Below are 111,858 nucleotides of genomic sequence, written 5' to 3'. Positions count from 1 at the left end.
AGGAAACACAGAGTACCGTTGCCATCGCCTGCCGGTCAAGCTTGCGTTAGGATGGACGCTTGTCCACTGCCGCGCACCCTGAGCCTGCGCCTGTTTGCCATGCGTTTGCTGATCCTGTCCGACCTGCACCTGGAAATGTGGCGCGAGAACGCGCCTGCCATCGACCTGTCCGGCCGTCCCGATGCGGTAATCCTGGCTGGCGATATCGACACGGGCAGCAATGCGATCACTTGGGCTGTACGCACTTTCGGCGCTCTGCCGGTGCTGTATGTGCATGGCAATCACGAGGGCTATGGCCACCAGCTGGAACGGATGCAGGCGGCGATTCAGGACGCCTGCACCAGCGCCAATGCGGATGGCGCCAATATTCGCTTGCTTGATGGTGATACGGTGGAGTTGAATGGCGTGCGCTTTCTGGGTGCCACCTTGTGGACGGATTTTTTGCTGTTCGGCGAGGATCGTCTTGAAGAGGCATTGAACGCGGCGCAAGCATATATGCCCGACTACCAGCACATCAGCACCGGCGGAAATACACCGCGCCTGCTGTGCGCGCAGGATACGGCCGCCCTGCACGCGCGGCACAGGGCATGGCTGTCAGAGCAACTGGCGCAGCCATTCGACGGGCCGACCGTGGTGATCACGCATATGGCGCCGTCAATGCACTCGGTGGAACAGCGCTACGCCACCAATCTCGGCTCGCCCGCGTTTGCTTCGCGGCTCGACGAACTGGTGGCGCAGGCCGACCTGTGGGTGCATGGCCATATGCATGCGTCGCTCGATTACCGCATCAAGGCTTGCCGCGTGGTCTGCAATCCCTGCGGCTATCAGCGATTCGACGGCACGCCGGAAAATCAACAGTTCAATCCCGGCATGATCATCGAGCTTACGACATAAATATCAGCCCAGCAGCTTGATCAGCGCTTCTGCCGCCGCTTCCGACGATGCCGGATTCTGGCCGGTGATCAGCAAGCCATCGGTGATCGCGTATGGCTGCCAGTCACCCAGCTTGGAGTAGTCGCCGCCGTTTGCCTTGAGCATGTCCTCGACCAGGAAAGGCACGATATTGGTCAGGCCTACCGCCTCTTCCTCGGTGTTGGTAAAGCCGGTCACGCGCTTGCCGTTGACCAGCGGCTTGCCGTCGACGCCTTTTACATGGCGCAGCACGCCAGGCGCGTGGCAGACAGCAGCGACCGGTTTGCCGGCGGCGATCATCTGCTCGATCAGCGCGATCGAATGCTGGTCTTCGGCCAGGTCCCACAACGGACCGTGGCCGCCCGGGTAAAACACGGCGTCAAAATCGGCCACTTTCACGTCGGCCAGCTTGCCGGTATTGGCCAGTACGCCCTGGGCGGCAGGGTCGGCCTTGAAACGGCGGGTGGCGTCCGTTTGCGCATCGGCTTCATCGCTTTTCGGATCGAGCGGCGGCTGGCCGCCCAGTGGCGAGACCACCGTCAGCGTGGCGCCCGCTTCTTTCAGCGCGTAGTAAGGCGCGGCGAATTCCTCCAGCCAGAAGCCGGTTTTTTTGCCAGTGTCGCCCAGTTTGTCGTGCGAGGTCATTACCATCAGGATGTTCATGTTGTTTCCTTTTCAGTGAGCTTGCGAGTGAGATTGCAATAAGGGATTACAGTGCTGCTTCGAGTATGCGGCGGCTGCGTGCGAGGTCGATATCGCGATGCTCGCCCAGTGCCGTCATGCCATGTGCTTCAAGTTGCTTCAATACCGCTTCCACCGCCTCCTGGCCCAGGTCATACGCGGCCAGGCGGGTCGGAATACCAAGGCCTTCAAAGAAGGCGCGGGTGCGGGCGATGGCTGCGTCTATGCGTTCTTCGTCGCTGCCTTCGGTGATGTTCCACACGCGCTCGCCATACTGTAGCAACTTGCCGCGTTTCTGTTCGCGCTGCACGTCCAGCAGTGCGGGCAGCACCAGCGCCAGGGTGCGCGCATGGTCGATGTCGTACAGGGCCGTCAGTTCATGGCCGATCATGTGGGTGGCCCAGTCCTGCGGCACGCCAGCGCCGATCAGGCCATTCAGGGCCAGGGTGGCGGTCCACATCAGGTTGGCGCGGGTCTCGTAATCGTCGGGCGAGGCAATCGCCTGCGGCGCGATCTCGACCAGGGTTTGCAGCAGCCCTTCGGCAAAGCGGTCCTGCACCCGTGCCTGCACCGAATAGGTCAGATACTGTTCGGTGGTATGCACAAAGGCGTCGACCAGGCCATTGGCGACCTGTTTGGCCGGCAAGGTAAACGTCTTGCCCGGGTCGAGCACGGAAAACTGCGGGTACAGCAGCGGGCTGCGAACGCTCAGTTTGTCGTGCGTGGCTTTTTTGGTGACCACGCCGCCACTGTTCATTTCCGAACCGGTGGCCGGCAGGGTCAGCACCGCGCCAAACGGCAGGGCTTGCCCGATATTGGCGCCGCCGCGTTCGGCAATTTCCCAGGGCTCGCCGTCATACAGGGCAGCGGCGGCAACGAACTTGGTGCCATCGATTACCGAGCCACCGCCGACGGCCAGCAGGAAGTCACGTTTTTCGCTACGCACCTGTTCCACCGCGCGCATCAGGGTTTCATAGCTGGGATTCGGTTCGATACCGCCAAACTCCTGCACGCTGCGCTGGCCCAGCGCGGCGCGCACTTCGGCCAGGGTACCGGTCTTCTCGGCGCTGGCGCCGCCGTACAGAATCAGCACGCGCGCGTCCTGCGGCACCAGGGTGGACAGTTTTTCGACCGTGCCGGCGCCGAAAACGATTTTCGTCGGGTTATGGAATTCAAAATTCTTCATGATTTTTCCTTTATTATTAGACTGGTCGTCTATGTTCGGTGTCAAAAAAAGCGGATGACGTACATCCGCCTGCCTTTATTGCTCACTTGCCAAAGGCAGTGCCAGCATCGCCAGCGTCGATTGCCATGCTGTCTTCAAGGCGCTGTCGTCGCGCCGCAGCTTGGTCAGCATGGCCGCGCCCAGCCACAATTGGTACAGGGTCGAGGCCATATGCGCCGGATCTTCCACCGATGGCAGGGAATCGTCCACCCTGCCCTGGGCGATGGCCAGCGCCAGCCTGGCGATAATGCGGCTCGTGCCATCGAGCAAGGTCATGCGCATCGGCTCGGACATGTCCGCCACTTCGCTGCTCAGCTTGACTACCAGGCAACGGCAGTCACACCCGCTGCCATCGAGGCTTGCGCTGGTCCACGTGGCCCAGTAATCCATCAGCGACTGCGCCGCGCTCTGGCCAGGCCGGGTCAGCACAACTTCCATGTCTGCCAGGTAGCCCTGCACGTAATCGGCCAGCATCGCTTCGCCAAACAATTCCTTGGACTTGAAGTAATGGTAGAACGAGCCCTTCGGCACGGCAGCGGCCGACAGTATCTCATTCAGGCCCACGCCGGCAAAACCCTTGCGCGTGATAATGACCTTGCCCTGGTCGAGGATGTGCTGGCGAACGTCGGTGTATTCGGCTTTCATGAAACAAAGTATAGCACGATTAGACCAGTCGTCTACAATTTAATGCCGTTGCCTGCCATGCGTCGGCGACAGCAGCTTCAGTGCACCTGCAGCACTTGCAGACGTTCTCTGGCATGGCCATTGCCGGCATCGAGCGCCAGCGAGCGCGTGTAGTTGGCGATGGCGCCCGGCTTGTCGCCTGCCAGTTCGAGGATTTCGGCCAGGCTGTCGTAGGCATTCGCGCTGGCCGGATGCAGGCTGGCATTCAGGCGCAGGATGGCCAGGGCCTGAGGCACTTGCTCCTGGGTGCTCAATTTGTAGCCCCAGACGTTGAGCGCCTCTTCATCGGGCAAGGCGGCTGCATCGTGTGCCTGCAATTTTGCCCACGCCTGCGGCGCCTGTTCGAAGCCGCGCTGCAACAGCAACTTACGCAGGGGCAGCACTGCCGGCGGCAAGCCGAAGCCTGTCGACGGATGCATCGCCGGCACATAGAAGCCCGCGATTTCATCGATAAACAGCTCCGGATTGACGCCCTGCAGATTGGTCAGCACTACCACCGACAGATCATCCTCGGGATACACGAAGAAAGCCGAGCGCATGCCGCCAATAGGGCCTGCCGCGCGATGCGCACTACGCGCCGTCACGGGCCAGCCCAGCGCCGAACCATTGAGCAAGTCATTCGGTCCTTGTGTCTTGCCATTGTTGAGTACGTATGGACTCCACATGGCTTGCAGGCTGGACTTGTGTTTCAACAGCTTTCCGTTTTGCAGGGCGAGCAGCCATTGCGCGATATCGCCAGCGTTGGAGACTATGCCGGCGGCGGTACGGAAGTAGACGGGAAAAGTGACATACGCGGTAGAGAGGCGCTTGCCTGTGAGCCATTTTCCGCCCTCGTTATGCAAATAAGTGTACGCTCCCGCCGAATGCGGAATCACATCGGAGGAATCACCGAAACGTGTATGCATCAGCCCGGCAGGCTTGAACTGCCGGTTTTCCACGAAGTGCACGAAGCTTACGCCCGTGAGCTTTTCAATGATCCTGCCGATGATGACATACCCGGTCTGGTTATAGCTGTAGCGCTCTCCCGGCGTAAACTCGAACGGCAAGGCCTTGACCCTGCTCCAGCTCAGCGCCTCATCGTCGCCACCCAGCAGGTTTTCCTTTTCGTCGATGATATTGGGCAGGCCGGACGTGTGCGTCATCAACTGGCGTATCGTCAACGCGCGCCAGGAAGGCGGCAAGTCGTCCAGATACAGCGAGATGGGATCGTTGAGCTTGAGCTTGCCCTCCTCCACCAGCTGCATGACAGCCACGCCGGTAAACGCCTTGGTGCAGGAGTTGATCGAAAAAATGCTGTCGTTGGTGGCCGGCACGCCGTTTTCCACGTTGGCGATGCCGGCAGCGGCCAGTTCGACGACCTTGCCATGCTGGATGACAGCCACTTGTAGCGCAGGAATCTTCTGCTGGACCATCTTCTGCCTGAGGAAGGCCATGACGTCTTCGGACGTGCCTTGGGCACCTTGCGCCCAGACCGGGAAGGCCAGGCACAAGCCACTGATCAATGCTGCCACTTTCATCTTGCATCCATTCGGTTTGACAGGTGCCAGGGCCGCAGGAGCGAATCTGAAGCACCTCGGCAATCAGACTACCAGATTGTGGTGGTTTGCAAAACAAGAAGATCTGCGGCGGCCATGCATGAGATGAAACCGGCAGCGCGCGTACAGCCGGTTAAAGTCCACGTCCGCCCACCAGGATAGACTCATCGATCTGGTCGATCGAGGTCACGCCGGTCAGCGTCATGGCCACTCGCATTTCGCGGGCAAAAATGTCGAGCAGGTTTTCCACGCCATGGCGCCCATCGGCCGCCAGCGCATAGGCCGACGAGCGTCCCAGCAGCACGGCGCGGGCGCCCAGCGCCAGCATGCGCACCACATCGAGCCCGGAACGCACGCCCGAATCGGCCAGCACCGTCAGGTCGCTGCCGACCGCCTGCGCAATCGCCGGCAGCGCGTGGGCGGTGGACGGCACGCCGTCGAGCTGGCGCCCGCCGTGGTTCGACACGACGATGCCGTCGGCGCCGAAACTGACCGCATCCCTGGCGTCCTGCGCATCGAGTATGCCCTTGATGATCATCGGGCCTTTCCAGAAGTCGCGTATCCATTCCAGGTCGCTCCAGCTGATCGACGGATCGAAGTTGTTCGCCAGCCAGCCGATATAGTCTTCCAGCGTAATCGCCTTGCCCAGGTATTTGGAGATATTGCCCAGGTCGTGGGGCCGCCCCATCAGCCCGACATCGTATGCCCAGGCCGGCTTGCTTATCGCCTGCAGCATGCGGCGCGGTGCGGCATACGGCCCGGACATGCCCGAATGCGCATCGCGGTAGCGCGCACCCGGCGTCGGCATGTCGACCGTGAACACCAGGTTGGTGACGCCGGCCGCCTGCGCCCGTTCCAGCGCATTGCGCATGAAACCGCGATCTTTCAGCACATACAGCTGGAACCAGATCGGCGCGCTGCTTTGCGACGCGACCTCTTCGATCGGGCATACCGACACGGTGGACAGGCAATACGGCACGCCCTTGCTGGCCGCTGCCTGCGCCACCTGGACTTCGCCACGGCGCGCAAACATGCCCGTCAAACCCACCGGACTCAAAATCACCGGCATGGCCAGCTTCTGGCCGAACAATTGCGTTTCCAGGCTCAGCTGGCCGACGTTTTTCAGTATTCGCTGGCGCAGGCTGACCGATGCCAGGTCGGCGCAGTTGGCAGCCAGGGTGCGCTCGGCGTAGGCGCCGCCGTCGATATAGTCGAACAGGAAGCGCGGCAGCTTGCGGCGTGCCGCTGCGCGGTAATCGGAGGCGGACGAGATGATCATGATGGAAAGCCAGGCCGGTGTTTGGAGATGAACAGGATAAGCTTGCCTTTGTTATGATGCAAACAAATTATTCTTCTAATATCCAGTCGCAAATGGAATACCGATGAATCTACGAACGCTGCGCATCTTTGTCGAAGTCGTGCGCCAGGGCGGTTTTTCGCAGGCGGCAGCGACGGTGTCGCTGACCCAGTCGGCTGTCAGCAAGGCCGTCAGGACGCTCGAAGACGAACTGGGCCTGCCCCTGCTGAACCGCCTCGGCCACCGCATCGAACTGACGCCGGCCGGTGACATCACCTATCGCCGCGCGCAAACGATGCTGGCCGAACGCCAGGACCTGTTGGTCGAGCTCGATGAACTGAAGGGCTTGCAACGGGGCGTGCTGAGAATCGGCATTCCACCAGTTGGCAGCGGCGTGGTGTTTGCCGCCATGTTCGCCGCTTACCGCAGCCGCTATCCCGATATCGAGATCGCAATGCTGGAACACGGCGGCCAGAAACTCAACCAGTGCCTGCACGACGGCGAGATCGACGTGGCGGCCATCCTGGCCCCCGTGCATGCCGACTTTGATTTCCAGGAAGTGCGGGTGGAACCACTGGTAGCGCTGATGTCGGCCAGCCATCCGCTGGCGGGCAGCGAGCGCGTCGACTTCACGCAACTGGCCGCCACCCCGTTCATCCTGTTCGAAGGCGGCTTCGCGCTGAACCGCATCATTCTCGACGCCTGCGCGCGCCGCGGCGTGCAGCCGAAGATCACCGCGCGCAGCGCCCAGATCGACTTTATCGTCGACCTGGTGGCAGCAGGCTTGGGCGTGGCATTCTTCCCGCGCATGCTGGCGGAAAAATACACGCACGCCGGCATCTGGCGCGCGCCACTCGATGAACCGCACACCGACTGGCACATGACACTGGCCTGGCGCCGGCAAGCGTACCTGCCGCCGGCAGCGCGCGCCTGGCTGGAGCTGGCGGCGCAGATCGGTAACTGACACTGAGCCGGCCTGACGGCATCCGGGCAAATTGGACCATGGCAGAGCAAGAAATAAATGTAGATACGGAAAATATTTGACATCATTATTTTCTGTATCTACAATATATTGATGCTGATTACTTTTGATCCCAACAAAAATATTCTGAACATCAGAAATCACGGCGTCTCGTTAGCCGAAGCGGAATTCATGGATTGGGACAATGCCCTGATATGGTTCGACGGGCGCGAGGATTATGGCGAAGATCGCCACGTCGCGTTAGGCAGTATCGGAAACACACTTTATTACGCTGCTTTCTGTGAGCGAGGTGAGGAAACTCGCATGATCAGCATGCGAAGAGCGACCAACAAGGAGGTAAAAAATATGTCGATGCGACCTGAAATCAGGATGAATACCCCGGAGGAAGAGGCAGCAATCATGTCGGCCGCGTTAGCTGACCCTGACGCGCTGCCACTGACGGATGAGCAGTTGGCACAGTTCCAGCCGGCTGCGCGTCGGCCACGCGGCCGCCCTGCTTTGCCAGTGACAAAAATCGCGATGAACCTGCGGCTCGACCCTGCAGTCGTTCTCGCATTCAAATCCACCGGTGACGGATGGCAGACGCGGATGAATGATGTGTTATTGGAGCATGCCAGGACGCATGGCATGCTGGCATGACTATCTGAGAAAGCCTGGTTTTCTGGATAGTGTCACTCTACGCCCAAGAACCAGGCAGACCTGATCAGGCAAACTTCTTGAAATCCGGCTTCCTCTTTTCAAAGAACGCCGTAAACGCTTCCTTCGCTTCCGGCCCACCCAGCATGGCGCCAAACAGCGCGTTTTCGTCGGCGATGGCCGCCTTGATCGGCTCCATGCGGCTTTGCTTCATCAGGCGCTTGGTGGCGCGGATCGAGGCCGCTGGCAGGGCCACCAGCTTGGCCACCTGCGCTTGCGCGAACGGGATCAGTTCATACAGTGGCAGCACTTTCGATACCAGGCCCATCTCCAGCGCTTCCTGGGCCGGGAACGCTTCGCCGAGCATCAGTTTTTCTGCTGCGCGCGGGTAGCCGGCCAGCTGCGTGAACAACAGGCTGGAGGCAAATTCCGGGCACAGGCCCAGCTGGGTGAACGGCATCGAGAAGCTGGCGTTGTCGGCCGCGTAGACCAGGTCGCAGTGCATCAGCATGGTGGTGCCGATGCCGATGGCCGGGCCGGAAACGGCCGCCACCACCGGTTTGCTGCAGCCATACAGCGCGCGCATGAACTGGAATACCGGGCGATCAATGTCGACCGAGCCGTCTTGTGGGCGCGCCGTCTTCATGAAGTCGTCGAGGTCATTGCCGGCCGTGAAAATCTCGCGCTTGCCGGTGATTAAAATGGCGCGTACGTCGGTGTCGGTTTCGGCCGCCACCAGCGCGTCGGCCAGGGTCTGGTACATGGCGCCGGTGATGGCGTTCTTGCGTTCCAGGCGGTTGAATTCCAGCGTCAATATGCCATCGCTCTTGCTGCACAAAATATCCATGGTGTCTCCAAAAAAATAAAGGGCGCCGAGGTATCCCCAGCGCCCAAGTTTTGACCAAGCCAATCTGACCTCTTGCGTCACGACGCCTGGCAGAAGCGTAGCGAGCGGCCGCGAGTTGTGGCCGAGAAGCGCAGCTGTGCGAAGGCACAGTGAGCATCGCAGGCCGCAAATCGCAACGCGCAGTAGCTTATGCCAGGTGTCATCAAACGCGTTCGAAGATTCCTGCTGCACCCATGCCGGCGCCCACGCACATCGTCACCATGCCGTACTTCTGCTTGGTGCGCTGCAGCGCGTGGATCACGGTGGCGGCGCGGATGGCACCGGTCGCGCCCAGCGGGTGGCCGAGGGCAATCGCGCCGCCCATCGGGTTCACTTTCGACGGGTCCAGGCCCAGGTCGCCGATCACGGCCAGCGCTTGCGCGGCAAACGCTTCGTTCAGTTCGATCCAGTCCAGCTGGTCCTGCGTGATGCCGGCGGCAGCGCAGGCGGCAGGAATGGCGAACTTCGGACCGATGCCCATGATTTCAGGCGGCACGCCGCGCACGGCGAACGACGAGAATTTGGCCAGCGGCGTCAGGTTATGCTCGCGCAGGATTTTTTCGGAAACGATCAAGAGCGCACCGGCGCCGTCCGACATCTGCGAGCTGTTCGCGGCGGTCACGCTGCCCTTGGCGGCAAATACCGGTTTCAGTTTGGCCAGCGACTCCATGGTCGAATCGGCACGTGCGCCTTCGTCGGTGTCGACCGTGCGGCGCGACACATCAACCTGGCCGGTGGCCAGGTTAGGCGTACGCGTGATGATCTCGACCGGCGTGGTTTCGGCCTTGAAGAAGCCAGCTTGCTGGGCGGCGATGGCGCGGCGGTGCGATTCGACCGAGAACGCGTCCTGCTGCTCGCGCGTCACTTTCCATTGCTGCGCCACTTTTTCGGCCGTCAGGCCCATGCCGTAGGCCATGCCGATGTTTTCATCGCTGAACATGTCCAGGTTCATCGACGGGTGGTGGCCCATCATCGGCACCATCGACATCGATTCGATGCCGCCGGCGATCATCACATCGGCTTCGCCGACGCGAATGCGGTCAGCCGCCATGGCGATCGCGGTAATGCCCGATGCGCAGTAACGGTTGATGGTCACGCCGCCGACGCTTTTCGGCATGCCGGCCAGCAGTACCGACTGGCGGGCGATATTGAAGCCCTGTTCCGCTTCCGGAAACGAGCAGCCGATAATCGCGTCGGTAATCAGTGCCGGATCGAGGCCAGGCGCTTGCGCCAGGGCTGATTGCAGCACGCGCACCAGCAGGTCGTCGGGACGGGTGTTGCGGAACATGCCGCGCGGCGCCTTGCCGATCGGCGTGCGGGTGGCGGAGACGATATAGGCGTCTTGAAGTTGTTTGCTCATAGTCTGCTTTCGCTTATCGATTAGTTACGCACTGGCTTGCCGGTCTGCATCATGCCCATGATGCGTTCCTGCGTTTTCGGATGGTTCAGCAATTCCAGGAAGGCCTTGCGTTCCATGTCCAGCAGCCACTGTTCGCTGACAAAACTGCCCTGGTCGATGTCGCCGCCCGAGACGATCTCGGCGATCATTTCGCCCAGCTTGAAGTCGTGTGCGGAGATAAAGCCGCCGTCGCGCATATTGACCAGTTGCGCCTTGATGGTGCCCCAGCCGTAACGGCCCGTGACCTGGATCAGCGATGGCAGTTGCGGACGGAAGCCGGCGTCGAACATGGCGCGCGCTTCGACTTTCGCCACGTGCAGCAGCTCGTACGGATTGAAGACGATCACGTCGTCTTCCTTCAGGTAGCCCATCTTTTTCGCTTCCAGTGCCGACTTCGACACATTCGCGGTCGCGGCATTGGTAAAGCCGACCTTCAGGAACTGCAGAATGTCATTGCCGTTGGCTTGTTTGCAGGCGCGCTGCGCCGCTTCTTTCAAACCGCCGCCGGCAGGAATCAGGCCCACGCCCACTTCCACCAGGCCGATATAGGACTCGATCGAGGCGACACGCTTGGATGCATGCAGCGCCAGCTCGCAGCCGCCGCCCAGGGCCAGGCCCGCCACTGCGGCGATCACCGGCACGTTCGCGTACTTCAGCGACATAAAGGTTTTCTGCAGTTCGGCGATGATCGGATCGACGGCCTTGACGCCGCCTTGCATGAATGCCGGCAGGGCCGACTGCAGATCGGCACCAGCCGAGAATGCGCCGCCTTCGGCTGCATCTGCGTGCCAGATCACCAGGCCCTTGAAGTTCTTCTCGGCTTCCGCCAAGGCGAGTTTCAGCCCTTTGATCACGCCTTCGCCGATCACGTGCATCTTGGTCTTGAACGAGATGATCAATACATCGTCGCCGCTGTGCCATACGCGCACCGATTCGTCTTCGAATACGGTGGTGCCGGCAGTCTTGCCGTCCAGCGCGCCGCTGCCAATGACTGGCGCACGGAATGGCTGGCGGTCATAGACGGCCAGGGTCGAGCGTGGCACGAAGCTGTTCGAAACCGCCGAATACGAACCTTCGGCCGTATGCACGCCGCCTTTGTCCGCTACAGGGCCTTCGAACACCCAGGCCGGCAACGGTGCATTGCACAGGGCTTTGCCAGCATCGATATCTTCCTTGACCCAGTTGGCCACCTGCAGCCAGTTCGAAGCCTGCCACGTTTCAAACGGACCGACGTTCCAGCCGAAGCCCCAGCGCATGGCGAAGTCGATATCGCGCGCATTGTCGGCCACGGTGTCCAAGTGGATCGCGATGTAGTGGAAGGCGTCACGGAAGATCGCCCACAGGAACTGGCCCTGCGGATTGGTCGAATCGTGCAGCGCCTTCATCTTCTTGACCGGATCCTTTTCTTTCAGGATGCGGGCAATAATGTCAGCCGCCTTGGCGCCGCCAGCGACGTATTCACCGGTGGCGAAGTCGAGGCGTTGAATTTCCTTGCCGACCTTTTTATAGAAGCCGGCGCCGCTCTTCTGGCCCAGCGCACCCTTTTCTACCAGCTTGGCCAGCACTTCCGGCGTCTTGTAGACGGCGGCGAACGGGTCGTTCGGCAGGTAGTCCTGCATGGTCTTGATGACATGGCCCATGGTGTCCAGGCCCACCACGTCGGCGGTGCGGAAAGTGCCCGACTTTGCGCGGCCCAGCTTGGCGCCGGTCAGGTCATCGACGACATCGACCGACAGGCCGAATTTTTCGGCTTCGTGCACGATGGCCAGGATGCCGAACACGCCCACGCGGTTGGCGATGAAGTTCGGCGTATCCTTGGCGCGGACCACGCCCTTGCCCAGGGTGGTGGTCAAAAAGCCTTCCAGCTGGTCGCTGATCTCTGGCTTGGTAAATTCGGTCGGGATGATTTCGACCAGGTGCATATAGCGCGGCGGATTGAAGAAGTGCACGCCGCAGTAGCGCGATTTCAGGTCGGCATCGAAGCCTTCGGCCAGCTTGGTGATCGACAGGCCGGAGGTGTTCGAGGCGAAGATTGCGTTCGGGCCGATATGCGGCGCGACTTTCTGGTACAGATCGTGTTTCCAGTCCATGCGCTCGGCGATGGCTTCGATGATCAGGTCGCAACCGGCCAGCAGGTCCAGGTTGTCTTCGTAGTTGGCAACCTGGATCAGGGCTGCATCATCCTTGTTGCCCAGTGGCGCAGGCGACAGCTTTTTCAGGTTCTCGATGGCGCGCAGAACAATACCGTTCTTTGGACCTTCCTTGGCCGGCAGGTCGAACAGCACGACCGGCACTTTCGCGTTGATGCAATGGGCGGCGATCTGCGCGCCCATCACGCCGGCGCCGAGGACGGCTACTTTTTTAACGATGAAATTGGTCATATTTTCCTCAAGTCTTAGAACAGGTCTGCGTCGAGTGCCATCAGATTGGCCGAACCGGAGCGCGCCTGGCGGATCAGGGTGGCCGTTTCAGGTTGCAGGCGGGCGAAATAGAAGCGCGCGGTGGCCAGCTTGGCCGTGTAGAAGGTATCGCCCGAGCCTTCTTTTTCCAGGGCGATCTTGGCCATCTGCGCGAACAGGTAGCTGTAGATCATGTGGCCCACCACGCGCAGGTAAGGCACGCAGGCCGCGCCCACTTCGTCCGGATTCTGGAATGCCTTCATGCCGATTTCCATGGTCAGCTTGGTAACCTTGTCGCCCAGGTCGCCCAGCGGCGTGACGAATTCGCTCATCGCTTCGTCGGTGCCGTTGTCTTCCACGAAGGCCTTGATCTTCTCGCCGAACTTGCGCAGCTTGGCGCCGTTGTCGCCCAAAATCTTGCGACCCAGCAGATCCAGCGACTGGATCGTGTTGGTGCCTTCATAGATCATGTTGATGCGCGCGTCGCGCACATACTGTTCCATGCCCCATTCGGCGATGTAGCCATGGCCGCCGAATACCTGCATCGCTTCCGAGGTGGCGATCCAGGCATTGTCGGTAATAAAGGCCTTGATCACTGGCGTCAGCAGCGCCACTTCATCGGCCGCTTCCTTGCGCACGTCGGCGTCCGGGTGGTGCAGTTCGCGGTCGATCTGCAGCGCCACGTACGAGGTGAAAGCGCGCGCGCCTTCGGCGTAGGCTTTGCCGGTCAGCAGCATGCGGCGCACGTCAGGGTGCACGATAATGCGGTCGGCCGGCAGTTCCGGGTTCTTGATGCCGGACAGCGAACGCATTTGCGTGCGGTCCTTGGCGTAGATCAGCGCGTTCTGGAACGCGATCTCGGTCAGGCCCAGCGATTGCATGCCGACGCCCAGGCGGGCAGCGTTCATGAACACGAACATGGCGTTCAGGCCCTTGTTCGGCTGGCCGATGATCCAGCCTTTTGCGCCGTCCAGGTTCATCTGGCAGGTCGAGTTGCCGTGGATGCCCATCTTTTCTTCGATGGCGCCGCAGGTGATCGGGTTGCGTTCACCGACCGAGCCATCTTCTTTTGGCAGGAACTTCGGCACCAGGAACAGCGAAATGCCTTTCGAGCCTTCCGGTGCATCAGGCACGCGGGCCAGCACCAGGTGCACGATATTGTCGGCCATGTCATGCTCACCGGCCGAGATAAAGATCTTGTTGCCGGTAATCAGCCACGAACCATCTTCCTGTGGCAGCGCTTTCGAGCGCAGCAGGCCCAGGTCGGTGCCGCAATGCGGTTCGGTCAGGCACATGGTGCCGGTCCATTCGCCCGACACCAGTTTCGGCAGGTAGACTTGTTTCTGATGGTCGGTGCCGTGTTCTTTCAGGCACTCGTAGGCGCCATGCGACAGGCCCGGATACATCGACCAGGCCTGGTTGGCCGAATTGAGCATTTCATAGAACGAGTTATTCAGCACCACCGGCAGGCCCTGGCCGCCGTATTCCGGATCGCAGGCCAGCGCCGCCCAGCCGCCGTCGACGTACTGCTTGTACGCTTCCTTGAAGCCTTTTGGCGTGGTGACGGAGTGGGTGGCGGCATCGTGCTTGCAGCCTTCGCGGTCGCCCGAGTGGTTCAGCGGGAACAGCACTTCAGAGGTAAATTTGGCGCCCTCTTCCAGTACCTGGTTGATGATGTCGGCATCGACCTCGGCGTAATCGGGCATCGCTTTCAGTTCTTCTTCGACGTTCAGGAATTCATGCAGCACGAATTGCATATCACGGATAGGCGCGACGTATTGACCCATTATTTTCTCCTCAAGGCATTAGCTAAGTGTTTGTTTGTGTTCGGTGTTGCGGATGATTCTGAACTACTTATTCTGTGATGCTGGTGTGATTCTGGGACGACTCGATCAGGCGTTCGAAGCCGCGCTGCGCCCGTTCGATGCTGCCCGGCACGCGCAGAAAGCGCGCGTCGTGATGCAGGGCCAGGATCAGGCCATACATCTCGTACACCATTTGCTGCGCGTCAGTGTCAGGCTTCAGGTCGCCCGAAGCGATCGACTGCTGTACGCTGCGCAGCAAGGCGCCCTGCCAGGCTTGCACCATGGCGACGAGCGATTCGCGGATCGGGCCGGGGCGGTCGTCGTACTCGACGGCGCCGCTGATATAGATGCAGCCCGAAGCAATTTCCACGCTGACGCGCTTGACCCAGCGTGCAAACATCGATTGCAAACGGGCGATGCCGCGCGGCTCTTTCATGCTCGGGAAAAATACTTCCTGCTCGAAACGATGGTGGTAGAGCTTGAGCACCTCCATCTGCAGGTCTTCACGCGAGCCGAAATGGGCAAATACGCCAGACTTGCTCATGTTCATCTTGTCGGCCAGCAGCCCGATGGTCAGCCCTTCGAGGCCGTCGCGGCTGGACAAGTCCAGTGCCACGTCGAGTATGGCGGCCCGCGTCAGTTCGCCCTTGCGCATGAATTTGACTGAAGTATTCAAGATGTCCGTTCTGAAGTGATGGTGCCGGTCTGGTGGATTTTTCCTCGGAAGCAAAAAAAAGCACGCCGCGAAAAAATCCGAACGCTCGTACTATTATCCAGCGAGCTGCAAAAGTCAAACACGAAATTTAGAGCGGGCGTTCTATTAGTGCGATGCGGCAATTCCTGGCCGCCGTAGCACGGCCGGGAAGACAGCGTATTGATGCAGCTCAGGCGAGCTCGCCTGCCTTGCTCAGTTGGCGGCGGTCGCGCTTGGTCGGCCGCCCTTTGATGGTGCTGCCCGGCTCGCGGAACAACTTGCGCTCTTCCTGCGATTGCTCGCGGCGGGCGATGCTGGCCGGCGTTTCCGCATACAGCAAGCGCGCCACGGGCGCGGCGCCGCGCTTGTCGGACAAGCCCAGCACTGCCACCTCCCAGGTGTCGGAACCATTGTCGATCGCCAGCTCATCGCCGATGCGCAGGCCGCGCGCCGGTTTGACGCGCTCGCCAGCGACTTTTACCTTGCCTGTATCGACGGCTACACTGGCCAGGCTGCGCGTCTTGAAAAAACGTGCCGCCCACAGCCATTTGTCGATGCGCAGCGTGCTTGTGTCGTTCATGCGTATTTCCCTACTGAAAATATGCGCATCACCAGGCGATAAGTCCAGAACGCCAGTTCATAGCCGATGCGCTGTACGCGGCCGATATGCTTGAAGTCGTCCTGGTGGATCACCTTGCCATCGGCAATGCCCTGCTCGATATGCTGGCGCAGCGACGTCGCAAACGCCACGTCCTTGATTACCACATTGGCTTCCTGGTTCAAAAACAGGCTCAGCGCATCGATATTGCTTGAACCGACCGTGGCCCAGTCATCGTCGACCACCGCCACCTTGGCGTGCAGCTGGGTCTTGCGGTACTCGACGATTTTCACGCCGGCCGCCAGCAGTTTCGGATAAAACGAATGGGCGACCGCATCTTGCATCTTGAATTCACCCACGCCGATCAGGAGCACCACGTCGACACCGCGCTGGGCAGCGCGCGCCAGCGCCCGGCGCAACTGGTGGCCGGGCGCGAAATACGGGTTGGCCAGCATCACGCTTTTGCGCGCCTGGCCCAGCGCCTGCAGATAGGCGCGCTGGATGGTGCGGCGGTTGCGCAGGTTGTCGCGTACCACGAAACCGGCCACCACCGGGTTCTTTGCCAGCTCCTTGCCGATCACGCGCATCTTGCGATACAGCTTGATGCGGCGCACCAGGTTCATCTTGCCCAGCCGCGCCCACTGTGCCTGCGCTTCCATATGGATGGCGTCGACCAGCGGCCCCCGGACCTGCACGGCAAAGTCCCAGCGCGGCGCTTCCAGGCTGATAGTGTGGTCGTAGTCGCAGAACATGTCGTCGTTGATATTGATGCCGCCCACCAGCGCCACTTCAAAATCGACCACGCAAATTTTCCGGTGGGTGCGCGTAATGCCGCGCAAAAACCAGGGATTGAACACGCGGTGATGCACGCCCGCCGCTTCGAGCTCGACATGCATGGCCTTGACGCGACGGCGCCCTGTGCCGAACCAGTCGGTAATCATGCACACCATGACGCCGCGTGCGGCCGCCCGTTTCAGCGCGTCGAGCACCAGCGCGCCGGTGGCGTCGTCGGCAAAGATATAGGTCTCGAAATAGACTTCTTTCTTTGCGCTGTCGATGGCGTCTATCAGCGCAGGAAAGTAGTCGGTGCCGCAATACAGCAGTTTGATGTCGTTGTGGGCGGTGTAATGGACTGAACGCATGCGCGACTCTAGGCCAGCTTCAAGGCGGCAACAATCGGCGCATGGTCCGACAATTTTGCCCACAAGGTACCGTGCATCACTTGCGCACTTTCCACCTGGAAGCCGCGCACATAGATGCGGTCGAGGCGGAACCACGGCAAGGCGGCCGGAAAGGTGCGCGCCGGTACCGGCACGGGCGTACGGACCTTGCGGCGCGCCAGGGTACGCACCAGGTCACCCAGGGCGGAATTGGAGGCACGCTGGTCGAACACTTCCACCACGCCCAGCGCATTGCGCAGCTTGTCGCTGAGCGTATTGCGCCAGTCGTTGAAGTCGCCGGCAATAATCACCGGCTCGCCATTCGGCGCCGAGGCGTTCACCGCGTCGATCAGCGCCTGCGTCTGGCGGCCCCTGCCGGACTCGAACAGGCCCAGGTGCACCACATAGCAGTGCACGTCGGCCTGCGGCGTTTGCAGCACGCAATGCAGGATGCCGCGCTGCTCATACGCATGGTCGGACACGTCGTGGTTGATCTGCGAGCCGATCGGATATCGGCTCAGCAAGGCGTTGCCGTGGTGGCCATGGTCGTACACGGCATTCATGCCGTAGGCCGTATGATGTTCGGGGCCGGCAAAGAATTCGTGCTGCGACGCCTCGGGCCAATGCTTGTGGCCCTGGGCTTCTGCGCCGTAGCGGGCCGCATTGCGATCGTGCTTGCCCTGCACTTCCTGCAGGAACACGACGTCGGCATCGAACAGGGCAATCGCCTGCTTGAGGGCATGCACACGGGGCAATCCCCGCACGGAGGACACGCCCTTGTGTATATTATAAGTTGCTACGCGGATTTTCATGCCTTGATTCTACCCTGAGACGGGCGCATTTCGCTGCTTTCAATAGTGCGCGCGCCAAGGCAGAAGTTGCCTCAGCCCAGCATGCGCCCTACACCGGCCGTCACACTGACCAGCAAGGCAGTAATGGCAGCGGCCCAGACGATTTTCACCAGCAGCGGTGCGCCGCGCCAGGTGACCTTTTGTTTGCCGTAAGTGAAGATAGCCGGATGCAGCAACCAGCCCAAGATGACCAGTGGCACGCCGATCGGTGGTGTCTTGTCGGGTGTCGTATAACGGAACAGCATCAGGATCACCAGTAGGCAGAGTACAACACCGAGCGTACCGCCCACTTTCTGCCGCAAAGTCAAATAATTCCAGTTCAGCATCAGGTACTTTCTTGTGGCGCCAGGCCCGGGTGGAGGCCCGTAATGGCTGGCAGTTGCAGAATCGCTTCCGCATTGGAAGAGGAAAAACACTGGTCGGCCGCCGCCAGGTACGGCAGCCAGGTATAGCGCAGGTGTTCGCGCGGATTGACTGTGACGACGCAGTCGCGCGGCACGCGCACGCTGAAGACGTGCTCCGTATTGTGGATTACGCCAGGCGCATAACGGTGGCGCCACAAGGGATAGATCTCATACACATTCGACAACTGCCAGTCCTGCAGCGTGATCAGCTGGCCGTCGGCGACGATGCCGGTCTCTTCGAACAGCTCGCGCGTGGCCGCCTGCAGCAGCGGCTCGTCGACGGCGTCGATCGAGCCGGTGACCGACTGCCAGAAACCGGGCTGCCCCGCGCGCTCGATCAGCAGCACGTCAAGGTCGGCCGTATGAATGACAACCAGCACGGAAACGGGAATTTTATAAGTCATGGCAGCAATAAAAAGGGGTCAGACCCGTCGGGTCTGACCCCAGCCTTCAACGGGCATGGGATTAGCCAGCGCCTTAGGCCACTTTAGGATCGGCGCTGCGCAAACGGATATGCAGCTCGCGCAGTTGCTTCTCGTCCACTTCCGACGGCGCATGGGTCAGCAAATCTTGCGCGCGCTGGGTTTTCGGGAAGGCGATCACGTCGCGAATCGATTCGGAACCGGTCATCATGGTCACGATACGGTCCAGGCCGAATGCCAGGCCACCGTGCGGCGGCGCGCCGTATTGCAGGGCATCGAGCAGGAAGCCGAATTTGAGCTGGGCTTCTTCGGCGTCGATCTTCAGCGCGCGGAACACTTTCGACTGCACTTCTTCGCGATGGATACGGATCGAACCGCCACCCAGTTCCCAGCCATTCAGGACCATATCGTAGGCCTTGGCGATGCAGGCGCCCGGATCGCTTTCCAGCATGTCTTCATGGCCGTCTTTCGGCGCCGTGAACGGATGGTGGGTGGCGGTCCAGCGGTCCGCTTCTTCGTCGTGCTCGAACATCGGGAAGTCGACTACCCACAATGGCTTCCACACGTCGTCGAACAGGCCGGCTTTCTTGCCGAATTCGCTGTGGCCGATTTTCACGCGCAGTGCGCCGATGGCGTCGTTGACAACCTTGGCCTTGTCGGCGCCGAAGAAGATCAGGTCGCCGTCTTGCGCGCCGGTCTGCTCCAGAATGGTGGCGAGCACGTCGGCTGGCAGGAACTTGACGATCGGCGACTGCAGGCCTTCAGGACCCTTGGCTTTCTCGTTGACCTTGATGTAGGCCAGGCCCTTGGCGCCGTAGATGGCGACGAACTGGGTGTAGGCGTCGATTTCCGAACGCGGCATGCTGCCCCCGCCTGGAATGCGCAGGCCCACCACGCGGCCGCCCTTCATGTTGGCAGCAGCGTTGAATACCTTGAACTCGACCGCTTTCATCACTTCGGTCAGGTCGGTAAACGCCAGCTTGACGCGCATGTCCGGCTTGTCGGAACCGTACAGGCCCATCGCTTCGGCAAAGTCCATCACCGGGAACGGGTTCGGCAGGTCGATGTTCAGGGTGTTCTTGAATACGACACGAATCATGTCTTCGAACAGGTCGCGGATTTCCTGCTCCGTCAGGAACGAGGTTTCGCAGTCGATCTGGGTAAATTCAGGCTGGCGGTCGGCGCGCAGATCTTCGTCGCGGAAGCATTTGGTGATCTGGTAGTAACGGTCGAAGTTGGCGACCATCAGCAGTTGCTTGAACAGCTGTGGCGACTGCGGCAGCGCGAAGAAGCTGCCGGCGTTGACACGCGACGGCACCAGGTAGTCGCGCGCGCCTTCCGGGGTCGACTTGGTCAGCATCGGCGTTTCGATGTCGATAAAGCCCAGGTTGTCGAGGTACTTGCGCACTTCCATCGTCACCTTGTAGCGCAGGCGCAGGTTGTTCTGCATTTGCGGGCGGCGCAGGTCCAGCACGCGGTGCGTCAGGCGCGTCGTTTCCGACAGGTTGTCGTCGTCCAGTTGGAACGGTACCGGCACCGAAGGGTTCAGCACTTCCAGTTCCGAGCACACGACTTCGATCTTGCCCGATTTCAGGTTGTTGTTGACCGTGCCCTCGATACGGTTGGTCACCACGCCCGTCACGCGCAGGCAGAATTCATTGCGCACCGCTTCGGCGACCTTGAACATCTCGGCCTGTTCCGGGTTGCAGACGATTTGCACCAGGCCTTCGCGGTCGCGCAGGTCGATGAAGATCAGGCTGCCGTGGTCGCGGCGGCGATGTACCCAGCCGCACAGGCTGACGGTTTGTCCCAGCATGGCTTCGGTAACGAGGCCGCAATATTCAGTACGCATAGACATAAAAATTCTCAGTTCAGGTTAGTGAGTGTTCAATCCGGCCACGCCCCGCATGGGACGTCTGCCTTTATTCTTTGACTGCCGGTCCCGGGGCAGGGGTCGGGGCAAGTACAGCGACAACTTCCGCCGGCGCCACCACGCCCATCGAGACGATGTACTTGAGCGCCGCATCGACGCTCATGTCAAGCTCGACGACATCGCTGCGTTTCATCATCAGGAAAAAACCCGATGTCGGGTTGGGCGTCGTCGGCACATACACGCTGACATAGTCGCCCACCAGGTGATTGGCCGCATCGCCGCCCGGTACACCCGTCAAAAAGGCGATGGTCCACGAGTTCTGGTGCGGATACGGCACCAGCACGGCCTTGCGGAACGCATTGCCCGACGAAGAAAACAGCGTGTCCGACACCTGCTTGACGCTCGAATACAGGGAGTTGACGATGGGAATGCGTTGCAGCAGGCGCTCCCACAGTCTCACCACGTAGTTGCCGACCAGGTTGTTGGTCAACAAACCGGTCAGAAACACGACGCCTATCGTCAGTATCGTGCCCAGGCCGGGAATTTCAAAGCCGAATAGCGACAACGACGGGCGGTAAGACTTGGGCAACAGCAACAGCGACTGGTCCAAGGTGCCGATCACCAGATTGAGTACCCACAGCGTGATGGCCAGCGGGACTAGAATCAGTAATCCGGTAATAAAGTATTTGCGCATCGGTTTCTCGGTTAGGGCCACAGGCTGGGGCTTGCGCCGCAGTGCTTCATCAGTCCGCCGTAGGCGCGGCGGCTGGCGCTGGCGTCGCTGCTGGGGTGGCTGGGGCCGCGGCGCTGTCGGCGGCAGGCTTGGCGCTGTCGGCCGGCCCGGTCGGGATGGCAGTGGTCGGCGGCGTGCCGCCACGGAAATCGGTGGCGTACCAGCCGGTGCCCTTCAACTGGAAACCGGCGGCGGTCAATTGCTTCTTGAAACTGGGTTTGCCGCAAGACAGGCACACCGTCAGCACGGGGTCAGACATCTTTTGCAAGACATCCTTGGCAAAACCACACTCTTCACAGCGGTAAGCGTAAATCGGCATCAGAACTCCGCAAAAATCATCAAAAACCCTGAATTATAAAGCTTTTCCTTGGGTCTTAGCAGAAATAGCCGGGGCGCCTTCAGCTGGCCCGGCGACGCCACACCATCCAGTGCTCCTTGCCGGTAAACACGGGAATCGAATCGTCTACGCTTTCATCGGCCAGGCAGTCAAAATGCGGCGTCAGCAAGGATAACAGTTGCTCGCGGGCGATGCCAAATGGCGGCCCTTTGGGATTGTCGTCAAAGAAAAAATAGCCGGCCAGCATGGCGCCCGGTGCCAGCAACTGCGCCCAGCGCTCGGCCACTTGCGGCCACATGGCGCGCGGCATGGCGCACAGAAACGCGCGCTCGTAGACCAGGTCCAGCGGTGCTGGCGGCTGCCAGGCAAAGAAATCGGCCAGCTCTACCTGGCCTGCCCGCTCACCGAGCACAGCCTGGGCCGCCGCCACGGCGCCCGGCGAAAAATCGATCGCGGTGGCGTTCCAGCCATGGTCGAGCATCAAGGCCAGCTCATACGCCGAGCCGCAGCCGGGGATCAGGCAGCGCAGCGGCGCCGGGCTGCCGGCGACAAATTGCGCCATGCGCCGTGGCACGCCGCCCTGGTCCCAGGGCGTGAATTGGCGGCTGAAACGCTCGTCCCAGAAGGCGGGCGAGAGCGGATCGCGGGTTTGAAAGTCAGCCATCACTCTCCTTCACAGGCGCTTAAAATGGCAGTTGATGCCAGCGCATATAGAGCTGGAAGCCGAATGCACCGAGCGCAAAGGCGCCGACGAAATACACGATAAAGCTCAGCAGTCGATTGGTGTGGCGCTGTTCGGCCAGCAGGGTTTTCAGCAATTCCGTATCGTTGTCGCGCGGCTCGCCGGCTACCACCAGCGCTTGGTGCACCAGGCGCGGCAGTTGCGGGAAAATATGCGCATAGCGTGGCGCCTCAGCCCTCATGCGCTCCATGAAGCCCTGCGGCCCCACCTGCTTGCTCATCCATTTTTCCAGATACGGCTTGGCGGTCTGCCACAGGTCCAGTTCCGGATCCAGCTGGCGGCCCAGGCCTTCGATATTGAGCAGCGTCTTTTGCAGCAGCACCAGTTGCGGCTGCACTTCCACGTTGAAGCGGCGCGAAGTCTGGAACAGGCGCAGCAGCACCTGGCCGAAGGAAATATCCTTCAGGGGACGGTCGAAGATCGGTTCGCAGCAGGCACGCACGGCCGCTTCCAGCTCGTCGACACGGGTTTCCTTGGGCGCCCAGCCCGATTCGATATGGGCTTCGGCCACGCGCTTGTAGTCGCGGCGGAAAAACGCCAGGAAGTTCTGCGACAGATAATCCTTGTCGTAGTCGTTGAGGGTGCCGACGATGCCGAAGTCAAGCGCGATATAGCGGCCGAACGACTCGGGCGCGATCGACACCAGGATATTACCCGGGTGCATATCGGCATGGAAAAAGCCGTCGCGGAATACTTGCGTGAAGAAAATCTCCACGCCATCGGTAGACAGCTTGCGCAAATCCACGCCAGCCGCCACCAGGCGGTCGATCTGCGACACGGGGATGCCGTTCATGCGCTCCATCACGATCACGCTGCTGGAGCAGTAATCCCAGTGCATTTCCGGCACCAGCAGCAAGTTCGAATCGGCAAAATTGCGGCGCAGCTGGCTGGCGTTGGCCGCCTCGCGCATCAGGTCCAGCTCGTCGTGCAGGTATTTGTCGAATTCGCCCACCACTTCACGCGGCTTCAATCGCTTGCTGTCGGCCCACAGACGGCTGGTCCAGTCGGCGGCGATATGCATCAGCGCCACGTCTTCGTCGATCAGCTTTTTCATGCCCGGACGCAAGACCTTGACAGCCACTTCCTTACCATTTTTCAAGGTTGCAAAGTGAACCTGGGCAATCGAAGCCGAGGCCACTGGGTCGCGCTCGAAATGCGCGAACAACTGGTCGGGATGCGCACCCAGGGACCTGGTGATCTGCGCGATCGCCAGGTCGGAGTCGAACGGCGGCACCCGGTCTTGCAAATGGGCCAGCTCTTCGGCGATATCGGGCGGCATCAGGTCGCGCCGGGTCGACAATACCTGGCCGAATTTGACGAAGATGGGCCCCAGCTCTTCCAGCGCCAGGCGCAGGCGCAAGCCGCGCGGCGACGACAGGTCGCGCCAGAAGATGACGGTGTCGATCAGCTTGGCGGTACGCGGGACTTTCAAGCCGGAGATGGCGATTTCATCGAGACCGTATTTGATCGATACCCGGATGATTTTCAACAGGCGCAAAAATTTCAAGATCATGTAGCAACATCCGGTGAGGGTGGCAAAGGCTGGACGGCGGCGTACGCCTTTTCCAGCCGGGCAAGGCGCTTGGCAAGGCGTTCAACATCGTCGCGCATGCGCGTAACGCTAGAAGAATAGTCAATCAGGTTGGCTGGGCGGATCAACAACGGCTGTTCTTCGACGAAATACTCGGCCACGTTTTCCGCCAGTTTTTGCTGGCTGGTGCGCATAAAGGCGACAGCGTCGCGCGCGCCACTGGTCACGCGCGTGGCGAGGATAGGGCCCAGCACTTTTTCCAGGTCGTGTTCGGCATCCCAGCGCAAGCCCTTGCTCAGTTGCGAGATGGCATTGGCGAACTCGGCGTCACCGTCGATTTTCACATAGGAAAACGCGCGTTCGCGGTTTTGCGCAATCAAGGGCAGATCCGACAACTTTACCCGGATGGTGACGTTGGCCGGCACATCAGCGGGTGCAGTTTCCAGCATGCCGATGCCGTCCACGCGCAGGCGCACAGCGATGGCACCCGTGTCGATCGCGGCCAGCTTGCCGGCATGCACGGCCAGTTGCTTGCGCGCCCATGGTTCCTGCGCCAGCAGGTGGTTGATGGTGGCCACGGCAGCGGCGCTGACGGCGGCTGTCGGGGAGATATCTGGAATAGGTGCAATCATATGCTTGCGCGCCAGGCGCGCCCTTAAAAAGAAAAGACCGCCCGAAATACCTGCGGGCGGTCTTGATCTTAACATTTCATCAGGCAAACTTCGTCAAGCGTCGCGCAGTGCGCACCAGCTTAAGCCCAACTTCAGCAAGTTTCTTACAATTGCTGGATACCTGCCAGCACCCAGCCGCTGCTGCCGCTGAGCGGTTTCGACATATTCCACACTTCCGAAAATGGCTCGGCGGCAGCGCCCGGCGCGGAACGGATCTGGCCGATAAACTTCACGCTGGCCAGGTAATCGTTGGCGCTGGTCTCGATGCCCAGCAGCTCGGCCTCGATGGTAACCACGTCGGTAAAGTCCGCTTGCGCGCCACGTTCCTGGATCTGCATGCGTAGTTCGGCATACACTTCCGGCGTGGTGAACTCGCGGATATCGTTGACGTCGGCCTTGTCCCAGGCAGCCTGCAGGCGAATGAAGTTGCTTTTCGCATGGCGTAAAAAGGCTGCCTGGTCGAAATCGGCTGGCACGCCCCATTGCGCGGGCGCTACCGGTTCCACCGGTTTGTCCAGGCCGACGCCGGACGAGACGGGCTGCAGCGGCGGCAGCGGCGCAATGCGCGAACCGATGTCCGGCGTATTGCCAGCCGGCGCAGGCGTGTTGCCACCAAAACCGGCAAACGGCGCGTTGCCGGAATTACCATTGCTTTCGCGCTTGCCGCGCACCATGCGGTAGATGAAATAGGCTGCTGCAGCCAGCAAGGCCACCATCAGCAAGCTGCTGAGCATGCTGGCCATGGCGCCCCCCAGGCCAAAATGCGACAGCAGCGCGCCCAGTCCCAGGCCCAGCAAGGCGCCGCCCAGAATACCCTTCCAGCGGCTAGGCGGTTTGGCAGCGGCGGCCGGGGCCGGCGCAGCTGGCGCCGGCTGTGCCTGGCGTTGTGCGGCCGCCGGCGCAGGGGCCGGTGCGGGCGCAGGCGCCTGGCGGCTGACGCTTTGCGACTGGCGGCCGATGGAGCGGCCACCGCCCATCGGGCGGGCCAGCGCCTCGCCCAGCATGGATACGGTGGTAGCGGCCAACATCATGCCGACCATAAATTTTTTCAGTTTCATTCCATCTCCTGGTTTTGCTGCAAACTTCAGTTACATCTTGATGCCGGTGTGCAAAGCGGCGATGCCTGCCGTCAAATTGTAGTACTGCACGCGTTCGAGGCCGGCCGTTTCCATCATCGTTTTCAGGGTTTCCTGGTCCGGATGCATGCGGATCGATTCAGCCAGGTAGCGATAGCTTTCCGCGTCGCCGGCGATCTTTTGCCCGAACCACGGCAGCACCGAAAACGAATACAGGTCGTACGGTTTTTGCAGCGGCGCCGCCACTTTGGAAAACTCCAGCACCAGCAACTTGCCGCCTGGTTTGAGCACGCGGCGCATTTCGGCCAGTGCCACATCCTTGTGCGTCATGTTGCGCAGGCCAAAGGCCACGCTGACACGGTCAAAATAATTATCGGGGAACGGCAGTTTTTCCGCGTCGCACAACATGGTGGGGGTCAACAGGCCGCGATTCAAGAGGCGGTCGCGCCCCACGCGCAGCATCGACTCGTTGATATCGGTCAGCCAGACTTCGCCGGTCGGGCCGGCTTGTTTTGCAAAGGCCTTGGACAAGTCACCCGTGCCACCGGCAATATCGAGCACCTTGAAGCCGGGGCGTACACCCGCGTTGGCAATCGTAAAGGTCTTCCACAAGCGATGCAGGCCGCCCGACATCAGGTCGTTCATCACGTCATATTTGGCAGCGACGGAATGGAACACCTTGGCGACTTCGCGCACTTTATCTTCTTCTGCAACGGTTTTGTATCCGAAATGTGTCGTATTGGTCATGGTAGGCAGCCCTGTTGATTTGGCTGCATTATACAAGCGGCCAGCCGTTTGCCGTACACACGCGCCGCTATAGCGTCACACTCAGTGCTTGTGGCCGCAGCTTGGTCCATGCACATGGCCCGACGACTGCTTGATCGTCATGTCGGCCTTGGCGTCGCGCCCGCTGTCGCCCGGAAAACCGGCCGCCGTCAGCTTGTCCAGGTATTGCTGCCAAAGGGTCGCCTGCTCGGCGCCCAGCTTGTACAGATAGGTCCAGGTGTACAGGCCGGAATTGTGGCCGTCGCTGAAGGTGGGCTGGACGGCGTAGTTGCCGACCGGGTCGAGGCTGTTCAGGCCTACCAGGCGCTTGCCCAGCTGCAGGGTTTCCTGGCCCTTGCCATGGCCTTGCACTTCGGCCGACGGCGAGTACACGCGCAGGTATTCGAAGGGCAGCGAAAAGGCGGCGCCATCGTCAAAGGTAATTTCCAGCACGCGCGACTGGTTGCGTACGGTGATGCCGGTCGGCTGGGGGGTAGTTGTGCTCATTGATAAATTCTTTATGCGGTCAGACGTTCGATGATGGCGGTACGCAGTGCCGGCAACAAGGCGCGGCGCGCGGCCAGCACCTCGGGTGGCGTACTGCGCTGGACCACGGCCCAGCTCGGGTTCGGGAAATGCGCGTCGTCCAGGTAGCGTGGTATCACATGCCAGTGCACGTGCGGCGTCATGTTGCCGAAGCTGGCCACGTTGACCTTTTCCGGCTGCATCACTTCGCGCACAGCCAGCTCGACCTGCCACACCACTTCCATGACATAGTTGCGCTCGCCTGGTGTCAGATCCGTCATTTCCCTGACGTGGCGGTTCCAGATGACGCGGCAAAAGCCCGGGTAGGCAGGGTCATCGACGGCCACCACCGACAGGCGCTCGCTGCGCCACAGCAAGGCGTCAAGGCCCTGCTTGCCGGAAAAACCGTCGAGCAAAGTGCACAGGTCACAAGGCGTGGCCATTACACCAGCACCCGCTCGATACCGCCATCGTTGGCGCGTTTCACGTAGTCCGGCATCCAGTTCTCTCCCAGCAAGTGTTTGGCGATCTCGACGACGATATAGTCGGCGGTGGTGCCCGAATCATCATTGTAGCGCGACAGGCCTTGCAGGCAGGACGGGCAGCTGGTGAGGATTTTGACGTCGCCCGTAAAACCGTCGCCGCGCAGCTTGTCGGCGCCCTTGACCATTTCTTCTTCCTTGCGGAAACGCACTTGCGTGGAAATATCGGGGCGCGTGACGGCCAGCGAACCGGATTCGCCGCAGCAACGGTCATTCTTTTCGATCTTGACGTTATCCACCGTGCTGATCAGCGAATTGATGGTCTTGCTTGACTCCTGCAGCTTCATCGGATTGTGGCAAGGCTCGTGGTACATATAGCGCGTGCCGTTTACGCCCTCCAGCTTGACCTGTTTTTCCAGCAGGTATTCATGGATATCCATAATGCGGCAGCCCGGGAAGATCTTCTCGAACTGATACGTGGCCAGCTGGTCGTAACAGGTGCCGCACGACACCAGCACCGTTTTGATATCGAGGTAATTGAGCGTGTTGGCCATGCGGTGGAACAGCACGCGGTTATCCGTCATCATCTTTTCGGCCTTGTCGAACTCGCCGGCACCGCGCTGCGGATAACCGCAGCACAGGTAACCAGGCGGCAAGACCGTCTGCACGCCCACTTCCCACAACATGGCTTGCGTGGCCAGGCCCACTTGCGAGAACAGACGTTCCGAGCCGCAGCCTGGGAAGTAGAACACGGCTTCCGTATCGGCCGTGGTGGTCTTCGGATTGCGGATGATGGGAATGACTTTATCGTCCTCGATATCGAGCAGCGCGCGCGCGGTTTTCTTCGGCAGGTTGCCCGGCATCTTTTTATTGATGAAGTGAATCACCTGCGCCTTGACCGGCGGCTTGCCGGTGGTAGGCGGCGGCGCCTTGGTCTGCTTCTTGGCAAATTTCTTCAGCAAGTCGTGGCCCAGGCGCTGCGCCTTGTAGCCCCAGCCGATCATGACCTGGCGCGTGGCGTTGATCGTCACCGGATCGGTGGCGTTCAGGAACAGCATGGTCGCCTTGGTGCCCGGATTGAAACTCTTCTTTTCCATCTTGCGCAGCAGATTGCGCATATTCATCGACACGTCGCCGAAATCGATATTGACAGGGCAAGGCGTGACGCATTTGTGGCACACGGTGCAATGGTCGGCCACGTCTTCGAACTCTTCCCAATGTTTGATGGAAATGCCGCGCCGCGTCTGCTCTTCGTACAAAAACGCTTCGATCAGCGACGAGGTCGCCAGGATCTTGTCGCGCGGCGAATACAGCATATTGGCGCGCGGCACGTGGGTCGAGCAGACAGGCTTGCACTTGCCGCAGCGCAGGCAGTCCTTGACGCTGTCGGCAATCGCGCCGATATCGCTTTGCTGCATGATCAGGGACTCATGCCCCATCAGGCCGAACGACGGCGTATAGGCGTTACGCAAGTCGGCGCCCATGCCAGGCAGGTTCAGCAGTTTGCCCTTGTTGAAACGGCCTTCCGGATCGATGCGCAGTTTGTAGCTGCGGAAGTCGCCGATCTCTTCTTCCGTCAAAAATTCCAGCTTGGTAATGCCGATACCATGCTCGCCGGAAATCACGCCGTTCAGCGAGCGCGCCAAAATCATGATGCGGCCCACGGCTTCGTGGGCGTCCTGCAGCATTTCGTAGTTGTCCGAGTTGACCGGCAAGTTGGTGTGCACATTGCCGTCGCCGGCATGCATATGCAGCGCCACGAACACGCGGCTACGCAAAATGCGCGCGTGGATGGCCGTTGCTTCATCGAGTATCAGCTTGAAGGCGGCGCCGTTGAAGATCTGGCGCAGCTGGGCTCGCATTTCCTGCTTCCAGGTAATGCGCACGGTGCGGTCCTGTACCACGTCGAACAGGGTCGCTTGCGGCTGGGTTTCCAGGCGCGCATCGAACACCGGCAGCAAACGCTCCATGCCCAGTTCGGCCAGCTCATGCTTGACGTCAGCCAGCGGACGGTCCAGCTGGGCCAGCAGATACGTCCAGCGGCGGGTGACTTGCGCCAGCAACTGCTGCGCCTGCTCGGCGCGGTCGCCCAGCATTTCGGCGTCGTCCACGCGGTCGTCGGAGGCGTCATCGCTCTTGCCGATCGGCAGGTTACCCTTGCCAAGGAACCCGGTCAGGGCTGCGGCCAGTTGCAGCTTGTTCTTGATCGACAGCTCGATATTGATGCGCTCGATGCCGTCCGTATATTCGCCCATGCGGTTGAGCGGAATGACCACGTCTTCATTGATCTTGAAGGCGTTGGTGTGCTTGGCGATCGCGGCCGTACGGGCGCGATCGAGCCAGAATTTCTTGCGCGCTTCCGGGCTGACGGCCACAAAGCCTTCGCCGACGCGGGTGTTGGCAATACGCACCACTTCCGAGGCTGCCTGCGCAACCGCGTTTTCATCGTCGCCGACGATGTCGCCGAACAGCGCCATCTTCGGCAGCACGCCGCGTTTCGACTTGGTGGCGTAGCCGACCGCGCGCAGATAGCGCTCGTCCAGGTGCTCCAGGCCCGCCAGGCGGATAGTCGTGTATTGCTCGCCCTTGGCCGGCAAGCCGTCCAGGTAGTCCTTGATTTCCACGATCGACGGAATCGCATCGCGCGCCTGGCCGAAGAATTCCAGGCAGACGGTGCGGGCAAACTTCGGCATCTTGTGCAGGATCCAGCGCGCCGACGTGATCAGGCCGTCGCAGCCTTCTTTCTGGATGCCAGGCAAGCCAGCCAGGAATTTGTCGGTCACGTCCTTGCCCAAGCCTTCCTTGCGGAATTTACGGCCGGGAATTTCCAGGATTTCTGTCTTGAACGGCGCGTTAGGTTTGGTCGCGTCGCGCGTGCTCGGGTGGCGCCATTCCAGCTGGAAACGCGCCAGCGCGATATCGTGGATCTTGCCCAGGTTATGGTCGAGGCGCGTCACGTCGAGCCAGTCGCCATTCGGGTCGACCATGCGCCAAGAGGCCAGGTTGTCGAGCGCCGTGCCCCACAGCACGGCCTTCTTGCCGCCCGCATTCATGGCGACGTTGCCGCCGATACACGAGGCGTGCGCCGAGGTCGGGTCGACCGCAAACACGAAACCGGCTTTTTCGGCCGCTTCCGAGACTTTATTGGTGATCACGCCAGCGCCCGAATAAATCGTCGCGTATTCATGCGTGAGGCCAGGCAAGACCGTCATTTCGACGGCGCCCAGGGTGATCAGTTTTTCGGTGTTGATCACGGCCGACATCGGTGTCAGGGGAATTGCGCCACCCGTGTAGCCGGTGCCGCCGCCGCGCGGGATAATGGTCAGCCCCAGCTCGATGCAGCCTTTCACCAGGCCGGCCATTTCCTCTTCGGTGTCCGGAGTCAGCACCACGAACGGATATTCCACGCGCCAGTCGGTGGCGTCGGTCACGTGCGAGACGCGCGTCATGCCGTCGAAACGCACATTGTGTTTTTCCGTGTAGCGGCCCAGCACCCTGACGGTGCGCTTGCGCAAGTCATAGGTCTTGCGGAATTCGTCGCCAAAATCGGCCACCGCCTTGCTGGCCGCTTTCAACAGCAATTCGACATTGTGGCTGCGCGCCTGCGCCACTTCGGGCGATTCGCCGGAAGCTGCCGCGTCGCCGCCGGCCGCGTCGATCGACAGGCGGCGCTTGTCAACTTCGGCCAGCCGGTGATGCAGGGCATCGATCAGGCCCTGGCGGCGCTTGGGATTATCGAGCAGGTCATCCTGCAGATAGGGATTGCGGCGCACTACCCAGATATCACCGAGCACCTCATACAGCATGCGCGCCGAGCGGCCCGTCTGGCGCGCGCCACGCAGCTCGTCGAGCAGGCGCCACGAGTCCTCTCCCAACAGGCGTATGACGATCTCGCGATCGGAAAACGACGTGTAGTTATACGGGATTTCGCGCAGGCGGCTGGCTGCGGGACCATTGGGCGTTTCTGCCAATAAAGCTTGGATATGTGCGGGAGCGTTCATGGAGTATGGTGACGATGAGGACTGGACCCTAAAGGGCCATTTTATCTTATTGCGCCGCACCACGCGGGAACAGCCTTAGCAAGGGCAAGGTTTAAGCAGCATGCTCGCCACAAAAGCAAATACGGCGGTGCCCGCCATTTTCTGAATAAAATTTCCACAGGGAACCGTTTTCCACCGAAAAATATCAACTTTTGTGGAAGGCTGCAAATTATCGCGCCGCGCCATGATGGGGCAAACCGGCGTTGCAAACCGCCCCACGATGGCACGCATCAGGACAGCATTTGTCCAATCCGGTGCCATACGCCATCGGGCACATACAGCAGCAAGGTGGTCATGGTCAGGTAGCGCGCGCACTTGCCGACCGCCATATAGGCGACGCTGGGCCAGAACGGCAACTTGAGCCAGCCGGCCAGCGTGCACAGCGGGTCACCGACGCCGGGCAGCCAGGCCAGCAGCATGGTCTTGGCACCGTAGCGGGCCAGCCAGCGGAACCAGCGCGTGTCGCGCTCCTTGGCAAACGCCTGCTTGGCGCGGTAGCCCATCCAGTAATCGACGGCGCCGCCCAGCGTATTGCCGACGGTAGCGACAAAAATGGCGGACCAGAACAGGGCGGGATTGGCCTTGATGACGGCGAACACGGCCGGTTCGGAGCCGAGCGGCAGCAAGGTTGCTGAAATAAAGCTGATCAGAAAGACCGATGTCAGCCCTACCTCGGGCGCTGCGATCAGTTGCAGCAGCCAGGTGATTGCGGATTCGATCATTGAACACTTCACGATGCGGTAAGGCTCTCCATTATAATGAAGCGCAGCTTGCGCGCCGCACGAACCGTGCGGCGCGCAAGGGCTCACCGGCCCGCAGTTCCACAGAGCATGTTTGCCGCCCCGCTATCCGCCTCGGGCAAGGCATGCCGACGTACACGCTCCAGTGCACTTCCTGGCCCAGAATCACTCGCTTGCAGACTATGAACATCGACTACCTCAAGAAAATCCTGACCGCCCGCGTCTATGACGTTGCCTCCGAAACGCCGCTGGAACTGGCGCCTAACCTGTCCCAGCGTATCGGCAACCAGATTTACTTCAAACGCGAGGACATGCAAAGCGTGTTCAGCTTCAAGGTGCGCGGCGCCTACAACAAGATGGCCCACCTGAGCGAAGCGCAACTGAAGCGCGGCGTCATTTGCGCCTCGGCCGGCAACCATGCGCAAGGCGTGGCGCTGTCGGCGGCGCGCCTCGGTTGCCGCGCGCTGATCGTCATGCCAACCACTACGCCGCCCTTGAAAATCGAAGCGGTCAGGGCACGCGGTGGCAGCAGCGTGGAAATCGTGCTGCATGGCGACTCCTATACCGACGCCTACAACCATGCGCTGACGCTGGAACAGGAACAAAAACTCACCTTCGTGCACCCGTTTGACGACCCGGACGTGATCGCCGGCCAAGGCACCATCGGCATGGAAATCCTGCGCCAGCATGCGGGCCCTATCCACGCTATTTTCATCGCCATCGGCGGTGGCGGCCTGATCGCCGGCGTGGCCGCCTATGTAAAACAGATTCGTCCCGACATCAAAATCATCGGCGTGCAGACGGTCGACTCGGACGCCATGGCGCGCTCCCTGAAAGCAAAGGAGCGGGTCACCCTGCCCGACGTCGGCCTGTTTTCGGATGGCACGGCGGTGCGCCTGGTGGGCGAGGAAACCTTCCGCCTGGCCCAGCAGTATGTGGATGAAGTCATTATCGTCGACACCGACGCCATCTGCGCCGCCATCAAGGACGTGTTTACCGATACGCGCTCGATTCTGGAGCCTGCCGGCGCGCTGGCCATTGCCGGTGCCAAGGCCTATGTGGAACGGGCCAGCCTGACCAAGCACCCGATCATCAACCAGACCCTGGTGACGATAGCCTGTGGCGCCAACATGAATTTCGACCGTTTGCGTTTCGTGGCCGAACGGGCCGAACTGGGCGAGTTCCGCGAAGCCGTATTCGCCGTCACCATGCGCGAGCAGCGCGGCAGCTTCAAGCGCTTCTGCTCGCTGATCGGCGCACGCAACGTGACCGAATTCAATTACCGCATCAGCGACGAAAAAGACGCCCACGTGTTTGTCGGCATCCAGATCGCCGACCGCCATGAGTCGGGCGCGCTGGCCAAGCGTTTCGAGGAGCATGATTTCCGCACCCTGGACCTGACCCACGACGAGCTGGCCAAGTCGCATATCCGCCACCTGGTGGGCGGCAAGAGCCAGCTGGCGCAGGACGAGCTGCTGTACCGCTTCGAATTCCCGGAACGTCCGGGTGCGCTGATGCGCTTCCTCGACAGCATGGCGCCGAACTGGAATATTTCGCTGTGCCATTACCGCAGCCAGGGCGGCGACGTGGGGCGCATCCTGATCGGCCTGCAAGTGCCGCCCGACGAGATGGTCGAGTTTGCACGTTTCCTCGATACGCTCGGGTACCGGTATTGGGACGAGACGAGTAATCCGGTGTATAAGTTATTCTTGGGGTAAGTCAGAAGGTCAGTTCCTTCGGAATCGGAATGTGCCCCACTGGGGCGCATTCCCCAGACGGGTCTGACCCCGAAATAGGCTACCATTCGTGCTTGACCGAATTGACGCCATCACAATGACCACTACCAACGACCTCGCCGAATTGTCACCTCTGGGCAAAAGCTCGGCCTACCGCAGCGACTACGCGCCGGAACTGCTGTTTCCGATTCCGCGCCAGGGCAAGCGCGACGAGCTGGAACTGCACGGCACGCTGCCCTTCTTTGGCCTCGATATCTGGAACGCCTACGAATTGTCGTGGCTGAACCTGCGCGGCAAGCCGCAAGTGGCCGTGGCCAAGGTCAGCGCGCCGGCCAACTCGCCCAATATCATCGAATCGAAGTCGTTCAAGCTGTACCTGAACTCCTTCAACCAGACCAAACTGGACAGTCCAGAAGCGCTGCTGGCCCTGCTGAAACAGGATCTGTCGAACGGCTTTGGCGCACCGGTACAGGTGGAACTGACCTTGCAGGAAGACTTCGGCAAGCTGAAGATGGGCGAATTCGACGGCGTGCTGCTCGACCGCCTGGACCTGGAAATCACTGACTACACGCCCTCGCCGCAGTTGTTGAAAGCGGCGCTGGCCGAGGCGCCGGTGGAAGAAAAACTGGTCTCGCACCTGCTCAAATCGAATTGCCTGGTGACCGGCCAGCCGGACTGGGGTAGCGTGCAGATCGAGTATGCGGGGCCGCAGATCGACCAGGAAAGTCTGCTGCGCTACCTGATCGGTTTCCGCGAGCACAATGAATTCCATGAACAGTGCGTCGAGCGCATCTTTGTCGATATATTGCGCCAGTGCAAGCCACAAAAACTGTCGGTCTACGCACGCTACACGCGCCGCGGCGGGCTGGACATCAACCCCTGGCGCAGCAACTTCAGCACCGGGCATATGCCCGACAATCTGCGCAACGCGCGCCAATAAGTACTGGTCAGGTTTGCCGGAAGCGCGCAGAATAATGCTGATCGGAACGCTGGCTGTGTTCTAAAACAACGCCAGCGTTGCTGACGCAAGCAACATAAAACGCCGAAAAGTCGGAAAATCGGCATTCAGCGACGGAAAAACCGGCAGGAGATTCGTTTTCAATCAAGAAATAGCTAATTCCCCTTGACGTTATTTTTTTGATAAAATGTTTGCTTGTCCCGCCATAGTGTCCACTGCGCCGGCAGCGAGCATATACTGTTGAGAATTGGCGTTACAGGCCACCCAAACAGGCCTATAATTCGGCTCGCAAGCCCTCTGCGCATTGCACCATTTCATTGAGTGTCATGACTAATCTTAGCAAAATATTATCCCTCGAAAACGTCCTTCTGGACCTGGAAGTCTCCAGCAAAAAGCGCGCTTTCGAGCAAGCCGGCCTGATCTTCGAAAACAACTATGGCATCGCCCGCTCTACCGTGTCGGACAATCTGTTTGCCCGTGAACGCCTGGGTTCGACCGGCCTCGGTCATGGCGTTGCCGTGCCGCATGGCCGCATCAAGGGCACCAAGACCTTGAAAGCACCGCTGGGTGCGTTTGTGCGCCTGGCCGAACCGATCCCGTTCGAGTCGCCGGACGGCAAGCCTGTCAGCCTGCTGTTTTTCCTGCTGATCCCCGACCATGTGACCCAGCAACACCTGGAAATCCTGTCGGAAATCGCCGAAATGTTTTCCGACGACGCCTTCCGTACGGCGCTGGCCACCGATCCGGAACCGAAATCCGTGCATTCGCGCATCGTCAATTGGCAACCCAGTCTGCAAGCGGCGGGTTAAACTTCAGGTATTGATCCACTCCTGAAGAAAACTGCCATGTTGCAAACGCCGCTGACGATACAACGCCTGTACGACGACAATCGCGAAAGTCTGCAACTGGGCTGGTTCGCCGGTTTTCCCGGCGGCGAGCGCCTGATCTCGGGCGACGTCTCGTCGGCCGCCGACCAAGTCGGCCACTTGAATTTGATCCACCCGGGCCGCATCCAGGTGTTTGGCCACCAGGAAATCAATTACTACCAGCGCCTGAAGGTCAATACGCGTACCCACGTGATCGGCGAACTGATAGCCGGCGGCCCACCCGCGCTGATCATCGCGCAAGGCCTGGAAACGCCGCCCGACATCCTCGCCATCTGCGACGAGCAGAATATTCCCCTGTTTTCCACGCCCTTGCCGGCCGCGCAGGTGATCGATTTCCTGCGCGTCTACCTGTCGAAAAAGCTGGCGCAGCGCATTATCATGCACGGCGTGTTCATGGATGTGCTGGGGGTGGGTGTCCTGATCACAGGCGATTCGGGTCTGGGCAAGAGCGAACTGGGACTGGAGCTGATTTCACGCAGCCACGGCCTGGTGGCCGACGACGCCGTCGAGTTTTCGCGCATCGCCCCGAACATGATAGAAGGGCGCTGTCCGCCACTGCTGCAGAACCTGCTTGAAGTACGCGGTCTGGGCCTGCTCGACATCAAGGCCATCTTCGGCGAAACGGCGGTGCGCCGCAAAATGCGCCTGAAACTGATCGTGCACCTGGTGCGCCGCAACGCGCTGGAAGAAGAAGTCGAGCGCCTGCCCTTCCTGTTCCCCACCGAAGACGTGCTGGGCCTGCCGATACGCAAGGTCGTCATCCCCGTCGCCGCCGGCCGCAATATCGCCGTGCTGCTGGAAGCGGCCGTGCGCAATACGATCTTGCAGCTGCGCGGCATCGATACCTTGCAGGAATTCATGGAGCGTCAGAGATTGGCAATGAGTGGCGATTAAGGCCGGGGTCAGACCCCCGCAGCCGTCAGCTCAAGCCTCTGACTTAGCGGCATTGAGGGTCTGACCCCAGCTTTGTCCAATCAACACCACACAATCAATTGCAATAATTTGTAAATGAAATTGCCACGGAGCGTAGCTGCGGCCTTTATTGTATGATTGCCGCATGCATATCGTCCTTATTACCGGTATATCCGGCTCCGGCAAATCCGTGGCACTCAATGTGCTGGAAGACTCCGGTTATTACTGCGTTGACAACCTGCCGCCGGCCTTGCTGCCGAGTTTGGTGCGAACCTTGCTGGAGGAGGGCACGGACCGCCTGGGCGTGGCCGTCGATGCGCGCAGCGCCGAGTCGTTGGCCAGTCTGCCGGACAATGTGGCGCTGCTGCGCGACCAGGGGCATGACGTCAAGGTCATGTTCCTGACGGCAAATACACACTCGCTGGTGGCGCGTTTTTCGGAAACCCGGCGCAGCCATCCGCTGTCGCATGAATTGCGGCCCCATCACAATCCCGCCAGCCGCCGCACGCTGATCGAATGCATCTCGGAAGAGCGCGAACGGCTGTCGGCAATCCAGCAACTGGGCCATGTGATCGATACGTCGGAACTGAGCGCCAACAAACTGCGTGCCTGGGTCAAGGATATCGTCGCCTCCGAGCGCGCACCGCTGACTCTGTTCTTCGAGTCGTTCGCTTTCAAGCTGGGCGTGCCGCTGGACGCCGATTTCGTGTTTGACGTGCGGGCCCTGCCCAATCCGTATTACGACCTGGCGCTGCGGCCGCTCGATGGCCGCGACGCGCCCGTGATCGCTTTTCTGGACGCCCAGCCCAGCGCGCTGGAATTGTTTGCCGATATCCGCAATTTCGTGGAAAAGTGGCTGCCATCGTTCAAGTCCGACAACCGCAGTTATCTGACGGTGGCGCTCGGCTGCACGGGTGGGCAACACCGTTCGGTGTATATGGCGGAACACCTGGCGCAGTATTTTGCCGACCGCGAACGGGTCGTGCTGCGCCACCGCGAGCGTCACTGAGGCGGAAAAACGGACGCAAAAAAGGGCGCGATGATAAAACAGCGCGCCCTTAGTTGATCACAACAATCTGGAGCGGCAGGCCTAGACGGCGGCGGCTTCTTCAGCAGTGTTGTCTGGCAGATGCTTGATCGCCTCTTTACCGTGCTCTTGCACTTTGGTTTTGTACTTCATCACTTGCCGGTCGAGCTTGTCGATCAGGCTGTCAATTGCGGCATACAGGTCATGCGCCAGGCTTTCCACGTAGACGGTCTTGCCGCTCAGTCGCAGATTCACTTCGGCCTTCTGGCGTTTTTCTTTCTCTTTGAGGTTGTCGACGGTCAGAATCACGGCAATATCGATAACGTGATCGAAATGGCGTTTCACGCGCTCCAGTTTGGTTTGTACGTATTCACGGATGGCTGGTGTCACTTCGAGATGATGTCCGCTGATGGTGAGATTCATACACACTCCTAAAGATGATCGGGTTCGTGCGGTGTCCATCGATCCGGCCCGCAGAGGAACCGAAAAAACTACAAAGACTTACGCAGACTCACTGGCGGAATTTTCAACGCTTCCCGGTATTTGGCAACAGTACGTCGCGCAATTACCATGCCTTGTTCCCCCAGCATGTCCGCAATCTTACTGTCGGATAAAGGATTTTTAGGGTTCTCTGCTCCTGTCAATTGCACGATCAAGGCCCGTATCGCCGTCGATGACGCCTCCCCTCCTGCTTCGGTGGCGACGTGGCTGCCAAAGAAATACTTCAACTCAAACATTCCATGCGGGGTCAGCATGTACTTTTGGGTTGTTACGCGCGAGATAGTACTCTCGTGTAAACCCAGTGTATCAGCTATTTCGCGAAGCACAAGTGGCCGCATGGCAACTGCGCCGTGCGAGAAAAAATCCTTTTGCCGTTCCACTATCGCCTGCGCCACGCGCAGGATGGTGTCGAAACGCTGGCGCATGTTCTTGATCAGCCATTTGGCTTCCTGCAGCTGTGCGCCCATGCCGCCTTCGCCCTTGCCCTGCTTGAGCAGATTGGCATACATGGCGTTCACGCGCAGGCGCGGCATCACGTCATTGTTCAGCGAAACCTGCCAGCCGTTGCGGGCGCGCTTGACCACCACATCGGGTACCACGTAGTCGGACACATCCGAAGCGAACACGGCGCCCGGGTGCGGGTTGCACAAGCGAATCACGGTCTGCGCCTCGCGCAGGTCTTCGTCATCGCAGTCGAGGGCTTTCTTGAGCTTGTTGAAGTCGCGCTGGGCAAACCAGGCCAGGTGTTTTTCAACGATGGTCAGGGCCATGCGGCGCGTCACCAGCGCCACCTGCGGCAAGCGTTTGATCTGCAGCGCCAGGCATTCGGACGCGTTGCGCGCGCCGACGCCGGGCGGATCGAAACTTTGCAGCAGCGCCAGCGCCGTGCGCAGTTCGTCGGCATCGACTTCCAGCTCTTCCGGCAGGCGCGCCAGGATATCGTCGAGCGGCTCTTCCAGGTAGCCGTTGTCGTCAAGCGCATCAATGATCAATTCCACCAGTGCACGGTCGCGCAGTTCCAGTACCGTCACGCGCATCTGCTCCATCAGGTGCTCGCGCAAGGTGCAGTGATGGGCCTCCAGTTGCGGACGAGAATCCTCGTCATCGGGCGCCTTGCCGCGGCTGGCCTCGTTCCAGTCGCTGTCGCCGCCCTCTGGCGCGGCCGTGCTCTCGCCGCCATCGCCATCGAACGTTTCCGCTTCTGCCGCCGGTGCAGGCGCTTCCTGGCCCGGTGGCGCAGGCGGCGCTTCAGCGGGCGCCGCCGTCGAACTCAGGGCACCGTCGGACAACAGGCGCAGCGAGCGGTCGAGCGGATCGTCCAGCCGTTCCAGCAAGGGATTATCGGTCAGCAACTGCTCCAGCTCCTGGTGCAATTCCAGCGTGGACAGTTGCAGCAGACGTATCGATTGCTGTAATTGCGGCGTCAGTGCCAGGTGCTGCGAGGTGCGCAGCTGCAGTGATTGTTTCATTGGCTTACATGCGGAAGTGTTCGCCCAGATACACGCGGCGTACCGACTCGTTGGCGATGATGTCGTCGGGCCGCCCCGACGCCAGTACCGAACCCTGATTGATGATATAGGCGCGGTCGCAGATGCCCAGCGTTTCGCGCACATTATGGTCGGTGATCAGCACGCCGATATTGCGTTCCTTCAAAAACCGCACAATGCGCTGGATCTCGATCACGGCAATCGGATCGACGCCGGCGAACGGCTCGTCGAGCAGCACGAAACGCGGGTCGGTAGCCAGCGCGCGGGCGATTTCCACGCGGCGGCGCTCGCCGCCCGACAGCGACAAGGCCTGGTTTTCGCGCAGCTTTTCAATTTGCAGGTCGGCCAGCAATTTGTCGAGGCGTTCCTCGATTTCGGGCTTTTTAAGCGGGCGGCCGTCGACCGTCTGGATTTCCAGCACGGCGCGGATATTGTCTTCCACCGTCAGCTTGCGAAACACCGATGCTTCCTGCGGCAGGTAGGACAGGCCCATCTGTGCGCGGCGGTGGATCGGCAGGCTGGAGATATCGACACCGCTGATATCGATGGTGCCGCCATCGGACGGCACCAGGCCCACGATCATGTAGAACGAGGTGGTCTTGCCGGCGCCGTTCGGGCCCAGCAGGCCCACCACTTCGCCGCACTCGACTTGCAGCGATACATCATGCACCACCTGCCGCTTGCCATAGGTTTTCTGCAGTCCCCGCACGATCAGGGTGCTGCCGCAACGTTCATTCTTGTCCATTATTTCTTCCCTGGCGTGGGCGCGGCCGGTGCTTGGTCTGCCGCCGGCTTGTTCTTCGGCTGTATCACCATGCGCACGCTGCCGGCGCCAGGTGTGCTGGTGCCGCTGTCGCTGTTTTCCATATTGAACAACTCATTGCGGCTGTCATACGAAATGAAGGCGCCATTGGCCACATCGGTCGGTTTGGTGCCTTGCAGGCGCGTGAGCTTGGCCCTGGAAAACAATTTCACGACTTCCGTCTTGTTGTTGTATTCCACCCGTTCCGCTTCGCCTTCCACCCACAGGTCACCTTCACCGTCGCGCTTCTGGCGGAAGGTAGCCAGCTTGCCCGCTTCGCCCCAGAAGGTGATGAACTGGTAGCCCTGCGGATCTTCGGTGATCAGGGCACGCCCCGCCTTCATGGTCAGGGTGCCCTTCACCAGTACCACGTCGCCGGTCAGGGTGCGGGTCTGCTTGATGTCATCGACCTGGCCGCTGCGGGCGGTGATGACGGCTTCTTTTTCCGAGTCGGCCTTTTCGGCATGGGCACTGCCCATTACCGCCAGGGAAAACAAGCTCAACAGCAAGATTTTTTTCATTTTGATTTGGTCCTCTTTATTTATTTGGCCGGCACGGCTTTGCGCGGCGGTATCACGATGCGCACCGAACCCGGTACTTCCACCACGCTGGTGGCATTGTTGGCCTTCAGGCCCACGCCGGTCACATGCGAACGCCCCGAGAGCAGGTCGACCGGCACCGCCGACTCCATCCGCTCTTCATCAGGAAAAATCGTCAGCGCCTCGGTTTTCAGCGTCATGTTCTGCGTTTTCGGACCGGCCACGCGGTCGATCACGACATTGCGCGACAATTGCAAACGTGAATTTCCCTGATCGATATGGGCCAGCTCGGCCGTCATGTTCATGGGCGGCACGCCCGGGCTGATCTTGCGCACGAAAGGCTGGTCGATATCGGATGAGTCATCGGCCGGGTAATGCGTGAGCTTGGCGCCAGAGACGATATAGCTGGGCTTGCCCTGCAAGTCCATGCGCACCAGGCTGAAATTGGTGACGAAATAATCGGGCTCGTCCAATTTCTTGTTGGCACTCACATCCTGGCTGCTCTTGTTCATCACTTCAAGCAGCCAGAAGCTGCCCAGCGCCACCGCGACGGCGCCCAGCACGGTAAAAATCAAGCGCCAGCGATGGGCGCCTTCTGGCTTACGCATAGTGTTTCACTCTCAAAAATAGGCCTGCCGCGCAGGAGCAGCACGCCGGCATCAGATGACCTTTGCCTGGGTCAGGTCATGGATATGCAAGGCGCCGACCAGCTTGCCGTCAGCGTCGACCACCAGCATCTGGTTGATGCGGTGCTGCTCCATCACGGCCACCGCGTCGACAGCCAGGCGGTCGGGTGCGATGCTGCGCGGCTGCGCATGCATCACGTCGCGGATCGCCACTTGCGTGAAATCCTGCACGCGCTCGAACATGCGGCGCAGGTCGCCATCCGTAAACACACCCACCGGACGATTATCGGGATCGACGATGGCCGTCATGCCCATGCCCTTCTTCGTCATTTCTTCCAGTGCCTGCAGCAGCGAGGCGTGCACCGGTACTTTCGGCACCCGCTCGCCGCTGCGCATCACGTCATGCACGTGCGTCAGCAGGCGGCGGCCCAGGGCGCCACCGGGATGCGAACGGGCAAAATCTTCTTCCTTGAAACCGCGCAAGTCCAGCAGCGCCACGGCCAGCGCATCGCCCAGCGCCAGCGTGACAGTGGTGCTGGCGGTCGGCGCCAGGTTCAGCGGACAGGCTTCTTTTTCCACCGAAATATCGAGGTGCACGTCGGCCAGTCGCGCCAGGCTCGATTGCGGCTTGCCAGTCATGGCGATCAGTACGCCGCCCATACGCTTGACGACCGGCATGATGGCCATCAGTTCGGCCGATTCGCCCGAATACGAGATGGCGATAAAGGCGTCGTCCGAGGTGACCATGCCCAGGTCGCCATGCGCCGCTTCGGCCGGATGCACGAACATGGCCGGCGTGCCGGTCGAGGCCAGGGTGGCAGCGATCTTGCGCGCGATATGGCCGGACTTGCCGATGCCGGACACCACCACGCGGCCCTTGCATTCAAGCAGCATGGCCACCGCGCGGCCGACGCTGTCGTCGTGCGCCAGGCGCGCATGCAGCGCAATGATGGCGTCGGCTTCGATCTGCAAGGTAGTGCGGGCCAGCGCCACGGCGCGCGCGCTTGTGGCATTCATGTCACTTCGATCAAAAGCTTTCTGCATTGTTTTTTCATGGGTTACACTCATGCCCAAAGTATAAACGAATTAGGAAAGCAAAAAACTTGCCAGTCACAACAAACTACGATTTCCACTGACCACCCCGGGCAACCCATGTTTTCCTCGCTAGAATTGACCCTGATGTTACTCGGCAGCGCCGTGCTTGGCGTGGTGGCTTTCAGAATGTTGCACTTGCCCCCCATGCTGGGCTACCTGGCGGTCGGCATCGTCATCGGCCCTCATGCGCTGGGGCTGGCCGCCGAGAATGAAGCGAGCCATACCCTGGCCGAATTCGGCGTCGTCTTCCTGATGTTTTCGATCGGGCTCGAGTTTTCCCTTCCCAAGTTTCTTGCCATGCGGCGCATCGTCTTCGGACTCGGCATGGCGCAGGTGGTCACCACCATTGTTGCCACCGTCGTCTTTGGCTGGCTGGTTGGGCGCTATCTGTCGGCCTATTTGCACCTCAGCTGGCAGGCCGCATTTGCGCTCGGCGGCGCGCTGGCCATGTCGTCGACCGCCATCGTGTCGAAAATGCTGACGGAACGGCTCGAACTCGAAAGCGAACACGGCCGCAAGATCATCGGCATCCTGCTGTTCCAGGACCTGGCCGTGGTGCCGCTGCTGATCCTGATCCCGGCGCTGACGAAAGACTCGGACAACCTGGCCGAAACGCTGGCCTGGGCCGGCGCCAAGGCGGTGGTGGTGCTGATCCTGCTGTTGTTCCTGGGACAAAAAATGGTGCGCGGCTGGCTCACCATCGTCGCCAAGCGCCGTTCGCAGGAACTATTCATGCTCAACCTGCTGTTAATTACCCTGGGCGCGGCCTGGATCACCGAACGCGCGGGCCTGTCGCTAGCCCTGGGCGCTTTCGTGGCCGGCATGCTGATCTCCGAAACCGAGTTCAAGCACCAGGTCGAAGAGGATATCAAACCTTTCCGCGATGTGCTGCTGGGCCTGTTTTTCATCACGGTCGGCATGCTGCTCAATATCCGCGTGGTGATCGACAACTGGTGGCTGGTGCTGTTGCTGCTGTGCGCGCCGGTGCTGCTGAAATTTGCCCTGATCGCCGGCCTGGCCAGGCTGTTCGGCGCCAGCAACGGCGTGGCCCTGCGCACCGGGCTGGGACTGGCCCAGGCCGGCGAATTCGGCTTCGTGCTGCTCAACCTGGCCGGTGGCATCAAATTGATGGACCCGTTCGTGGTGCAGGTGGTACTGGCGGCGATGGTGCTGTCGATGCTGATCGCGCCCCTGCTGATCGCAAAATCGGATGCGATCGTCATCAAGCTGGCCGCCAATGACTGGATGATGCAGTCGCTGGCGCTGACGAAAATTGCCACCCGTACCATGGCGGCCCAGAAACACGTGCTGATCGCCGGCTTCGGGCGCAGCGGGCAAAGCCTGGCCACCCTGCTGACGGAAGAAAAGATTGAATACCATGCGCTGGACCTGGACCCGGAGCGGGTGCAGGAAGCGCAGCTGGCCGGCGCCCATGTGTCGTATGGCGACGCCGGTCGGCGCGAAAGCCTGGTGGCAGCCGGGATTTACCGGGCCAGCGCCATCGTGATTACCTATGCCAACACGCCGGCGGCCCTGCGGCTGCTGCATCTGGTTACTGAACTGGCGCCCACCCTGCCCGTCATCGTGCGCAGCTACGACGACAGCGACCTGGACCTGCTGCGCGATGCGGGCGCCACCGAAGTGGTGCCGGAACTGATGGAAGGCAGTTTAATGCTGGCCTCGCACGCCCTGATCATGATGGGCGTGCCGCTGCGCCGCGTGGTGCACCGGGTGCAGGCGGCGCGCGAAGAACGCTATGCCTCGCTGCGCGGCTATTTCCACGGCGCCAGCGACGCCGGCGACGACGCCGAACTCGAACGCCTGCATTCGGTAACCGTCGGCGATGGCGCGCACTGCATTGGTGTTCCTTTGAGCAGCATCGACATGAGCGCTTGTGGCGCGCTGGTTACCACCATCCGCCGCGGACGTAGCCGGCTTGCAGTCACGCCCGAAACGCAGCTGGCCGGCGGCGACGTGGTGGTACTGCGCGGCAGCGCCGATGCCGTCGCCAGGGCGGAAAGCTTGCTGCTGAAGTAAATCAGCTTGCCGAGGCGCTGACCACCAGGTTGCGGCCATTCGCCTTGGCCTGGTACAGGGCCTGGTCGGCGTGCGCCACCAGTTGCTGCGCCACCACTTCGATGGCCAACTGCTCCGATTGCGACGGCAGGCTGGCCACGCCGATCGACACGCTGACCGACGCCTGCACGGCGCCCGCTTGCCCGGCACCGGGCAAATCGAACGGCGTGCCGGCGATGCTGGCGCGGATGCGCTCGGCCACAAACGTAGCACTGTCGAGGTCGGCATCAATCAACAGCACGACGAATTCCTCGCCGCCGAAGCGCCCCAGCGCGTCGGAGCGGCGCAATTCCTGGCGGATGCGCGCCGCCACTTCGCGCAGGACTTCGTCGCCACCCTGGTGGCCATGAGTATCGTTGACCTTCTTGAAGTGGTCGATATCGATATACATGCAGGCGATGCAATATTGCTGGCGCCGCGCACGGGCGATTTCTTCCAGCATGCGCCGGTCGATATAACGGCGGTTGTAGACGCCGGTCAGCGCATCAGTCAGGCCAATATATTTCAGCATTTCATTGCTGATCACGTTTTCCAGGCAGATCGCGATAATCGACGCCATGTGCTTGACGAAGTCAGTGCCCAGCGCCGGTGTAAAGCGCGCGCTGTCGCTGCTGGCCAGGTTCAGGCTGCCGATCAGCCGCTTGTTGCGCAGCAAGGGCACCAGCGCCACGCTGCGCAGTACCAGCTTGCCAGCGGTCGCGCTGGCCGGAAAGCGGGCGCCGTGCACGGTCGCATCGAATGGCCCCAGCAGCGGCAACTGTGGCGCGCCTTCGCCAGCCGGCATGAAACCGAGCTCTTCAGGATGCTGCACGAACAACATTTGCGGAAAGTCGCTGAAATCGACGCCCAACTTTTCCATCACCACCAGGATATCGTCGCCCTCGTCAACCAGGCTGAGGGTAACGCCGTCGAGTTCGGAGACCACCGGCAAGGTACGAAAGATGGTACCGATCAGTTCGGGAAAGGTGGCGGCGCCGACGATTTCCAGGTCAAACGCCTGGTGGCGGCCCATGATGTCGTGGTTGCGTTCGAGTTGCTCGTGCAAATACCCCATGCGCACGCGCAAGGCCTGGTTTTCCGCTTCCAGGCGGGCGATCGATGCGGCCAGGCTGCTGGCATCGCTGCCCTGCTGGTCTGATGCCGGCGATATCGGTTGAATCATATATAAACCTCAAACCCTTCTGTGCGGCCACAACGCTTAAAACGCCAGTTCGAAACCGACTTCCTGGCCCACCACGATGGCTTCGTCGCCGCCACTGGTGACGATGGCGTTCATGCCGAAGCAGATTGCGCCGTCGAGCCCGGGTTTGGCACGATAATGCATGACATCGAGCGGGTCCGGTCCCGGCACGCCCGTGGCCTGATCGACCGAGGGAATCGGACAGCGCGGGCAGGGCTTGACGGGTTTCAGGGTGGTGGCGCCAAACTGCAGCGTGTCGGCATAATCTTCCTCGAAAGCGCCGATGCCGTCGAGTACCAGGTTGGGCCGAAAGCGGTTCATCGGCAACGGCGTGCGGCCGGCCGCGCGCAGCTTCTCGTTCACATCGTCGAGCGAGGCCCTGCTCGCCACCAGCAACGGATAACCATCGGAAAACAGGGTGGGCGCGGCAATCCCGGCGGTCCATTTGGTGCCGGTGGTGCGCACCACGTCCGGGTGGAAACGCGCCAGCCGGCATGGCACGCCGATGGCGTTGGAAAACCAGGCCGCCGTCACGGCGTCGCAATCATAGGCGCGTACCTGCTCATCCCACAACTGGACTTCCAGCATGGGCGCCAGTTGCGGATGCGGCAGACCCAGTTCAATTTCCAGGCGCAACATGCCCGGCGCGCGCAGTTCCATGGTAGTGGCCTTGATGGTGGGCACGATCAGCGCCATGCGCGGATAGTCGCGCTGGGTCAGGAAACGGCCCTCGGCATCGACCACCATCCACTCGCGGTCATACACCTGTTCGCTCATCAGGCCACAATCAGTCAGCACGGCCTCGCGCAGGGCGATGCCGGCGCACGATTTGATCGGGTAAAGGGTAATCTCGGACAGGATAGCCATGCGCCACGGGCAGCGCCGCAGCCGCTGCCGATTGATTGTTCAGGGGCGAAGTATGGCAGCAAAGCGGGCCAGCGTAAATCTGCCTGATGCGGCAAATGTGGCGCCGGCCCGGCGGGCCATCAATAGGTGTAGAAAATACGCTGGATTTCCTGTGTGCTGTTGGTCTTGGTCAACGCCAGCATCAGCAGGATGCGGGCTTTTTGCGGGTTCAGGGTGTCCGACACGACACTGTCGAGTTCATCGTCATTGGCTTCGCCGTTGCGCGCCACGATGCCCTGTCCCACGCGGCTCGAACGCACGATCAGCACACCCTTCTGGCGCGCTTCGACCAGCGCCGGCTTCATTTGCGCGGCCACGCTGCCATCGCCCACGCCGGCGTGGATGATGCCCTTGGCGCCAGCGGCGATAAAGGCATCCATGCCGATACGGTTCATATTCGCGTAGCCATACACGATGTCCACTTGTGGCAGGGAATCGAGCTTGCTGATGTCAAATTCCGATTCCAGTGTGTGCTTGCGCGTCGACTGGCGGTAAAAGAACGGCTTGCTGCCCTGGATATAGCCGAGCATGCCCAGTTCGGTCGACTTGAAGGTGTCGGTGGTCGAGGTGTTGGTCTTGGTGACTTCCCGCGCCGCATTGATCTGGTCGTTCAGGGCCACCAGCACGCCCTTGCCGACGGCTTCGCGGCTGCCGGCCAGCATCACCGCGTTGTACAGGTTGATCGGGCCATCGGCCGAGATCGCCGTTGATGGGCGCATGGCACCTACCACCACTACCGGCTTGTTGCTTTTGACGGTCAGGTTCAGGAAATACGCGGTTTCTTCGATGGTGTCGGTGCCGTGCGTGACCACCACGCCATCGACGTCTGGCGAAGCGAGCAGCACATTGATGCGCTTGGCCAGGGTCAGCCAGTGTCCATTGGTCATGCTTTCGCTGGCGATCTGGAACACTTGCTCGCCTCTGACGTTGGCCACTTTTTTCAGTTCCGGCACCGCCGCGATCAGGCGTTCGACGCCGACGGTGGCCGAGGTGTAGCCGACGGTGGTGGTGCTATCGGCGCCGCTGCCGGCAATGGTGCCGCCGGTGGCCAGGATCACTACATTCGGCAGTTTGACGGCTGCCTGCTGCGCACGCGCGGGCGCGGCGGCGACAAAACTCATCATCAAGGTGGCCAGCATCAGCTGTGCACAAGATTGGAATTTGCGTGAAAACATGGTGCTCCTGTTGGTGATAGGGAAAAAGTGACAAAGTGGCAGTTAAATTATATGCCATCAGTCTGTTATCGCAGGACGATTTTGTGCACCGGCGGCGATGCAGTACAGTGGTCGCATTTCCTGCGACTGGAGCAATCGATGGCATCCCTGTATTTCCTGCCAATAAATGCCGGCCTGCTTGCAGCGCTGGCTGCAATCCCCGCCACGGCCGCAGAACCGGCACTGCCACTGTGGGAAGCGGGCGTCTTCGGCGGTACCGCCGTCACGCCCGCCTATCCGGGTTCAAGCGAGCGCTCGACACGCACGCTGGCCCTGCCCTATCTTGTTTATCGGGGAAAAGTGCTGCGCGCCGATCGCGAGGGCGTGGGCGCGCGGCTGGTCAATACCGATAAAACTGAATTTGACGTCGGCTTTGCCCTGTCGCTGCCGGCCAAATCAGATGAGGTACCGGCCCGGCGCGGCATGCCGGACCTGGGCACGCTGGTGGAATTTGGCCCGCGCCTGAAAATCAAGCTGGCCGAACCGTCGCCAACTAGCCGTGTGCGGCTGGAGCTGCCGCTGCGCGCCGTGATCGAAGCGCGCGGCGGCCTGCATCGCCAGGGCGCCACGTTCGAGCCGCGCCTGGCCTACACTCTGTTTGACCCGCAGGGGCGCTGGCATGTCGATACGGCCCTCTCCGCCGTGCTGGGCAATCGTGGCATCAATGACTATTTTTATGGCGTCGAGCAGCAGTTTGCTACCGCCGGGCGTCCTGCCTACACGGCAAAAAGCGGGCTGATGCTCACGCGCCTGGGCCTGGCCGGCTCGTATCTGCTGCACCGCGACTGGCGCACGTTTGCCTTTTTACGCTACGACAACTACGCCAGTGCCGCCAACCGGGACAGCCCGCTGCTGCGCCAGAACAGCGGCACCTCGGCCGGCATCGGGCTGATGTGGACATGGCAACGTTCAGACCGGCCAGCCCGGGATGGGCAAGAATAGCCTGCAGATAATCGTCTGCCGGTGGAATGACTACCGGTAGCCGGCGAAAACCGCGCTGGCAGGCCGTGTTTCAGGAAGGATATAGACGATGCCATCGGATTGCCGGAAGGCCGGACTGACGACAGCCTGGTAGAACTTGAGCGGCACATTGATACAGCCATACGAAATACGATTATCGCTGATCGTGGCACTGGCCAGTCGCTGCAGCCGCTGCTCGCGCGGATTGCTGGTGACCACCGGGTGCAGGGAAATGGCGGCGTCGTAATCGACCCACAGGATTTCGCCACCATGCAGGTTGTGGCCCAGCGAAGCGACAAACCGCCCGGCTGGCGTAGTGCGCTCTTCAGGCTTGATGTCGGCCAGCTTGCGCGTGCCGATACCGGGCGCCGAGTCGTCTCCCGAGGACTGTCCCAGCAAGGCGGCCGACGCGCCGCGCAAGCTGCCATCGACGTCGAACACGAACACCTTCGCACCGCGCTTGTCGACGATCACGAAAGGCAGGCTATGATTGTCGCCCGAGCCGACGATCCAGTCGGCCAGACTGCTGGCCTCGGCAGATGCCGGTTCAAGCTTGAAGTCAGCCCGTCCGCCCTCTGCCAGCGCCCATGGCGCAACAGCCAGGGCGCACAGGGCAAGCCACCATTTGACACTCATCAGTTACGATCCTGCTTGCGCGGATGCGCGGCAGGCACGTACGGCCGGGGCACGGCTTCCACCGGTGCGACCGGTGGCGCAGGTACTTCTGCGGCCGGCACTGGTGGTGCGACCGGCGGTGCGACTGGTGGAAACGCGAACGGCGCACCAGGTGGTGTGGCTGGCGGCAACACCAGCAAGCCCACGACCGGCGGTGGTGCTGGCTGGAAGCTGTTCACAGGCACCACGACTGGCGGCGTCACTACCACCGGCGGCACGACGACAGGTGGCGTCACCACTACCGGCGGCACGACAACAGGAGGCGTCACCACTACCGGCGGCACGACAACAGGAGGCGTGACCACTACCGGCGGCACGACAACAGGAGGCGTCACCACCACTGGCGGCACGACGACAGGCGGCGTCACCACTACTGGCGGCACGACGACAGGAGGCGTTACCACCACCGGTGGCACGACCACAGGTGGCGTCACCACTACCGGCGGCACGACGACAGGAGGCGTCACCACCACCGGTGGCACGACGACAGGAGGCGTGACCACCACCGGTGGCACGACGACAGGAGGCGTGACCACTACCGGTGGCACGACGACAGGAGGCGTCACCACTACCGGCGGCACGACGACAGGGGGTGTCACCACCACTGGCGGCACGACGACAGGAGGCGTCACCACTACCGGTGGCACGACGACAGGTGGCGTGACCACTGCCGGCGGCACGACAACAGGGGGCGTCACCACTACCGGTGGCACGACGACGGGCGGATCGATCACAACTGGCGGCACGACCACTGGCGGTGCGACAACCACCGGCGGCACCACCACCGCCGGGGTAACGATCAGCGCGCCACTGACATAGGTAATCGCATAGTTCGACGGCGTGAAGCTGCCACCTGCTGCGTTGCTGGATGTAATTGCATAGGGTCCGGGCGCCGCGGCGTTCGCAGCGGCGCCGGGGCTGCTGCCGGTCACGCTGCCGATACTCTCGCCGTTCTGCAGCGCGCTCGACGTGAAGCCGCTCAAGTCCGGCGTCTCGCCATATGCTTTGGTGACGTTCTTGGCCGTAATGGTCAAGGGCGCCGGGGTGACCGTCAGCGCGCCATTGATATAGGTAATCGCATAGTTTGACGCCGTGAACGTGCCACCGGTCGCATTGCTTGGAATAATCGCGTACGGTCCCGGTACCTGCGCGTTGGCACGCGTGCCGTCACTGATTTCTGTCACGCTGCCGATGCTCTCGCCGTTTTGCAGCGGGGTCGAGTTAAATTCGGACAGGGTCGGCGTCTGGCCATACACTTTGCTGACGTTGGCAGCCGTGATGATCAGCGCGGCCGGCGTAATGCTGGCGTTGGTCGATGCGGTCGCGTTGACCGTGTAGTTGCCGGCCTCGGCCCCGGTCAATCCCAGGCCCGTGCCCAGCACCGCCCGGTTGTTGCCGACATTCTGGCTGTCGAAGGTGGCCGAGCCGCCGGTGTAGCTGACGGTCGCCGCATCGGCAGCCAGCACGCCATTCAGGCTGCGGCTGGTAATGTCTGCACTCTGCTTGCCGTCATAGACCTTGTTGGCCGCGCTGATCGAGCCGAGAATGGCCAGCGCCGTAATATTGGCCGAACTGCTGCCGCTGCCGTTGCCGAACAGCGCGAAGCGCGCCACGTTGGCGCCGCCCAGGTTGTAGCCGCTGTAGGTGACGGCCTTGCCCACGCCGACGTTCTTGTCGGTGAAAGTGGCAAGGCCGGGTACCAGGGTGACGTCGCCACCGGCGCGCGGATCGCTGATGAAGCCCAGGCTGGCGGCATTGCTGGCGTCATAGATTTTATTGTCGGCACGGGCAAACACCCATGCACGCGCATCGAGTGCTCCAACCACCTTGGTGCCATAGGCAGCGATCTCGGCCGCCGTGTTGGCATAACCGTTCGGATTGAACAGGATGACCGTATTGGCGCCAGTGACCGCGCCGATACCGGCAAACACCACCGTACCGCCGGACACGCCGGGGCCGGTGCCGTCATTGTCGGCGCGCAAGGTGACCTGGCCGCCATCGGCGCTGACCGCGCTGTTGATGGTGATGCTGTTATTGGCAATCATGCTCAACGAGCCGCCGCCATTGGCGCTCAGGGCGCCATTGACATTGATATTATTGCCCGCACGCATGGCGGTCGAGCCGCCGCCATCGGTCGTCAGTGCACCATCGATGACGATATTGCGTCCCGCATCCACACTCACCAGCGAGCCGCTGCCGCTGGCCGTGATGGCTGCGGCCGCGTTCAGCACCACATCGTTCAAGGCGATCAGGCGCAGGCCCGAACCTGCGGTGCTGGCGGTAATTGCGGCATTGACCAGCACGTCATGGCCGGCGTTCAGTTCCAGCGTTTGTGGCGTCGTCCAGGTCAGCGCACTGCCCACCGTGATGTCGTTGGTGGCCGTGATCACGCGGTTGCTGCTGGCCAGGCTCAGCGCCACCTGTGACGGCGTTTCATCGCCGCCGGCCAGCGCGATCGTATAGTTGACCGGGTCGAGCAGCCAGGTGCCCGTCTTGCCATGCGGCGCCAGCGTGTCGACGTACGAATTGGCGCCGCGCACCACGGTCTTGCCGGAGGTTTCGATCAGGCCGCCGTTGCCTGACACTGCGCCACCGCGCGCCGTCAGCGTGCCGTCGAAGGTGGTGGCGCCGTCTGACCAGGCAACAATCTGGCCACCGTTGCCGGCCGTAACTGCATCGGCATGAATCACCGCACCGCGCTCGATGGTAGTCGTCGTAGCGTGCGCTTCCACGCCCTTGCCTTGGTAATTGCCGCCAACCAGCACCGTGCCGCCGCCGGCATCGCCGGATGCGTCGATGGCTGCCTGGCCCGTCAATGCAATCTGCTGGCCGAGCACGGTGACCTTGCCACCGCGCTCGCCTGCACTGCGGCCCGAGGCATCAAGCGTGCCGGCCACCGTGACGCTGCCGCCTGCGGTGTCACCGAGCAGGCGGATCACGCCGTTCTGATTGTCCAGCGTACGGGCGCGTATCACGCCGGTATTGTTGACGGCGCTGCCCAGCACGCTACTGGCGCCTTGTGCGGTCAGCAGCACCTGGCCGCCGTCAGCCTGGATCAGGCCACCGTTCTGCGCCAGCGCGCCGAGCGCGCCGCGATCGACCGTCACGTTGAGCAACTGGCCGCCCAGCACATCGAGCGTGACGGCGCTGCCGGCGGCCAGCGCCACCATGCCGCGGTTGGCCACGATGCTGCCCTGGTTATCGACCTTGCCGCCCACCAGCGCCACATAGCCGCCATTGGCATTGATCGCGCCCTGGTTCACGACGGCGGCCTTGCCCGCGCCGCTGAACTGATAGCGCCCGGCCATGAAGTCGCTGTCGCTCAGGCCCAGGGTCGAGCCGACCAGGCCGCCCACATTGACAGACGCGCCCTTGCCGAACAGGATGCCGTTCGGATTGATCAGGAACACCTTGCCGTTGGCGCTCAGATTGCCCAGGATGCTGGACGGATCGGCGCCGATGACGCGGTTGAGGGCCACCGAGTTGCTGTTCGGCTGCACGAACTGCACGCTTTCGCCGGCGGCGATATTAAAACTTTGCCAGTTGATCGCCACGTTCTGCGTCGCCTGGTTGATCACCATGCTGCCCGGCTTGGTATTGTTGATGGTGGCGCTGCCCGCCGTCACCACGCCGGTGGGCGGCAATGCGTACACATTCGCGCCGAGCGCCAGCATCAGCGACACCGACAGTGCTTTCAATGCAAAAAACGCGCTGCCGGACGCGCCGCCGCGCACGGACGAGGATGGTTTGCCGGCGCTGCTGGCGTTTTCGGAAACGGCGGCGTAGGCGCCGGTTTTTTCATTCCATATCGAACGATAAATGTGATTCATGGTGTCTCTCTGTACTGTGATGGGCGTGCTGATGCGAACTATGCGGGTATGGTCGTCGGCTTAGAAATACTTGACCGCCTGGACCCAGAAGCGCCCACCCTTGTCCGGGGCCGAGGTGGCCACGGCATTGCCGAGCTTGTGCGCGTAATAGGCACGCACCACGAAATCGTTGTTACTGGCCCAGCTCAGGCCAAGGCCTGCGCCGCTCAGGGTGCGCTTGTTGTCGCCGGCCGCCCACTGATTCTTGTTCAGCGTGACTTTGCCCGTATCGACAAAGCCGATCAGTTGTATCTGGCCAGGCACGCTGGACGGCAGCGGCGGCAGTTGCCAACGCGCTTCCAGATTCAGCACATACCCCTGGTCGGCATACGCTTCGCCTTCCGGATAGGCGCGCACGCCATTGACGCCACCGAGTTCCATGCGCTCGGAAACGTCGAGGTTTTTCGATGCCAGCTGGCCATTGATCGCCGCATACACCGACACGCTGTCGCTGACGCTTTGCAGGCGTGTCGCGCTGAAGCCAAGCTTGTGGTAGCTGCCATTGCTGCGCGCCGTCAGGGCGTCAAAAACGCGCACATCGGCCGTCTCGATATCGAGGTCGCCGCTGGCCACGAACACCGAGTAGCCATTGACGCCGCCGCCACCAAAACTGTCGCGATGGTCGCCGTACAGTCCCACTGTTGCCACGCGCACTTTTTTATCGTTGACAATGGATGCCACCTGTACCTTGTCCTGGAAGGTTTTGTCGTCATACGACATTTGCGCATACAGATTGGTGTCGCGCGAGCGTATCAGCGGATAGCTGCCATAGATGCCGGCGATCTTCGCCGTGCCGCGCGCGTCGAGGCTGTCGAATTCCTTGCCCAGCTTGTAGTCGAGGTGGCTGTACGCGGCCCCCACCGTGGCACGGCCCACTTGCAGCTGGTAAGAGGCGCGTGCATATTTCAAGCCATCGCCCGAGGTCAGCACGCGCAGGCTCGCCACATCACCGAGGCCGAACGGCTGATTCAGGTTGACGGTGGCGCCAATCCGGTTGACGCCCGTATAGCGGCTGCCTGCATTATCGGCGTCGATGCTGCCGGTGACGCGCTGGCCGGGCAGCACATCGACCAGCAGGTCGGTCGTGCCAGGCACCACGCCCGGCGCCAGCGTGGACTTGACGTTCACGCCAGGCAAATCGGACAGCAGCAGCAGGCGGTTTTCCAGCGGCTCGCGCATCACCGTGTCACCGGCGTCGAGGCCAGACAACAAGGCGCCCACGCGGCCATCGGACATATTGGTCCCGTTCTTCAGGCCAATCTGACCGTAGCGCCCTTCCAGCACCGCAATGGTGACGATGCCATCCTTGATGTCCTGCGCTGGCAGATAGGCCTGGGCCACCACATAGCCGTCGCGGCGGTATTGCTGTTCGATGATTGAGGCCATTGCATCGAGCTGCGCCAGGCTCAAGCTGCTACCCGGCTGAAACCCCGTCAGGGCCAGCAGCACTGCTTCCGGGTAGGCGCTGGCGCCGCTGACGCGCAGTTGATTGACCTGCATGCTGGCGCTGGAAGCAGGCACGGCGGCCACTGGCTCGGCGACTTGCTCCACCTGCAGGCGCGGCTGAACCGGCTGTGGCGCCGGCGATGGCGGAATTTGGTGCATCTGGCTGCCAGCGCTGGGGACCTGCTGCGCCAGGGCAATACTTTGCGTAAGCGCCAACATGACGAACGGTAAAACTTTGATTTGGGACATGCTTGCCTTGGTTATATTTGAATGTATTGGCAATGTTTTAAATTCCCATAACCAATATTGCCATTTAGCACGCACTTTCTCCGTCTGCTACCGCACATAAGAAACGTCTTTTGCATGTAAAAAAGCTGCAGAATGAGGCCAGTTGGCGTTCTCAGCCATGCAAGATGCGCACGGATGCGGGAAGAAATTTTGCTAAAATGGAGCTTGTCGTGTAATTCAGCAACACAGTTAGCAGCGTGTTCACCAGACCACAGCGCCTGTCGCTCAACAATGTGCAACCCGTCTATCTGACCAGAAACGGCCGTTGCGAACCAAGGGCAGTAAGCATGAACCAGATTTACCGTGCCGGCACCGCAGCACACGCAGCCCAGCCTGCGCTGCTGCAGGCGGGAGTGTTGCAAGAAGCCATTTTTAACAGCACTTATTTTTCCTGCATCGCCACCGATGCACAGGGCGTGATCCAGTTATTCAACGTCGGCGCCGAGCGCATGCTGGGCTACCAGGCAGACGATGTGATCAACCGGATTACGCCGGCCGCCATTTCCGACCCGGCCGAGGCCGTTGTCCGCGCCGCTGCCCTCTCGCTGGAATTCGATACGCCGATCACTGCCGGTTTCGAGGCACTGGTCTACAAGGCGTCGCGCGGTATCGAAGACAACTATGAGCTGACGTATGTGCGCAAGGATGGCAGCCGCTTCCCGGCCATCGTGTCGGTCACGGCGCTGCGCGATGCGGACGACGCCATCATCGGCTATCTGCTGGTCGGCACCGACAATACCGTGCGCAAGCATGCGGAACAGGAGCGCGAACTGCTCAATCGCGTGCTGAGCGACAATAGCGTCGAGCTGGAAAAAGCACGCGCGCAAGCGGACAAGGCCAACCTCGCCAAGTCCGAATTTTTGTCGAGCATGAGCCATGAATTGCGCACGCCGCTCAACGCGGTGCTGGGCTTTGCCCAGCTGATGGCGTCGGATACGCCGCCGCCCAGCGCCTCACAGCAACGCTCGCTGGACCAGATCCTCAATGGCGGCTGGTATCTGCTGCGCCTGATCAATGAAATTCTCGACCTGTCGATGATCGAATCGGGCCGGGTCGCCATGTCGCGCGAAGCGATGGCGCTTACCGAGGTCTTGCGCGACTGCCGCGCGATGATCACGCCGCAGGCGCAAAAGCGCCAACTCACGCTGACCTTCCCTACACTCGCCCAGCCGTTCTACGTGCATGCCGACCTGACGCGGGTCAAACAGGTGGTCATCAACCTGCTGTCGAACGCGATCAAATACAACCGTACTGGCGGCAGCGTGCTGGTGGAATGCCAACAGCATGGCGACCGGGTGCGCCTGAGCGTGCGCGACACGGGCAAGGGCCTGAGCGCCGAGCAACTGCAACAATTATTCCAGCCGTTTAACCGGCTGGGGCAGGAAGCCGGCACCGAGGAAGGCACCGGCATCGGCCTGGTCGTGACGAAGCAACTGGTGGAACTGATGGGCGGCACGATGGGCGTGGAAAGTGAAGTCGGAGTCGGTACGCAGTTCTGGATCGAACTGGCGGCCTCATCGGCTCCCGAACTGCAGCTCGGTGAGCATACCGGGAATATGGGCCGGGAACCATCGGCTGACACGCCGCACGATGCACCGCGGCGCAAGGTGCTGTATGTGGAGGACAACCCAGCCAACCTGATCCTGGTCGAGCAACTGATCGCCCGCCGCAGTGACCTGGGCATGCTCAGCGCCATCGAGGGCCAGCTCGGCATCACGCTGGCGCGCCAGCACCAGCCCGACCTGATTCTGATGGACATCAACCTGCCCGGCCTCAGCGGCACCGAAGTGCTGGGCCTGTTGCGCGCCGATCCGCTGACGGCGCACATCCCCATCATCGCCCTGTCGGCCAACGCCCTGCCGCGCGACGTGCGCAAAGGCCTCGACGCCGGCTTCCTGCGCTACCTGACCAAGCCGATCAACGTACCCGAGTTCATGGAAGCGCTCGACACGGCGCTCAGCGTGACGGCTGCACTATAGCGTGATCGAGATACGCCAGAAACAAAAAAACCTCGCCAGCCGCGAGGTCGTCTGAAAAGCACTTGGTGCATCAGCCTGGCATCGCCAGCGCACTGATACCAAAATAATACGGATGCTTCACACCCTGCGCACAGGTCCTGGATATTGCGCAAGCAAGGCATCAGCCGTCAGCAAGGTGATGCCTTCGACCGTTGCCTGGGCTACCAGCATGCGATCGAACGGGTCTTTATGAATAGGTGGCAAACCCTCAATGGCAACGGCGTGTTCACTGGTGACGGGCAACTCGCTATAGCCATTGTCCAGCAGCGCGCGGCGCAATACCCGGGGGTCAGCCTGAAAGTCGACACGGCCCAGGCCGTGTTTGATCGAGATTTCCCACAGACTGGCGGGACTGAAAAACAGCTCATTGCCCGCATCTTCGATCAGAGCCCGCGAAACCGGACTCAAGCGGCCTGGATCGCCGGCCGCCCACAGAAGCAAATGCGTGTCGAGCAACAACTTCACGCATCACCGCCGAACAGGGCGGCAATTTCCACGCTTCCCATCGTGTCGAAATCATCGGGCACGGTGATCTGGCCGGCAAGAAAACCGAGCCGCTTCTTCTGTCCTGCCGCCGGCGCATCGAGTGCCATCACCTTGACCAAGGGGCGGCCGGCTTTGGCGATAATGAAAGACTCGCCATTGGCTGCCTGTTCGATAAGCCTGGACAAATGCGTCTTGGCCTCATGTATATTGACTGTTAACATATTCCATCCAAGCTAGACTAAGTTTAATTAGTCTAGCCATCTCCAGCCATCAATGCAAGCTTCTTTCAATGCTCGCCCAAAGCGGCGCGCACCGCCTGCTCCAGGTGGTCAAACCCGAACGACACATCGACCGGCTGATCATTGAGAAAAAAGCTCGGCGTGCCACGCAGCCCCAGCTGCACGGCCGCCGCATGGTGCTCGCGCACGCGCTGCAGATACAGATGGTCATTCATGTCGGCATGGTAGCGCGTCATGTCGAGCTCGATTTCCTCGGCATAGCGGGTCAGCGCCGCTTCCTTCAGATGCTGGGGCTGGCCATACAGCGCCGCGTGCATCGCCCAGAACTTGCCTTGAGCGGCCGCCGCCTCGGACGCTTCGGCCGCCAGCTCCGCATGCGGATGGGCGGCGCTATCGGGAAAATGGCGGAACACAAAGCGCAAGCGGTCGCCATAGGTTTCCACCAGGTGGCGCGTCAGCGGCTCGGCTTGTGCGCAGCGCGGGCATTCGAAGTCGCCGTATTCGACCAGGGTCACTCTGGCTTGAAGGTTGCCGGTGGCGTGTTCGGCGGACGACAGTCCGGCAATATCGGTATCAGTATGGATCATCATGGTTCTCCCGGCCGCGCTGGGCGGCCTGTCAGTGTAAGTGGGTTGATTGACTATAAACTCATTGCCCATCGAAAGGTCACACCGTACAAACATAACAATGCCTGCCGGCGCAAGGCGCGGGCAGGCATGGGGAAAACCAGGCTGGTGTCAGGTGGTGCCAGACACCGTCGTCATCAGACGTTGAACAAGAAATTCAGCACATCGCCATCCTTGACCACATATTCCTTGCCCTCGGCGCGCATCTTGCCCGCTTCCTTGGCGCCGGCTTCACCTTTGTAGGTGATGAAGTCGTCATAGGCGATGGTTTGCGCGCGGATAAAGCCGCGTTCGAAGTCGGTGTGGATCACGCCTGCCGCTTGCGGGCCGGTGGCACCGACCGGGATGGTCCAGGCACGTACTTCCTTGACGCCGGCGGTGAAGTAGGTTTGCAGGCCCAGCAGCTTGTAGGCGGCGCGGATCAGGCGATCCAGGCCTGGCTCTTCCATGCCCATGTCGGCCAGGAAAGCACCCTTGTCGGCGGCGTCCAGGTCGGCGATTTCCGCTTCCATCGAGGCGCAGATGGCGACGATCGGGGCGTTTTGCGATTTCGCGTAGGCGGTCAGCTGGTCCAGCAGCGGGTTGTCGGTGAAACCGCTGTCCGACACGTTGGCGACGAACATGGCCGGTTTGGCGGTGATCAGGCACAGCGGCTTGATCAGCAGCATTTCGTCGGCATCGAGACCCATCGCGCGTACCGGCTTGGCGTCGTTCAGGTACGGCATCATGCGTTCCATGATGGCCAGCAGCTTGGCCGCGTCCTTGTCGCCCGAACGGGCTTTCTTGTTTTCGCGGTGGATCGCTTTTTCCACGGTGCCCATGTCGGCCAGCGCCAGTTCGGTCTGGATGACTTCGATATCGTCGAGCGGGTTGATCTTGCCGGCCACATGGATCACGTTGTCATCTTCGAAGCAGCGCACGACGTTGACGATGGCGTCGGTTTCGCGGATGTGCGACAGGAACTGGTTGCCCAGGCCCTCGCCTTTCGACGCGCCAGCCACCAGGCCGGCAATGTCGACGAACTCGACGATGGCGTTGACCATGCGTTCCGGCTTGACGATGGCGGCCAGCGCATCCATGCGCGGATCCGGCACTTCGACCACGCCGACATTCGGCTCGATGGTGCAGAAAGGATAGTTTTCAGCCGGGATGCCGGCTTTCGTCAGCGCATTGAACAGGGTGGACTTGCCGACGTTCGGCAAGCCGACGATACCGCATTGGAGACTCATGAAAAACCTTTAATTATCAAAGCACAGTTATCAAAGCAGCCGTCGATCGGCATGCTGGCGGTGCTGTTAGGAAAAATGGTGGTCGTGCGACGATTCCGATGGTTTGGACAACGACATTCAGGACGTCATTGTACCCCTGCCCGCCACGCGGCAACAGCTTTGCTGCACCGGCTTGCCGCGCCAGCCACCATCTGGCAACACAACATCAGGCCGTATGCAGCTTCATGGTAGCGGCCTCGAACTTGCCGTCGACGATCTGCGGCATCACCAGCAGCGACTTGTCGATTGCCTGCTCGATCAGCTCCTGGTCTTCGCGGCGCGGACGGTGCAGCACGAAATCGGCCACCTGCTGCTGCAGGTTCAGGCTGCGCGGATGGCCGATGCCCAGGCGCAAGCGCCAGTAATCCTGGGTGCCGAGCGCAGCCGTGATGTCTTTCAAGCCATTGTGGCCGCCGGCCGAGCCGCCTTTTTTCAGGCGCGCGATGCCGGGCATCAGGTCGAGTTCATCATGCACCACCAGCACTTCGTCAGCGGCAATCTTGAAAAAGCGCGCCAGCGCGCCGACCGACTGGCCCGAGCGGTTCATGAAGGTCAGCGGTTCGAGCAGCCACACGTCCTGGCCGTTGATCGAGGTCTTGGCCAGCATGGCGTTATAGCGCGAATCGCGCTGCAAGCGCGTGCCGGGCAGGCTGTTGGCCAGGTTGTCGACCAGCCAGAAGCCGGCATTGTGGCGCGTTTGTTCGTATTCGGGTCCCGGGTTGCCGAGGCCGACGATCAGGCGTATGGGCATGGCGATATCTGCAGTAAAAAGAACGATTATCGGTGAAAACAGGCAGAAAAAAACCCGCCGGAGCGAGCCAGGCGGGTTTTTCCTTGCAACGACCGCCTTGCGGCGGCGGCACAATTACTTCTTGTCGGCTTCAGCAGCGGCAGCAGCGGCAGCAGCTTCTTCAGCTTCTTCGGCAATCGCGCCAGCCGGGATCGCAGCGGTAGCGATGGTCTGGTCATCGCCCTGGCCAATGACGGTCACGCCTTCTGGCAGGACCAGGTCGCTCACGTGCAGCGAGTGGCCAACTTCCATGTTCGACAGGTCAACGGTGATGAATTCTGGCAGCTTGCCTGGCAGGCACGATACTTCGATTTCGTTGGCAACGTGGCTGATGGTAGCGCCGCTCAGCTTGACTGCTGGCGAAACGTCGGCGTTTTCAAAGTGCAGCGCCACTTTCACGTGGATAGCTTGCTTGGCATCAACGCGCTGGAAGTCAGCGTGCAGGACCAGTTGTTTGTATGCGTGGACCTGGAAGTCACGCAGCAGCACTTGCTGGGAAACGCCGTCGATTTCCAGTTCCAGGATCGACGAGTGGAACACTTCTTTTTTCAGCGCGTGGTACAGCGCGTTGTGGTCCAGCGAGATCAGGACCGGGGCTTCAGTGCCGCCGTAGACGATACCAGGGGTTTGGCCGGAAATGCGCAGGCGGCGGCTCGCTCCGGAACCTTGCAATTCGCGTTTGAATGCGATAACTTTCATGTGAAACTCCAATAAGAACAAGACTCACGTCTTGTGTGATGAAGACTCCCGCGACCAGGAATCTTCGAAAATGGGTGCGGATGCACCCCGAAAACCACTAAAACAGCGGCGCGGCCGGTTCTGAAAACCGGCCGCGCCGCCGATGTTACGTTCTTTTTTACGTCTGTTGCTGCTGCCCGTATCAGTCGATGAACAGCGAGATGACCGAGTCACCCTTGATGATGCGCTTGAACGTCTCGGCCAACAGCGGCGCGCACGTCAGTTGACGGATCTTGCCGCAGGCCAGGGCCGCTTCAGACAGGGGGATCGTGTCGGTGACCACCAGTTCATCGAGCGACGAGGCCGAAATACGGTCGATCGCCGGGCCGGACAGCACTGCATGGGTGCAATACGCCACCACTTTCTTGGCGCCGCGCTCCTTGAGCACTTCGGCGGCCTTGGTCAGGGTGCCTGCGGTGTCGACCATGTCATCCATGATCACGCAGTTGCGGCCTTCGACTTCACCGATGATGTTCATCACTTCGGAGACGTTCGCTTTTGGACGGCGCTTGTCGATGATGGCCAGGTCGCAGCCCAGGCGTTTTGCCAGGGCGCGCGCACGTACCACACCGCCGACGTCCGGCGAGACCACCAGCAGATCCTGGTAGTTTTTCTTTTGCAGGTCACCAAGCAGGATAGGCGAGGCGTAGATATTGTCGACTGGGATATCAAAGAAGCCCTGGATCTGGTCGGCGTGCAAGTCCATGATCAGGACGCGCTCGACACCGGCTTTTTCCAGCATGTTGGCAACCACCTTGGCCGAAATGGCCACACGCGCGGAGCGTGGACGGCGATCCTGGCGGGCATAACCAAAATACGGAATCGCTGCGGTGATACGGCCGGCAGATGCGCGTTTCAGGGCGTCGACCATCAGGATGATTTCCATCAGGCTGTCGTTGGTCGGTGCGCAGGTGGATTGCAAAACAAAAACATCCTTGCCGCGAACGTTTTCGTTAATCTCGACCATTACTTCGCCGTCGGAGAATTTCGAAACGTTTGCCTTACCGAGAGGGATGCCGAGATTTTTTGCGACCCCTTCTGCTAACGCTGGATTCGCGTTGCCGGTAAAAACCATCAGGTTTTCGTAAGCCATGGGAGTCCCAGGAGGTGATATAGAAGTCTTGAAAAGAACTAACCGGGCATGCGCCCGGTCAGTCTGTGTTATGCATGTGCCGTTTAACGGCTTGCTTCCCGCACTGGACGCCAACTTCGCATCGACAGACTACGGTGAAACGGGTGGCAGGGGAAGAAGGATTCGAACCTTCGCATGCTGGAATCAAAATCCAGTGCCTTAACCAACTTGGCGACTCCCCTACGCAACTGACTGCTTGCTGTCATGTTGGCCGGTATTATACCGACTTTTTGAAGCTAAGCAAAATCTTTTTTGCTACTTACAACACCGTGATCAGTGGATGGTAGCTCAACGCTTTTGCCTTCCAGGCAGACCAGACGACAGGCACATTGCTGAGCACTTCATCTGCTTCTTCCTCAGTGGAAAACGCGCCAAACACACAAGCACCGGAACCAGTCATCCTGGCCTCACCGTAAGCACCGAGCCATTCTACCGCATCTGCTACCGGCTTGAAAAGACTGCATGCTACTTGCTGTAAGTCATTTTTTCCAAACCCGTTCGCGCTGTTGCTTTCTGCGAGGTGCCTGGAAAAGTCCGCTATTGTGACGGCTTCGGTATCCCTCGTCAAGCCTTCCGCGCAAAAAATTGCCGCAGTCGGTACTTGCACGCCAGGCTCGATCACCACGTACCAGCAATCGGGCGTGCTGACGGGCTGCAGATCTTCCCCTACGCCTTCGGCAAAGGCGTTCTCGCCAAAGATAAAAAACGGAATGTCGGCACCCAGCGGCAGGCCCAGCGCCATCAGTTCTTCGCGGCTCAAACCACCCTGCCACAACTTGTTCAGTGCCATCAGCGTGGTGGCGGCGTCGGACGAACCGCCACCGAGGCCACCGCCCATCGGCAGCACCTTGTCGATGGCGATATCGACACCGCGTGGCATGGCGCCCGTGCGGCGCACAACTTCGGCCTGCAGTAGTTTTGCAGCGCGGATAATCAGGTCCTGCTCTTGCGGCACGCCGGGCAAGTCGGTTACGCGCAAGATCTGCTCATCGTCGCGCAGCGCAAAATGCAGGGTGTCGCCATGGTCGACCAACTGGAACACGGTCTGCAACAAATGATAGCCGTCATCGCGGCGGCCATTGACGTGCAGGAAAAGATTCAGCTTGGCGGGGGCCGGGCAATTGTCGAGGGTAACAGGCAGTGGAGGCAAGGTCATGGTGCGGAAGCGGAAGTCACGGGATCGAGCACGATGCGCAGCGAGACGGCATCGGCCTGGGCGCTGGCATTGCGTTCGGCATCGATGCGCCGCGGCCGGGGTGGCGCGCCGGCAGCAGTATCGCTGCCATCTTGCCACGACACAAAGCGCAGGCGCCAGCCATCCTTGGTGGTGACCTGGTCATTTTGCGGGGAGGCGACAAAACGCTGGCCGTCCTGCGCCAGCGCATGGCCTTGCAGCCAGTCGCGCAGGCCCGACACGGGCAGCGACCAGCCCAGCAGGCGCGAACTCAGAGTATCGACATCGGGCGCGCTGCGCGGCGGCTTGCCGCTTTGCGTCAACACCGCTTCCTGCGGCGTGACGGCGATCGTGGCCAAGGTGCTGCCGACCGGCGAAAACAGGGTCACGTCGGTGCGCTGCGCCGTTTGCTGCCAGGTGAAATTGACGGTGGCCGATTCGGGCTTGTCATTTTTCTGGTACACCACGTTCAGGCGGCCGGCCAGTTCGATCTGGTCGCGGTAGGGCGCGACTGACTGCGACGAAGGCGCCTGGCCGGCACTGAAAGGGACCGTGGTGCAGGCGGAGAGGGCCAGGCAGAGGGCTGTGAGGGGAATAAGATTTTTGGGCATGTGCAGGATATAGAACCAGCAGCGTAGAGCAGGGGTCAGACGGGGACGCCAAGTCCCGGCGGGTCTGACCCCTGGTTTCTGCTGATGGCTGGTTAATTAATTACAAACTGACATTCAACCGCGCCAGCGTGCTTTTCAGCGCATCGTTTTTCGGGTCTTTGGTTTTCGCCTCGCGCCACAGTGCTTGCGCGCCGTCCTTGTCACCCTTCTGCCACAGCACTTCGCCCAGGTGGACGGCGATTTCCGGGTCGGGGCGCACGGCGTAGGCGCGGCGCAGGGTATCTTCGGCGGCCGGCAAGTTACCCATGCGGAACTGCACCCAGCCCATGCTGTCCATGATGAACGGGTCGCCCGGCGCCATCTGCAGCGCGCGCTCGATCAGCGCCAGCGCTTCGGGCAGGCGGATATTGCGTTCGGCCAGCGAGTAGCCAAGCGCGTTGTAGGCATGCTGGTTGTCGGGCGCGATCTGCATCACGCGGCGCAGGCTCGCTTCCATCTGCTCAAGCTTGTCGAGGCGCTCGGCCAACAAGGCATAGTCGTACAGCAGTTCAGGATTATCGGGGAAACGTACCAGGGCGTTTTCCAGTACCGTGTAGGCGCTTTGCACATAGCCTGCGTCGCGCAGCAATTGCGCGTCGACCAGCGCGATCTGGCCCTGGGCGGCGGGGTCGTCGACCTGCGTTTCGGCCAGCGATTTGCGCGCGCCATCGAGATTGCCGCTACGGGCCAATAATTGCGCGCGGCGCAAGCGGGCGTCCAGGTAGCCGGCCGACTCACGGCTGTCGACCTTGTCCAGCCAGGCGATGGCGCCCGGTATGTCACCGCGCGACTCGGCGATCTGCGACAGCAGCATCAGCGCCTTGAACGGATCGCGCTCGTCGCCGGGATTCTTGTCGAGCACGGCCAGGAAACGCTTGAAATACTGCTCGGCGCCCTTGGCGTCTTCCAGTTGCAGCGAAACAATCCCCAGCGCATACAGGCCTGCCGCGTTATCGGGCTGGCTCTTGAGCAGGGCCAGGAATTGCGTGCGGGCCGCTTCCAGCTGCTTCTGTTCAACCAGCAGGCGTGCATAGGCGGCGCGCACTTCTACCGCATCCGGGTTCTTTGCGAGGAAATCAGCCAAGACCTTGTTGGCGGCCTGCGGCTCGCCCACCACTTGCGCCAGGGTCAGCACGGCCAGCTCGGAAGCCGGTTTCATCTGCAGCGCCTTGTTCGCCTCGGCTATCGCGCGGTCGCGCTCGCCGATCGACAGCGCACCCTGCGACAGCACCAGATGCGTTTCGAATAGGTCCTTGTATGGTTCCATCAGGCGCACCAGCATGGCATAGGCATACAGCTTGTCGTTGGCGCGAGCCAGGATCTGCTGGGTCTGGAACAGGGCCACGCCGCGCGAACCCGGTGGCGCCGCTTCGATGCGCTGGGCAAAAATCGGCTCGGCCTCCTCGATCTTGTCGGTCAGCACCACGAAACCGAGGAAGAACTGGGTGGCTTCGTCCGACTCCGGCGCCAGCTCGCGCCACAGGCGGATCGCCGCCAGCGCTTCGCCGCCCTGCTTTGCCGCCAACGCCATCTCGGAGGCACGGCGCGCCAGGCGCGGGTCGCGCGTCTGCTGGGCCGCCATCATCATGGTCACGTACGGCCCCTGCCACTGGCCGTTCTTGAATTCCATCTCGGCCTTCGTCAGCTTATACAGCAGTTCACTGTTCAGCTCCACGTTGGGCAAGTTTGATGGCTTGGCTTCCGGCTTGGCTCCCGCCTTGGCGTCGGGCGGACTTTCGGCGGCAGCGGGGGCCGCCGGGGCATCCACGGGGACGGCGGGCGTTTGCGCCATGGCATGCGTAGCCATCAGGGCGGACAAGGTTACAATGGCGAAAGCGTTTTTCAAAGGCTGATCCTGGCTGAACGGCAAAGTTTGATTCTACGCCCAACCCGTGCTTTGCGTACTTCACGCATGTAACGAAATATATTCATGCGGAAAGTCACGCCATGCCGGGCGTTGCGCCAGCCGGCCTGTCGATCTGTTTTCACCAGCGAGCCCTATGCCAGAATTGCCAGAAGTCGAAGTCACGCGGCGCGGTGTTGCGCCCCATATCGAAGGGCGCACCGTGCGCGCGGTGGTGCTGCGCCGCGATGGCCTGCGCTGGCCCTTCCCCGCCGCGCTCGGCGCACAGCTGTCCGGCCAGACCATCGGCCTGACAGGTCGGCGCGGCAAATACCTGCTGATCCACTTCCAGCACGGCACCCTGATCATCCACCTGGGCATGTCGGGCCATTTGCGCGTCCTGCCGCCCGGCACCGAAGCGCTCAAGCACGACCATTTCGATCTGGTGGTGTCCGGCGTCGACGGCGAGCAGGTGCTGCGCCTGAGCGATCCGCGCCGCTTTGGCGCCGTGCTGTGGCATGACCTGGCCGACGGCCCGCTCGATACGCACGCGCTGCTGCGCGGGCTTGGCGTGGAGCCGCTCGAAGGGGCATTTACGGGCCAGCTGCTGTTTGAAAAGACGCGCAAGCGCAGCACGAATATCAAGCAGGTGCTGCTGGCCGGTGATATCGTGGTCGGTGTAGGCAATATCTATTGTTCCGAAAGCCTGTTTCGCGCCGGCATCAACCCGAAGACGCAGGCTGGGCGCATCAGTCTCGCGCGCTACGAGAAACTGGCGCAGGCGATTCGCGACGTACTGGCCGAAGCCATCATCCAGGGCGGCAGTACCTTGCGCGACTTCCTGCACGTCAACGGCCAGTCCGGGTACTTCCAGCAGACGTATTTCACTTACAACCGGACCGGCAAGCCCTGCCGCGTGTGCGGCGCGCCGATCCGGCAAATCGTGCAGGGACAGCGTTCCACGTTTTATTGCGTGAATTGTCAAAAATAAGGAAGCGTGCATGGTCAGGGACTTGGAACAATACAGCGCCTGGCGCCAGGATGTGCTGGCAGCCCTGCGCGGCTACCAGCAGGCGGCGCAAGCGGCCGGCCTGGTCGACGGCGCATCGGCGCTGCGCCTGGCGCGCTGCGTGTCACGCCTGGCGGACGACCGCCTGTCGGTCGCCTTTGTGGCGGAGTTCTCGCGCGGCAAGTCCGAACTGATCAACGCCATTTTCTTTGCCGACTACGGCCAGCGCATCCTGCCCTCGGGCGCCGGGCGCACCACCATGTGCCCGACCGAACTGCTGTACGACGCGCAATGGGAGCCGTCCATCCGCCTGCTGCCGATCGAAACGCGGGCGCAGAACCTGTCGACCAGCGACTACCGCGAACTGCCCGGCGCCTGGACGGTGCTGCCGCTGAACCTGGAGGCAGGCGACGCCATGCAGGACGCCATCCGCCAGGTGAGCCTGACGCGCAAGGTCAGTGTGGAGGAAGCGGCGCACTACGGCCTGTACGACCTTGAGGATGCCGACGCACAATCCATGCTCGATGAAAACGGCCTGGTGGAAATTTCGATGTGGCGCCACGCCATCATCAACTTCCCGCATCCGCTGTTGAAACAGGGCCTGGTGATCCTCGACACGCCCGGCCTGAACGCGATCGGTACCGAGCCCGAACTGACCCTGAACCTGATCCCGAACGCGCACGCGGTGCTGTTTATCCTGGCGGCCGACACGGGGGTTACGCGCAGCGATATCGAAGTGTGGCGCAACCATATCGGCGCCGATGGCGGCAGCGGCCGCCTGGTGGTGCTCAATAAAATCGACAGCATGTGGGACGAGCTGCGCGGCGAAGACGAGGTCGCTCAAGCCATCGCGCGCCAGCAGGCCAGCGTGGCGCACCTGCTGGCGCTCGATGCGGGCCAGGTGTTTCCCGTCTCGGCGCAAAAGGCGCTGGTGGGGAAGATCAATCACGATGCCGCGCTGCTGGAAAAAAGCCGCTTGCTGCCGCTGGAAGCGGCCCTGTTCAATGAGCTGATCCCGGCCCGCAAAAACATTATCCGGCACCAGTTGGTGTTCGACCTCGACGCGATTGAAGCCGCACAACAGGTGCAATACGGTGCGCGCGCACGCGGCATCGCCGAGCAGTTGCACGAGCTGCACAGCCTGCGCGGCAAGAACCAGAGCGTGATCGCACACATGATGCGCCGCATCGATATCGAGAAAAAGGAATTCGACAGCAGCCTGTTCAAGCTGCAGGCGACCAGGGCCGTATTTACCCGCTTGTCGACCGAGCTGTACACCAGCCTGGGCATGGAAATCGTGCGCGACGATATCGACGCGGTGCGCCTGGCGATGCAGCGCAGCCGCTTTTTCACGGGCCTGCGCGACGCCATGCGCCAGTACTTCGAACGCATCGGCCAGAACCTCGACCGCTCCGAACGCAAGACAGCCGAGATCACCGAAATGATGCAGGTGATGTACCGCCGCTTCGCCACCGAACATGGCCTGGCGCTGGCCCTGCCGATGCCGTTTTCGCTGGTGCGCTACCGCCAGGAGATCGACGATATCGAAGCGGTATATCACAAGCAGTTCGGCACCGCCACCCTGCTCACCACCAGCCGCGTGGTGCTGATGGAAAAATTCTTCGACACCATCGCCTCGCGCGTGCGGCGCAGCTTCACGGCAGCCAATGACGACGCCAGCGCCTGGCTGAAGGTGATCATGGCGCCGCTCGAAGCGCAGATCGTCGAATACAAGGAACAGCTGAAACTGCGCCTGGCCTCGATCCAGCGCATCCACGACGCCACCGACAGCCTGGAGCAGAAAATCGCCGGCTTCGAAGCATCGCTGGCGGTGCTCGAACACGACAAGGCGCAACTGGCGCAACTGCTTGAGTCGCTGCGCGCGGCCATCGCCGACTGAAGATTGAATATTGAATATTGAAACATTACCGGAATCCTGCATGAAACGTCTGCTGCATCCGCTGTCGCCCGCAACGGCGATGGCGCCGATTGAAAACTACGTCGACCCCACTTTCTCCGCCACCGTCATCGCCTGGCAACAGCAGCATGGCCGCCATGCGCTGCCGTGGCAAAACACGCGCGACGCCTATCTGATCTGGCTGTCCGAAATCATGCTGCAGCAAACCCAAGTCGCTGCCGTGCTGGCCTATTACGCGCGCTTCCTGACGCGCTTCCCCACCCTGCGCGACCTTGCGCAAGCGCCGGTGGAAGACGTGATGGCGCAGTGGAGTGGCCTGGGCTACTACACGCGTGCGCGCAACCTGCACAAGTGCGCGCAGCGCGTGGTGGCTGAATACGATGGCGTGTTTCCCAGCGATCCCGCATTGCTGGCCGAACTGCCCGGCATCGGCCGCTCGACGGCGGCCGCCATCTCGGCTTTTTCCAGCGGCAAGCGGGCGGCCATCATGGACGGCAACGTCAAGCGCGTGTTTGCACGTGTGTTCGGCATCGACGCCTATCCCGGTGAAAAAAAGGTCGAGCAAGCCATGTGGCAGCGCGCCGAAGCGTTGCTGCCCGCAGGTGACATAAACTCGGGCATCGAGAGTTACACTCAGGGCTTGATGGACTTGGGCGCCACCCTGTGCACGCGCAGCAACCCCGATTGCGCCCGCTGCCCCTTGCAGCCACGCTGCGTGGCGTACGCCACCGGCCGCACCAAAGAACTGCCAGTGCGCAAGCCGAAAAAAACCAGCCCGGAAAAGCACGCCGTGATGCTGGTCATCGTCGACCAGGGCCAGGTGCTGCTGCAGCAGCGCCCCGGCGCCGGCATCTGGGGAGGATTGCTATCGTTGCCAGAACTCGATGGCCATGTGCTGAGCGATGGTGAACTGCCACGCCTGATCGATCAGACGGCTTTGCAGCGCGCGGTGGCGCCGTTCGGCGAGATCGAGACGCAGGAGTTGCTGCTGCCGATCGTCCACGTATTTACCCATTACAAGCTGCATATCGTGCCCTGTCGCATCACCTTGGCACAGCGCCACCCGATGGCGGCGGAAGCGGGCCATGTGTGGCTGGACGGCGACAAGGTGGCGGATGCGCCACTGCCGGCGCCGGTGAAAAAACTGCTGCTGGACCTGTTTGGCGATCCGCGCGCGGCGCAGCGCAGCATGTTCTGATTTTGGTATTTTTTACAGTTCGTCGAGGGAATACAGCCGCCGGTGCTCGCGGATCGCATAGCGGTCCGTCATGCCGGCGATATAGTCGGCAATCTGGCGCGCCTGCTGGGTCGTGCTGCCGTCTTTCAGCTGGTAGTCGGGCGGCAGCAACGCCGGTTCGGCCATAAAGCTGTCATACAGTTCGCGCACGATGCGGCTCGCTTTGACACGCATGCGGTTCACCTGATAATGACGGTACAGGTTGACGCGCAAGAAGCGTTTCAGTTCCGTGGCATCGCGGCGCATGCCATCTGAAAAACGGATCAGCGGCGCGCTGGCGCGCACTTCGTTGACGTCGCGCGGGGCCGCGTCGGCAAGCAGCTGCGTCGAGGTGATGATCAGGTCGTCGGCCAGCGCCGTGATCAGGCGGCGCAAGGTTTCATAGATGGCGCGCCGGCCCGACAGGCCCGGATAGGCGAGCTGCACTTCGCGCCACAAACGGCCGAAAAACTCCACCTGTTCCAGCTGCTCAATGGTGATCAGGCCGGAACGCAGGCCATCGTCGATATCGTGGCTGTTGTAGGCGATTTCATCGGCCAGGTTGGTCAGCTGCGCTTCCAGGCTTGGCTGGGTGCGGTCGATAAAGCGCTGGGCTACGGGCCCCAGCTCGCGCGCATGCGCCAGCGAGCAGTGTTTTAATATGCCTTCGCGCGTTTCGAACATCAGGTTCAGGCCATCGAAGGCGCCATAATGTTCTTCCAGGGTGTCAACCACGCGCAGGCTTTGCAGATTGTGTTCGAAACCACCGTGCTGCGCCATGCATTCATTGAGCACGTCCTGGCCCACGTGGCCGAACGGCGTATGGCCCAGGTCATGCGCCAGCGCGATCGCTTCGACCAGGTCTTCGTTCAGGCGCAGGTTGCGCGCGATCGACCGGCCGATCTGCGCCACTTCCAGGCTGTGCGTCAGCCGCGTGCGAAACAGGTCGCCCTCGTGATTGAGAAACACCTGCGTCTTGTATTCGAGGCGGCGAAACGCCGAGGAATGGATGATGCGGTCACGGTCGCGCTGGAACTGGCTGCGCGAGGCGTGCGGCGCCTCGGCAAACAGGCGTCCCAGCCCCTGTGCGGAACGGGCTGCATAAGGAGCCAGGAAGTCTTCGGGCGTCATGCTCAGGCGACTGCCGCAGCCAGCGTGGCCAGCACCAGTTCATGCGGGGCGGCCGTGATGCAAGGGCTGCCCAGCGGTTTCAACAGGATGAACTTGATGGCGCCGCCCTCGTTCTTCTTGTCCACTTCCATCAGTTCCAGCCAGCGCACCACGCCCAGGTCCGGCGCCCTGACGGGCAGGCCGGCGGCGGCCACCACCTTGCGCACGCGCTCCACCGCAGCTTCATCGATATAACCCATGCGGCACGACAGGTCGGCCGCCATCACCATGCCGCAGCCGACGGCTTCGCCGTGCAGCCACTGGCCGTAGCCCATGCCCGCTTCGATGGCGTGGCCGAAGGTATGGCCGAAATTGAGAATCGCGCGCAGGCCGCCTTCGCGTTCGTCCTGGCGTACCACGTCGGCCTTGATTTCGCACGAGCGGGCGATGGCATACGCCAGCGCACCCTTGTCGCGCGCCATCAGCTTGCCCATGTTCGCTTCGATCCAGTCGAAAAACGCTGCATCGATGATGGCGCCATGCTTGATCACTTCGGCCAGGCCGGCCGACAGCTCGCGCGCCGGCAGGGTTTCCAGGGTCGAAGTATCGGCGATCACGGCGCGCGGCTGGTAAAAGGCGCCTATCATGTTCTTGCCCAGCGGATGATTGATGCCGGTCTTGCCGCCAACCGATGAATCGACCTGCGCCAGCAAGGTGGTTGGCACCTGAACAAAGCCGATGCCGCGCATATAGCTGGCGGCCGCATAGCCGGTCAGGTCGCCGATCACGCCGCCGCCCAGCGCCACCAGGGTGGTCTTGCGGTCGCATTTGTTGGCCAGCAGCGCATCGAAGATCTGCATCAGGCTGGCCCAGTTTTTATATTCTTCGCCGTCCGGCAGCACGATGCTGATCACTTCGCGGCCATCGCTGGCCAGCGCCGCCTGCAAGCGGCCCAGGTACAGCGGCGCGACGGTGGTATTGGTAACGATGGCCACCTTGTGGCCGCTGACATGGCGCAGCAGCGCGTCGGCGTCGGCCAGCAGGCCAGGGCCAATGGCGATCGGGTAGCTGCGTTCGTCGAGCTCTACGCTCAACAACATTTTGGATTGCTCGTTCATCGAAGGCTCTGCGTGAATGACGCAGTTGGGCGAGGCCTCGCATTCGAGGCTGGCCAGCTGCATCAGGATAGTCTGGACCATCGATTGTACGTTAGGACGGCCGGTATCGATCACAATGTCGGCCACTTCCAGGTAATGCGGCTCGCGCTGGGCCGTCAGGTTTTCCAGCACCTTGCGCGGGTCCGCCGTCTGCAGCAGCGGGCGGTTCTTGTCGTGGCTGGTGCGCGCCAGGATGTTGCTGACGCTGGCGCGCAGGTAAATCACCGTGCCGCGCTCTTTCAAAAAGGCGCGGCTCTCCGCATTCAACACGGCACCGCCACCAGTGGCCATTACCAGCCCCTCCTGCGCGCACAGGTCACGGATCACCTCGGCCTCGCGCCGGCGAAAGCTCGGCTCTCCCTCGATTTCAAAAATCAAAGGGATCGAGGCCCCGGTACGGGCTTCGATCTCGTGGTCGGAATCGACAAAGCGCAGGCCCAGCTTGCGGGCCAGGATGCGCCCGATGGTGGTTTTGCCTGCGCCCATGAGGCCGACAAGGAAGATGTTACGGTTGGATATTTCAGCCAATTTTCATATCAATCAAAAATAAGGAACGTCGCTAGCGGGCGCCGCCTTTACAGCGCCCGTTCCTCCCTGCATCAAGGACAAGAGAATGTCAGTCTGAACGGATAACTGGTGGCGTTGCCCAGTGGCGTTGTCACCGTCACATTAAATGTACTGACCACCGGTACTGTACAAACAGTGGGGGTCAGACTGCTAATTGTAACGGCATGCAGGACTCCCTGGTCACCGTCGATGTTAACTCCCGTACGATCATCCACGCCAAGCAGGTTGTGCGGATAGACATTTTGTATGCTGCTCGGTGTGATCGATGCGATTGCGTTGGCGACATTCGTGATCGCGACGGTGGTTCCGGATGGCATCGGATTCAGATGCAAATCACTGAAGCGCACGCTGAATTGATGCACTCCCGCATTGGGCTCTTCTCCCAGATCATACGTTCCGCCATTCAAATTCCGGACTGACCCGCGATCGAACAGCGTCGCATTTGCGGGATGACTATCGCTGAGAAAAATACCGATCTTGGCAAACAATGGCTTGGTGCCATCGGTGGTACTGGCGCAGATGGTAGCCAGGCCAAGCCGAGGGCTGTCTTTTGTAGCGCCAGCATTTCTAAGGTCATTGCAAGGGGTGGGTACAGCAGGATCGCTCGCCGTACGCGGGTTCTGGCTGCGGAAATCCACCGAGCAGCCGCCATTCACGGTATTGCAGCCACCCATGCTGGAAGATCCGACCACGCCAAGATTGCTCTGGAAGGACACCGGCGTGCCATCGGCCACCGGATTGCCAGCCTGGTCGGCCAACAAGACCGTCACAATGGTGGCAGGCGTGCCGAGCGGACTGTCATACGACCAGCCTTCCACGCTGGAGCGCTGCGAGCTGAGGGAGAATGCCGCCTGTATCGGCAAGCCGGTAGACACGAGCACGGTGTCGGACAAGGTCGAGACTCCGGAAGGGAGGCTGGCGCGGACACGGAAAGTAGTGGGCGTGATACCGGAATTGACGGTGGTGATGACGTCGCCATTGGCATCGGTCGTATCATTGGCCTTGTTGAGCGTCATGTCGGGGCCATTGAGCAGCTCGAACGTCACCGGTTGTCCTGCAAGCGCCCTGCCGAAGGTATCGAAGACGCGGAATGTCAGAGTCGCTGTTTCTGTGCGCTGCAGGCCGCCCTGCCCTTTGATCACGATCGATCTGCCCACCGGGCTGACTGCGGAAAACTGTATCGAGGCAGGTGCCACCTTGCCGATCGGCAGAGTGGCGCGATAGCTGCTGGCACTGCCCGTGACGGTGGCAGTGACGATATCGGCATCATTGCAGCCGAGATCGCGGAAAACTGCAGTGGCCCTGCCGTTGAGCACTGGCACACCGCTGCTCACGCTGGCTTTGCCTGCAAGCACGCAAGCCGAACTGAAATCGACCGTCAGTCCCGAACCAAGGTATGGGCTGCTGCCTGCCAGCACATCGACCGTGACGTTGGTGGTGCCGTAAGCGGCGATGCTGGCGGGCGAAAACTGCATATTGGCAGGGAGCAGATCCGTTGCACCCAGCACATAATTAATCTGGCCGCTGGCGACGGCACCCGTAGGCACGGTGGCGGTGGCCTGCAAGGTGGACGCGCCACTGGCCGCCAGGCTGAACGGACGCAGTACCACACTGGCCGTGCCGCTGCTGTTCGTCAACGCAGTGCCTGTCGATGGCGACATGATCGCAAGGGCATTATTGGTGGAAAACGCCACCAGAACATTGCTGAGCGGCTGGCCAGTCAGGTCGGTGACCAGCGCACGTGCAGTCAGTGGCGTGGCGTTCGACAAGGCGTTGCTGGCGCTGCCGCCACTCAACAGGGACAGCGTCATTCGGGCACCCGCAGCCTGCGCTGCCTTGATGGCATAGCTTGCTTCACCACTGACCGGCGTGGTCGCGGTTGCAACAGTTGCCGTCACCCTGCCAGCACCGCTGACGCTGGCGTTCAGCACCGACACGGTGATGCTGGCTACTCCCTTGGCGTCAGTGAGCGCTGTACCGTTGGTTGATGACAACAATACCAGGGCCGGATCGGAGGCGAACGTGACAAGCACATTGACTACCGGCGTACCGCTACTGTCAACCACCAGTGCCTTGGCCGTCAGCGGCGTGCCGCTGCTCAATGCACTGCTCGCCTTGTCAGTGGCATCGACCAGAGCCACACTCACTGCAGCAGGTACTCTGTTCACCACGCCGCCACTGCCTCCATCAAGCGTCGGATCGCCGCCGCCACCGCCACAGGCAGCCAACAGCAGGCCAATGGCCAGCGCTGATAGCCAGCTAAATGCCCGGCTCCAATAAGTGTTGCTTAAAGAAATATTCCGCATAGTCGCCATCAATCCGCTTTCGTCAGCATTGTTACTTAAACGTAAAGATGTGACATTAACGTGTTGAGGGCCTCTCTGCCACTATTTTCGGCGTAATAAACACCATCAGCTCGGTTTTTTCTTGACTGCGGCCCGTACTGCGGAAAAAAACACCGAGCAGCGGGATGTCGCCCAGCAGCGGCACCTTGCTTTGCGTGCCCCGTTCCGACTGCTGATAAATGCCGCCCAGCACCACCGTGCCGCCATCTTCCACCATCACCTGCGTCTTGACGTGCTTGGTGTCGATGGCGAAGCCCGAGCGCGTTTCCTGGCCGACGCTGTCCTTGTTGACGTCCACTTCCAGCACCACGTTGCCGTCAGGCGTGATCTGGGGCGTCACTTCCAGGCGCAAATTGGCCTTGCGAAAGGTGATCGAGGTGGCGCCGCTGCTGGTGGCCACCTGGTACGGCAATTCGATGCCCTGCTCGATCAGCGCCAGCACCTTGTCGGCCGTTACCACGCGCGGGCTGGAAATGATCTTGCCCTTGCCGTCCGCTTCCAGCGCCGACAGTTCCAGGTTCAGGAAGCGGTTGGCGGCGGCCGAAAACAGGCTCAAGGCAAAGCTGGCCGGCGCCAGACCGTTGATGCTGGCGGCAGGCAGGTTGACCAATTGCGTGTTCGGCACATACGCGCCGGCGCCCGCCACCGCCTGCCCGGTCGCCTCGCCCACGCCCTCGTAGGTGCCGCCAACGGTGGCGCGCCGGCCGCCGCCGATGGCAAAGCCGGGCTGGCCGCCTTGCGCCAGGCGCAGGTCGGCAAAGCCCAGGCGTGCGCCCAGGTTGCGGCTGAAGCTGTCGTTGGCCTCGACAATGCGCGCCTCGATCAGCACCTGCCGGGTTGCCACGTCGGTCCTGGCGATCAACAGGCGGATCTGTTCCAGGCGCGCCGGCACGTCGCTGACAAACAACTGGTTGGTACGCGGCTCGATCAGCACGCTGCCCCGGCGCGACAGCAGGCGGCTGCGCCCTTCCCCTGCATCCAGGCCAAACACGGTGCGAAACGATTCGGCCTTCTGGTAGTTCAGCTGGAACACGGCCGACTGCAGCGGTTCGAGTTCGGCGATCTGGGCACGCTGTTCCAGTTCCAGCTTTTCGCGCGCCAGGATTTCCTCGCGCGGCGCGATCCACAGCACATTGCCATTGCGCCGCAGGTCCAGTCCCTTCGCCTGCAGCACCACGTCGAGCGCCTGGTCCCACGGCAGTTCGCGCAGGCGCAAGGTGATATTACCGGCCACGCTGTCGCTGGCGATGATGTTCTGCCCGGAGGCGTCGGCCAGCATGTGCAGCGCCGCGCGCACCGAGACGTTCTGGAAGTCGATGGAAATGGGTTCGCCCACATACAGGCGCGGTGCAGGCACAGGCTGCGCCTGCACGTCCTGCGCGCCGCCACCGGTGGGCAAGGCCAGCGCAATCATCAAGCACCAGGCGTGTGCCTTCATTTGTCCGCCTCCTTTGCTGCAGCGCCCGCCACCTGCAGGGCCAGGCTGCCGCGCCGCTCGCGCCAGGCGCCGCCGGCGTCCTGCGCCAGTTCACGGTAAGCGATGGCTTGCTCGGAAATCGCCGTCACCAGGCCATGGTCCGGCCCCAGGTACTGGCCTGCCGCCACCCGGTACAGGCGCCCGTTTGCCTGCAGCAAGGCGTCGAGGCGGCCGCGCTGGCGCAGGCTGCCGACCATCGCCATGCCGGCCAGGGCCACGCTTTCCAGCGGTTCACGCACGCGGCGCGGATCGGGTGCGGCCACGCCGGCGGTGGCTGGCCGTTCCCTGCCGGCAGCGCCAAACGGATCGGGCAAGTCGCTGGCGTTGTAGTTGCGTGGAACGAAGGGAGCGAACGACCCCGGCTGCGGTGCCGCCCGGGCAGGCTTGCTGGCCGGCTTCCTGTTAACCATTGCCTGCTGCTCCTGCGCATCGGGCAAGCGATAGGCGCGCAGCACGGCGTCCAGGGTCGGCGGCCCGTCCTTGCCGGCGCTGACGGCCAAGCCATGCACGGTCACGATGCGCGGCAAGCCGGCCAGGTCGGCCATGAAAGCGCCGATGGCGTGGTAGCCGCCGCGCACCCTGACAGTGATCGGCATGGCCACGTAATGCGCTTGCGGCACCGCCACACCCGGCTTGAACAACTCGAACTGCAGGCCGCGCGCCAGGCCAGCCTGGTTGATAGCAGACAGCAAGGCGGCCATCTCTTGCTGGCGCGGCAATTGCTGCTCCAGACTGGCCAGCGTGGCGGCTGCCTCGCTTCGTCGCGCGCGCAGCCGTGGCAATTGGCCGGCCCTGGCTTGCGCCTGGCTGTAAGCGGCACGCAGCGCCTCGGTTTGCGCCTGTGCCGCCTGCCAGCGCGCCACCAGCTCGCCCAGCTGCGCCAGCCAGGCCGACGCCAGCAACAAGGCCGCCAGCAACGCCGCGCAAGCCAGGCGCATGTAGCGTGGCCACAACGCCATCTGTTTCAGGCTGAACATGGTCAGTCTCCCGGTGACAAGCTGGGCGGCAAGGCCCAGTGCACGCTCAATTCCACCGCACCACCAGACATGGGCACCGGCGTGCGCACTTCCTGCAATTGCGGCGTGGAACCCGGCAAGGCTTGCGCCAGCGCCAGCAACAACGCCGAGACCGCCTGCTGCGACGGCGCCCTGCCCGCCAGCACCAGGCGCGAACCATCCTGGCGCAGGCTGTGCAGGATGACGCCTGCGGGCACGGCGCGGGCAAGTGCGTCAAGCACGATCACGGCATCATTGCGCTGCGCCTGCAACAGATGGACTGCCTGCCGGCGCGCGGCCAGCACGGCCGTTTCGCGCTGCGCCAGTTGCGCGGCCGCAATCGCGCCATCGTGCTCATGCATGGCCGCCTGCCAGTGCGCCTGCTGCCGCGTTTGCTTATTAATGGCGATACCGAGGGCAAGACCGGCCATCAAGGCCAGCGCCGCACCCAGCAGCACGCCACCGGCCAACTGGCGTAACAGTTGGCGCTCACGCTGGCGGCGCGCTGCCGGCCGGTGCGGCAACAGGTTTATAAATACCATCGCCGGCGCATTGGCACTCGCGTACGCATTCATCGGGCAAACCCGTGCAGGGCCAGGCCCCAGGCCAGCTGGAACGCCGTACCATCGGGCATGGCTTGCCAGCCGCCATGAGCCATGCCTGCCTGCAAGGCCAGCGCCTCGCTATCCATGATCACGACCTCCAGGCCAGCCTTTGCCGCCGCCTCGAGCCGGCGCTGCACCTCTGAACGCCGTGCCACCACCAGCAGCACGTCAAGTTCGCCACTGTCCTGATCGCGCCCCATGACGCAAAAGTCGAGGCAGGCTTCTTCCACGCTGAACGGCATGTATTGCGCCGCCTCCAGTTCTACCAGGATTTCCAGCTGCTCGTCCGGCAAACCGGCCGGCAAGCGCACCGTCTGCGTGATCAGGCTGCTGATGGGCATGGCCAGCGCCACCTGTGAACAGCGGCTGCCGCTGGCCTGGCAAGCCTGGCGCAGCAGGCTGGCCAGCGCATCGATATCATCGACATTGCCTTCAAACATCACGCCGGGCGGCAAGGCCGCCATGCCGCTATGCCAGTGTTGCAAGGCGCCGCGCCGCCGCCCGAGTTCGACCACGCGCACGGCGTCGTCGCCGATATCGATGCCCAGCAAACCGGGTTTATTCAAGGAAAACATGGTGGCTCCCATTCCAGCGCCTGCCAAAATGCTAGTCCTGGCCGTGCCCGGATGACAACCACTTTTCCGCCTGCGTCTGCGGCACAGTACGCCTATCTGCCTGGAAGCTGATCTGGCGCAGGGCAATTGTTACCAAATCCTTGTTGCCAGCCAGCACAGACACGCTTATATAGAGTACCGACAAGAGTTCCGCAGCCCGCCTGGCGCGCCGCCCCCTCGGCAAGCTCGCTTATAATTGCCCGCATAATTAACTGAAAGACATAACGCGCATGACATCTTCCACCTCCGCTGGCAACGCTGGCCCGAAGCCGCCCAAGAAGGGCGGCAAACCCAAACGCTTTTTGCTGATGGCCCTGGTAACACTGGTGGGGGTGGGCGTGGGCGGCGTCTTGCTGGTGGTGTTCGGCCTGGCGATGGCGTACCCGAACCTGCCGGCGCTCGACACCCTGACCGATTACCGGCCGAAGATGCCGCTACGCATCTTTACCAGCGACGGCGTGCTGATCGGCGAGTTTGGCGAAGAGCGGCGCAATATGGTGCACATCAAGGACATTCCCGATGTCATGAAGAAAGCTGTGCTGGCCATCGAGGATGACCGCTTCTATGAGCACGGCGGCGTCGACTACCTGGGCATCACGCGTGCGGCCTTGCACAACCTGACGGGCGGCGCCAAGCAAGGTGCCTCGACCATCACGCAGCAGGTGGCGCGCAATTTCTTCCTGTCCAGCGAGCAGACCCTGAAGCGCAAGGCCTATGAAGTGCTGCTGGCCTGGAAGATCGAGAAAAACCTCAGCAAGGACCAGATCCTGGAAGTCTATATGAACCAGATCTACCTGGGCCAGCGCGCCTATGGCTTTGCCTCGGCCGCGCAAATCTATTTCGGCAAGAATATCCGCGACCTGACCGTGGCCGAAGCGGCCATGCTGGCCGGCCTGCCTAAAGCACCATCGGCCTACAATCCGGTGGTCAATCCGAAACGCGCCCGCCTGCGCCAGCAATACATCCTGCAGCGCATGGCGCAGCTGGGCTACATCACGCCGGCCCAGTTCGAGGAAGCCAAGCATGAAGAGCTGAAGGTCAAGACCGACAGCAGTGCCTTTGGCGTGCATGCCGAATATGTGTCGGAAATGGCGCGCCAGCTGGTCTACGAGCAATTCAAGGAAGACACCTACACGCGCGGCCTGAACGTCTACACGACGATTACCAAGGCCGACCAGGACGCCGCCTATATCGCCCTGCGCAAGGGCGTGATGGACTACGAAAAACGCCATGGCTACCGTGGCCCGGAAGCGTATATCGAGATTCCGAATACCAAGGCCGAAGCGGACGATGCGATCGAAACGGAACTGGCCGACCACCCTGACAGCGACGACATCATTGGCGCCATGGTGCTGCAGGCTTCGCCCAAATCCTTGCAGGCGGTCACCTCGGCCGGCGAGGAAATCAGCATCACCGGCCCGGGCCTGACTTTTGGCGCGGCCTGGCTGTCGGAAAAAGCGGCGCCAAACCGCCGCATCCGCCGCGGCGCCGTGATCCGCGTCATGCGCGAAGGCGACGGCTGGGTGCTGACGCAGATGCCGGAAGTGCAGTCGGCGTTTGTTTCGGCCAGCACCACCGACGGGGCGATTCGCGCCATGGTGGGCGGCTTCGATTACAACCGCAACAAGTTCAACCACGTGACGCAGGCGTGGCGCCAGCCCGGTTCGGCCTTCAAGCCCTTCATCTATTCTGCCTCGCTGGAACGGGGCCTGTCGCCGGCCACCATCATCAATGACGCGCCGATCTCGTTCGACGCCGGCCAGACGGGTGGCCAGGCGTGGGAACCGAAGAACTACGACAGCAAATACGACGGTCCGATGACGATGCGCAAGGGCTTGATGAAATCGAAAAACATGATTTCGATCCGCATCCTGCACAAGATCGGCGCCAAGTACGGCCAGGAATACGCGACGCGCTTCGGCTTCGACGCCGACAAGAACCCGCCCTACCTGACCCTGGCGCTGGGCGCGGGCAACGTCACGCCGCTGCAGATGGCGGGCGCCTACGCCGTGTTTGCCAATGGCGGCTACAAGATCAACCCCTACCTGATCGCCAAGGTGACTGACAGCGACGGCAAGGTCTTGTCGGAAGCGAACCCCGACAAGGCGGGCGAAGACCGCAACCGCGTGATCGACGAGCGCAATGCCTTCATGATGAACAGCATGCTCAACGACGTGGTGCGCTTCGGCACGGCCACCAAGGCGATGTCCCTGAAGCGCCCTGACCTGGCCGGCAAAACGGGCACCACCAACGATTCGATCGACGCCTGGTTTGCAGGTTACCAGGCCAAGCTGGTGGGCATCGCCTGGATCGGCTACGACCAGCCGCGCAACCTGGGCAACCGCGAAACGGGCGGCGGCCTGGCCTTGCCGATCTGGATCAACTACATGGCGAAAGCCCTGAAAGGCATCCCGGTCGAGGAACGCGCGGTACCGGATGGCCTGATCCGTGTCGGCGACGAGTACTACTATGCGGAAAATCCGCCGGGTACGGGCGTGGGCAGCCTGGAAGGCGCGGCGCGCGGCACGCCGGAAGAAGAAAAAGCCAAGGAAGCCGTGAAGAACGAGTTGTTCTAAAACTAAAGGGCAGACTGCACAGTCTGCCCTTTTTTTATATACCGCTAACGGCGATTACTTCAATACCACCGTCGCGCCGGCCTGCTCGCTTGCCATGCCGGACAAGGCCGCGAAAAGCTCCGAACCGTCACGCGTATTGATCCACTCGTCACCGACGCGCTTGTAGTGGAAACCGCCGGAACGGGCCGCCACCCACATTTCACGCATGGGCGCCTGGCTGTTGACGATGATTTTGCTGCCGTTGTCGATAAACTCGATTTCCAGCACATTGCCGCTGCGGCTGCATTCGACGTCGAGCACGTCTTCATCGTTCAGCCGGTCCAGCGCTGCCGCGATCTGGGTCAGGGTGGCTTCGGCCTGGGCCAGGAATTCCGATTCGCTCATGCTACACTCCAAATATCTTAATCAAACCGTGATTCTAATCGTGAAGTCATACTCAGCGTTTTATATCGGCATTGCCATTGTGGTCTCCAGCGTTTTGGCCGGCTGCGGCCAGCCCGGCGCCCTGTACCTGCCCAAGCCGCCAGCGGCCAAGCCGGCGCCCGCCAAGGGCCCGCTCGAACCGGCCCCGGTACCACCGCCACCGGTAATCGTGCCGGTGACCTGAGCCCCGGCTACTGGCGCACCAGTTCCGCGTTTTGCACCCGCTTGCTCCAGGCGAAATAGACGCGAATTAACAACAGCAGCGCGACGATGCTGCCAAACAGGATGGGCTGGGCAAAGTTGTTCTTGCCCGCCTTCATCCACCAGTAGTGCAAAATACCCAGCGGTGCGATCAGATACACCAGCCGGTGCAACCACTGCCAGCGCTTGCCGCCCAGGCGCTTGACCATGCCGTTGCTACTGGTCACGGCCAGCGGTATCAACAACACGAAGGCGATAAAGCCGACCGTGATGAAAGGCCGTTTCAGCACATCCTTCCACATTTCCGCCAGATCAAAGAAGTGGTCGAACCACAGGAAAGTGGTGAAGTGCAAGGTGGCATAGAAAAACGCAAACAGTCCCAGCATACGGCGCAGCTTGATCAGCCAGTTCCACTGCGTAAGGCGGCGCAAGGGCGTGACGCCCAGGCCGATGCACAGGAAGTACAAAGTCCAGTCGCCGGTGCCGCGCGTGATGAATTCCAGCGGCTCGACCAGCTGGCCGGTATACGTCAGCCACACCATGCGGCCGAGCGGCAGCAGCGCCAGCACGAAAATGACGGCCTTGATCAGCGACAGTTGCCGCGGCGCGGGATGAGAAGCCATGCTGTACTTTCGTTAAAAGAACTTCTTCAGGTCCATGCCCGCGTACAGCGAAGCCACGTCGTTGTAACCGTTGTACATCAGGGTCTTGCGCTTGCGCGCCAGGAAACTATCTTCGCCGATGCGGCGCTCGCTGGCCTGCGACCAGCGCGGATGGTCAACGTTCGGGTTCACGTTCGAGTAAAAACCGTATTCGGACGGCGCCGACAAGTTCCACGAGGTGCGTGGCTGTTCCTTGACGAAGCGGATCTTGACGATGGACTTGGCCGATTTGAAGCCATATTTCCACGGCAGCACCATGCGCACCGGTGCGCCATTCTGGTTCGGCAGGGTTTCGCCATACATGCCCAAGGTCAACAGCGCCAGCGGATGATTCGCTTCATCGATGCGCAGGCCTTCGGTGTACGGCCACTGCAGCACGCGGCTGCCCACGCCTGGCATCTGCTTGTTGTCGGCCAGCGAAATGAATTCCACGTATTTGGCGTTGCCGGTCGGCTCGACCTTCTTGATGATCTCGGAAAACGAGTAGCCGACCCACGGGATCACCATCGACCAGCCTTCCACGCAGCGCAGCCGGTACACCCGCTCTTCGAGTGGCGCCAGCTTGAGCAGTGCATCGAGGTCGAGCGTCATCGGCTTCTTGACTTCGCCTTCGATGGTGACCGTCCATGGCCGCGTGCGCAAGGTGCCCGCGTTTTGCGCCGGATCGCTCTTGTCGGTGCCGAACTCGTAGAAATTATTGTAAGTGGTGGCGTCTTTATACGCCGTCTGCTTGTCCAGCCCGGAATAGGCGGGATTGAGTTTGGCAGCCAGCTTGGGATGGGTGCCCTGCGCGAACGCTTCGCGGTTCATCATTTCCAGCAGGGCCGCGCTGGAGACGGCGCCGATGGCCGCCTGCTTGATAAAGCTGCGGCGCGCTTCGAATACGGCGCGCGGCGTGATTTCGGATGAGAACGGCAATTCAATACCGTTGGGACTGCGCTTGATCAACATGGCGGCTCCGGAAAAGTGGTGATTGTATGTACCTTACACCAGTTTCCGAAGCCATTCATGACGGTTGCGTCATCTACCTGAAGTGCTCGAAAAAAGTTCAGGGCAAGGCGCTTTGCCGCAGGCAGTACGACTGTACGACCAGGCAAAGCAACGCCGCCATGGGCTTTTTCTCGTGCACTTCTTTAAAGTTTGCCGTAAGAATGCAGGCCAGAGAGGAACATATTAACGCCCAGGAAAGCAAACGTCGTCACCAGCAAGCCCACCAGCGCCCACCAGGCGGCGACACGGCCGCGCAAGCCCGTCATCAGGCGCATGTGCAGCCAGGCCGCATAGTTGAGCCAGACGATCAGGGCCCAGGTCTCCTTCGGATCCCACGACCAGTAGCCCCCCCACGCTTCGGCCGCCCACAGCGCCCCGAGGATGGTCGCTACCGTGAAGAAAGCGAAGCCGACCGAAATCGCCTTGTACATCACGTCATCGAGCACTTCCAGCGACGGCAGGCGGTCGACCAGGTAGCCGCTCGATTTGAGCAGGTAGGCCGAGGCGACCATGGCCGACAGCGAAAAGGTGCCGTAGCCGATAAAGTTGGCCGGCACATGGATCTTCATCCACCAGCTTTGCAGGGCTGGCACCAGCGGCTGGATATCGGCCGCGTCGCGCGTGACGGTGTACCACAGCAAAAACACCACGGCGGCGGAGATCACCAGCATGACAAAGGCGCCCAGCTGGCGCGTCGCATAGTGCTGCTCGTAGTACAGATAGAACATGGCCGTGATCAAGGAGAACAGGATGAACACTTCATACAGGTTCGACACGGGAATATGGCCGACGTCGGCGCCGATCAGGTACGATTCATACCAGCGCACCAGCATGCCGGTCAGGCCTAGCACCACGCCGGCCCAGCACAGCAGAGAACCGACCGAGGAACCGAAATCCGAGCGTGCCACCAGGCCGATCCAGTAGAACAGGGTCGACAGCACGAACAAGGTACCCATCCACAGAATCGCGGACTGGCTGGACAACATATACTTCAGGAAGAATTTCTGGTTTGCCATGTCCAGCTGGCCATTGTAGAGTTCGATGGCGAACAGCGACAGCACGGCGGCCAGCGGAATCAGCCAGCGCACCGGCTTCCAGTACCAGCCCAGCCAGGCAAAGGTGGGCGCCGCCGCCAGCAAAATGGCTTTTTCATAGATGTCCATGAAGGCGCCGAAGTGCACCAGGCCATACAGCGAAGCGGCCAGCAGGCCGGCGCCGTACAGCCAGTCAACCAGGCTCAGGCGCTTGAAAAAACCCGCATCCTGCGTGTAAATCTGTTTATTTGCCAATTCCATGTTTTTCTCCATTGCCTGCACGGCGTGACGCCAGCTCAGGCGCAGCTTACGCCGATTGCGGCAATTTTGCCTTCAGGTTCTCAAATTCTTTTTCAAAGTCCAGCGTCTTGCGCTGGGTGCTCATGGCCATCAGCGCGCTGCTGTCGCCGGGGTTGTTGGCGTCATCCTTGATCCATACCCACACGCGGCGCTCGCGGATATAAAACATGGAAAACACGCCGATCACCAGGAACAGGCAACCCAGGTAGACCACGCCCTTGCCCGGCGAGCGCGTCACTTGCAGCACGGAAGCCTTGATTTCGGTAAATTCGTCGAGCTGCAAATACACCGGTGCGCCGTAGAAAAAGCTGTCGGACAGGGCATTGGTCGCCAGTTGCAGGAAACGGCCATGCTTTTCATCGGCTTCGATCGGCGGCAGGCCGCCCTTGGCGCGCGCCGCCTGCCACAAGTCCCACAGGCTGCCGTTGAGGATCTTCATGAAGATATCGGCTGCCTTTTCCTGCTCGGCCTTGGGGACTTTTTCCAGGAAGCGCGAAATCGCCAGGAAGCCGCCGTCTTGCCCATTGCCGGCAAAGATGGCCAGGCTTTTCGCGGCCGATTCCTGCAGCTGGCCGCGCAGCGCCTGCGCGCTGGCGCTCGGCATGGCGCGCTCGGCATAGCGGGCGGCGGCCTGCTCGCGCAATTCCGGGTCCTGCAGCGCGGCGCGCAAGCGCATCCATTCCTTCACCGTGTAATTGTCATCGGCCGGAATGCGCAGGTAGCTGAAGGCATCGCTGGGGTTGACGCGCATGCCGGCCAGGAAGACCAACGCGCCGTCGACCGTTACCGGCTGCATGTAGTTCTGGTACTCGCGCGCTTGGCCGGTCTTGTCGCGCAGTTTGTAGAGCACGCTCGGGCCGACGTTTTTCAGGTCCTTGTTATTGGCGTTCTTGGCGGCCGAACCCAGGCGCTTGTCGAGGCCGACGGCGAATTTCTCATTAAAACTCTCAGCTTTGCTGACGGCGCGCACATCCTGGCCGGAACTCATGTTTTCCACGTTGAAGGGACGGAAACCCGACCATTCGACGCTGTACGAATTGCCATCGCTGCGTTCAAGCGGCGTGCTGCCGCCCACTTCGCCGCCGATATCGAAACGTTTGTCCGTCTTGCCGGCCATCGGAAAACCGGTGAGCTTGAGCTTGCTGCCGCCATCTTCAAAGCTGGACTGGTACAGGGCCAGGCCTTTGTACAGCAGCGGCTGGTTGACCTTGATGGTGGCAGGAAAACTCTTGCCCGTTTCATGGTTGGTGACCACCACGTCGCTGGCGAACAGCTTGGGCATGCCGGTGCTGTAGAAATCGATATGGAATTTTTTCAGCAAGATGGTGATCGGCAAGTCCTGGATCAGCACGCCATCGGCTTGCGGAATGATGGCGGTGCTGCTGCTCGACCCCTCCGGGATCATGGTATTGCCGCGGAAAGTGGGGTTAGACAGGCTCAAGCGATGCTGGGCGGGAATCTCGGCAATCACGCCGCTGCCCGCAAACGGGGTCTTGCCGAAGAACCATTGTTGCACCCTGATCGGCATTTCCGAGTCCAGCAAGCCGCCCACGCAGATAATCACGATGGCGCCGTGGGCAAAGATATAGCCCCATTTGTTGGCCGCGCCGCGCTTGGCCGCCACCAGCGTGGCGTTGTCCTTTTCCACGATCCTGGCCTGGTAGCCGGCGTCTTTCAGGCGCATCACCATCTGCTGCGCCACGGCGGTGCGCGGCAGCGGCACCAGCCATTCGGCCTTGTGGTGGAAATTGCGCAGTGACTGCTCACGCACGGTTTCGCGCCAGCTGCGCATGTCCTTGAGCATCTTCGGCGCGTTGCGCACGATGCACAGCGAGGTCGAGGCGACCAGGAAACCCATGATCAGCAAAAACCACCAGGCCGAATAGACCGAATACAGGCTCAGCTTGTCGAACACGGAAAACCAGAACGGACCGAACTGGTTGATGTAATTGGGCATCGGCTCGTTCTGCTTGAGCACGGTGCCGATCACGGACGAGACAGCAATCAGGGTCAGCAAGCTGATGGCAAAGCGCATCGACGAGATCAGCTCGACGAATTCGGCCAGGCTGCGGCGCTGCGTTTTGAGTTCGATTCCGGTGGTGCTGGTACTCATGCGTTGTTACTCATACAAAATGGCAATCTAAAAAACGGGAAGGGTTTCGTCTGTGCAAGGCGGCAGCATACCGCAGATCAGACAGCGCCATAAAAAAAGGGCAGCCCCTTGCCATGGCCGCCCTTTTTCATCCGCACCGCAGTGCCCGGCAAAGGATTGCCGCTATGGAATTTACTTGAGACCGGCGATGTAATCTGCGACGGCCGCGATTTCATCATCCGACAGGCGCGCGGCGATCGTGTGCATCTGCTCGCTGTTCTTGCGCGCATCGGCCTTGGTGCTGCGGAACTGGGTCAGCTGGGCAATCGTGTAATCCTGGTGCTGGCCGGCGATGCGCGGATACTGCACGGGGATGCCATTGCCCGCCGCGCCATGACAGCTGGCACAGGCCGCGACTTGTTTCGCCGCAATACCACCACGGTAGATCTTCTTGCCCAGCTCGATGGTGTCCTTGTTCTTGGCCGCGCCCGGCTTGGCCACCTGCACGCCCAGGTAGGCGGCGACGTTTTTCTTGTCAGCATCGCTGAGCATCTTGGCGTAGGTCGACATCACGGCGTTGTTACGCTGTGGCGTGGTGAAGTCGACCAGCTGCTTGTACAGATAGTTTTCGTGCTGACCGGCCAGCCTGGGATTGGCCGCGATGGTCGAATTGCCGGCCGCACCATGGCAGGAAACGCAGGCGGGCAAGCCGCGTGCGGCGTCGCCATCGGCGTACAGGGTGGCGCCCTTGCTGGCATCGGCTTTGACGGCGGTCTGCGGTGCTTCAGCGGCCGACACAGTTGCCGAAACAGCCAGCAAAGCGAGCAACATGGATTTGAACAACGGTGAAAATGCACGATTCATTCAGGCACCCTGGGACAGTGAGAAATTAGTGGTGGACATTGCCGCGCCCTGGGATTTTTGCATTATTTTCAGGGCCGCAAGCCGCATCGCTGCTACGCCGGCAACAATTAACAACTCCTTATTGTACAATAGCTTCTTGGCGTTATTGCTCTCTTATCGCTCCCTTTTCTTGCATTACTACTCCCATGTCAAAACTCTGGCAAGCCCGTTTCTTTACGACCGTTAACCAACTGCGCGACCTGCCCGATACCTCGGTGCCGGAAATCGCTTTTGCCGGTCGCTCCAATGCCGGTAAGTCGACCGCCATCAATATTTTGTGCAATCAGAAAGGCCTGGCGTTCGCCTCCAAAACGCCTGGCCGTACCCAGCATATCAACTATTTCTCGATCGGCGGCGCCCATGTGGGCCAGCACCGCAAGGATGCCACCATCGTCGAAGAGATCGAATGCCTGCTGGTCGACTTGCCCGGTTATGGCTATGCGGAAGTATCGGGCTCGGCCAAACTGCACTGGCAGCGTTTGCTGGGCGATTATGTGCAGCGCCGTGAACAACTGGCCGGCCTGGTGCTGATCATGGACTCGCGCCGCCCGTTTACGGATCTCGACATCCAGATGCTGGAATGGTTCGCGCCGACCGGCAAGCCGATCCACTGCATCCTGACCAAGGTCGACAAGCTGAACCGCAATGAGTCGGTCAACGCCCTGCGCCAGGCCAAGGCCAAGCTCGACAGCTATGTCGACGAAGACGGCGTCGGCTTCCCGTTCACGGTGCAGCTGTTCTCGGCCCTGAAACGGGTCGGCATCGAAGAAGCCAATGACAAGATCATGGAACTGGCCGGCATCAGCGAAGACGGCGCCGCCGAGATGGTGGAACTGATCGAGATGGAAGACGACGTCGAACCGGAAACGGGTAGCGACAAGCCGGCCTGATCTTCAACCCGGCACGGCACGTAAAAAAGGCGGCTCACTTTTCGTGAGCCGCCTTTTTTCATGGCCAGAGCCTGGTGCTTAACGCCGCCCCGGCCCTGGCCGTTTTTCGGAAAAGAATTCCTGGCGCAGGAACGCCGTCAGCTCGGCCGTATCCTCGACGCGGGCGCTGAGGTTGACGTTGCGGCCCAGGCGGCGCGATTCCCATACGAAGTCGCCCGGCTTTTCGGCACGGATCAGCTGGATCATCTTCTTGATGATGGCCGATTCGATATCGGGTTCGTTGCCGATCTCAACTTTTTCCTGCTTCAGCCAGTTGCGCTTGAAGTTGCCGTTCCAGCCCTTGAACTTGACCTCCGCGCTGAACGAGGTCTGGTTGACGATGGAAAACACGCCACCCGAATCGTCGTTGTCGCTGCCCGAGTTGCGGCCCTGGGCGCGCGCGATATTGGCCTTGGCCACGCGCATGGCGCGGTCGTTTTCGCTCTCCTCGGCCGGCGGCGCCGGTTGCTGTGCCTGGCGCTGCTGGCGTCGCTGCTCGATCATGGCGCTCATGTCTTCGGCCGGAGGCGGCGGCAACGGCACTTTCGATACCAGCGGTGGCGTAAAGGTTTCCAGCTTAGGCTTGTCGCGCGGCACGTTTTTCGCCACCACGGGCTTGCTTGCACGCGGTGGCGGCGGTTTCACCTTGGCGACCTTGGTTTCCTTCGGCGTCGGCTTGGGCGTGGGCTTCGGCGTTGGTGTTGGCGTCGGTTTGGGTGCCGGCTTGTCCTTCAGCGGCGAGATATACACCATCGCGCTTTCCTTCTTGGGCGGTGGAATCTTCTCGATGGTCTCCGTGTGCAGCAAGGCATAGGCGGCAATCAGCACGTGCAGCAGGACAGACACGCCCAGTATCACCTTGCGGCGGGTGCTAGTCTTCGCGCCATAGGTCAGTGGCGGCTGGATCAATTGCCCGCAGGTGGGGCAATAGCCGGTATCGGCAGCCATCGGGTGGGTCGTGTCATGCAAAATAAATCGTGCTTTCTTTGTAGCAGTGATCTTACTGGGCAGTCATCTTGCCAGAGCGGCGCGCTTTTGGAAATACTTGCGGCGTCCTTGCCACCCGAAGCGTACAGGATAGCGGCATTCCTTGCAGCCATCAGCAGAGTAGCCGAAACAGCACTTGACGGTTGTTACCGTATGTATCACTCCCATTACGGCGGTGCAACACATGCACCGCCGCCTGGATTGCCTGCTGGTTCAGGCCTTGCTGTCCAGGACCGCCAACTGCTCGTCCGTCATCGGCCCGGTGCCACTGTATTTGTCGAGGAACAGATAGATCACGGGCGTGATAAACAAGGTGATCACTTGCGAAAAGATCAGGCCGCCGACCACGGCCAGGCCCAGCGGCTGGCGCAGTTCGGCGCCCGCGCCCAGGCCCAGCGCAATCGGCAAGGCGCCCATCAGCGCCGCCGCCGAGGTCATCATGATCGGGCGGAAACGCAGGATGCACGCCTGGCGTATGGCGTCAAACGGCGCCAGGCCTTCGTTCCTCTGCGCATGCAGGGCAAAGTCGATCATCATGATGGCGTTTTTCTTGACGATGCCGATCAGCATCAGGATGCCGATAATCGCGATCATGGTCAGGTCCATGCCGAACAGGCGCAAGGTCAACAGTGCACCGACAGCGGCCGACGGCAGGCCGGCCAGGATGGTCAGCGGGTGGATATAGCTTTCATACAGCACACCGAGCAGCACATAGATAACGGCCAGCGCGGCGATGATCAGGATAATCTGGCTGGCCTGCGAATCCTGGAACACAGCCGCGTCGCCGCCGTAGCGCGTGATAATCGACGCTGGCAGGTTCATGGCCGTGCTCATCGCATCGATCTTGCCGGTGGCAACGCCGAGCGGCACGTCCGGTGCCAGATTGAAAGCGATGGTAACGGCCTGCAGCTGGCCCTGGTGGTTGACGGAGGTGGGTCCGATGGTGCGCTCGACCCGGGCAATGCTGGACAATTTGACCAGCTCACCCGTCTTGCTGCGTACCGACACGCGCGTCAGTGCGTCGTCATACTGGCGATCCGGCGTGGCCGCTTCCAGGATCACGTAATAGCTGGCGGCAGACGAATAAATGGTCGACACCTGCCGTTCGCCAAACGCGCTGTACAGGGCAGTGCGAATGTCCGCCATCTGCACGCCCAGCATATTGGCCTTGTCGCGGTCGATTTTCAACGATGCCTGCAAGCCCTTGATCTGCGAATCGCTGGTGACGTCGCGGAAGGCCGGGTCGACGCGCATGCCGGCAAGGAATTTTTCCGCCCAGTCATTGAGGGCGTCGGGGCTGACACTTTGCAGGGTGTACTGGTAGCGGCTCTTGCTCTGGCGCCCGCCCAGCTGCAAGTTCTGCACGGGCCGGAAATACACGGCCATGCCGGGCACGGCGCTGGTTGCGCGGCGCAGGTTTTCCAGCACCACCGGCATTTTCGGCCGCTCGCTGCGCGGCTTGAGCACCATGAACATGCGGCCCGTATTGCCGCCGCCGACAAACGAGGTCACGTCCTGCACGCTGGGGTCCGCCTTGATGACGGCCGCCATGCGCGCCTGCAACGCTTGCATGGCTTCCGACGAGATATCTTCCGACGCTTCCGTATTGACCTGGATCTGCCCCAGATCTTCCTCGGGGAAGAAGCCTTTCGGTATAGTCGCGTACAGCAGCACCGTCAGGCCGAAGGTACAGACGGCGATCAGGAGCACCACGTTGCGGTGCGCCAGCGCCTTGTCGAGCACGAAGACATAACCATTGCGCAGGCGCGTGAAACCGGCTTCGAAGTGGCGGCCGATAAAGGTTTTTTCCTGGGTATGGTCATGGTCTTGAGCGCCGGCCGGCAGGAAGCGGCTGGCCAGCATCGGCACCAGCGTCAGCGAGACAATCGCCGACACCAGGATGGCCAGCGAGACCACCACCGCAAATTCATGGAACAGCAGGCCGATCACGCCCGGCATGAAGAAGATCGGGATAAACACGGCCACCAGCGAGACGGAAATCGAAATGATGGTAAAGCCCATCTCTTTCGCACCCACCAGCGCCGCCTGGATCGGTTTCTTGCCCATTTCGATATGGCGCACGATGTTTTCCAGCACCACGATGGCGTCATCGACCACCAGGCCGACGGCCAGCGTAATGCCCAGCAGCGAGATATTGTCAAGGCTGTAACCGAGCCAGTACAGCAAGGCCAGCGCCCCCAGCAGCGAAATCGGCATGGTGACGGCCGGAATAAAGGTGGCGGCTGCGCGGTGCAGGAACAGGAAGATCACCAGCACCACCAGCACGATCGTGAGCCCCAGGGTCAGGTTGACGTCGTGGATCGCTTCGCGGATCGACAGCGAACGGTCGTTGACCAGGCTGATCTGTATCGACTGCGGCAGTTGTTCCTTGAAACCCGGCAGCAGGCGGCGCACGCCATCGACCACCTGCACCGTATTGGCGTCGGGCTGGCGCTGCACCATCAGACTGATCGAGCGCTCGCCATTGAAGCTGCCGACCGTCTTGATCGATTGAAAACTGTCTTCCACTTCGGCCACGTCTTTCAGGCGCACCGGCTGGCCGTTGCGGCTGGCAACGATCAGTTCGGCAAAATCAGCCGCCTTCATCATCTGCGGATTGCCCTGGATCGTCAGGGTCTGGCTGGGGCCGTCCAGAATGCCCAGCGGCGAATTGGTGTTCGAGGAGCGCAGCGCCGTGGCCAGTTCGTCCATGGTCAGGTCGCGCGCATTCATCAGGTCGGCGCGCGCCCGCACGCGCACGGCAAAGCGCTTCTGGCCGTTGACCACCACCTGCGCCACGCCGGGCAAGGTGGACAAACTTGGTGCGATCAGGTTTTCCGCGTAGTCGTTCAGGTCCGACAAGTTCAGCGATGGCGACGTCAGCTGGATAAACAGCACCGGCGCATCGGCCGGATTGACCTTGCGGTAGGACGGCAAATCCGTCATTTCGGTCGGCAACTGGCGCTGCGCGCGCAGCAGCGCCGCCTGCACGTCGACCGCCGCTTCGTTGACATTGATGCTGGAATCAAATTCCAGGGTCAGCGAGGTGTTGCCCAGGGTACTGGTGGACGTGATCAGGCTCAGGCCCGAGATCGTGGAAAACTGCTTTTCCAGCGGCAAGGCGACCGATGAAGCCATGGTTTCCGGGCTGGCGCCGGCCAGGTCGGCGCTGACGTTGATGACGGGCGTGTTATAGCTCGGCAAGGCCGCCACGGGGATTTGCAGATACGCCAGCACGCCGGCCAGGATGATGGAAAGCGACAGCAGCACCACCATCACGGGGCGGCGTATGCTCAGTTCGGACAGGTTCATGCTGGCTTGCCCGTTGGCGTGGCGTCAGCGGCCGGGGTGGTATCCGGGCGTTTTTCCGCCAGCCTTACCTTGCTGCCCGGACGCAGGTTCTGCTTGCCGTCAACGATCACCTGCTCATCGCCACTCAAGCCGGTCACGACGGCGTTCAGGCCAAACGCATGCACGCGCGTGACCTTGTTCGACTTGGCCGTATTGTCGGCCTGCATGGTATAGACCAGAGTGCCGGCGGTGGTAGTAATAATCGCGTTTTGCGGTATCACCAGCGCGTCTTTCAGGGTTTGCACCGTCATCTGCGTATTGATGTACTGGCCTGGCCACAGATCGGTTTGCGTATTGCCGAAACGCGCCTTGACCTTGATCATGCCCGATGTCGGATCGACGGCATTGTCGATAAAGTTCAGCTTGCCCTGCACCTGCTTGCCGCCGGCGTCCGCCAGCAGCGCCGTGACCGGTACTTCGCCCGCTTTCTGCGCCGACAGCAAGGCCGACAAGCTGCTTTCCGGCAAGGTGAACACGACGTCGATCGGATCGAGCTGGGTAATGCTGGTCAGCGAGGTGGTCGGTTGCACCAGGCTGCCCGGGTACACGCCGATGGCGCCGACCCGGCCGCTCAACGGTGCGCGCAAGACGGTATAGCTGGAATCGACCTGGGCCGCGCGCAAGGCAGCCTGGTCGGCGGCCAGCAAGGCACGCGCCGCATCGAGCTGGCTTTGCAAGGTGTCGACGGCGCCTTGGGCAATGAAGTTCTTGCTGAGCAAATCGGTGCTGCGCTTGAGCTGGCGCTCGAAGTCCTGCACCGATGCGCGGTCACGCAGCACTTGTGCCTGGGCTTTTTCCACGTTCGCGCTTTCGGTACGCGCGTCCAGCGTGAACATCAGCTCGCCCTGCCTGACGAACTGGCCTTCCTTGATATGCACCTTGGCTATCGTGCTGGTGGTTTGCGGATGCAGGTCGACGCTGCTGATCGGCGTCACGCTGCCATTGGCCTGCAGCACGACGGGCACGTCCTGGCGCACGGGCTTGATGACACTGACGGTGGTGGGCGCCTGCCCTCCCCCTTTGGCCGCCGCCCCGCTCTTGGCTTTGTCAGCAGGCTGATGATTGAAATACCAGATGCCGCCACCGATACACAGGGCGGCACCGACCAGGATTGCCAGGCTAGTTTTTTTCATTATTCGTCACGCTGTCGCGGCGCGGATTTGCAGGTTGAATTTAATTGCCCCAAGGCATTAAGGGCGATATTGTCGCATGAAAGCGTCACGGGAAATCTCACTTTCCTGCGTAATATTGTGGCACCACCAGCGTCACTTCCAGTCCGCCGTCCACATGATTGGACAGCAACACCGTGGCGCCATGCTGTTCGGCGATATTGCGCGCTATCGTCAGGCCCAGGCCGGTGCCGCCGGACTCGCGCGAACGCGAGGTTTCGATGCGGTAAAACGGCTCGAACACCTTGGCCTGCTGCTCGGGCGCAATGCCAGGACCGCCATCGCGGATGCGGATGCGCGCCGAGCCACTCAGGCGCTCGACCGTCACATGCGCGTACTGGCCATATTTGACGGCATTGTCGATCAGGTTGACCAGGCAGCGCCGCATGGCGATCGGGCGGCCCATCAGGGCCATGCCGGCATGGCCTTCCAGGGTCACGTTCTGGCCCGCATCGGCGGCGTCCGAACAGACGCTGTCGAGCAGGGAGTCGAGATCGAGCGCCTGCATCGCTTCGGTGCTGTCCATCGAACGGGCCAGGTCCAGCCCTTCCTTGACCATGCTCTGCATGGCCGACAAATCACCGACCAGGCGTTCATGCAGATCCGAGTCGGCCACTTTTTCCAGCCGCAGGCGCAAGCGCGTAAGCGGCGTTTGCAAGTCGTGGGTAATGGCGGCCAGCATCTGCGTGCGCTGCGAGATATGCTGGCGGATGCGCGCCTGCATGGCGTTGAAAGCGGCGCTGGCCTGGCGAATTTCGCTGGCGCCCGTCAGCGCCAGTGGTGGATGGTTGATATCGTTGCCCAGGTCTTTCGCGGCCTGCGCCAGTTGCTTCAAGGGCCGCATGGTCATGCGGGTAACCAGATAGGCCAGGATGGCGATGCTGATCAGGAAAGGCAGCAGGGTCATCCAGTCATTGTGTTCGTTGAAGGCGGGCTGGCGCGGCGGCAGCACCAGCAGGCGCAGCATATGGCCGTCCTGCATGCGCACGTCCAGGCCTTCGCAGGTGCCTTCCCACTGGCGCGGTCCAAACAGGCGGGGCGACTCGATCGGCTTGACGCAGGCGCTCGGGGGCTGGGCCAGCGCGGTCACCTTGAAAGCCCCACCCAGCTTGGCTTGCAATGCGGTGGAAAACTCGGTCGGTGCGCCAGCCGCGTGCTCGGCGTCCGGCCGCGGTTCCAGGCGCACGCTGCCCTTGTTGGCCACCTTCAGATAGGCGTCGCGCGAGGCCAGCGGCACCATGCCGGTCGACATCACCAGTTGCTCGGCGCGCTCGACCGCGTGATAGTCGCGATACTGTTCAAGCGCGCGCTGGCGCTCGCCCACCGCCAGCCACTGCGTCAGCGCGGCCGATGCCACCACGCCGACCAGCAATACCATAAAGACGCGCCCCGTCATCGAGCCGAGAAAGGCCTTCACGCGTGCGGCTCCACATTGACCTGGCCGGCCAGCACATAGCCGCCATTGCGCACGGTCTTGATGATTTGCGGCAAGCGCGCATCTTCACCGAGCTTTTGGCGCAAACGACTGATCTGGATATCGATCGAGCGGTCGAACGGGTCGGCGTCACGCCCTTGCGTCAGGTTCAGCAGCTGGTCACGGTTGAGCACGCGATTGGGGTGTTCGAGGAAAACGCGCAGCAAGCGAAATTCCGCGCCCGACAGCATGATCACCACGCCGGTCGGGTTGAGCAGATGGCGCGCCGTCAGGTCCAGCGTCCAGCCGGAAAATCGGATCTGCTGGGCCTTGTCCGACGGCGCGTTGGATGGCATCGCATGACTGCGGCGCAGCACGCTGCGGATGCGCGCCAGCAGCTCGCGCGGCTCGAATGGTTTCGGCAAATAATCGTCGGCGCCCATTTCCAGGCCGAGGATGCGGTCCAGTGGTTCGTTGCGGGCGGTCAGCATGATCACGGGCACGGTCGATTGCGCGCGCAGCTTGCGGCACAGGGTCAGGCCGTCGTCGCCGGGCAGGTTCAGGTCGAGCACGATCAGGTCGGGCCGGGTTTCGTCCAGCACCTTCCACATGGCCGTGCCATCGGCCGCGCCCAGGGCGCGGTAGGCGTTGGTTTCCAGGTAATCCGCCAGCAGGCTGCGGATATCGCGGTCGTCATCGACGATCAGTATTGTAGAAGTGGTTTCCATGACTGAATTATCCCCACTTCAGGGGGACGTGCACAGCGCATTTGTATCGTCTTGTATATAGACCATGTGACGAAACATACGGATACAAACTGTCGGACAGCGGACACTTGGTAGAAACATGGCGCGCCCACACTGGTTTCATGTGCAGAGACATGCACATGCTCTTTCACTTATAAAAGGAATCCAGATGAACACCTCATTTCACACCGTACGCAAACACCTGGTCATCGCGCTGAGCGTACTCGGCATGGGTGCCGCATCGCTGACCGTCCACGCCCAGCAAGCCCCCGCCGGCGCACCAGCCGCCAGCAGCAACCCGAAAGCCATGCACGATGGTCAGCGCATGCATCGTGGCAACCCGGCCGAACGCATGGCCAAATACCAGGCACGCCTGCATGACAAGCTGAAGCTGACCGCTGCCCAAGAACCGGCCTGGGCCACCTTCACGGCTGCCAACGCGCCGAAAAAGCCAAACGGCGACTGGAAGGCCAAGCGCGAAGCGTTTGCCAAGCTGTCGGCACCAGAGCGCATGGAGCAATGGATCGCCATGTCGAAGGAACGCATCGCCGGCCAGGAAAGCCGTCTGGCGTCATTGAAGACTTTTTATGCCGTGCTGACGCCGGAGCAACAGAAGGTGTTTGATGACAGCGTGCCAGGTGGCAAGCATGGCGGCATGCGTGGCCACCATGGTCCGCGCGGCGGGCATGGGCCACAGCCTAAAGTCGGCTGAATCGGTTGATGTCAAGCAAAAGGCCTGCAATGCAGGCCTTTTCAATATTGACAACGCAAGTGGATGCTTACTTTGCATCAAGCTTTTTCAGGGACGTCAGAAAGGTTTCCGCGTTCTGGAAGCCGATCACACGCGAATGCGGTATCTCCTGGCCTTGTGGATTGAACATGATGATGCCGGGCGGGCCAAACAGCTGGAAGCGTTTCAGCATGGCCTTGTCGTCCGCATCGTTGCTCGTCACGTCGACCTGCAGCAGTACCGACATGCCCATCTTGTCGCGCACGGCTGGTGCCACGAAGGTCAGCTTTTCCATCTCCTTGCACGACACGCACCAGTCGGCGTAAAAATCAAGCAAGGCGGTTTTGCCGTTCAGCTGTGCCAGCGCCTGGTCAAGCTGGGCCACGGTTTTTACGCGTGTAAAGGCATGCGGATGGACCTGGCCGCCGCCCAGGTGGGCCAATGGCGCCAGCGGATCGCGGCCACCACTTGCCGCGCCCACCAGTTGTACCGCACCCAGGATGGCAAATATCAGGCCGAAGGCCTTGGCCACCCAGGCGTTGTTCGAAGAACTTTTACCGACCAGCAGATACATGCCGTAGCCGATAAAGAGCGCCGTCCAGCCCAGCATCTGCACCACACCGGGCAGTACCGGCGACACAAGCCACCAGGCCACGCCCAGCAGCAGCACGCCAAAGAAACGCTTTACGGCGTCCATCCAGGCCCCGGCGCGCGGCAGCAAGGCGCCGGCCGACACCCCCACCAGTATCAAAGGCACGCTCATGCCGACCGCCATTGCAAACAGCGCGCTGCCGCCGATCACCACGTCGCGCGTCTGGCTGATGTACAGCAAGGCGCCGGCCAGCGGCGCGGCCACGCACGGCCCGACGATCAGGGCAGAGATCGCACCCATCACGAACACGCCCGCCAGGCGGCCTGACGATTGCTGGTTCGACACCGTGGTCAGCTTGCCCTGCAAGAAAGCCGGCACCTGCAGCTCATAAAAGCCGAACATCGACAGCGACAGGCCCGCCATCAGCAGCGCAAAGAAACCGAGCACCCACGGGTTTTGCAGCTTGGCCGCCAGGCCTTCGCCGGCCAGGCCAGCCGCCACGCCAAGCGCCGTATAGACGATGGCCATGCCAAGCGCGTAGGTCAGCGACAGCAGCAGGCCGCGCGAGCGGCTGACCTTGCCGCCATCGCCAACGATAATCGACGACAGGATAGGCACCATCGGCAACACGCACGGCGTGAACGCCAGGCCCAGGCCCAGCAGCATGAACAGCGGCACGATCACCAGCAGCTTGCCGCCTTTTAATGCCGATTCGATGCTGCCCATGTCTGTTGCGGCAGGCACAGCGGCAAGAGCGGGAGCACCCACCGGCGCTGGCGGCACCGCGACGGGGTCCGGCGTGCTGGTGATATTAGCCTGTGGAATGCTCATCACGGACACGCCCGGCGACGCCTGCGCCTGCGGGCCGTTGACGGCGGCAGTGTCGACGGCCGGCGCGGCCGGCAGCGCGAATTTCGATACGGCGGCGCCTGGCGCCATGCTCTGGCCACCGGCGCCGGTCAGTTTCGCCGTGGCATCCTGCGGCGCATAGCACAAGCCCTTGTCCGAGCAACCCTGGCCGGTCGATTTGAGCGTGAAGGCGCCATTGGCCTGCACCGGAATGGTAATGGTCAGCGTGTGGCGGAAGGTCTCGACATTCTTCTGGAAAGTTTCATCGAACTTGACCTTGCCCTTCGGGAATACGGGTTCGCCCAGGGTGGCGCCGGTGGCCTCGAACTTGAAGCGCTCATGGTACATATAGTAGCCATCGGCGATAACATAGGTCACCGCGATGGTCGACGGGTCCTGCATGCGGGCGGAAAACTTGAACGCCAATTCGGGGTCGAGGAATTCATCGTCGGCGCGGGCGTGGCCGGCGCTGAACATGGCGATCAACAGCAGCAGGCAGGCGGCAAACCAGATGGATAAGCGAGAAGACGGCGTGGCGCCGGGAGAGAAACGGAACATGACGACCTTTTTGACCATTCGACTGAGAGCCGCGCGGGCATGCGGGACCGGCGCGAAAGCAGAATAGTACACCGCGGCCGAGCTGGCTGCAGCAGAAAGCAAAAAAGCCAGGCTAGGCCTGGCTTTTCCTGAAGCGGTAACCGGGATTACTCGCCAGCTACTTCAACTGCTTCGGTCGTATCTGGACGATCCATCAGTTCAACGAATGCCATAGGAGCATTGTCGCCGACGCGGAAGCCCATTTTCAGGATACGCACATAACCACCGTTACGGTTGGCATAACGCGGGCCCAGTTCAGCGAACAGTTTGACGACCATTTCACGGTCGCGCAGACGGTTGAATGCCAGACGCTTGTTTGCCAGCGTATCGGTTTTGCCGATGGTCAGAATTGGCTCGACAACGCGGCGCAGTTCTTTTGCTTTTGGCAGGGTGGTTTTGATCGCTTCGTGACGCAGCAGCGATACTGTCATGTTGCGCAGCATTGCCAGACGGTGGGAAGAAGTACGATTCAGTTTACGAAGGCCGTGACCGTGACGCATGATAAATCCTTTCGGTAGTGAGTTTAAATCCAGCTCTTCGATCGATGCTGCTTGACGCTGCATCGCGGGCCGGTTTGGACTTTCAAAAATAAAAGCCTGGGACACCTGTCCCAGGCAGTTTGCTGCAATTTTACTGCAATTACTTTTCCACGAATTACTTTTCAAGTCCTGCAGGCGGCCAGTTTTCCAGCTTCATGCCCAAGGTCAGGCCGCGCGATGCCAGCACTTCCTTGATTTCGTTCAGGGACTTGCGGCCCAGGTTCGGCGTCTTCAGCAGCTCGTTTTCCGAACGCTGGATCAGGTCGCCGATGTAGTAGATATTTTCGGCTTTCAGGCAGTTGGCCGAACGCACGGTCAACTCCAGGTCGTCGACTGGACGCAGCAGGATAGGATCGACCAACGGAGCGCGCGATGGTGCTTCTGCGGCGGCTTCCGTGCCTTCCAGGGCGGCGAATACATTCAACTGGTCCACCAGGACGCGGGCCGACTGGCGGATCGCTTCTTCCGGCGAAATCACGCCGTTGGTTTCGATGTTGATGATCAGCTTGTCCAGGTCAGTACGCTGTTCGACACGAGCCGATTCAACGAAGTACGACACGCGGCGCACTGGCGAGAACGAAGCGTCCAGGATGATGCGACCGATGGTCTTGTTGGTGTCTTCCGACAGGCGACGAACGTTACCAGGAACGTAGCCGCGGCCTTTTTCAACCTTGATCTGCATGTCCAGCTTGCCACCGGCGGTCAGGTGGGCGATCACGTGATCAGGGTTGATCAGTTCGACGTCATGCGGCAGGTCGATGTCGGAGGCCAGGATCGCGCCTTCGCCTTCTTTTTTCAGGGTCAGGGTTACCGAATCGCGGTTGTGGACTTTGAAAACCACACCCTTCAAGTTCAGCAACAGATCGACGACGTCTTCTTGCACGCCATCGAGGGAGGAATATTCGTGGACGACGCCGGCGATCGTCACTTCGGTAGGCGCGTAGCCAACCATCGACGACAGCAGAACGCGGCGCAACGCGTTACCCAATGTGTGGCCATAGCCGCGCTCGAACGGTTCCATCACGACTTTGGCGTGACCTGCACCGAGAGCTTCAACATCGATAATACGTGGCTTCAACAAACTGTTTTGCATGAAATGTCCTTTTCAATACCCTCGGCTCGTTACGCCGATAAGGCTGATGGCATTAGTAAAACGCCCACTCGCAAAAAAACGAGTGGGCGGGATATTGCTACTGACTGCTATTAACGCGAGTACAGCTCGACGATCAGCGATTCGTTGACGTCGTTGGCGATTTCGTTACGCTCTGGCAGGGACTTGAACGTACCTTCCATTTTCTTGGCATCAACCGAAACCCAGCTAGGCATACCAACTTGTTCGGCCAGCGACAGTGCTTCAACGATACGCACTTGCTTTTTCGATTTTTCACGAACAGCGATGATGTCGCCGACTTTGACCGAGTACGAAGCGATGTTGACAACGATACCGTTCACGGTGAACGCTTTGTGGCTGACCAGTTGACGCGCTTCAGCGCGGGTCGAGCCAAAGCCCATGCGGTAGCAAACGTTGTCCAGACGCGTTTCCAGCAACTTCAACAGCGTTTCGCCGGTGTTGCCTTTACGACGGTCTGCTTCAGCGAAGTAACGGCGGAATTGACGTTCCAGCACGCCGTACATGCGCTTGACTTTTTGCTTTTCGCGCAGTTGGTTACCGTAGTCCGAGGTGCGGGCGCCGGATTTGACACCGTGCTGGCCTGGTTTGACGTCCAGTTTGCACTTGCTGTCGAGCGAGCGACGTGCGCTCTTCAGGAACAGGTCAGTACCTTCACGGCGGGAGAGTTTTGCTTTAGGTCCGATATAACGTGCCACGAGACTTCCTTTTTTTAAATGATAACGCCCCAGCCACATGCATGATCAAACACACTGATGCGGTTAGGCGCTAGTCTGACTCACTTGCAATCAGACGGTGGCTGAAAACGAAAAACCCGTCAAATACAATTTGACAGGCAAGAACAGCCGGGCAGTATAACCGTTTCCGGCTCCCTGCTCCAGCGTTTTCACACAACTGTACTCAATACAACAAACAAGACAGCAGCTGGCGCCGAAGCGCCCTCTGCAGTACTGTCTTAGATACGACGACGTTTCGGTGGACGGCAACCGTTGTGCGGTACCGGCGTCACGTCCTGGATCTCGGTGATCTTGATGCCCAGGTTGTTCAGCGCGCGAACAGCGGATTCACGACCAGGACCTGGACCCTTGATACGTACTTCCAGGTTCTTCACGCCACACTCAACTGCCACTTTACCAGCGGCTTCTGCGGCGACCTGCGCTGCAAATGGGGTCGATTTACGCGAACCCTTGAAGCCTGCACCGCCGGAAGTAGCCCACGACAAGGCATTGCCTTGACGATCGGTGATGGTAATGATGGTGTTATTGAACGAAGCGTGGACATGTGCGATGCCTTCAGCGACGTTCTTTTTAACTTTTTTACGCACGCGTGCTGATGCGGCGTTATTTTGCGACTTGGCCATAATTATTCCCTAGCGGATTATTTTTTCAGCGATTGAGCGGCTTTACGCGGTCCCTTGCGGGTACGTGCGTTCGTACGCGTACGCTGGCCACGGCAAGGCAGACCCTTGCGATGACGCATGCCGCGGTAGCAACCCAGATCCATCAAACGCTTGATGTTCATGGACAGTTCACGACGCAGATCGCCTTCGACGATGAATTTACCTACTTCATCGCGCAGTTTTTCCAGTTCGCTGTCATCCAGATCTTTGATCTTTTTGTTGGTTGCTACACCGGTCGATGCACAGATTTTCTCTGCGCGTGGACGGCCAACACCGTAGATGGCCGTCAGGCCGATAACGGTATGCTGATGATTTGGGATATTAACCCCTGCAATACGTGCCATTTGTTATTCCTCGATTAACCTTGACGCTGCTTGTGACGTGGTTCCACGCAGATTACGCGGACTACGCCTTTGCGCTTGATGATCTTGCAGTTGCGGCAGATCCGCTTGACTGATGCGAGAACTTTCATTTTTGGGCTCTTTCTTTCGCTTCTTTGGTTTGATTCACTGTGTTACTTGGTTCGGAACACAATGCGGGCTCGGCTCAGGTCGTACGGCGTCAACTCCACCGTCACCTTGTCTCCAGGGAGAATGCGAATATAATTCATCCGCATTTTACCTGAAATATGCCCGAGCACCACGTGTCCGTTCTCCAGCTTCACTCGAAATGTTGCATTTGGAAGATTCTCAAGAATCTCTCCCTGCATCTGTATGACGTCGTCTTTTGCCATTCGATGTGCTTACCGCGCTTAACGCGTCGGAATCCCGCCCTTGAAATTAGCTTTGCGCAGCAGCGAGTCATATTGCTGCGACATCACATAATTTTGTACTTGCGCCATGAAATCCATGGTGACAACTACAATAATCAACAAGGAAGTACCGCCAAAATAGAATGGTACTTTCCACTGGGCTTGCATAAATTCCGGCAATAAACACACCAGGGTGATGTAGACTGCGCCGGCAAGTGTCAAACGCGTCAGGATCTTGTCGATGTAACGGGCTGTCTGTTCACCTGGACGGATCCCGGGAATGAACGCACCGCTTTTCTTCAAGTTATCCGCTGTTTCCTTGCTGTTAAATACCAGCGCTGTATAGAAGAAACAGAAAAACACGATCGCCACTGCGTACAACAGCGCATGGATAGGCTCACCAGGCCCCATCGATGCTGCCAAATCTTTCAGGAACCGCACCGCAGGGTTAGCGTTATCGGCGCCCTTTGAAAACCAGTCCACGATAGTGGCCGGAAACAAGATGATCGAAGAAGCAAAGATCGGCGGGATCACGCCGGCCATGTTCAGCTTCAACGGCAAATGGCTGGTTTGACCGCCATAAATCTTGTTGCCTACCTGGCGCTTCGCGTAATTGACCAATATTTTGCGCTGACCACGTTCGACAAAGACGACGAAGAACGTTACCAGTGCTACCAGCAGCACGATGAAGATCGCGCCCAAGCTGCCGATCGAACCATTCGATACCAGGCTGAACAAACCACCCAGTGCGGAAGGCAGACCTGCTGCAATACCGGCAAAAATGATGATCGAGATGCCGTTACCCAAGCCACGCTCGGTAATCTGCTCACCCAACCACATCAAAAACATTGTTCCGGTCAACAAAGTAACGACCGTCACGAAGCGGAATGCAAGACCAGGTTCCAACACCAGACCAGGCTGCGACTCCAGTGCGACTGCAATACCCAACGCTTGAAACAGTGCCAGCGCAACCGTGAAATACCGGGTGTACTGGGTGATCTTGCGACGGCCTGCTTCGCCTTCTTTTTTCAACGCTTCCATCTGCGGTGACACGATCGACAGCAATTGCATGATGATCGAGGCCGAGATATAAGGCATGATACCCAGCGCAAACACTGTAAAGCGAGACAAGGCACCGCCCGAGAACATGTTGAACATGCCCAGAACGCCGCCTTCGTGCTCCTTGAACAGCGAGGCTAATTGTGTCGGGTCAATCCCGGGAACCGGGACGTGAGCACCGATACGATAAACCACCAATGCGCCAAGCAAAAACCAGAGCCGCCCCCAAGGGAAACCAGCTGCTGCACTTTTAGCAAGTTGTGGATTAGTCGCCAATTTTCGCTCCGATCAAGCTGTTAGCGGTCAACTCAGGCTACCGAGCCGCCGGCTGCTTCGATGGCTGCTTTCGCGCCAGCGGACACTTTCAAGCCCTTCAAATTCACCGCTTTGGTGATTTCGCCGGACAAGATCACGCGCACGTCACGGGCCAACACGCCCAGAACGCCAGCTTGCTTCAAGACCAGAATGTCGACATCGCCAACAGCCAGGTTGTTCAGATCGGACAGGCGCACTTCAGCTTTGAAGGTTGCGTGCATCGATTTGAAACCGCGCTTAGGCAGACGGCGTTGCAGAGGCATCTGACCGCCTTCGAAACCGACTTTATGAAAGCCGCCCGAACGCGATTTCTGACCCTTGTGACCACGACCGGCAGTTTTGCCGATACCTGATCCGATACCGCGACCGACGCGACGCTTGTAGTGCTTGGCGCCTTCGGCTGGTGCAATAGTATTCAATTCCATGATTTGCTCCGTTCGTGTAAGCCCGAAGGCTTACCCGACAACTTTAACGAGATACGATACTTTATTGATCATGCCGCGTACGGATGGGGTGTCTTGCAGTTCGGAAACCGAATTTACACGACGCAGACCCAGACCGCGCACGGTAGCGCGATGCGATTCGCGCGTACCGATCAAGCCCTTGACCAATTGCACTTTGACTGTGTTTGTCATTTTGTCCACCTTAAGCCAGAATGTCTTCAACCGACTTGCCGCGTTTGGCGGCGATGTCAGCTGCAGTACTCATTTTCGACAGGCCGTCCAGCGTAGCGCGTACCAGGTTGTAAGGGTTGTTCGAACCGGTGGATTTCGCCACCACGTCCGTTACGCCCATTACTTCGAAGATAGCGCGCATTGCGCCACCAGCGATCACGCCGGTACCAGGCTTGGCCGGGTTCATCAGGACCTTGGAGGCGCCGTGACGACCAACAACCGTGTGATGCAAGGTACCGTTTTTGAGTGGTACTTTGATCAGGTTGCGACGGGCTTCTTCCATTGCCTTCTGCACGCCAACTGGCACTTCTTTCGATTTGCCCTTGCCCATGCCGACGCGGCCATCGCCGTCACCAACTACGGTCAGCGCGGCGAAACCCATGATACGACCACCCTTGACCACTTTGGTCACGCGGTTGATCGCGATCATTTTTTCGCGCATGCCATCATCCGGCTTGTCGCTTTGCATTTTTGCTTGCATTTTTGCCATGATTGATCCTTAGAACTTCAGACCGGCTTCGCGTGCGGCTTCTGCCAACGCTTTAACACGGCCGTGGTAACGGAAACCGGAGCGGTCAAACGCAACTTCGGTAATTCCTGCTTTCAACGCTTTTTCAGCGACGCGCTTGCCGATCAAGGCTGCAGCAGCGGCATTGCCGCCTTTGCCGGACTGGCCTGCCAGTTCAGCGCGAACTTCCGCTTCAGCCGTCGAGGCCGAAACCAGGACTTTAGCGTCCGGGCTGATCAGGTTGGCGTAAATGTGCAGGTTGGTGCGATGCACCGACAAGCGATTTACTTTCAGTTCCGCAATCTTGATGCGGGTTTGGCGTCCGCGGCGAAGCCGTGATTCTTTCTTATCCATCGTCAGCCCCTAATTACTTCTTCTTGGTTTCTTTAAGCTTGACCACTTCGTCCGCATAGCGAACGCCCTTGCCTTTATAAGGCTCAGGGGAGCGGTAAGCACGAACTTCAGCGGCTACCTGGCCAACCTGTTGACGGTCGATACCCTTGATCAGGATCTCGGTCGGGGTTGGTGTTGCGCAGGTAACGCCAGCTGGCATGTCATGCACTACAGGGTGCGAGAAGCCCAGCGACAGATTCAGCTTGTCGCCTTGAGCTTGCGCCTTGTAACCCACGCCTACCAGGTTCAGCTTTTTCTCGAAACCCTTGGTGACGCCAACGACCATGTTGTTGACCAGTGCGCGCAGCGTGCCGGACATGGCATTGGCTTCGCGGCTGTCGTTCGCCACGTCGAAACTCAGGGTTCCTGCATTGTTTTCTACTTTGACCTGGCCGGTGAGGACCTGGGTAAGCACGCCCAGCGGGCCTTTTACGGTGATCGCTTGTGCGGAGATGGCGACTTCAGCGCCAGCTGGCACAACGATAGGCATTTTAGCTACTCGAGACATGTGTAACTCCTTAAGCCACGTAGCAAATAACTTCGCCGCCGACACCGGTAGCGCGTGCTTTGCGGTCAGTCATGACGCCTTGCGGAGTCGACACGATCGCCACACCCAAGCCATTCATCACTACAGGGATGTCATCTTTGCCTTTGTAGACGCGCAGGCCCGGACGGGACACGCGCTCGAGGCGCTCGATGACGGGACGGCCAACATAATACTTCAAACCGATCTTCAGTTCCGCCTTGCCACCAGCTTCGGCAACAGCGAAATCTTCAATGTAACCCTCGTCCTTGAGGACGTTGGCAATCGCAATTTTGACTTTCGACGATGGCATTGCCACTGTCGTTTTTTGCACGCCCTGGGCGTTACGAATGCGGGTCAGCATATCGGCGATAGGATCGCTCATACTCATTGCATATTCTCCTATTACCAGCTTGCTTTAGTCATACCCGGAATTTCACCACGCATGGCGAATTCACGGAGCTTGATACGACCCAGACCGAATTTACGGAATGTGCCGCGCGGACGACCAGTGATGGCGCAACGGTTACGTTGACGCGTCGGGTTCGAGTTACGTGGCAGCGCCTGCAGTTTCAGGCGAGCTTCGTAGCGCTCTTCTTCCGATTTCGATTGGTCATCGACGATGGCCTTGAGAGCTTCGCGCTTAGGGGCGAATTTCGCCACCAGGTCAGCACGCTTGATCTCACGATTAATCAGTGACAGTTTGGCCATGATCAGTTCCTGAAAGGGAATTTAAAGGCGGCGAGCAAAGCTTTGGCTTCGTCATCGGTCTTAGCAGTTGTCGTGATGCTGATATTCATACCGCGCAACGCGTCAATCTTGTCGTATTCGATTTCAGGGAAAATGATCTGTTCCTTGACACCGATGTTGTAGTTGCCACGACCGTCGAATGCACGACCGTTCACACCACGGAAATCGCGCACACGCGGCAGAGCCACGGTAATGAAGCGATCCAGGAACTCGTACATGCGAGCGCCGCGCAGGGTGACCATCGTACCGATCGGGTAACCTTCACGGATTTTGAAGCCTGCGATCGCTTTGCGGGACTTGGTGGTCACTGGCTTCTGGCCAGCGATCTTGGTCAAGTCAGCAACTGCGTGCTCGAGAACTTTTTTATCCGCGATAGCCTCACCAACACCCATGTTCAGGGTGATCTTGGTCAGGCGTGGAACTTCCATTACCGACTTGTAACCAAACTTGCTGGTCAGGTCGGCAACGACTTTTTCTTTATAGAATTCTTGGAGACGTGCCATGATTTCTTAAGCCTTCACTACTTCGCCGGAGGATTTAAAGACGCGGACTTTTTTACCGTCCACTTCTTTGAAACCCACGCGATCTGCCTTGCCAGTCGCTGCATTAAACAATGCAACGTTGGACACGTGAATTGGCATGGTCTTGTCGACGATACCACCAGTTACGCCAGTCATCGGGTTTGGCTTGGTCGCTTTTTTAGCGACGTTAATGCCATCAACCACGATATGTTCAGCATCGATACGCTGCTGCACCACACCACGTTTGCCCTTGTCTTTCCCGGTCAGAACGATGACTTCGTCGTTTTTACGAATCTTATCCATTACGACTCCTTACAGGACTTCCGGTGCCAGGGACACGATTTTCATGAACTTCTCAGTGCGCAGTTCGCGCGTGACAGGTCCAAAAATACGGGTACCGATCGGTTCCAGCTTGGCGTTCAACAGAACGGCGGCATTGCCGTCGAACTTCACCAGGGAACCGTCTTGGCGGCGAACACCTTTAGCGGTGCGCACAACCACGGCGTTATAAATTTCACCTTTTTTGACACGGCCACGTGGCGCAGCAACCTTGACGGTTACTTTGATCACATCGCCAATGCCAGCATAACGGCGCTTGGAGCCACCCAATACTTTGATGCACATAACTTCTTTGGCACCAGTATTGTCAGCCACTTCGAGCCGGCTTTCAGTTTGAATCATAGTATTCTCTTTCCCAACTTAAGCCGAAGAATCCACACAATGTAGACCCGCGGTCAGTCTTGGTCCCGCCAGAGCCGCCCTGCTGGGCTTCACTGTTTGGGTGCATGACCTTCATACATCAACTGACCGCGGAGCTATGTCTGTGGCCAGACACTTTGCGGCGTTACATGAACGAAGCCCGCAAGTATTACATACAATTTGCGGGCCTGCAAGTACAAATTAAAAACCACCGCCGAAACGGTGGATTTTATTTAAACGATGGGTGCGGCTTGAACCACACGTGTCACCGTCCATGCCTTCGTTTTGGAGATCGGACGACCTTCCTGGATCTCTACCGTGTCACCGGCTTTGACCTGGTTGGTCTCGTCATGCGCGTGATACTTGTTCGAACGCATGATGATCTTGCCATACAAAGGATGTTTTACGTGGCGCTCGATCAGAACGGTAACGGTCTTGTCCATCTTGTCGGATACCACTTTACCGATCAGCGTGCGCTTGAGCGACTGTTTCACTGGTTCGTTCATTTGGCTTCCTTCAGATTCATTACCGTCTTCACACGCGCGATATCGCGGCGTACCTTCTTGAGCTGCGAAGTGTTGCTCAGCTGTTGCGTAGCGATTTGCATACGCAGGCCGAACTGTGCCTTCAACAAGTCATTCAGCTCTTTTTGCAGAGCTGGCTGGTCTTTGCCGCGGAGTTCAGTTGCTTTCATATCCAACTCCAATTATTGGCCAACTTGGCGGATGACAAACGTCGTCGCCAGTGGCAGTTTAGCGGCGGCAAGACGGAAAGCTTCCCGTGCCAGCGCTTCGTCAACGCCATCCATTTCGTACAGTACTTTGCCTGGCTGAATTTCAGCGACGTAGTACTCAGGATTACCTTTACCGTTACCCATACGGACTTCAGCCGGTTTGTTCGAAATCGGTTTGTCCGGGAAAATACGGATCCAGATACGGCCACCGCGCTTGATGTGACGCGTCATTGCACGGCGCGCCGCTTCAATTTGACGCGCAGTGATACGACCGCGCGCAACGGCTTTCAGACCGAATTCGCCAAACGACACGGCGGTGCCGCGGCTGTGCGAAATGCCGGTGTTACGGCCCTTCTGCTCTTTACGATACTTTCTGCGTGCTGGTTGCAGCATGATTATTCTCCTGCTTTCTCAGCGGGTGCTGCAGCGGCGGCCGGTTTAGCGGCGGTACGCACACGTGCACCTGGTGCTGTGGATGGTTTCGCACCGGCACCGGCTGGACGCGGGCGGCCAGCTGGCTTGCCATCGTCACGGCGTGGACCGCGGCTCTTCTTCTCGTCAGCTGGGGTATCGATGACTGGTGCATCGCCGTTAGGCGCGCGGTCACCTTTGTATACCCACACCTTGACGCCGATGATGCCGTACGTGGTCGACGCTTCGCTGGTACCGTAGTCGATATCGGCGCGCAGGGTATGCAGAGGCACGCGGCCTTCGCGGTACCACTCTTTACGTGCGATTTCGATACCGTTCAGACGGCCGGACGACATGATCTTGATACCGAGTGCACCCAGGCGCATTGCATTTTGCATTGCACGCTTCATGGCGCGGCGGAACATGATCCGTTTTTCCAGCTGCTGCGAGATCGAATCGGCGATCAGTTGCGAATCGATTTCAGGCTTGCGAATTTCTTCGATGTTCACGTGAACAGGTACGCCCATGATCTTGGTCAGCGCGGACTTCAGTACTTCGATGTCTTCGCCTTTTTTACCAATGACCACGCCTGGACGCGAGCTGTAGATCGTGAAGCGCGCGTTCTTGGCAGGACGCTCGATAACGATGCGGCCAACCGAAGCGTTCTTCAGTTTCTTTTTCAGGTAAGCACGTGCTTTCAAGTCTTCGTTCAGCATGGCAGCGAAATTGCCGTTGCCTGCATACCAGCGCGAAGCCCAGTTACGGGTGACCGCCAGACGGAAACCGGTTGGATGAATTTTCTGACCCATCGTGGCTCCTTAGTTACCGACAGTCACGTAAACGTGACAGGATTGTTTCGAAATACGGTCGCCACGGCCTTTTGCACGCGCGGTGAAGCGCTTCAGGACCGGGCCCTTTTCGACGTAGATCGTTTTCACGAACAATTCGTCGATGTCCGCACCATCATTGTGTTCTGCATTGGCGATTGCCGATTCCAGAACACGCTTGATGATCGCAGCACCTTTTTTCGGGCTGAATTGCAAGATGTTGAGTGCTGCGTCAACTTTCTTGCCACGGATCAGGTCAGCAACCAGTCGACCTTTTTGGTCCGACAGGCGCACACCTTTGAGGATAGCTTTGGTTTCCATTATTTCTTAGCCTTTTTGTCAGCTGCATGACCCTTGAACGTACGGGTCAGTGCGAATTCGCCGAGCTTGTGACCAACCATGTTTTCGGAAACATAAACCGGCACGTGCAGCTTGCCGTTATGAACCGCGATCGTCAGGCCGATAAAGTCAGGCATGATTGTCGAACGACGCGACCAGGTTTTGATTGGCTTTTTGTCTTTGGCAGCTTGCGCAGCTTCAACTTTTTTCACCAGGTGGGCGTCACAGAACGGCCCTTTTTTCAATGAACGTGTCATGTGCTACCCCTTATTTCTTGCCGCGGCGCGAGACGATCATGGAAGTAGTACGCTTGTTGCTGCGTGTCTTCTTACCTTTAGTCTGTTGGCCCCAAGGCGAAACTGGATGACGACCAGCTGCTGTTTTACCTTCACCACCACCGTGCGGGTGATCGACCGGGTTCATGACCACACCGCGAACGGTAGGACGAACACCGCGCCAGCGCATCGCACCAGCTTTACCGATTTTACGCAGGCTGT

112 protein-coding genes, 1 tRNA gene and 1 pseudogene (1 of these 114 cut by a window edge) are annotated in these 111,858 nt (G+C 60.6%); 19 read left to right on the top strand and 95 right to left on the bottom strand.

Annotated elements, in window-relative coordinates; translation table 11 throughout:
• Positions 1-51: 51 nt before the first annotated feature.
• On the top strand, positions 52-894 hold the full coding sequence (locus tag ACQ4WM_RS10180) for a metallophosphoesterase (RefSeq protein WP_436546546.1): 843 nt from the start codon (positions 52-54) through the stop codon (positions 892-894).
• A gap of 3 nt (positions 895-897) precedes the next feature.
• Here the strand turns inward: ACQ4WM_RS10180 and ACQ4WM_RS10175 are convergent, their stop codons facing one another.
• From ACQ4WM_RS10175 to lldD, 5 genes are all read right to left on the bottom strand, one after another.
• On the bottom strand, positions 898-1,575 hold the full coding sequence (locus ACQ4WM_RS10175; RefSeq protein WP_436546545.1) for a type 1 glutamine amidotransferase domain-containing protein: 678 nt from the start codon (positions 1,573-1,575) through the stop codon (positions 898-900).
• Positions 1,576-1,621: 46 nt separating this feature from the next.
• Complete coding sequence (locus tag ACQ4WM_RS10170) at positions 1,622-2,779, bottom strand: iron-containing alcohol dehydrogenase (RefSeq protein WP_436546544.1); 1,158 nt, start codon at positions 2,777-2,779, stop codon at positions 1,622-1,624.
• A gap of 75 nt (positions 2,780-2,854) precedes the next feature.
• Positions 2,855-3,463, bottom strand: a complete 609-nt coding sequence (locus ACQ4WM_RS10165) for a TetR/AcrR family transcriptional regulator (protein ID WP_436546543.1) — start codon at positions 3,461-3,463, stop codon at positions 2,855-2,857.
• A gap of 77 nt (positions 3,464-3,540) precedes the next feature.
• Positions 3,541-5,019 (bottom strand): serine hydrolase, encoded by a 1,479-nt coding sequence (locus tag ACQ4WM_RS10160; protein ID WP_436546542.1) that lies wholly within the window; start codon positions 5,017-5,019, stop codon positions 3,541-3,543.
• A 151-nt stretch (positions 5,020-5,170) separates the two neighbouring features.
• Positions 5,171-6,316 (bottom strand): FMN-dependent L-lactate dehydrogenase LldD, encoded by a 1,146-nt coding sequence (gene lldD / locus ACQ4WM_RS10155; RefSeq protein ID WP_436546541.1) that lies wholly within the window; start codon positions 6,314-6,316, stop codon positions 5,171-5,173.
• Between the two features lie 103 nt (positions 6,317-6,419).
• On the opposite strand from lldD, the gene ACQ4WM_RS10150 reads away from it, so the two are divergent.
• Together ACQ4WM_RS10150 and ACQ4WM_RS10145 are read left to right on the top strand one after the other, a co-directional pair.
• A complete protein-coding gene (locus ACQ4WM_RS10150) occupies positions 6,420-7,298 on the top strand; it encodes a LysR family transcriptional regulator (RefSeq protein ID WP_436546540.1) in 879 nt (292 codons plus the stop codon).
• Positions 7,299-7,409: 111 nt separating this feature from the next.
• Positions 7,410-7,955 carry a BrnT family toxin gene (locus ACQ4WM_RS10145; protein ID WP_436546539.1) on the top strand — a complete coding sequence of 182 codons (546 nt, stop codon included), beginning with the start codon at positions 7,410-7,412 and terminating at the stop codon, positions 7,953-7,955.
• Positions 7,956-8,019: 64 nt separating this feature from the next.
• Here the strand turns inward: ACQ4WM_RS10145 and ACQ4WM_RS10140 are convergent, their stop codons facing one another.
• The 23 genes from ACQ4WM_RS10140 to ACQ4WM_RS10030 all read right to left on the bottom strand — a co-directional run bounded on the left by ACQ4WM_RS10140 (position 8,020) and on the right by ACQ4WM_RS10030 (position 32,067).
• Complete coding sequence (locus ACQ4WM_RS10140; protein ID WP_436546538.1) at positions 8,020-8,799, bottom strand: enoyl-CoA hydratase; 780 nt, start codon at positions 8,797-8,799, stop codon at positions 8,020-8,022.
• Positions 8,800-9,001: 202 nt separating this feature from the next.
• Entirely contained in the window at positions 9,002-10,198 is a 1,197-nt protein-coding gene (locus ACQ4WM_RS10135) for an acetyl-CoA C-acyltransferase (RefSeq protein ID WP_436546537.1), read from the bottom strand.
• Positions 10,199-10,218: 20 nt separating this feature from the next.
• Positions 10,219-12,618 carry a 3-hydroxyacyl-CoA dehydrogenase/enoyl-CoA hydratase family protein gene (locus tag ACQ4WM_RS10130; RefSeq protein WP_436546536.1) on the bottom strand — a complete coding sequence of 800 codons (2,400 nt, stop codon included), beginning with the start codon at positions 12,616-12,618 and terminating at the stop codon, positions 10,219-10,221.
• A 14-nt stretch (positions 12,619-12,632) separates the two neighbouring features.
• Positions 12,633-14,423: an acyl-CoA dehydrogenase C-terminal domain-containing protein gene (locus ACQ4WM_RS10125; protein WP_436546535.1), complete on the bottom strand. Its 1,791-nt coding sequence runs from the start codon at positions 14,421-14,423 to the stop codon at positions 12,633-12,635.
• A gap of 67 nt (positions 14,424-14,490) precedes the next feature.
• Entirely contained in the window at positions 14,491-15,096 is a 606-nt protein-coding gene (locus tag ACQ4WM_RS10120) for a TetR/AcrR family transcriptional regulator (protein ID WP_436546674.1), read from the bottom strand.
• A 229-nt stretch (positions 15,097-15,325) separates the two neighbouring features.
• A complete protein-coding gene (locus ACQ4WM_RS10115) occupies positions 15,326-15,715 on the bottom strand; it encodes an RNA-binding S4 domain-containing protein (RefSeq protein WP_436546534.1) in 390 nt (129 codons plus the stop codon).
• Positions 15,712-16,875, bottom strand: a complete 1,164-nt coding sequence (gene clsB, locus ACQ4WM_RS10110; RefSeq protein WP_436546533.1) for a cardiolipin synthase ClsB — start codon at positions 16,873-16,875, stop codon at positions 15,712-15,714. Before clsB ends, ACQ4WM_RS10115 begins: the two co-directional genes overlap by 4 nt.
• A gap of 8 nt (positions 16,876-16,883) precedes the next feature.
• Positions 16,884-17,705 (bottom strand): endonuclease/exonuclease/phosphatase family protein, encoded by an 822-nt coding sequence (locus tag ACQ4WM_RS10105; protein WP_436546532.1) that lies wholly within the window; start codon positions 17,703-17,705, stop codon positions 16,884-16,886.
• 71 nt (positions 17,706-17,776) lie between these two features.
• On the bottom strand, positions 17,777-18,070 hold the full coding sequence (locus tag ACQ4WM_RS10100) for a hypothetical protein (protein ID WP_436546531.1): 294 nt from the start codon (positions 18,068-18,070) through the stop codon (positions 17,777-17,779).
• A complete protein-coding gene (nudB, locus tag ACQ4WM_RS10095; RefSeq protein ID WP_436546530.1) occupies positions 18,070-18,552 on the bottom strand; it encodes a dihydroneopterin triphosphate diphosphatase in 483 nt (160 codons plus the stop codon). Before nudB ends, ACQ4WM_RS10100 begins: the two co-directional genes overlap by 1 nt.
• A gap of 73 nt (positions 18,553-18,625) precedes the next feature.
• Positions 18,626-20,422 (bottom strand): aspartate--tRNA ligase, encoded by a 1,797-nt coding sequence (gene aspS, locus ACQ4WM_RS10090; RefSeq protein ID WP_436546673.1) that lies wholly within the window; start codon positions 20,420-20,422, stop codon positions 18,626-18,628.
• Positions 20,423-20,492: 70 nt separating this feature from the next.
• Positions 20,493-21,137 (bottom strand): DUF502 domain-containing protein, encoded by a 645-nt coding sequence (locus ACQ4WM_RS10085; protein WP_436546529.1) that lies wholly within the window; start codon positions 21,135-21,137, stop codon positions 20,493-20,495.
• A gap of 49 nt (positions 21,138-21,186) precedes the next feature.
• Entirely contained in the window at positions 21,187-21,495 is a 309-nt protein-coding gene (locus tag ACQ4WM_RS10080; RefSeq protein WP_436546528.1) for an FmdB family zinc ribbon protein, read from the bottom strand.
• Between the two features lie 79 nt (positions 21,496-21,574).
• Positions 21,575-22,177 carry a methyltransferase gene (locus tag ACQ4WM_RS10075; protein ID WP_436546527.1) on the bottom strand — a complete coding sequence of 201 codons (603 nt, stop codon included), beginning with the start codon at positions 22,175-22,177 and terminating at the stop codon, positions 21,575-21,577.
• Positions 22,178-22,196: 19 nt separating this feature from the next.
• The gene (gene ubiB, locus ACQ4WM_RS10070) at positions 22,197-23,768 is read right to left on the bottom strand and encodes a ubiquinone biosynthesis regulatory protein kinase UbiB (RefSeq protein ID WP_436546526.1); all 1,572 of its coding nucleotides are present in this window, start codon (positions 23,766-23,768) and stop codon (positions 22,197-22,199) included.
• Positions 23,765-24,418, bottom strand: coding sequence for a ubiquinone biosynthesis accessory factor UbiJ (locus tag ACQ4WM_RS10065; protein ID WP_436546525.1), 654 nt, complete (start codon positions 24,416-24,418; stop codon positions 23,765-23,767). The genes ubiB and ACQ4WM_RS10065 overlap by 4 nt, the downstream gene beginning before the upstream one ends.
• A 143-nt stretch (positions 24,419-24,561) precedes the next feature.
• Positions 24,562-25,515 (bottom strand): Tim44 domain-containing protein, encoded by a 954-nt coding sequence (locus tag ACQ4WM_RS10060; RefSeq protein ID WP_436546524.1) that lies wholly within the window; start codon positions 25,513-25,515, stop codon positions 24,562-24,564.
• A gap of 30 nt (positions 25,516-25,545) precedes the next feature.
• Complete coding sequence (gene ubiE, locus ACQ4WM_RS10055; protein ID WP_065310081.1) at positions 25,546-26,280, bottom strand: bifunctional demethylmenaquinone methyltransferase/2-methoxy-6-polyprenyl-1,4-benzoquinol methylase UbiE; 735 nt, start codon at positions 26,278-26,280, stop codon at positions 25,546-25,548.
• A gap of 81 nt (positions 26,281-26,361) precedes the next feature.
• Positions 26,362-26,805: a gamma-butyrobetaine hydroxylase family protein gene (locus ACQ4WM_RS10050; protein WP_436546523.1), complete on the bottom strand. Its 444-nt coding sequence runs from the start codon at positions 26,803-26,805 to the stop codon at positions 26,362-26,364.
• A gap of 11 nt (positions 26,806-26,816) precedes the next feature.
• On the bottom strand, positions 26,817-27,266 hold the full coding sequence (locus ACQ4WM_RS10045; RefSeq protein WP_436546522.1) for an HIT family protein: 450 nt from the start codon (positions 27,264-27,266) through the stop codon (positions 26,817-26,819).
• Positions 27,266-31,306, bottom strand: coding sequence for a DUF3683 domain-containing protein (locus tag ACQ4WM_RS10040; protein WP_436546521.1), 4,041 nt, complete (start codon positions 31,304-31,306; stop codon positions 27,266-27,268). The genes ACQ4WM_RS10045 and ACQ4WM_RS10040 overlap by 1 nt, the downstream gene beginning before the upstream one ends.
• 75 nt (positions 31,307-31,381) lie before the next feature.
• Positions 31,382-31,576: a hypothetical protein gene (locus ACQ4WM_RS10035; RefSeq protein WP_436546520.1), complete on the bottom strand. Its 195-nt coding sequence runs from the start codon at positions 31,574-31,576 to the stop codon at positions 31,382-31,384.
• Entirely contained in the window at positions 31,576-32,067 is a 492-nt protein-coding gene (locus ACQ4WM_RS10030; RefSeq protein WP_436546519.1) for a YqaA family protein, read from the bottom strand. Before ACQ4WM_RS10030 ends, ACQ4WM_RS10035 begins: the two co-directional genes overlap by 1 nt.
• 200 nt (positions 32,068-32,267) lie before the next feature.
• On the opposite strand from ACQ4WM_RS10030, the gene ilvA reads away from it, so the two are divergent.
• The 5 genes from ilvA (at position 32,268) to rapZ (ending at position 37,587) form a co-directional block, all read left to right on the top strand.
• Entirely contained in the window at positions 32,268-33,803 is a 1,536-nt protein-coding gene (gene ilvA / locus ACQ4WM_RS10025; protein ID WP_436546672.1) for a threonine ammonia-lyase, biosynthetic, read from the top strand.
• 115 nt (positions 33,804-33,918) lie between these two features.
• Positions 33,919-34,761 carry an NADPH-dependent 7-cyano-7-deazaguanine reductase QueF gene (gene queF, locus ACQ4WM_RS10020; protein WP_436546518.1) on the top strand — a complete coding sequence of 281 codons (843 nt, stop codon included), beginning with the start codon at positions 33,919-33,921 and terminating at the stop codon, positions 34,759-34,761.
• Positions 34,762-35,105: 344 nt separating this feature from the next.
• The gene (locus tag ACQ4WM_RS10015) at positions 35,106-35,588 is read left to right on the top strand and encodes a PTS sugar transporter subunit IIA (RefSeq protein WP_308923602.1); all 483 of its coding nucleotides are present in this window, start codon (positions 35,106-35,108) and stop codon (positions 35,586-35,588) included.
• Between the two features lie 36 nt (positions 35,589-35,624).
• On the top strand, positions 35,625-36,560 hold the full coding sequence (gene hprK / locus ACQ4WM_RS10010; RefSeq protein ID WP_183680697.1) for an HPr(Ser) kinase/phosphatase: 936 nt from the start codon (positions 35,625-35,627) through the stop codon (positions 36,558-36,560).
• A gap of 163 nt (positions 36,561-36,723) precedes the next feature.
• Positions 36,724-37,587 carry an RNase adapter RapZ gene (gene rapZ, locus ACQ4WM_RS10005; RefSeq protein WP_436546517.1) on the top strand — a complete coding sequence of 288 codons (864 nt, stop codon included), beginning with the start codon at positions 36,724-36,726 and terminating at the stop codon, positions 37,585-37,587.
• Between the two features lie 81 nt (positions 37,588-37,668).
• Here rapZ and hpf read toward each other — a convergent pair whose 3' ends face one another.
• The 6 genes from hpf to ACQ4WM_RS09975 all read right to left on the bottom strand — a co-directional run bounded on the left by hpf (position 37,669) and on the right by ACQ4WM_RS09975 (position 42,604).
• Positions 37,669-38,028, bottom strand: a complete 360-nt coding sequence (hpf, locus tag ACQ4WM_RS10000; protein ID WP_436546516.1) for a ribosome hibernation-promoting factor, HPF/YfiA family — start codon at positions 38,026-38,028, stop codon at positions 37,669-37,671.
• A 68-nt stretch (positions 38,029-38,096) separates the two neighbouring features.
• Entirely contained in the window at positions 38,097-39,575 is a 1,479-nt protein-coding gene (locus ACQ4WM_RS09995) for an RNA polymerase factor sigma-54 (protein WP_436546515.1), read from the bottom strand.
• 4 nt (positions 39,576-39,579) lie between these two features.
• Positions 39,580-40,338, bottom strand: coding sequence for an LPS export ABC transporter ATP-binding protein (gene lptB / locus ACQ4WM_RS09990; RefSeq protein WP_436546514.1), 759 nt, complete (start codon positions 40,336-40,338; stop codon positions 39,580-39,582).
• Positions 40,338-40,916, bottom strand: a complete 579-nt coding sequence (lptA, locus tag ACQ4WM_RS09985) for a lipopolysaccharide transport periplasmic protein LptA (protein ID WP_436546513.1) — start codon at positions 40,914-40,916, stop codon at positions 40,338-40,340. Before lptA ends, lptB begins: the two co-directional genes overlap by 1 nt.
• A gap of 20 nt (positions 40,917-40,936) precedes the next feature.
• Positions 40,937-41,542 (bottom strand): LPS export ABC transporter periplasmic protein LptC, encoded by a 606-nt coding sequence (gene lptC / locus ACQ4WM_RS09980; protein WP_436546512.1) that lies wholly within the window; start codon positions 41,540-41,542, stop codon positions 40,937-40,939.
• Positions 41,543-41,593: 51 nt separating this feature from the next.
• On the bottom strand, positions 41,594-42,604 hold the full coding sequence (locus ACQ4WM_RS09975; RefSeq protein WP_436546511.1) for a KpsF/GutQ family sugar-phosphate isomerase: 1,011 nt from the start codon (positions 42,602-42,604) through the stop codon (positions 41,594-41,596).
• Positions 42,605-42,712: 108 nt separating this feature from the next.
• On the opposite strand from ACQ4WM_RS09975, the gene ACQ4WM_RS09970 reads away from it, so the two are divergent.
• Positions 42,713-44,692, top strand: coding sequence for a cation:proton antiporter domain-containing protein (locus ACQ4WM_RS09970; RefSeq protein WP_436546510.1), 1,980 nt, complete (start codon positions 42,713-42,715; stop codon positions 44,690-44,692).
• Between the two features lies 1 nt (position 44,693).
• On the opposite strand, the gene ACQ4WM_RS09965 is transcribed toward ACQ4WM_RS09970, so the two are convergent.
• The 3 genes from ACQ4WM_RS09965 to ACQ4WM_RS09955 all read right to left on the bottom strand — a co-directional run bounded on the left by ACQ4WM_RS09965 (position 44,694) and on the right by ACQ4WM_RS09955 (position 47,992).
• On the bottom strand, positions 44,694-45,893 hold the full coding sequence (locus ACQ4WM_RS09965) for a GGDEF domain-containing protein (RefSeq protein ID WP_436546509.1): 1,200 nt from the start codon (positions 45,891-45,893) through the stop codon (positions 44,694-44,696).
• A gap of 36 nt (positions 45,894-45,929) precedes the next feature.
• Entirely contained in the window at positions 45,930-46,778 is an 849-nt protein-coding gene (locus ACQ4WM_RS09960; protein ID WP_436546508.1) for an MOSC domain-containing protein, read from the bottom strand.
• Positions 46,779-46,897: 119 nt separating this feature from the next.
• Positions 46,898-47,992, bottom strand: a complete 1,095-nt coding sequence (locus tag ACQ4WM_RS09955; RefSeq protein ID WP_436546507.1) for a type II asparaginase — start codon at positions 47,990-47,992, stop codon at positions 46,898-46,900.
• A gap of 138 nt (positions 47,993-48,130) precedes the next feature.
• Here ACQ4WM_RS09955 and ACQ4WM_RS09950 point away from each other — a divergent pair, with 138 nt between their 5' ends.
• A complete protein-coding gene (locus tag ACQ4WM_RS09950) occupies positions 48,131-48,973 on the top strand; it encodes a MipA/OmpV family protein (RefSeq protein WP_436546506.1) in 843 nt (280 codons plus the stop codon).
• A gap of 30 nt (positions 48,974-49,003) precedes the next feature.
• Here the strand turns inward: ACQ4WM_RS09950 and ACQ4WM_RS09945 are convergent, their stop codons facing one another.
• From ACQ4WM_RS09945 to ACQ4WM_RS09935, 3 genes are read right to left on the bottom strand one after another with little or no spacing between them, the layout of a single operon-like run.
• Complete coding sequence (locus tag ACQ4WM_RS09945; RefSeq protein ID WP_436546505.1) at positions 49,004-49,627, bottom strand: hypothetical protein; 624 nt, start codon at positions 49,625-49,627, stop codon at positions 49,004-49,006.
• Positions 49,627-53,496, bottom strand: coding sequence for a two-partner secretion domain-containing protein (locus tag ACQ4WM_RS09940; RefSeq protein ID WP_436546504.1), 3,870 nt, complete (start codon positions 53,494-53,496; stop codon positions 49,627-49,629). The genes ACQ4WM_RS09945 and ACQ4WM_RS09940 overlap by 1 nt, the downstream gene beginning before the upstream one ends.
• Positions 53,497-53,556: 60 nt before the next feature.
• A complete protein-coding gene (locus tag ACQ4WM_RS09935) occupies positions 53,557-55,140 on the bottom strand; it encodes a ShlB/FhaC/HecB family hemolysin secretion/activation protein (RefSeq protein ID WP_436546503.1) in 1,584 nt (527 codons plus the stop codon).
• A 416-nt stretch (positions 55,141-55,556) separates the two neighbouring features.
• Between ACQ4WM_RS09935 and ACQ4WM_RS09930 the strand changes: the two genes are divergently transcribed.
• Positions 55,557-57,248 (top strand): PAS domain-containing hybrid sensor histidine kinase/response regulator, encoded by a 1,692-nt coding sequence (locus ACQ4WM_RS09930; protein ID WP_436546502.1) that lies wholly within the window; start codon positions 55,557-55,559, stop codon positions 57,246-57,248.
• A 117-nt stretch (positions 57,249-57,365) separates the two neighbouring features.
• Here the strand turns inward: ACQ4WM_RS09930 and ACQ4WM_RS09925 are convergent, their stop codons facing one another.
• From ACQ4WM_RS09925 to ACQ4WM_RS09875, 11 genes are all read right to left on the bottom strand, one after another.
• A complete protein-coding gene (locus ACQ4WM_RS09925) occupies positions 57,366-57,752 on the bottom strand; it encodes a type II toxin-antitoxin system VapC family toxin (RefSeq protein WP_436546501.1) in 387 nt (128 codons plus the stop codon).
• Entirely contained in the window at positions 57,749-57,994 is a 246-nt protein-coding gene (locus tag ACQ4WM_RS09920; protein WP_436546500.1) for a type II toxin-antitoxin system Phd/YefM family antitoxin, read from the bottom strand. Before ACQ4WM_RS09920 ends, ACQ4WM_RS09925 begins: the two co-directional genes overlap by 4 nt.
• A 65-nt stretch (positions 57,995-58,059) precedes the next feature.
• Positions 58,060-58,602, bottom strand: coding sequence for a DsbA family protein (locus ACQ4WM_RS09915; RefSeq protein WP_436546499.1), 543 nt, complete (start codon positions 58,600-58,602; stop codon positions 58,060-58,062).
• Positions 58,603-58,775: 173 nt separating this feature from the next.
• A complete protein-coding gene (gene ychF, locus ACQ4WM_RS09910) occupies positions 58,776-59,867 on the bottom strand; it encodes a redox-regulated ATPase YchF (RefSeq protein WP_308923584.1) in 1,092 nt (363 codons plus the stop codon).
• A 205-nt stretch (positions 59,868-60,072) separates the two neighbouring features.
• Positions 60,073-60,657: an aminoacyl-tRNA hydrolase gene (gene pth, locus ACQ4WM_RS09905; protein WP_065310111.1), complete on the bottom strand. Its 585-nt coding sequence runs from the start codon at positions 60,655-60,657 to the stop codon at positions 60,073-60,075.
• A 114-nt stretch (positions 60,658-60,771) separates the two neighbouring features.
• Positions 60,772-61,395, bottom strand: a complete 624-nt coding sequence (locus ACQ4WM_RS09900) for a 50S ribosomal protein L25/general stress protein Ctc (RefSeq protein WP_436546498.1) — start codon at positions 61,393-61,395, stop codon at positions 60,772-60,774.
• 181 nt (positions 61,396-61,576) lie between these two features.
• Positions 61,577-62,527 (bottom strand): ribose-phosphate pyrophosphokinase, encoded by a 951-nt coding sequence (locus ACQ4WM_RS09895; RefSeq protein WP_065310113.1) that lies wholly within the window; start codon positions 62,525-62,527, stop codon positions 61,577-61,579.
• A 144-nt stretch (positions 62,528-62,671) separates the two neighbouring features.
• Positions 62,672-62,748 (bottom strand) — tRNA-Gln (locus ACQ4WM_RS09890).
• A 77-nt stretch (positions 62,749-62,825) separates the two neighbouring features.
• The gene (ispE, locus tag ACQ4WM_RS09885) at positions 62,826-63,722 is read right to left on the bottom strand and encodes a 4-(cytidine 5'-diphospho)-2-C-methyl-D-erythritol kinase (RefSeq protein WP_436546497.1); all 897 of its coding nucleotides are present in this window, start codon (positions 63,720-63,722) and stop codon (positions 62,826-62,828) included.
• Positions 63,719-64,351: a lipoprotein insertase outer membrane protein LolB gene (locus tag ACQ4WM_RS09880; RefSeq protein ID WP_436546496.1), complete on the bottom strand. Its 633-nt coding sequence runs from the start codon at positions 64,349-64,351 to the stop codon at positions 63,719-63,721. The genes ispE and ACQ4WM_RS09880 overlap by 4 nt, the downstream gene beginning before the upstream one ends.
• A 100-nt stretch (positions 64,352-64,451) precedes the next feature.
• Entirely contained in the window at positions 64,452-66,236 is a 1,785-nt protein-coding gene (locus ACQ4WM_RS09875; protein WP_436546495.1) for a tetratricopeptide repeat protein, read from the bottom strand.
• A gap of 154 nt (positions 66,237-66,390) precedes the next feature.
• Here ACQ4WM_RS09875 and mutM point away from each other — a divergent pair, with 154 nt between their 5' ends.
• The 3 genes from mutM to mutY are packed head-to-tail and all read left to right on the top strand — an operon-like array spanning position 66,391 to position 70,358.
• Complete coding sequence (mutM, locus tag ACQ4WM_RS09870) at positions 66,391-67,224, top strand: bifunctional DNA-formamidopyrimidine glycosylase/DNA-(apurinic or apyrimidinic site) lyase (protein ID WP_436546494.1); 834 nt, start codon at positions 66,391-66,393, stop codon at positions 67,222-67,224.
• A gap of 10 nt (positions 67,225-67,234) precedes the next feature.
• The gene (locus tag ACQ4WM_RS09865) at positions 67,235-69,142 is read left to right on the top strand and encodes a dynamin family protein (RefSeq protein ID WP_436546493.1); all 1,908 of its coding nucleotides are present in this window, start codon (positions 67,235-67,237) and stop codon (positions 69,140-69,142) included.
• Between the two features lie 40 nt (positions 69,143-69,182).
• The gene (gene mutY, locus ACQ4WM_RS09860; protein ID WP_436546492.1) at positions 69,183-70,358 is read left to right on the top strand and encodes an A/G-specific adenine glycosylase; all 1,176 of its coding nucleotides are present in this window, start codon (positions 69,183-69,185) and stop codon (positions 70,356-70,358) included.
• Between the two features lie 12 nt (positions 70,359-70,370).
• On the opposite strand, the gene ACQ4WM_RS09855 is transcribed toward mutY, so the two are convergent.
• The 7 genes and pseudogenes from ACQ4WM_RS09855 to pilM form a co-directional block, all read right to left on the bottom strand.
• On the bottom strand, positions 70,371-71,507 hold the full coding sequence (locus ACQ4WM_RS09855) for a deoxyguanosinetriphosphate triphosphohydrolase (RefSeq protein WP_436546491.1): 1,137 nt from the start codon (positions 71,505-71,507) through the stop codon (positions 70,371-70,373).
• Positions 71,508-71,509: 2 nt separating this feature from the next.
• A complete protein-coding gene (aroKB, locus tag ACQ4WM_RS09850) occupies positions 71,510-73,129 on the bottom strand; it encodes a bifunctional shikimate kinase/3-dehydroquinate synthase AroKB (RefSeq protein WP_436546490.1) in 1,620 nt (539 codons plus the stop codon).
• A 113-nt stretch (positions 73,130-73,242) separates the two neighbouring features.
• Positions 73,243-75,516 (bottom strand): Ig-like domain-containing protein, encoded by a 2,274-nt coding sequence (locus tag ACQ4WM_RS09845; protein WP_436546489.1) that lies wholly within the window; start codon positions 75,514-75,516, stop codon positions 73,243-73,245.
• Between the two features lie 55 nt (positions 75,517-75,571).
• Positions 75,572-76,894: pseudogene (locus ACQ4WM_RS09840) on the bottom strand (type IV pilus secretin PilQ); the annotation flags it as partial.
• Positions 76,895-76,989: 95 nt separating this feature from the next.
• On the bottom strand, positions 76,990-78,009 hold the full coding sequence (locus ACQ4WM_RS09835; protein ID WP_436546488.1) for a pilus assembly protein PilP: 1,020 nt from the start codon (positions 78,007-78,009) through the stop codon (positions 76,990-76,992).
• 2 nt (positions 78,010-78,011) lie between these two features.
• Complete coding sequence (locus ACQ4WM_RS09830; RefSeq protein WP_436546487.1) at positions 78,012-78,569, bottom strand: PilN domain-containing protein; 558 nt, start codon at positions 78,567-78,569, stop codon at positions 78,012-78,014.
• A gap of 29 nt (positions 78,570-78,598) precedes the next feature.
• Positions 78,599-79,207: a type IV pilus biogenesis protein PilM gene (pilM, locus tag ACQ4WM_RS09825; RefSeq protein WP_436546486.1), complete on the bottom strand. Its 609-nt coding sequence runs from the start codon at positions 79,205-79,207 to the stop codon at positions 78,599-78,601.
• Between the two features lie 269 nt (positions 79,208-79,476).
• On the opposite strand from pilM, the gene ACQ4WM_RS09820 reads away from it, so the two are divergent.
• On the top strand, positions 79,477-81,822 hold the full coding sequence (locus tag ACQ4WM_RS09820) for a penicillin-binding protein 1A (RefSeq protein WP_436546485.1): 2,346 nt from the start codon (positions 79,477-79,479) through the stop codon (positions 81,820-81,822).
• A gap of 54 nt (positions 81,823-81,876) precedes the next feature.
• Here the strand turns inward: ACQ4WM_RS09820 and cyaY are convergent, their stop codons facing one another.
• Positions 81,877-82,206, bottom strand: a complete 330-nt coding sequence (gene cyaY / locus ACQ4WM_RS09815; RefSeq protein ID WP_436546484.1) for an iron donor protein CyaY — start codon at positions 82,204-82,206, stop codon at positions 81,877-81,879.
• Between the two features lie 40 nt (positions 82,207-82,246).
• Here cyaY and lptM point away from each other — a divergent pair, with 40 nt between their 5' ends.
• Positions 82,247-82,429, top strand: coding sequence for an LPS translocon maturation chaperone LptM (gene lptM / locus ACQ4WM_RS09810; protein ID WP_436546483.1), 183 nt, complete (start codon positions 82,247-82,249; stop codon positions 82,427-82,429).
• Between the two features lie 7 nt (positions 82,430-82,436).
• Here the strand turns inward: lptM and msrQ are convergent, their stop codons facing one another.
• The 5 genes from msrQ to ACQ4WM_RS09785 all read right to left on the bottom strand — a co-directional run bounded on the left by msrQ (position 82,437) and on the right by ACQ4WM_RS09785 (position 88,388).
• Entirely contained in the window at positions 82,437-83,069 is a 633-nt protein-coding gene (msrQ, locus tag ACQ4WM_RS09805) for a protein-methionine-sulfoxide reductase heme-binding subunit MsrQ (RefSeq protein ID WP_436546482.1), read from the bottom strand.
• Between the two features lie 12 nt (positions 83,070-83,081).
• Positions 83,082-84,059, bottom strand: a complete 978-nt coding sequence (gene msrP, locus ACQ4WM_RS09800) for a protein-methionine-sulfoxide reductase catalytic subunit MsrP (RefSeq protein WP_436546481.1) — start codon at positions 84,057-84,059, stop codon at positions 83,082-83,084.
• Positions 84,060-84,241: 182 nt separating this feature from the next.
• Positions 84,242-85,393: a c-type cytochrome biogenesis protein CcsB gene (gene ccsB / locus ACQ4WM_RS09795; protein WP_436546480.1), complete on the bottom strand. Its 1,152-nt coding sequence runs from the start codon at positions 85,391-85,393 to the stop codon at positions 84,242-84,244.
• 46 nt (positions 85,394-85,439) lie between these two features.
• Entirely contained in the window at positions 85,440-87,545 is a 2,106-nt protein-coding gene (locus tag ACQ4WM_RS09790) for a cytochrome c biogenesis protein ResB (protein WP_436546479.1), read from the bottom strand.
• Between the two features lie 171 nt (positions 87,546-87,716).
• Positions 87,717-88,388 (bottom strand): c-type cytochrome, encoded by a 672-nt coding sequence (locus ACQ4WM_RS09785; protein ID WP_436546478.1) that lies wholly within the window; start codon positions 88,386-88,388, stop codon positions 87,717-87,719.
• Here ACQ4WM_RS09785 and ACQ4WM_RS09780 point away from each other — a divergent pair.
• Together ACQ4WM_RS09780 and yihA are read left to right on the top strand one after the other, a co-directional pair.
• Positions 88,354-88,614 carry a hypothetical protein gene (locus tag ACQ4WM_RS09780; RefSeq protein WP_436546680.1) on the top strand — a complete coding sequence of 87 codons (261 nt, stop codon included), beginning with the start codon at positions 88,354-88,356 and terminating at the stop codon, positions 88,612-88,614. The two genes, ACQ4WM_RS09785 and ACQ4WM_RS09780, sit on opposite strands and share 35 nt — an antisense overlap.
• Positions 88,574-89,317: a ribosome biogenesis GTP-binding protein YihA/YsxC gene (gene yihA / locus ACQ4WM_RS09775; protein WP_436546477.1), complete on the top strand. Its 744-nt coding sequence runs from the start codon at positions 88,574-88,576 to the stop codon at positions 89,315-89,317. Before ACQ4WM_RS09780 ends, yihA begins: the two co-directional genes overlap by 41 nt.
• A 78-nt stretch (positions 89,318-89,395) precedes the next feature.
• Here yihA and ACQ4WM_RS09770 read toward each other — a convergent pair whose 3' ends face one another.
• The 5 genes from ACQ4WM_RS09770 to ACQ4WM_RS09750 form a co-directional block, all read right to left on the bottom strand.
• Entirely contained in the window at positions 89,396-90,325 is a 930-nt protein-coding gene (locus ACQ4WM_RS09770; RefSeq protein ID WP_436546476.1) for a hypothetical protein, read from the bottom strand.
• Positions 90,326-90,556: 231 nt separating this feature from the next.
• Positions 90,557-93,655, bottom strand: coding sequence for an efflux RND transporter permease subunit (locus tag ACQ4WM_RS09765; protein ID WP_436546475.1), 3,099 nt, complete (start codon positions 93,653-93,655; stop codon positions 90,557-90,559).
• Positions 93,652-94,827, bottom strand: a complete 1,176-nt coding sequence (locus ACQ4WM_RS09760; protein ID WP_436546474.1) for an efflux RND transporter periplasmic adaptor subunit — start codon at positions 94,825-94,827, stop codon at positions 93,652-93,654. Before ACQ4WM_RS09760 ends, ACQ4WM_RS09765 begins: the two co-directional genes overlap by 4 nt.
• A gap of 97 nt (positions 94,828-94,924) precedes the next feature.
• Positions 94,925-96,280 (bottom strand): ATP-binding protein, encoded by a 1,356-nt coding sequence (locus ACQ4WM_RS09755; RefSeq protein WP_436546473.1) that lies wholly within the window; start codon positions 96,278-96,280, stop codon positions 94,925-94,927.
• Complete coding sequence (locus ACQ4WM_RS09750; RefSeq protein WP_436546472.1) at positions 96,277-97,005, bottom strand: response regulator; 729 nt, start codon at positions 97,003-97,005, stop codon at positions 96,277-96,279. The genes ACQ4WM_RS09755 and ACQ4WM_RS09750 overlap by 4 nt, the downstream gene beginning before the upstream one ends.
• 187 nt (positions 97,006-97,192) lie before the next feature.
• Here ACQ4WM_RS09750 and ACQ4WM_RS09745 point away from each other — a divergent pair, with 187 nt between their 5' ends.
• Positions 97,193-97,735 (top strand): Spy/CpxP family protein refolding chaperone, encoded by a 543-nt coding sequence (locus ACQ4WM_RS09745; RefSeq protein ID WP_436546471.1) that lies wholly within the window; start codon positions 97,193-97,195, stop codon positions 97,733-97,735.
• Positions 97,736-97,802: 67 nt separating this feature from the next.
• Here the strand turns inward: ACQ4WM_RS09745 and dsbD are convergent, their stop codons facing one another.
• The 26 genes from dsbD to rplB form a co-directional block, all read right to left on the bottom strand.
• Positions 97,803-99,752 (bottom strand): protein-disulfide reductase DsbD, encoded by a 1,950-nt coding sequence (dsbD, locus tag ACQ4WM_RS09740; RefSeq protein WP_436546470.1) that lies wholly within the window; start codon positions 99,750-99,752, stop codon positions 97,803-97,805.
• A gap of 146 nt (positions 99,753-99,898) precedes the next feature.
• Complete coding sequence (rplQ, locus tag ACQ4WM_RS09735; RefSeq protein WP_094442960.1) at positions 99,899-100,291, bottom strand: 50S ribosomal protein L17; 393 nt, start codon at positions 100,289-100,291, stop codon at positions 99,899-99,901.
• Positions 100,292-100,445: 154 nt separating this feature from the next.
• Positions 100,446-101,423 carry a DNA-directed RNA polymerase subunit alpha gene (locus ACQ4WM_RS09730; RefSeq protein WP_008444343.1) on the bottom strand — a complete coding sequence of 326 codons (978 nt, stop codon included), beginning with the start codon at positions 101,421-101,423 and terminating at the stop codon, positions 100,446-100,448.
• 110 nt (positions 101,424-101,533) lie between these two features.
• On the bottom strand, positions 101,534-102,157 hold the full coding sequence (gene rpsD / locus ACQ4WM_RS09725; protein WP_038496998.1) for a 30S ribosomal protein S4: 624 nt from the start codon (positions 102,155-102,157) through the stop codon (positions 101,534-101,536).
• A 257-nt stretch (positions 102,158-102,414) separates the two neighbouring features.
• Entirely contained in the window at positions 102,415-102,819 is a 405-nt protein-coding gene (gene rpsK / locus ACQ4WM_RS09720; protein ID WP_010394475.1) for a 30S ribosomal protein S11, read from the bottom strand.
• Between the two features lie 17 nt (positions 102,820-102,836).
• Positions 102,837-103,202 (bottom strand): 30S ribosomal protein S13, encoded by a 366-nt coding sequence (rpsM, locus tag ACQ4WM_RS09715; RefSeq protein ID WP_046681666.1) that lies wholly within the window; start codon positions 103,200-103,202, stop codon positions 102,837-102,839.
• A gap of 14 nt (positions 103,203-103,216) precedes the next feature.
• Positions 103,217-103,330, bottom strand: coding sequence for a 50S ribosomal protein L36 (gene rpmJ / locus ACQ4WM_RS09710; RefSeq protein WP_010394471.1), 114 nt, complete (start codon positions 103,328-103,330; stop codon positions 103,217-103,219).
• 42 nt (positions 103,331-103,372) lie between these two features.
• Entirely contained in the window at positions 103,373-103,591 is a 219-nt protein-coding gene (infA, locus tag ACQ4WM_RS09705) for a translation initiation factor IF-1 (RefSeq protein WP_005663428.1), read from the bottom strand.
• A gap of 18 nt (positions 103,592-103,609) precedes the next feature.
• A complete protein-coding gene (gene secY / locus ACQ4WM_RS09700; RefSeq protein ID WP_065310144.1) occupies positions 103,610-104,944 on the bottom strand; it encodes a preprotein translocase subunit SecY in 1,335 nt (444 codons plus the stop codon).
• A 32-nt stretch (positions 104,945-104,976) separates the two neighbouring features.
• Positions 104,977-105,408, bottom strand: coding sequence for a 50S ribosomal protein L15 (gene rplO / locus ACQ4WM_RS09695; RefSeq protein ID WP_436546469.1), 432 nt, complete (start codon positions 105,406-105,408; stop codon positions 104,977-104,979).
• A 30-nt stretch (positions 105,409-105,438) separates the two neighbouring features.
• Complete coding sequence (gene rpmD / locus ACQ4WM_RS09690) at positions 105,439-105,618, bottom strand: 50S ribosomal protein L30 (RefSeq protein WP_010394435.1); 180 nt, start codon at positions 105,616-105,618, stop codon at positions 105,439-105,441.
• 10 nt (positions 105,619-105,628) lie between these two features.
• Positions 105,629-106,147, bottom strand: a complete 519-nt coding sequence (gene rpsE, locus ACQ4WM_RS09685; protein WP_436546468.1) for a 30S ribosomal protein S5 — start codon at positions 106,145-106,147, stop codon at positions 105,629-105,631.
• Between the two features lie 9 nt (positions 106,148-106,156).
• Positions 106,157-106,519: a 50S ribosomal protein L18 gene (gene rplR / locus ACQ4WM_RS09680; protein ID WP_010394431.1), complete on the bottom strand. Its 363-nt coding sequence runs from the start codon at positions 106,517-106,519 to the stop codon at positions 106,157-106,159.
• A 13-nt stretch (positions 106,520-106,532) separates the two neighbouring features.
• Entirely contained in the window at positions 106,533-107,066 is a 534-nt protein-coding gene (gene rplF, locus ACQ4WM_RS09675) for a 50S ribosomal protein L6 (protein WP_436546467.1), read from the bottom strand.
• Positions 107,067-107,076: 10 nt separating this feature from the next.
• Positions 107,077-107,472, bottom strand: a complete 396-nt coding sequence (gene rpsH, locus ACQ4WM_RS09670) for a 30S ribosomal protein S8 (RefSeq protein WP_065310146.1) — start codon at positions 107,470-107,472, stop codon at positions 107,077-107,079.
• Between the two features lie 14 nt (positions 107,473-107,486).
• Positions 107,487-107,792: a 30S ribosomal protein S14 gene (gene rpsN / locus ACQ4WM_RS09665; protein WP_010394423.1), complete on the bottom strand. Its 306-nt coding sequence runs from the start codon at positions 107,790-107,792 to the stop codon at positions 107,487-107,489.
• Positions 107,793-107,794: 2 nt separating this feature from the next.
• A complete protein-coding gene (rplE, locus tag ACQ4WM_RS09660; protein WP_010394421.1) occupies positions 107,795-108,334 on the bottom strand; it encodes a 50S ribosomal protein L5 in 540 nt (179 codons plus the stop codon).
• Positions 108,335-108,340: 6 nt separating this feature from the next.
• Positions 108,341-108,655 carry a 50S ribosomal protein L24 gene (gene rplX / locus ACQ4WM_RS09655; protein WP_038497027.1) on the bottom strand — a complete coding sequence of 105 codons (315 nt, stop codon included), beginning with the start codon at positions 108,653-108,655 and terminating at the stop codon, positions 108,341-108,343.
• A 9-nt stretch (positions 108,656-108,664) separates the two neighbouring features.
• Positions 108,665-109,033: a 50S ribosomal protein L14 gene (gene rplN / locus ACQ4WM_RS09650; RefSeq protein ID WP_008444317.1), complete on the bottom strand. Its 369-nt coding sequence runs from the start codon at positions 109,031-109,033 to the stop codon at positions 108,665-108,667.
• Between the two features lie 251 nt (positions 109,034-109,284).
• A complete protein-coding gene (rpsQ, locus tag ACQ4WM_RS09645; RefSeq protein WP_065310148.1) occupies positions 109,285-109,557 on the bottom strand; it encodes a 30S ribosomal protein S17 in 273 nt (90 codons plus the stop codon).
• Positions 109,554-109,745, bottom strand: coding sequence for a 50S ribosomal protein L29 (gene rpmC, locus ACQ4WM_RS09640; RefSeq protein WP_071079768.1), 192 nt, complete (start codon positions 109,743-109,745; stop codon positions 109,554-109,556). The genes rpsQ and rpmC overlap by 4 nt, the downstream gene beginning before the upstream one ends.
• A 12-nt stretch (positions 109,746-109,757) precedes the next feature.
• The gene (rplP, locus tag ACQ4WM_RS09635; protein WP_034753201.1) at positions 109,758-110,177 is read right to left on the bottom strand and encodes a 50S ribosomal protein L16; all 420 of its coding nucleotides are present in this window, start codon (positions 110,175-110,177) and stop codon (positions 109,758-109,760) included.
• A 2-nt stretch (positions 110,178-110,179) separates the two neighbouring features.
• Positions 110,180-111,004: a 30S ribosomal protein S3 gene (rpsC, locus tag ACQ4WM_RS09630; protein WP_092718261.1), complete on the bottom strand. Its 825-nt coding sequence runs from the start codon at positions 111,002-111,004 to the stop codon at positions 110,180-110,182.
• A 9-nt stretch (positions 111,005-111,013) separates the two neighbouring features.
• On the bottom strand, positions 111,014-111,346 hold the full coding sequence (gene rplV, locus ACQ4WM_RS09625; RefSeq protein ID WP_170840583.1) for a 50S ribosomal protein L22: 333 nt from the start codon (positions 111,344-111,346) through the stop codon (positions 111,014-111,016).
• Complete coding sequence (gene rpsS, locus ACQ4WM_RS09620) at positions 111,343-111,618, bottom strand: 30S ribosomal protein S19 (RefSeq protein ID WP_008444295.1); 276 nt, start codon at positions 111,616-111,618, stop codon at positions 111,343-111,345. Before rpsS ends, rplV begins: the two co-directional genes overlap by 4 nt.
• 10 nt (positions 111,619-111,628) lie before the next feature.
• A protein-coding gene (rplB, locus tag ACQ4WM_RS09615; protein ID WP_065310150.1) for a 50S ribosomal protein L2 crosses the window boundary here: on the bottom strand, positions 111,629-111,858 show its 3' end. 598 nt of this gene lie beyond the right edge of the window; 230 of the gene's 828 nt are visible here — the last part of the coding sequence; its start codon lies off the right edge, out of view — the gene reads right to left on this strand; the stop codon is at positions 111,629-111,631.

The organism is Janthinobacterium longum (genome assembly GCF_051380735.1).
GTDB lineage: Bacteria > Pseudomonadota > Gammaproteobacteria > Burkholderiales > Burkholderiaceae_D > Janthinobacterium.
The sequence above is the reverse complement of the archived record's forward strand: the minus strand, read 5'-3'. Positions and strand labels throughout refer to the sequence as shown.

Excerpts from the sequence above, each read along its gene's own strand:
- ACQ4WM_RS10040 (WP_436546521.1), bottom strand. The coding sequence starts at position 31,306 with ATGAACGCTCCCGCACATATCCAAGCTTTATTGGCAGAAACGCCCAAT.
- ACQ4WM_RS10160 (WP_436546542.1), bottom strand. The coding sequence starts at position 5,019 with ATGAAAGTGGCAGCATTGATCAGTGGCTTGTGCCTGGCCTTCCCGGTC.
- rpsC (WP_092718261.1), bottom strand. The coding sequence starts at position 111,004 with ATGGGTCAGAAAATTCATCCAACCGGTTTCCGTCTGGCGGTCACCCGT.
- dsbD (WP_436546470.1), bottom strand. The coding sequence starts at position 99,752 with ATGTTCCGTTTCTCTCCCGGCGCCACGCCGTCTTCTCGCTTATCCATC.
- rplO (WP_436546469.1), bottom strand. The coding sequence starts at position 105,408 with ATGGAATTGAATACTATTGCACCAGCCGAAGGCGCCAAGCACTACAAG.
- rpsS (WP_008444295.1), bottom strand. The coding sequence starts at position 111,618 with ATGACACGTTCATTGAAAAAAGGGCCGTTCTGTGACGCCCACCTGGTG.
- ACQ4WM_RS09945 (WP_436546505.1), bottom strand. The coding sequence starts at position 49,627 with ATGAGTGTCAAATGGTGGCTTGCCCTGTGCGCCCTGGCTGTTGCGCCA.
- rpmJ (WP_010394471.1), bottom strand. The coding sequence starts at position 103,330 with ATGAAAGTTCTCGCATCAGTCAAGCGGATCTGCCGCAACTGCAAGATC.
- pth (WP_065310111.1), bottom strand. The coding sequence starts at position 60,657 with ATGCCCATACGCCTGATCGTCGGCCTCGGCAACCCGGGACCCGAATAC.
- ACQ4WM_RS10145 (WP_436546539.1), top strand. The coding sequence starts at position 7,410 with ATGCTGATTACTTTTGATCCCAACAAAAATATTCTGAACATCAGAAAT.
- rpmD (WP_010394435.1), bottom strand. The coding sequence starts at position 105,618 with ATGACAAACACAGTCAAAGTGCAATTGGTCAAGGGCTTGATCGGTACG.
- ACQ4WM_RS09790 (WP_436546479.1), bottom strand. The coding sequence starts at position 87,545 with ATGAGTACCAGCACCACCGGAATCGAACTCAAAACGCAGCGCCGCAGC.
- ACQ4WM_RS09780 (WP_436546680.1), top strand. The coding sequence starts at position 88,354 with ATGGATTTGAACAACGGTGAAAATGCACGATTCATTCAGGCACCCTGG.
- rplX (WP_038497027.1), bottom strand. The coding sequence starts at position 108,655 with ATGGATAAGATTCGTAAAAACGACGAAGTCATCGTTCTGACCGGGAAA.
- ACQ4WM_RS09745 (WP_436546471.1), top strand. The coding sequence starts at position 97,193 with ATGAACACCTCATTTCACACCGTACGCAAACACCTGGTCATCGCGCTG.
- rpmC (WP_071079768.1), bottom strand. The coding sequence starts at position 109,745 with ATGAAAGCAACTGAACTCCGCGGCAAAGACCAGCCAGCTCTGCAAAAA.
- rpsK (WP_010394475.1), bottom strand. The coding sequence starts at position 102,819 with ATGGCCAAGTCGCAAAATAACGCCGCATCAGCACGCGTGCGTAAAAAA.
- rplF (WP_436546467.1), bottom strand. The coding sequence starts at position 107,066 with ATGTCTCGAGTAGCTAAAATGCCTATCGTTGTGCCAGCTGGCGCTGAA.
- ACQ4WM_RS10030 (WP_436546519.1), bottom strand. The coding sequence starts at position 32,067 with ATGATCGAATCCGCAATCACCTGGCTGCTGCAACTGATCGCAGCGCCC.
- ACQ4WM_RS09835 (WP_436546488.1), bottom strand. The coding sequence starts at position 78,009 with ATGTTCAGCCTGAAACAGATGGCGTTGTGGCCACGCTACATGCGCCTG.
- nudB (WP_436546530.1), bottom strand. The coding sequence starts at position 18,552 with ATGACTTATAAAATTCCCGTTTCCGTGCTGGTTGTCATTCATACGGCC.
- ccsB (WP_436546480.1), bottom strand. The coding sequence starts at position 85,393 with ATGGAATTGGCAAATAAACAGATTTACACGCAGGATGCGGGTTTTTTC.
- pilM (WP_436546486.1), bottom strand. The coding sequence starts at position 79,207 with ATGTTTTCCTTGAATAAACCCGGTTTGCTGGGCATCGATATCGGCGAC.
- ACQ4WM_RS09935 (WP_436546503.1), bottom strand. The coding sequence starts at position 55,140 with ATGCACCAAATTCCGCCATCGCCGGCGCCACAGCCGGTTCAGCCGCGC.
- ACQ4WM_RS09920 (WP_436546500.1), bottom strand. The coding sequence starts at position 57,994 with ATGTTAACAGTCAATATACATGAGGCCAAGACGCATTTGTCCAGGCTT.
- ACQ4WM_RS09995 (WP_436546515.1), bottom strand. The coding sequence starts at position 39,575 with ATGAAACAATCACTGCAGCTGCGCACCTCGCAGCACCTGGCACTGACG.
- rplE (WP_010394421.1), bottom strand. The coding sequence starts at position 108,334 with ATGGCACGTCTCCAAGAATTCTATAAAGAAAAAGTCGTTGCCGACCTG.
- hpf (WP_436546516.1), bottom strand. The coding sequence starts at position 38,028 with ATGAATCTCACCATCAGCGGACATCATCTCGAAGTGACACCAGCCATC.
- rplR (WP_010394431.1), bottom strand. The coding sequence starts at position 106,519 with ATGGATAAGAAAGAATCACGGCTTCGCCGCGGACGCCAAACCCGCATC.
- ACQ4WM_RS10075 (WP_436546527.1), bottom strand. The coding sequence starts at position 22,177 with ATGGCTGACTTTCAAACCCGCGATCCGCTCTCGCCCGCCTTCTGGGAC.
- ACQ4WM_RS10050 (WP_436546523.1), bottom strand. The coding sequence starts at position 26,805 with ATGAGCACAACTACCCCCCAGCCGACCGGCATCACCGTACGCAACCAG.
- infA (WP_005663428.1), bottom strand. The coding sequence starts at position 103,591 with ATGGCAAAAGACGACGTCATACAGATGCAGGGAGAGATTCTTGAGAAT.
- ACQ4WM_RS09915 (WP_436546499.1), bottom strand. The coding sequence starts at position 58,602 with ATGATGATCCATACTGATACCGATATTGCCGGACTGTCGTCCGCCGAA.
- rpsE (WP_436546468.1), bottom strand. The coding sequence starts at position 106,147 with ATGGCAAAAATGCAAGCAAAAATGCAAAGCGACAAGCCGGATGATGGC.
- ACQ4WM_RS10105 (WP_436546532.1), bottom strand. The coding sequence starts at position 17,705 with ATGAAAATCCGCGTAGCAACTTATAATATACACAAGGGCGTGTCCTCC.
- ACQ4WM_RS09855 (WP_436546491.1), bottom strand. The coding sequence starts at position 71,507 with ATGACGCCCGAAGACTTCCTGGCTCCTTATGCAGCCCGTTCCGCACAG.
- ACQ4WM_RS09955 (WP_436546507.1), bottom strand. The coding sequence starts at position 47,992 with ATGTTTTCACGCAAATTCCAATCTTGTGCACAGCTGATGCTGGCCACC.
- msrP (WP_436546481.1), bottom strand. The coding sequence starts at position 84,059 with ATGTTGATCAAGCGCAGTCCCAACGGTATTGAATTGCCGTTCTCATCC.
- ACQ4WM_RS09965 (WP_436546509.1), bottom strand. The coding sequence starts at position 45,893 with ATGATTCAACCGATATCGCCGGCATCAGACCAGCAGGGCAGCGATGCC.
- ACQ4WM_RS09750 (WP_436546472.1), bottom strand. The coding sequence starts at position 97,005 with ATGGAAACCACTTCTACAATACTGATCGTCGATGACGACCGCGATATC.
- ychF (WP_308923584.1), bottom strand. The coding sequence starts at position 59,867 with ATGAGTCTCCAATGCGGTATCGTCGGCTTGCCGAACGTCGGCAAGTCC.
- hprK (WP_183680697.1), top strand. The coding sequence starts at position 35,625 with ATGTTGCAAACGCCGCTGACGATACAACGCCTGTACGACGACAATCGC.
- msrQ (WP_436546482.1), bottom strand. The coding sequence starts at position 83,069 with ATGGCTTCTCATCCCGCGCCGCGGCAACTGTCGCTGATCAAGGCCGTC.
- ACQ4WM_RS09845 (WP_436546489.1), bottom strand. The coding sequence starts at position 75,516 with ATGCGGAATATTTCTTTAAGCAACACTTATTGGAGCCGGGCATTTAGC.
- ACQ4WM_RS10065 (WP_436546525.1), bottom strand. The coding sequence starts at position 24,418 with ATGATTGCACCTATTCCAGATATCTCCCCGACAGCCGCCGTCAGCGCC.
- ACQ4WM_RS09970 (WP_436546510.1), top strand. The coding sequence starts at position 42,713 with ATGTTTTCCTCGCTAGAATTGACCCTGATGTTACTCGGCAGCGCCGTG.
- ACQ4WM_RS10085 (WP_436546529.1), bottom strand. The coding sequence starts at position 21,137 with ATGCGCAAATACTTTATTACCGGATTACTGATTCTAGTCCCGCTGGCC.
- ACQ4WM_RS10015 (WP_308923602.1), top strand. The coding sequence starts at position 35,106 with ATGACTAATCTTAGCAAAATATTATCCCTCGAAAACGTCCTTCTGGAC.
- ACQ4WM_RS09975 (WP_436546511.1), bottom strand. The coding sequence starts at position 42,604 with ATGCAGAAAGCTTTTGATCGAAGTGACATGAATGCCACAAGCGCGCGC.
- aspS (WP_436546673.1), bottom strand. The coding sequence starts at position 20,422 with ATGCGTACTGAATATTGCGGCCTCGTTACCGAAGCCATGCTGGGACAA.
- rpsQ (WP_065310148.1), bottom strand. The coding sequence starts at position 109,557 with ATGAACGAACCAGTGAAACAGTCGCTCAAGCGCACGCTGATCGGTAAA.
- ACQ4WM_RS09765 (WP_436546475.1), bottom strand. The coding sequence starts at position 93,655 with ATGAACCTGTCCGAACTGAGCATACGCCGCCCCGTGATGGTGGTGCTG.
- rapZ (WP_436546517.1), top strand. The coding sequence starts at position 36,724 with ATGCATATCGTCCTTATTACCGGTATATCCGGCTCCGGCAAATCCGTG.
- lldD (WP_436546541.1), bottom strand. The coding sequence starts at position 6,316 with ATGATCATCTCGTCCGCCTCCGATTACCGCGCAGCGGCACGCCGCAAG.
- ACQ4WM_RS09760 (WP_436546474.1), bottom strand. The coding sequence starts at position 94,827 with ATGAAAAAAACTAGCCTGGCAATCCTGGTCGGTGCCGCCCTGTGTATC.
- ACQ4WM_RS09730 (WP_008444343.1), bottom strand. The coding sequence starts at position 101,423 with ATGCAAAACAGTTTGTTGAAGCCACGTATTATCGATGTTGAAGCTCTC.
- ACQ4WM_RS09960 (WP_436546508.1), bottom strand. The coding sequence starts at position 46,778 with ATGGCTATCCTGTCCGAGATTACCCTTTACCCGATCAAATCGTGCGCC.
- ACQ4WM_RS10165 (WP_436546543.1), bottom strand. The coding sequence starts at position 3,463 with ATGAAAGCCGAATACACCGACGTTCGCCAGCACATCCTCGACCAGGGC.
- ACQ4WM_RS09895 (WP_065310113.1), bottom strand. The coding sequence starts at position 62,527 with ATGGCTTACGAAAACCTGATGGTTTTTACCGGCAACGCGAATCCAGCG.
- yihA (WP_436546477.1), top strand. The coding sequence starts at position 88,574 with ATGTCAAAACTCTGGCAAGCCCGTTTCTTTACGACCGTTAACCAACTG.
- ACQ4WM_RS10130 (WP_436546536.1), bottom strand. The coding sequence starts at position 12,618 with ATGACCAATTTCATCGTTAAAAAAGTAGCCGTCCTCGGCGCCGGCGTG.
- ACQ4WM_RS09930 (WP_436546502.1), top strand. The coding sequence starts at position 55,557 with ATGAACCAGATTTACCGTGCCGGCACCGCAGCACACGCAGCCCAGCCT.
- rplN (WP_008444317.1), bottom strand. The coding sequence starts at position 109,033 with ATGATTCAAACTGAAAGCCGGCTCGAAGTGGCTGACAATACTGGTGCC.
- ACQ4WM_RS09880 (WP_436546496.1), bottom strand. The coding sequence starts at position 64,351 with ATGCCCAAAAATCTTATTCCCCTCACAGCCCTCTGCCTGGCCCTCTCC.
- ACQ4WM_RS10120 (WP_436546674.1), bottom strand. The coding sequence starts at position 15,096 with ATGCGCAAGGGCGAACTGACGCGGGCCGCCATACTCGACGTGGCACTG.
- ACQ4WM_RS10045 (WP_436546522.1), bottom strand. The coding sequence starts at position 27,266 with ATGGCCACGCCTTGTGACCTGTGCACTTTGCTCGACGGTTTTTCCGGC.
- clsB (WP_436546533.1), bottom strand. The coding sequence starts at position 16,875 with ATGCGTTCAGTCCATTACACCGCCCACAACGACATCAAACTGCTGTAT.
- ACQ4WM_RS10115 (WP_436546534.1), bottom strand. The coding sequence starts at position 15,715 with ATGAACGACACAAGCACGCTGCGCATCGACAAATGGCTGTGGGCGGCA.
- ACQ4WM_RS10060 (WP_436546524.1), bottom strand. The coding sequence starts at position 25,515 with ATGAAACTGAAAAAATTTATGGTCGGCATGATGTTGGCCGCTACCACC.
- rpsH (WP_065310146.1), bottom strand. The coding sequence starts at position 107,472 with ATGAGTATGAGCGATCCTATCGCCGATATGCTGACCCGCATTCGTAAC.
- ispE (WP_436546497.1), bottom strand. The coding sequence starts at position 63,722 with ATGACCTTGCCTCCACTGCCTGTTACCCTCGACAATTGCCCGGCCCCC.
- ACQ4WM_RS09940 (WP_436546504.1), bottom strand. The coding sequence starts at position 53,496 with ATGAATCACATTTATCGTTCGATATGGAATGAAAAAACCGGCGCCTAC.
- rpsM (WP_046681666.1), bottom strand. The coding sequence starts at position 103,202 with ATGGCACGTATTGCAGGGGTTAATATCCCAAATCATCAGCATACCGTT.
- mutM (WP_436546494.1), top strand. The coding sequence starts at position 66,391 with ATGCCAGAATTGCCAGAAGTCGAAGTCACGCGGCGCGGTGTTGCGCCC.
- aroKB (WP_436546490.1), bottom strand. The coding sequence starts at position 73,129 with ATGGGCGCAGGCAAAACCACCATCGGGCGCATCCTGGCCCGCAAGCTG.
- ACQ4WM_RS10135 (WP_436546537.1), bottom strand. The coding sequence starts at position 10,198 with ATGAGCAAACAACTTCAAGACGCCTATATCGTCTCCGCCACCCGCACG.
- ACQ4WM_RS09950 (WP_436546506.1), top strand. The coding sequence starts at position 48,131 with ATGGCATCCCTGTATTTCCTGCCAATAAATGCCGGCCTGCTTGCAGCG.
- ACQ4WM_RS10125 (WP_436546535.1), bottom strand. The coding sequence starts at position 14,423 with ATGGGTCAATACGTCGCGCCTATCCGTGATATGCAATTCGTGCTGCAT.
- lptB (WP_436546514.1), bottom strand. The coding sequence starts at position 40,338 with ATGGACAAGAATGAACGTTGCGGCAGCACCCTGATCGTGCGGGGACTG.
- ACQ4WM_RS09820 (WP_436546485.1), top strand. The coding sequence starts at position 79,477 with ATGACATCTTCCACCTCCGCTGGCAACGCTGGCCCGAAGCCGCCCAAG.
- ACQ4WM_RS09900 (WP_436546498.1), bottom strand. The coding sequence starts at position 61,395 with ATGAAAGTTATCGCATTCAAACGCGAATTGCAAGGTTCCGGAGCGAGC.
- lptC (WP_436546512.1), bottom strand. The coding sequence starts at position 41,542 with ATGCGTAAGCCAGAAGGCGCCCATCGCTGGCGCTTGATTTTTACCGTG.
- queF (WP_436546518.1), top strand. The coding sequence starts at position 33,919 with ATGACCACTACCAACGACCTCGCCGAATTGTCACCTCTGGGCAAAAGC.
- ACQ4WM_RS09865 (WP_436546493.1), top strand. The coding sequence starts at position 67,235 with ATGGTCAGGGACTTGGAACAATACAGCGCCTGGCGCCAGGATGTGCTG.
- rpsN (WP_010394423.1), bottom strand. The coding sequence starts at position 107,792 with ATGGCCAAACTGTCACTGATTAATCGTGAGATCAAGCGTGCTGACCTG.
- ACQ4WM_RS10140 (WP_436546538.1), bottom strand. The coding sequence starts at position 8,799 with ATGGATATTTTGTGCAGCAAGAGCGATGGCATATTGACGCTGGAATTC.
- ACQ4WM_RS10180 (WP_436546546.1), top strand. The coding sequence starts at position 52 with ATGGACGCTTGTCCACTGCCGCGCACCCTGAGCCTGCGCCTGTTTGCC.
- ACQ4WM_RS10175 (WP_436546545.1), bottom strand. The coding sequence starts at position 1,575 with ATGAACATCCTGATGGTAATGACCTCGCACGACAAACTGGGCGACACT.
- ACQ4WM_RS10170 (WP_436546544.1), bottom strand. The coding sequence starts at position 2,779 with ATGAAGAATTTTGAATTCCATAACCCGACGAAAATCGTTTTCGGCGCC.
- ACQ4WM_RS10100 (WP_436546531.1), bottom strand. The coding sequence starts at position 18,070 with ATGCTGAACTGGAATTATTTGACTTTGCGGCAGAAAGTGGGCGGTACG.
- ACQ4WM_RS10150 (WP_436546540.1), top strand. The coding sequence starts at position 6,420 with ATGAATCTACGAACGCTGCGCATCTTTGTCGAAGTCGTGCGCCAGGGC.
- mutY (WP_436546492.1), top strand. The coding sequence starts at position 69,183 with ATGAAACGTCTGCTGCATCCGCTGTCGCCCGCAACGGCGATGGCGCCG.
- lptA (WP_436546513.1), bottom strand. The coding sequence starts at position 40,916 with ATGAAAAAAATCTTGCTGTTGAGCTTGTTTTCCCTGGCGGTAATGGGC.
- rplQ (WP_094442960.1), bottom strand. The coding sequence starts at position 100,291 with ATGCGTCACGGTCACGGCCTTCGTAAACTGAATCGTACTTCTTCCCAC.
- ACQ4WM_RS10035 (WP_436546520.1), bottom strand. The coding sequence starts at position 31,576 with ATGCGTGCCATCGTGGGGCGGTTTGCAACGCCGGTTTGCCCCATCATG.
- ilvA (WP_436546672.1), top strand. The coding sequence starts at position 32,268 with ATGAACATCGACTACCTCAAGAAAATCCTGACCGCCCGCGTCTATGAC.
- ubiB (WP_436546526.1), bottom strand. The coding sequence starts at position 23,768 with ATGATCTTGAAATTTTTGCGCCTGTTGAAAATCATCCGGGTATCGATC.
- ubiE (WP_065310081.1), bottom strand. The coding sequence starts at position 26,280 with ATGACCAATACGACACATTTCGGATACAAAACCGTTGCAGAAGAAGAT.
- rplP (WP_034753201.1), bottom strand. The coding sequence starts at position 110,177 with ATGCTGCAACCAGCACGCAGAAAGTATCGTAAAGAGCAGAAGGGCCGT.
- ACQ4WM_RS10080 (WP_436546528.1), bottom strand. The coding sequence starts at position 21,495 with ATGCCGATTTACGCTTACCGCTGTGAAGAGTGTGGTTTTGCCAAGGAT.
- cyaY (WP_436546484.1), bottom strand. The coding sequence starts at position 82,206 with ATGAGCGAATCGGAATTCCTGGCCCAGGCCGAAGCCACCCTGACCCAG.
- ACQ4WM_RS09785 (WP_436546478.1), bottom strand. The coding sequence starts at position 88,388 with ATGAATCGTGCATTTTCACCGTTGTTCAAATCCATGTTGCTCGCTTTG.
- ACQ4WM_RS09830 (WP_436546487.1), bottom strand. The coding sequence starts at position 78,569 with ATGGTATTTATAAACCTGTTGCCGCACCGGCCGGCAGCGCGCCGCCAG.